104 protein-coding genes, 2 pseudogenes and 1 riboswitch (1 of these 107 running past the window's edge) are annotated in these 113492 nt (G+C 71.4%); of the genes and pseudogenes, 50 read left to right on the plus strand and 56 right to left on the minus strand.

Features of this window, described 5'->3' with window-relative positions:
* Positions 1-331: 331 nt before the first annotated feature.
* The 4 genes from AC07EQ_RS30480 to AC07EQ_RS30495 all read right to left on the minus strand — a co-directional run bounded on the left by AC07EQ_RS30480 (position 332) and on the right by AC07EQ_RS30495 (position 5156).
* Complete coding sequence (locus AC07EQ_RS30480) at positions 332-1510, minus strand: ROK family protein (RefSeq protein ID WP_478391310.1); 1179 nt, start codon at positions 1508-1510, stop codon at positions 332-334.
* A 90-nt stretch (positions 1511-1600) separates the two neighbouring features.
* Positions 1601-3031 (minus strand): sugar ABC transporter permease, encoded by a 1431-nt coding sequence (locus AC07EQ_RS30485; RefSeq protein ID WP_478391311.1) that lies wholly within the window; start codon positions 3029-3031, stop codon positions 1601-1603.
* A 7-nt stretch (positions 3032-3038) separates the two neighbouring features.
* Entirely contained in the window at positions 3039-3806 is a 768-nt protein-coding gene (locus AC07EQ_RS30490; protein WP_478391312.1) for an ATP-binding cassette domain-containing protein, read from the minus strand.
* Between the two features lie 234 nt (positions 3807-4040).
* Entirely contained in the window at positions 4041-5156 is a 1116-nt protein-coding gene (locus tag AC07EQ_RS30495; RefSeq protein ID WP_478391313.1) for a sugar ABC transporter substrate-binding protein, read from the minus strand.
* Positions 5157-5443: 287 nt separating this feature from the next.
* On the opposite strand from AC07EQ_RS30495, the gene AC07EQ_RS30500 reads away from it, so the two are divergent.
* On the plus strand, positions 5444-7279 hold the full coding sequence (locus AC07EQ_RS30500) for a glycoside hydrolase family 3 protein (RefSeq protein ID WP_478391314.1): 1836 nt from the start codon (positions 5444-5446) through the stop codon (positions 7277-7279).
* Positions 7280-7392: 113 nt separating this feature from the next.
* Here the strand turns inward: AC07EQ_RS30500 and fahA are convergent, their stop codons facing one another.
* The 4 genes from fahA to AC07EQ_RS30520 form a co-directional block, all read right to left on the minus strand.
* Positions 7393-8568: a fumarylacetoacetase gene (gene fahA, locus AC07EQ_RS30505; protein WP_478391315.1), complete on the minus strand. Its 1176-nt coding sequence runs from the start codon at positions 8566-8568 to the stop codon at positions 7393-7395.
* The gene (locus tag AC07EQ_RS30510; protein ID WP_478391316.1) at positions 8565-9431 is read right to left on the minus strand and encodes a hypothetical protein; all 867 of its coding nucleotides are present in this window, start codon (positions 9429-9431) and stop codon (positions 8565-8567) included. The genes fahA and AC07EQ_RS30510 overlap by 4 nt, the downstream gene beginning before the upstream one ends.
* Entirely contained in the window at positions 9428-10627 is a 1200-nt protein-coding gene (locus AC07EQ_RS30515; protein WP_478391317.1) for a cupin domain-containing protein, read from the minus strand. Before AC07EQ_RS30515 ends, AC07EQ_RS30510 begins: the two co-directional genes overlap by 4 nt.
* A 96-nt stretch (positions 10628-10723) precedes the next feature.
* Positions 10724-11248, minus strand: coding sequence for a MarR family winged helix-turn-helix transcriptional regulator (locus tag AC07EQ_RS30520; RefSeq protein ID WP_478391318.1), 525 nt, complete (start codon positions 11246-11248; stop codon positions 10724-10726).
* A 157-nt stretch (positions 11249-11405) separates the two neighbouring features.
* Here AC07EQ_RS30520 and AC07EQ_RS30525 point away from each other — a divergent pair, with 157 nt between their 5' ends.
* From AC07EQ_RS30525 to AC07EQ_RS30540, 4 genes are all read left to right on the plus strand, one after another.
* Complete coding sequence (locus tag AC07EQ_RS30525; protein ID WP_478391319.1) at positions 11406-12455, plus strand: LolA family protein; 1050 nt, start codon at positions 11406-11408, stop codon at positions 12453-12455.
* On the plus strand, positions 12455-13420 hold the full coding sequence (locus tag AC07EQ_RS30530) for an ABC transporter ATP-binding protein (protein WP_478391320.1): 966 nt from the start codon (positions 12455-12457) through the stop codon (positions 13418-13420). The genes AC07EQ_RS30525 and AC07EQ_RS30530 overlap by 1 nt, the downstream gene beginning before the upstream one ends.
* Positions 13417-14268, plus strand: a complete 852-nt coding sequence (locus tag AC07EQ_RS30535) for an ABC transporter permease (protein ID WP_358564889.1) — start codon at positions 13417-13419, stop codon at positions 14266-14268. The genes AC07EQ_RS30530 and AC07EQ_RS30535 overlap by 4 nt, the downstream gene beginning before the upstream one ends.
* A 399-nt stretch (positions 14269-14667) precedes the next feature.
* Positions 14668-15672, plus strand: coding sequence for an aldo/keto reductase family protein (locus AC07EQ_RS30540; protein WP_478391321.1), 1005 nt, complete (start codon positions 14668-14670; stop codon positions 15670-15672).
* 1 nt (position 15673) lies between these two features.
* On the opposite strand, the gene AC07EQ_RS30545 is transcribed toward AC07EQ_RS30540, so the two are convergent.
* The gene (locus AC07EQ_RS30545) at positions 15674-16099 is read right to left on the minus strand and encodes a hypothetical protein (protein ID WP_478391322.1); all 426 of its coding nucleotides are present in this window, start codon (positions 16097-16099) and stop codon (positions 15674-15676) included.
* Positions 16100-16313: 214 nt separating this feature from the next.
* On the opposite strand from AC07EQ_RS30545, the gene AC07EQ_RS30550 reads away from it, so the two are divergent.
* Complete coding sequence (locus tag AC07EQ_RS30550) at positions 16314-17915, plus strand: flavin-containing monooxygenase (protein ID WP_478391323.1); 1602 nt, start codon at positions 16314-16316, stop codon at positions 17913-17915.
* A 4-nt stretch (positions 17916-17919) separates the two neighbouring features.
* Here the strand turns inward: AC07EQ_RS30550 and AC07EQ_RS30555 are convergent, their stop codons facing one another.
* The gene (locus AC07EQ_RS30555) at positions 17920-18486 is read right to left on the minus strand and encodes a helix-turn-helix domain-containing protein (protein ID WP_132493742.1); all 567 of its coding nucleotides are present in this window, start codon (positions 18484-18486) and stop codon (positions 17920-17922) included.
* Positions 18487-18623: 137 nt separating this feature from the next.
* On the opposite strand from AC07EQ_RS30555, the gene AC07EQ_RS30560 reads away from it, so the two are divergent.
* Complete coding sequence (locus tag AC07EQ_RS30560) at positions 18624-19340, plus strand: flavodoxin family protein (protein WP_478391324.1); 717 nt, start codon at positions 18624-18626, stop codon at positions 19338-19340.
* A 75-nt stretch (positions 19341-19415) separates the two neighbouring features.
* The gene (locus AC07EQ_RS30565; RefSeq protein ID WP_478391325.1) at positions 19416-20150 is read left to right on the plus strand and encodes a class I SAM-dependent methyltransferase; all 735 of its coding nucleotides are present in this window, start codon (positions 19416-19418) and stop codon (positions 20148-20150) included.
* Positions 20151-20163: 13 nt separating this feature from the next.
* Here AC07EQ_RS30565 and AC07EQ_RS30570 read toward each other — a convergent pair whose 3' ends face one another.
* Entirely contained in the window at positions 20164-20535 is a 372-nt protein-coding gene (locus tag AC07EQ_RS30570) for a MerR family transcriptional regulator (RefSeq protein WP_478391326.1), read from the minus strand.
* Positions 20536-20623: 88 nt separating this feature from the next.
* Between AC07EQ_RS30570 and AC07EQ_RS30575 the strand changes: the two genes are divergently transcribed.
* A complete protein-coding gene (locus AC07EQ_RS30575; protein WP_478391327.1) occupies positions 20624-21820 on the plus strand; it encodes an MFS transporter in 1197 nt (398 codons plus the stop codon).
* Here AC07EQ_RS30575 and AC07EQ_RS30580 read toward each other — a convergent pair.
* Genes AC07EQ_RS30580 through AC07EQ_RS30590 form a run of 3 tightly spaced genes read right to left on the minus strand, consistent with a single transcriptional unit; the run spans position 21786 to position 23403 of the window.
* Positions 21786-22634 carry a helix-turn-helix domain-containing protein gene (locus AC07EQ_RS30580; protein ID WP_478391328.1) on the minus strand — a complete coding sequence of 283 codons (849 nt, stop codon included), beginning with the start codon at positions 22632-22634 and terminating at the stop codon, positions 21786-21788. The two genes, AC07EQ_RS30575 and AC07EQ_RS30580, sit on opposite strands and share 35 nt — an antisense overlap.
* Complete coding sequence (locus AC07EQ_RS30585; protein WP_478391329.1) at positions 22631-23170, minus strand: DUF6879 family protein; 540 nt, start codon at positions 23168-23170, stop codon at positions 22631-22633. The genes AC07EQ_RS30580 and AC07EQ_RS30585 overlap by 4 nt, the downstream gene beginning before the upstream one ends.
* On the minus strand, positions 23167-23403 hold the full coding sequence (locus tag AC07EQ_RS30590; RefSeq protein ID WP_093269954.1) for a hypothetical protein: 237 nt from the start codon (positions 23401-23403) through the stop codon (positions 23167-23169). The genes AC07EQ_RS30585 and AC07EQ_RS30590 overlap by 4 nt, the downstream gene beginning before the upstream one ends.
* A 460-nt stretch (positions 23404-23863) precedes the next feature.
* Between AC07EQ_RS30590 and AC07EQ_RS30595 the strand changes: the two genes are divergently transcribed.
* Both AC07EQ_RS30595 and AC07EQ_RS30600 read left to right on the plus strand, forming a co-directional pair.
* Positions 23864-24988, plus strand: a complete 1125-nt coding sequence (locus tag AC07EQ_RS30595; protein WP_478391330.1) for a carboxylate-amine ligase — start codon at positions 23864-23866, stop codon at positions 24986-24988.
* Positions 24989-25120: 132 nt separating this feature from the next.
* Complete coding sequence (locus AC07EQ_RS30600; RefSeq protein ID WP_478391331.1) at positions 25121-25873, plus strand: haloacid dehalogenase type II; 753 nt, start codon at positions 25121-25123, stop codon at positions 25871-25873.
* Here the strand turns inward: AC07EQ_RS30600 and AC07EQ_RS30605 are convergent.
* Positions 25870-26526 (minus strand): TetR/AcrR family transcriptional regulator, encoded by a 657-nt coding sequence (locus tag AC07EQ_RS30605; RefSeq protein WP_478391332.1) that lies wholly within the window; start codon positions 26524-26526, stop codon positions 25870-25872. The genes AC07EQ_RS30600 and AC07EQ_RS30605 overlap by 4 nt on opposite strands.
* Before the next feature lie 83 nt (positions 26527-26609).
* On the opposite strand from AC07EQ_RS30605, the gene AC07EQ_RS30610 reads away from it, so the two are divergent.
* Both AC07EQ_RS30610 and AC07EQ_RS30615 read left to right on the plus strand, forming a co-directional pair.
* A complete protein-coding gene (locus tag AC07EQ_RS30610) occupies positions 26610-27527 on the plus strand; it encodes an SDR family NAD(P)-dependent oxidoreductase (RefSeq protein ID WP_478391333.1) in 918 nt (305 codons plus the stop codon).
* On the plus strand, positions 27524-27940 hold the full coding sequence (locus AC07EQ_RS30615; RefSeq protein ID WP_478391334.1) for a PPOX class F420-dependent oxidoreductase: 417 nt from the start codon (positions 27524-27526) through the stop codon (positions 27938-27940). The genes AC07EQ_RS30610 and AC07EQ_RS30615 overlap by 4 nt, the downstream gene beginning before the upstream one ends.
* Positions 27941-27959: 19 nt before the next feature.
* Here the strand turns inward: AC07EQ_RS30615 and AC07EQ_RS30620 are convergent, their stop codons facing one another.
* The 10 genes from AC07EQ_RS30620 to AC07EQ_RS30665 form a co-directional block, all read right to left on the minus strand.
* The gene (locus tag AC07EQ_RS30620; RefSeq protein ID WP_478391414.1) at positions 27960-29522 is read right to left on the minus strand and encodes an ABC transporter ATP-binding protein; all 1563 of its coding nucleotides are present in this window, start codon (positions 29520-29522) and stop codon (positions 27960-27962) included.
* 5 nt (positions 29523-29527) lie between these two features.
* Entirely contained in the window at positions 29528-30322 is a 795-nt protein-coding gene (locus tag AC07EQ_RS30625) for an ABC transporter permease (RefSeq protein WP_478391335.1), read from the minus strand.
* Complete coding sequence (locus AC07EQ_RS30630; protein ID WP_478391336.1) at positions 30319-31260, minus strand: ABC transporter permease; 942 nt, start codon at positions 31258-31260, stop codon at positions 30319-30321. Before AC07EQ_RS30630 ends, AC07EQ_RS30625 begins: the two co-directional genes overlap by 4 nt.
* On the minus strand, positions 31257-32816 hold the full coding sequence (locus AC07EQ_RS30635) for an ABC transporter substrate-binding protein (RefSeq protein ID WP_478391337.1): 1560 nt from the start codon (positions 32814-32816) through the stop codon (positions 31257-31259). Before AC07EQ_RS30635 ends, AC07EQ_RS30630 begins: the two co-directional genes overlap by 4 nt.
* 87 nt (positions 32817-32903) lie before the next feature.
* Entirely contained in the window at positions 32904-33701 is a 798-nt protein-coding gene (locus AC07EQ_RS30640; RefSeq protein ID WP_478391338.1) for a class I SAM-dependent methyltransferase, read from the minus strand.
* Positions 33668-34957 (minus strand): MFS transporter, encoded by a 1290-nt coding sequence (locus AC07EQ_RS30645; protein ID WP_478391339.1) that lies wholly within the window; start codon positions 34955-34957, stop codon positions 33668-33670. Before AC07EQ_RS30645 ends, AC07EQ_RS30640 begins: the two co-directional genes overlap by 34 nt.
* Complete coding sequence (locus AC07EQ_RS30650; RefSeq protein ID WP_478391340.1) at positions 34954-35973, minus strand: dipeptide epimerase; 1020 nt, start codon at positions 35971-35973, stop codon at positions 34954-34956. The genes AC07EQ_RS30645 and AC07EQ_RS30650 overlap by 4 nt, the downstream gene beginning before the upstream one ends.
* Positions 35970-37025: a PLP-dependent cysteine synthase family protein gene (locus AC07EQ_RS30655; protein WP_478391341.1), complete on the minus strand. Its 1056-nt coding sequence runs from the start codon at positions 37023-37025 to the stop codon at positions 35970-35972. The genes AC07EQ_RS30650 and AC07EQ_RS30655 overlap by 4 nt, the downstream gene beginning before the upstream one ends.
* Positions 37025-37819, minus strand: coding sequence for a Rossmann-like domain-containing protein (locus AC07EQ_RS30660; RefSeq protein WP_478391342.1), 795 nt, complete (start codon positions 37817-37819; stop codon positions 37025-37027). The genes AC07EQ_RS30655 and AC07EQ_RS30660 overlap by 1 nt, the downstream gene beginning before the upstream one ends.
* Positions 37816-39039, minus strand: coding sequence for an ATP-grasp domain-containing protein (locus tag AC07EQ_RS30665; protein WP_478391343.1), 1224 nt, complete (start codon positions 39037-39039; stop codon positions 37816-37818). Before AC07EQ_RS30665 ends, AC07EQ_RS30660 begins: the two co-directional genes overlap by 4 nt.
* Positions 39040-39601: 562 nt before the next feature.
* Between AC07EQ_RS30665 and AC07EQ_RS30670 the strand changes: the two genes are divergently transcribed.
* Positions 39602-41128, plus strand: coding sequence for an HNH endonuclease signature motif containing protein (locus tag AC07EQ_RS30670; RefSeq protein WP_478391344.1), 1527 nt, complete (start codon positions 39602-39604; stop codon positions 41126-41128).
* Positions 41129-41425: 297 nt separating this feature from the next.
* Positions 41426-42148 (plus strand): class I SAM-dependent methyltransferase, encoded by a 723-nt coding sequence (locus AC07EQ_RS30675; protein ID WP_478391345.1) that lies wholly within the window; start codon positions 41426-41428, stop codon positions 42146-42148.
* Between the two features lie 8 nt (positions 42149-42156).
* Here AC07EQ_RS30675 and AC07EQ_RS30680 read toward each other — a convergent pair whose 3' ends face one another.
* Positions 42157-42942 (minus strand): phosphotransferase, encoded by a 786-nt coding sequence (locus tag AC07EQ_RS30680; protein ID WP_478391346.1) that lies wholly within the window; start codon positions 42940-42942, stop codon positions 42157-42159.
* A 116-nt stretch (positions 42943-43058) separates the two neighbouring features.
* Here AC07EQ_RS30680 and AC07EQ_RS30685 point away from each other — a divergent pair, with 116 nt between their 5' ends.
* Positions 43059-44600, plus strand: a complete 1542-nt coding sequence (locus AC07EQ_RS30685) for an MFS transporter (protein WP_478391347.1) — start codon at positions 43059-43061, stop codon at positions 44598-44600.
* 7 nt (positions 44601-44607) lie between these two features.
* Here AC07EQ_RS30685 and AC07EQ_RS30690 read toward each other — a convergent pair whose 3' ends face one another.
* Positions 44608-45363: a lipoate--protein ligase family protein gene (locus AC07EQ_RS30690; protein ID WP_478391348.1), complete on the minus strand. Its 756-nt coding sequence runs from the start codon at positions 45361-45363 to the stop codon at positions 44608-44610.
* Between the two features lie 35 nt (positions 45364-45398).
* Positions 45399-46511: an NAD(P)/FAD-dependent oxidoreductase gene (locus AC07EQ_RS30695; protein WP_478391349.1), complete on the minus strand. Its 1113-nt coding sequence runs from the start codon at positions 46509-46511 to the stop codon at positions 45399-45401.
* A 385-nt stretch (positions 46512-46896) separates the two neighbouring features.
* Here AC07EQ_RS30695 and pqqC point away from each other — a divergent pair, with 385 nt between their 5' ends.
* The 4 genes from pqqC to AC07EQ_RS30715 are packed head-to-tail and all read left to right on the plus strand — an operon-like array spanning position 46897 to position 51452.
* On the plus strand, positions 46897-47592 hold the full coding sequence (pqqC, locus tag AC07EQ_RS30700) for a pyrroloquinoline-quinone synthase PqqC (protein ID WP_478391350.1): 696 nt from the start codon (positions 46897-46899) through the stop codon (positions 47590-47592).
* The gene (gene pqqE, locus AC07EQ_RS30705; RefSeq protein ID WP_478391351.1) at positions 47583-48947 is read left to right on the plus strand and encodes a pyrroloquinoline quinone biosynthesis protein PqqE; all 1365 of its coding nucleotides are present in this window, start codon (positions 47583-47585) and stop codon (positions 48945-48947) included. Before pqqC ends, pqqE begins: the two co-directional genes overlap by 10 nt.
* A complete protein-coding gene (gene pqqB / locus AC07EQ_RS30710) occupies positions 48947-49816 on the plus strand; it encodes a pyrroloquinoline quinone biosynthesis protein PqqB (RefSeq protein ID WP_478391352.1) in 870 nt (289 codons plus the stop codon). The genes pqqE and pqqB overlap by 1 nt, the downstream gene beginning before the upstream one ends.
* A gap of 46 nt (positions 49817-49862) precedes the next feature.
* Positions 49863-51452, plus strand: a complete 1590-nt coding sequence (locus tag AC07EQ_RS30715; protein ID WP_478391353.1) for a DNA polymerase domain-containing protein — start codon at positions 49863-49865, stop codon at positions 51450-51452.
* Here AC07EQ_RS30715 and AC07EQ_RS30720 read toward each other — a convergent pair.
* Complete coding sequence (locus tag AC07EQ_RS30720; RefSeq protein WP_478391354.1) at positions 51449-52663, minus strand: MFS transporter; 1215 nt, start codon at positions 52661-52663, stop codon at positions 51449-51451. The two genes, AC07EQ_RS30715 and AC07EQ_RS30720, sit on opposite strands and share 4 nt — an antisense overlap.
* A 3-nt stretch (positions 52664-52666) precedes the next feature.
* On the opposite strand from AC07EQ_RS30720, the gene AC07EQ_RS30725 reads away from it, so the two are divergent.
* Positions 52667-53410: an AraC family transcriptional regulator gene (locus tag AC07EQ_RS30725; RefSeq protein ID WP_478391355.1), complete on the plus strand. Its 744-nt coding sequence runs from the start codon at positions 52667-52669 to the stop codon at positions 53408-53410.
* Position 53411: 1 nt separating this feature from the next.
* Here the strand turns inward: AC07EQ_RS30725 and AC07EQ_RS30730 are convergent, their stop codons facing one another.
* The gene (locus tag AC07EQ_RS30730; protein ID WP_478391356.1) at positions 53412-54656 is read right to left on the minus strand and encodes an FAD-dependent oxidoreductase; all 1245 of its coding nucleotides are present in this window, start codon (positions 54654-54656) and stop codon (positions 53412-53414) included.
* 19 nt (positions 54657-54675) lie between these two features.
* Positions 54676-55923, minus strand: a complete 1248-nt coding sequence (locus AC07EQ_RS30735) for an MFS transporter (RefSeq protein WP_478391357.1) — start codon at positions 55921-55923, stop codon at positions 54676-54678.
* Positions 55924-56136: 213 nt separating this feature from the next.
* Here AC07EQ_RS30735 and AC07EQ_RS30740 point away from each other — a divergent pair, with 213 nt between their 5' ends.
* The gene (locus AC07EQ_RS30740; protein ID WP_478391358.1) at positions 56137-57021 is read left to right on the plus strand and encodes a LysR family transcriptional regulator; all 885 of its coding nucleotides are present in this window, start codon (positions 56137-56139) and stop codon (positions 57019-57021) included.
* Positions 57022-57063: 42 nt separating this feature from the next.
* Positions 57064-58248 carry an esterase-like activity of phytase family protein gene (locus AC07EQ_RS30745; RefSeq protein WP_478391359.1) on the plus strand — a complete coding sequence of 395 codons (1185 nt, stop codon included), beginning with the start codon at positions 57064-57066 and terminating at the stop codon, positions 58246-58248.
* Positions 58249-58254: 6 nt separating this feature from the next.
* On the opposite strand, the gene AC07EQ_RS30750 is transcribed toward AC07EQ_RS30745, so the two are convergent.
* Positions 58255-58992, minus strand: a complete 738-nt coding sequence (locus AC07EQ_RS30750) for a dienelactone hydrolase family protein (RefSeq protein ID WP_478391360.1) — start codon at positions 58990-58992, stop codon at positions 58255-58257.
* Positions 58993-59147: 155 nt separating this feature from the next.
* On the opposite strand from AC07EQ_RS30750, the gene AC07EQ_RS30755 reads away from it, so the two are divergent.
* From AC07EQ_RS30755 to AC07EQ_RS30770, 4 genes are all read left to right on the plus strand, one after another.
* Positions 59148-59300 (plus strand): hypothetical protein, encoded by a 153-nt coding sequence (locus AC07EQ_RS30755; protein WP_478391361.1) that lies wholly within the window; start codon positions 59148-59150, stop codon positions 59298-59300.
* A gap of 234 nt (positions 59301-59534) precedes the next feature.
* Positions 59535-60380, plus strand: coding sequence for a metallophosphoesterase family protein (locus AC07EQ_RS30760; RefSeq protein WP_478391362.1), 846 nt, complete (start codon positions 59535-59537; stop codon positions 60378-60380).
* Positions 60377-61015: a 4'-phosphopantetheinyl transferase family protein gene (locus AC07EQ_RS30765; protein ID WP_478391363.1), complete on the plus strand. Its 639-nt coding sequence runs from the start codon at positions 60377-60379 to the stop codon at positions 61013-61015. The genes AC07EQ_RS30760 and AC07EQ_RS30765 overlap by 4 nt, the downstream gene beginning before the upstream one ends.
* Positions 61016-61085: 70 nt before the next feature.
* The gene (locus tag AC07EQ_RS30770) at positions 61086-62381 is read left to right on the plus strand and encodes a flavin monoamine oxidase family protein (RefSeq protein ID WP_478391364.1); all 1296 of its coding nucleotides are present in this window, start codon (positions 61086-61088) and stop codon (positions 62379-62381) included.
* Positions 62382-62389: 8 nt separating this feature from the next.
* Here the strand turns inward: AC07EQ_RS30770 and AC07EQ_RS30775 are convergent, their stop codons facing one another.
* Positions 62390-62584 carry a hypothetical protein gene (locus tag AC07EQ_RS30775; protein WP_478391365.1) on the minus strand — a complete coding sequence of 65 codons (195 nt, stop codon included), beginning with the start codon at positions 62582-62584 and terminating at the stop codon, positions 62390-62392.
* 241 nt (positions 62585-62825) lie between these two features.
* Between AC07EQ_RS30775 and AC07EQ_RS30780 the strand changes: the two genes are divergently transcribed.
* The 3 genes from AC07EQ_RS30780 to AC07EQ_RS30790 are packed head-to-tail and all read left to right on the plus strand — an operon-like array spanning position 62826 to position 66357.
* Positions 62826-63695, plus strand: a complete 870-nt coding sequence (locus AC07EQ_RS30780) for a HalD/BesD family halogenase (protein ID WP_478391366.1) — start codon at positions 62826-62828, stop codon at positions 63693-63695.
* A 35-nt stretch (positions 63696-63730) separates the two neighbouring features.
* Positions 63731-64561: a class I SAM-dependent methyltransferase gene (locus AC07EQ_RS30785; protein WP_478391367.1), complete on the plus strand. Its 831-nt coding sequence runs from the start codon at positions 63731-63733 to the stop codon at positions 64559-64561.
* Positions 64558-66357, plus strand: a complete 1800-nt coding sequence (locus tag AC07EQ_RS30790; protein WP_478391368.1) for a choline/carnitine O-acyltransferase — start codon at positions 64558-64560, stop codon at positions 66355-66357. The genes AC07EQ_RS30785 and AC07EQ_RS30790 overlap by 4 nt, the downstream gene beginning before the upstream one ends.
* Here the strand turns inward: AC07EQ_RS30790 and AC07EQ_RS30795 are convergent.
* Entirely contained in the window at positions 66354-67661 is a 1308-nt protein-coding gene (locus AC07EQ_RS30795) for an SLC13 family permease (RefSeq protein WP_478391369.1), read from the minus strand. The two genes, AC07EQ_RS30790 and AC07EQ_RS30795, sit on opposite strands and share 4 nt — an antisense overlap.
* Positions 67662-67790: 129 nt before the next feature.
* Positions 67791-68555: an IclR family transcriptional regulator gene (locus AC07EQ_RS30800; protein WP_478391370.1), complete on the minus strand. Its 765-nt coding sequence runs from the start codon at positions 68553-68555 to the stop codon at positions 67791-67793.
* A gap of 108 nt (positions 68556-68663) precedes the next feature.
* Between AC07EQ_RS30800 and AC07EQ_RS30805 the strand changes: the two genes are divergently transcribed.
* From AC07EQ_RS30805 to AC07EQ_RS30815, 3 genes are all read left to right on the plus strand, one after another.
* A complete protein-coding gene (locus AC07EQ_RS30805) occupies positions 68664-69881 on the plus strand; it encodes a CaiB/BaiF CoA transferase family protein (RefSeq protein ID WP_478391371.1) in 1218 nt (405 codons plus the stop codon).
* Complete coding sequence (locus tag AC07EQ_RS30810; protein WP_478391372.1) at positions 69878-70648, plus strand: enoyl-CoA hydratase/isomerase family protein; 771 nt, start codon at positions 69878-69880, stop codon at positions 70646-70648. The genes AC07EQ_RS30805 and AC07EQ_RS30810 overlap by 4 nt, the downstream gene beginning before the upstream one ends.
* A gap of 100 nt (positions 70649-70748) precedes the next feature.
* The gene (locus AC07EQ_RS30815; RefSeq protein WP_478391373.1) at positions 70749-72023 is read left to right on the plus strand and encodes an aspartate aminotransferase type Ic; all 1275 of its coding nucleotides are present in this window, start codon (positions 70749-70751) and stop codon (positions 72021-72023) included.
* On the opposite strand, the gene AC07EQ_RS30820 is transcribed toward AC07EQ_RS30815, so the two are convergent.
* Positions 72020-73534 carry an FAD-dependent monooxygenase gene (locus tag AC07EQ_RS30820; protein ID WP_478391374.1) on the minus strand — a complete coding sequence of 505 codons (1515 nt, stop codon included), beginning with the start codon at positions 73532-73534 and terminating at the stop codon, positions 72020-72022. The two genes, AC07EQ_RS30815 and AC07EQ_RS30820, sit on opposite strands and share 4 nt — an antisense overlap.
* A 71-nt stretch (positions 73535-73605) precedes the next feature.
* Here AC07EQ_RS30820 and AC07EQ_RS30825 point away from each other — a divergent pair, with 71 nt between their 5' ends.
* A complete protein-coding gene (locus AC07EQ_RS30825; protein ID WP_478391375.1) occupies positions 73606-74322 on the plus strand; it encodes a TetR/AcrR family transcriptional regulator in 717 nt (238 codons plus the stop codon).
* 40 nt (positions 74323-74362) lie between these two features.
* Here AC07EQ_RS30825 and AC07EQ_RS30830 read toward each other — a convergent pair whose 3' ends face one another.
* Both AC07EQ_RS30830 and AC07EQ_RS30835 read right to left on the minus strand, forming a co-directional pair.
* Positions 74363-75061, minus strand: a complete 699-nt coding sequence (locus AC07EQ_RS30830; RefSeq protein WP_478391376.1) for a class I SAM-dependent methyltransferase — start codon at positions 75059-75061, stop codon at positions 74363-74365.
* 80 nt (positions 75062-75141) lie between these two features.
* On the minus strand, positions 75142-78324 hold the full coding sequence (locus tag AC07EQ_RS30835) for a cytochrome P450 (protein ID WP_478391377.1): 3183 nt from the start codon (positions 78322-78324) through the stop codon (positions 75142-75144).
* Between the two features lie 143 nt (positions 78325-78467).
* Between AC07EQ_RS30835 and AC07EQ_RS30840 the strand changes: the two genes are divergently transcribed.
* Positions 78468-79130 carry a helix-turn-helix transcriptional regulator gene (locus tag AC07EQ_RS30840; RefSeq protein WP_478391378.1) on the plus strand — a complete coding sequence of 221 codons (663 nt, stop codon included), beginning with the start codon at positions 78468-78470 and terminating at the stop codon, positions 79128-79130.
* Between the two features lie 12 nt (positions 79131-79142).
* Here the strand turns inward: AC07EQ_RS30840 and AC07EQ_RS30845 are convergent, their stop codons facing one another.
* Positions 79143-82448 carry an NACHT domain-containing protein gene (locus tag AC07EQ_RS30845; RefSeq protein WP_478391379.1) on the minus strand — a complete coding sequence of 1102 codons (3306 nt, stop codon included), beginning with the start codon at positions 82446-82448 and terminating at the stop codon, positions 79143-79145.
* 131 nt (positions 82449-82579) lie between these two features.
* Positions 82580-83017: a MarR family winged helix-turn-helix transcriptional regulator gene (locus tag AC07EQ_RS30850; RefSeq protein ID WP_478391380.1), complete on the minus strand. Its 438-nt coding sequence runs from the start codon at positions 83015-83017 to the stop codon at positions 82580-82582.
* 84 nt (positions 83018-83101) lie between these two features.
* Here AC07EQ_RS30850 and AC07EQ_RS30855 point away from each other — a divergent pair, with 84 nt between their 5' ends.
* Together AC07EQ_RS30855 and AC07EQ_RS30860 are read left to right on the plus strand one after the other, a co-directional pair.
* Positions 83102-84883 (plus strand): ABC transporter ATP-binding protein, encoded by a 1782-nt coding sequence (locus AC07EQ_RS30855; RefSeq protein WP_478391381.1) that lies wholly within the window; start codon positions 83102-83104, stop codon positions 84881-84883.
* A 176-nt stretch (positions 84884-85059) separates the two neighbouring features.
* Positions 85060-86328, plus strand: a complete 1269-nt coding sequence (locus AC07EQ_RS30860) for a sialidase family protein (protein ID WP_478391382.1) — start codon at positions 85060-85062, stop codon at positions 86326-86328.
* Positions 86329-86404: 76 nt separating this feature from the next.
* On the opposite strand, the gene AC07EQ_RS30865 is transcribed toward AC07EQ_RS30860, so the two are convergent.
* The gene (locus AC07EQ_RS30865; RefSeq protein ID WP_478391383.1) at positions 86405-88252 is read right to left on the minus strand and encodes an exo-alpha-sialidase; all 1848 of its coding nucleotides are present in this window, start codon (positions 88250-88252) and stop codon (positions 86405-86407) included.
* Between the two features lie 259 nt (positions 88253-88511).
* On the opposite strand from AC07EQ_RS30865, the gene AC07EQ_RS30870 reads away from it, so the two are divergent.
* The 4 genes from AC07EQ_RS30870 to AC07EQ_RS30885 all read left to right on the plus strand — a co-directional run bounded on the left by AC07EQ_RS30870 (position 88512) and on the right by AC07EQ_RS30885 (position 94182).
* On the plus strand, positions 88512-90122 hold the full coding sequence (locus AC07EQ_RS30870; RefSeq protein WP_478391384.1) for an ABC transporter substrate-binding protein: 1611 nt from the start codon (positions 88512-88514) through the stop codon (positions 90120-90122).
* Between the two features lie 69 nt (positions 90123-90191).
* A complete protein-coding gene (locus AC07EQ_RS30875; protein WP_358565111.1) occupies positions 90192-91151 on the plus strand; it encodes an ABC transporter permease in 960 nt (319 codons plus the stop codon).
* On the plus strand, positions 91148-93121 hold the full coding sequence (locus AC07EQ_RS30880; protein WP_478391385.1) for a dipeptide/oligopeptide/nickel ABC transporter permease/ATP-binding protein: 1974 nt from the start codon (positions 91148-91150) through the stop codon (positions 93119-93121). The genes AC07EQ_RS30875 and AC07EQ_RS30880 overlap by 4 nt, the downstream gene beginning before the upstream one ends.
* A complete protein-coding gene (locus tag AC07EQ_RS30885) occupies positions 93118-94182 on the plus strand; it encodes an oligopeptide/dipeptide ABC transporter ATP-binding protein (RefSeq protein ID WP_478391386.1) in 1065 nt (354 codons plus the stop codon). The genes AC07EQ_RS30880 and AC07EQ_RS30885 overlap by 4 nt, the downstream gene beginning before the upstream one ends.
* 33 nt (positions 94183-94215) lie before the next feature.
* Here AC07EQ_RS30885 and AC07EQ_RS30890 read toward each other — a convergent pair whose 3' ends face one another.
* Positions 94216-95367 (minus strand): serine hydrolase domain-containing protein, encoded by a 1152-nt coding sequence (locus tag AC07EQ_RS30890; RefSeq protein WP_478391387.1) that lies wholly within the window; start codon positions 95365-95367, stop codon positions 94216-94218.
* Positions 95368-95492: 125 nt separating this feature from the next.
* Positions 95493-97769, minus strand: a complete 2277-nt coding sequence (gene metE, locus AC07EQ_RS30895; RefSeq protein ID WP_478391388.1) for a 5-methyltetrahydropteroyltriglutamate--homocysteine S-methyltransferase — start codon at positions 97767-97769, stop codon at positions 95493-95495.
* Between the two features lie 132 nt (positions 97770-97901).
* Positions 97902-98140: riboswitch (cobalamin riboswitch) on the minus strand.
* Between the two features lie 250 nt (positions 98141-98390).
* Here metE and AC07EQ_RS30900 point away from each other — a divergent pair.
* The 6 genes from AC07EQ_RS30900 (at position 98391) to AC07EQ_RS30925 (ending at position 102670) form a co-directional block, all read left to right on the plus strand.
* Positions 98391-98885 (plus strand): RNA polymerase sigma factor, encoded by a 495-nt coding sequence (locus tag AC07EQ_RS30900; RefSeq protein WP_478391389.1) that lies wholly within the window; start codon positions 98391-98393, stop codon positions 98883-98885.
* Positions 98885-99502, plus strand: a complete 618-nt coding sequence (locus AC07EQ_RS30905) for a methylated-DNA--[protein]-cysteine S-methyltransferase (RefSeq protein WP_478391415.1) — start codon at positions 98885-98887, stop codon at positions 99500-99502. Before AC07EQ_RS30900 ends, AC07EQ_RS30905 begins: the two co-directional genes overlap by 1 nt.
* Complete coding sequence (locus AC07EQ_RS30910; protein ID WP_478391390.1) at positions 99499-100227, plus strand: 2OG-Fe(II) oxygenase; 729 nt, start codon at positions 99499-99501, stop codon at positions 100225-100227. The genes AC07EQ_RS30905 and AC07EQ_RS30910 overlap by 4 nt, the downstream gene beginning before the upstream one ends.
* A complete protein-coding gene (locus AC07EQ_RS30915) occupies positions 100227-101006 on the plus strand; it encodes an Ada metal-binding domain-containing protein (protein ID WP_478391391.1) in 780 nt (259 codons plus the stop codon). The genes AC07EQ_RS30910 and AC07EQ_RS30915 overlap by 1 nt, the downstream gene beginning before the upstream one ends.
* A gap of 37 nt (positions 101007-101043) precedes the next feature.
* On the plus strand, positions 101044-101694 hold the full coding sequence (locus AC07EQ_RS30920; protein WP_478391392.1) for a DNA-3-methyladenine glycosylase I: 651 nt from the start codon (positions 101044-101046) through the stop codon (positions 101692-101694).
* Positions 101695-101791: 97 nt separating this feature from the next.
* Positions 101792-102670 (plus strand): sigma-70 family RNA polymerase sigma factor, encoded by an 879-nt coding sequence (locus AC07EQ_RS30925; protein ID WP_478391393.1) that lies wholly within the window; start codon positions 101792-101794, stop codon positions 102668-102670.
* Positions 102671-102688: 18 nt separating this feature from the next.
* On the opposite strand, the gene AC07EQ_RS30930 is transcribed toward AC07EQ_RS30925, so the two are convergent.
* Positions 102689-103384, minus strand: coding sequence for a hypothetical protein (locus AC07EQ_RS30930; RefSeq protein ID WP_478391394.1), 696 nt, complete (start codon positions 103382-103384; stop codon positions 102689-102691).
* A gap of 116 nt (positions 103385-103500) precedes the next feature.
* Positions 103501-104484: a threonine/serine dehydratase gene (locus AC07EQ_RS30935; protein WP_478391395.1), complete on the minus strand. Its 984-nt coding sequence runs from the start codon at positions 104482-104484 to the stop codon at positions 103501-103503.
* 168 nt (positions 104485-104652) lie between these two features.
* Between AC07EQ_RS30935 and AC07EQ_RS30940 the strand changes: the two genes are divergently transcribed.
* The 3 genes from AC07EQ_RS30940 to AC07EQ_RS30950 all read left to right on the plus strand — a co-directional run bounded on the left by AC07EQ_RS30940 (position 104653) and on the right by AC07EQ_RS30950 (position 107630).
* On the plus strand, positions 104653-105249 hold the full coding sequence (locus AC07EQ_RS30940; RefSeq protein WP_478391396.1) for a TetR/AcrR family transcriptional regulator: 597 nt from the start codon (positions 104653-104655) through the stop codon (positions 105247-105249).
* A 62-nt stretch (positions 105250-105311) separates the two neighbouring features.
* Positions 105312-106973: an ABC-F family ATP-binding cassette domain-containing protein gene (locus AC07EQ_RS30945; protein WP_478391397.1), complete on the plus strand. Its 1662-nt coding sequence runs from the start codon at positions 105312-105314 to the stop codon at positions 106971-106973.
* Between the two features lie 117 nt (positions 106974-107090).
* Positions 107091-107630 carry a type 1 glutamine amidotransferase domain-containing protein gene (locus tag AC07EQ_RS30950; protein WP_478391398.1) on the plus strand — a complete coding sequence of 180 codons (540 nt, stop codon included), beginning with the start codon at positions 107091-107093 and terminating at the stop codon, positions 107628-107630.
* A gap of 55 nt (positions 107631-107685) precedes the next feature.
* Here the strand turns inward: AC07EQ_RS30950 and AC07EQ_RS30955 are convergent, their stop codons facing one another.
* The 11 genes and pseudogenes from AC07EQ_RS30955 to AC07EQ_RS31005 all read right to left on the minus strand — a co-directional run.
* A complete protein-coding gene (locus AC07EQ_RS30955; protein WP_478391416.1) occupies positions 107686-108795 on the minus strand; it encodes an NDMA-dependent alcohol dehydrogenase in 1110 nt (369 codons plus the stop codon).
* A 17-nt stretch (positions 108796-108812) separates the two neighbouring features.
* On the minus strand, positions 108813-108971 hold the full coding sequence (locus tag AC07EQ_RS30960) for an aldehyde dehydrogenase family protein (protein WP_478391417.1): 159 nt from the start codon (positions 108969-108971) through the stop codon (positions 108813-108815).
* Positions 108972-108993: 22 nt separating this feature from the next.
* Positions 108994-109086 (minus strand): annotated as a pseudogene (locus tag AC07EQ_RS30965) (aldehyde dehydrogenase family protein); the annotation flags it as partial.
* Positions 109087-109163: 77 nt separating this feature from the next.
* Entirely contained in the window at positions 109164-110090 is a 927-nt protein-coding gene (locus tag AC07EQ_RS30970) for a helix-turn-helix domain-containing protein (RefSeq protein WP_478391399.1), read from the minus strand.
* A gap of 137 nt (positions 110091-110227) precedes the next feature.
* Complete coding sequence (locus tag AC07EQ_RS30975; RefSeq protein WP_478391400.1) at positions 110228-110377, minus strand: hypothetical protein; 150 nt, start codon at positions 110375-110377, stop codon at positions 110228-110230.
* Positions 110378-110383: 6 nt separating this feature from the next.
* On the minus strand, positions 110384-111142 hold the full coding sequence (locus AC07EQ_RS30980; RefSeq protein ID WP_478391401.1) for a metallophosphoesterase family protein: 759 nt from the start codon (positions 111140-111142) through the stop codon (positions 110384-110386).
* Positions 111143-111261: 119 nt separating this feature from the next.
* Positions 111262-111402: pseudogene (locus tag AC07EQ_RS30985) on the minus strand (2Fe-2S iron-sulfur cluster-binding protein); the annotation flags it as partial.
* 9 nt (positions 111403-111411) lie between these two features.
* The gene (locus AC07EQ_RS30990) at positions 111412-111747 is read right to left on the minus strand and encodes a hypothetical protein (protein WP_478391402.1); all 336 of its coding nucleotides are present in this window, start codon (positions 111745-111747) and stop codon (positions 111412-111414) included.
* Between the two features lie 254 nt (positions 111748-112001).
* A complete protein-coding gene (locus AC07EQ_RS30995; RefSeq protein WP_478391418.1) occupies positions 112002-113123 on the minus strand; it encodes a zinc-dependent alcohol dehydrogenase family protein in 1122 nt (373 codons plus the stop codon).
* Positions 113123-113422: a putative quinol monooxygenase gene (locus AC07EQ_RS31000; RefSeq protein WP_132480110.1), complete on the minus strand. Its 300-nt coding sequence runs from the start codon at positions 113420-113422 to the stop codon at positions 113123-113125. Before AC07EQ_RS31000 ends, AC07EQ_RS30995 begins: the two co-directional genes overlap by 1 nt.
* A gap of 32 nt (positions 113423-113454) precedes the next feature.
* A protein-coding gene (locus AC07EQ_RS31005) for a glycerol-3-phosphate responsive antiterminator (RefSeq protein WP_478391403.1) crosses the window boundary here: on the minus strand, positions 113455-113492 show its final stretch. It continues 586 nt past the right edge of the window; 38 of the gene's 624 nt are visible here — the last part of the coding sequence; its start codon lies beyond the right edge, outside the window — the gene reads right to left on this strand; its stop codon occupies positions 113455-113457.

A 113492-nucleotide genomic window follows, 5' to 3' on the forward strand; every position in this document is an offset into this window, starting at 1 on the left:
CGCCGCGCCAGATACCCGATACCCAGCACAAACACGAAATACAACGCCAACAACGCGAAATCCACCGCGTTGGCATCCAGCAGCTGACCCTGAGCCAGCACCTGGGTGCCGGCCCATCTCCCAGTGAACAAAGTGGTCCCTCTTTTCGCAGGAGCGTCGGCGTGGCGCGCCGAGAACGCAGGACGCGAACGTGTCCCCGGCCGGGTCGAGGTCGATCCGGTCAATATGTTGTCCGCAGCAACTTATCACCGGGAGATGTCGGCACCGCCGGGCGTAACCGCATCGCAATCTGCGCGTTTCCCAACCGGGGCAACGGTTCCCGCCGATCGGCTCAGCGGCTGGCCAGCACCTGCTCGAAGGCCAGCTCGGCGGCGCCGAGCAGCTTGCCGTCCGCGCCGAGCGAGGACGTGACCAGCTTGGTGCCGCCCATCGCGCGGCTGACCAGGCTGCGCTCGGTGACCAGCTTGCCCACGTGGTCGATGAGCGTGCGCGGCAGCGAGGCGAACAGATCCCCGAGCACCACCAGCTGCGGGCACAGCAGGTTGACCACATTGCACAGTCCGACGGCCAGCCACTCGCCGAACTCGCCGAGCCGCTGCAACACCTCGTCCGGTTGCTGCGCCAAGGCGTGCAGCTCGGCGACGACCACGCCGCGCGGCGAGTCCTCCGGCAGGCCCAGCGCCCGGCTCAGGGCCCGCTCCCCCACCTCGGTCTCCCAGCATCCCCTGCTGCCGCAATAGCATTCGTGCCCGTCCGGCCGCACCACCATGTGCCCGAGCTCGCCGACGTAGCCGCCGCTGCCGCGCAACGGCATCCCGCCGGAGATCACCCCGCCGCCTACGCCGACATCCGCCCCGACGAAGACCGCGTCGGTCGCGCCGCGCGCCGCCCCTCGGAGGTGTTCGGCGAGCGCGCTGAGCTCCGCGTCGTTGCCGACCTCCACCCGCCGGCCGTCCAGCGCCTGGGAAAGCCAGTCGCCGAGCGGCACTTCGGTCCAGTGCAGGTTCGGCGCCTCGCGCACCATCCCGTCCGCGCGGCGCACCACGCCGGGCGCCGACGCACCGACCGCCACGACGTCGACGCCGGCCTCCTCGATGAGCACCGCGCTGTTGTCGACGATCTTGGTGAAGACCTCCCGCGGACTCCGGGTGGTCGGGCGCAGGCTCCAGCTGCACCGGTTGAGGATCTCGCCGCCGAGCCCGATCAGCGCCATCGCCACCTGCTCGACCCGGATGTCCACCGCCAGCGTCACCGCCGCGTGCGGCTGCGGCAGCACCAGCAGCGACGGCCGGCCCGCGCCGCTGCGCTGGGCGGGCACCCGCTCCACCACGAGCCCGTCCTTGACCAGCTCGTCGACCAGCGCCTTGATGGTGCTGCGGTTGAGCCCCATCTCGGTGGCCAGCGCGGCCCTGGTGCAGGGCCCGCCGGTGTGCAGCCGACGCAGCAGTACCGCCCGGTTGTGCTGACGCACCTCGTCGGGTCGCGCTCCCGCGGTGGGTGTCGTGGTCAACTCGGCCGCTTCCTCCGCCTGCTTCGGGCTTCCGATCCGGGACAAGCTGTAGCACAGCGGACGCTTGCGCTGCGCACCGTGCTCCCCGGCTCAGCCTTCATGCTGCGCCGTCGAACGCCGCCGGGACAACGCGTCCACGCCGGCGGCGGCCACCAGGACCAGGCCGGTGATGATGTTCACCGGCGCGGCGGCGAAGCCCAGCAGGTTCAGGCCGTTCTGGACGGTCGCGAGCACCGCGCCCCCGAGGACCGCGTCCTGCAGCCTGCCCTTCCCGCCGAACAGCGACGTGCCGCCGATGACGGCCGCGCCGACCGCGAACAGCACCAGGTTGCCGTTGCCCGCGCTGCCGTCGACCGAGCCGACCTTCGAGGTGTAGACGATGGCGCCCAGCGCCGCGACCGAGGAGCAGATGATGAACGCGCTCATCCGGATCTTGGCGACGTTCACCCCGGCGCGGTGCGCGGCGTCCCGGTTGTTGCCGACGGCGCGCAGGTGCCGGCCGAAGCGGGTGCGGTCCAGCACGTACGCGCCCGCGATCAGCAGCACCAGGATGATCGGCACCACGTAGGGCACGCCGCGGATCGACGCCAGCTCCGGGTGCGGCGAACGGTTGAGCGTCAGCAGGTACGTCGCGACGCCGCCGCAGCCGAGGACGGCGCCGACCTTCGCCACCACCAGCACGGTCGGCTGCGCGACGAGCCCGTGCCGGAGCTTGGTCAGGTGCCGGTGGGCCACCACGGCGGCATACCCGGCGCCGGTCACCAGGAACAGCAGCCAGCTACCCGCCACGCCGAGGCTGCCGTTGGCGACGGCGAACAGCACCGGGCTCTGCCGGACCGAGATCGTGCCGCCCGGGCCGACCAGCTGGAGCACCACGCCGGACCAGGTGATGAACAGCCCCAGCGTCACGACGAACGACGGGATGCGGACCTTCGAGACCGCGAACCCGGTGACGCACCCGATCGCCGCGCCGACGCACACCGCCAGCAGCATCTCCAGCCACGGGTTCGCACCGACCCCGGCGACCACCAGCACCAGCGCCAGCGCGGAAAGCCCGGCACCGAGCCAGATCCGCAGCAGCAGCGCCAGCAGCGCCGCGGCCGCGAGGCCCAGCACGAAGGCGTAGAACACCGAGCCGCCCATCGCCCCGAGCAGGTTCCCGTCGTGCTGGAAGTGCAGTGCGAGCACCGACGCCGCCACGCCGGAGGCCGTGCCGGCGGACAGGTCGATCTCGCCGATCAGCAGCACGTAGACGATGCCCATCGCGATGATCGCCTGCCCGGCGCCCTGGTGCAGCAGGTTGGCCAGGTTGTTGAGGGTCAGGAAGTCCTCGGACAGGGCGGCGAACAGCACCAGCAGCACGGCCAGCATCACCAGTGCGGGCAGCGCGCCGAGATCACCGCGGCGGATCTTGCCGACGTAGTCGCGCAGGGCCTCGCCGGTGGCGCGAGAGGTCGTGTCGATGCCGAAGTCGGCGATGCGCAGCGCCGGTTCGGCCGCGCCGGTCGGGCTGTTCGTCATGGGTACCTCACACTGCTGTCGGGCGGGCGATGCCCAGGTCGCCGGAGCGGCCGGCGGTCATCAGCTCGACGACCTGGCCGTGGGCCAGATCCCGGGCGGGCAGCTCGGCGGCCATGCGTCCCAGGTAGAGGGTGGCGATCCGGTCGGCGACCTCGAACACGTCGGACATGTTGTGGCTGATCAGCACCACGCCGAGACCCTGGTCGGCCAGGCGGCGGATGAGGTCGAGGACCTGCCGGGTCTGCGCGACACCGAGCGCCGCGGTGGGTTCGTCGAGGATCACCACCTTGCTGTTCCACAGCACGGCCTTGGCGATGGCGACGGTCTGCCGCTGACCGCCGGAGAGCGAACCGACCCTCGCGCGCACGGAACCGACGGTGCGCACAGACAAGGAGCGGAGGGTGCGCCTCGCGGCCAGCTCCATCTCGGTGTCGTCGAGCAGCATCGCCGGGCCCCGCTCGCGGCCGAGGAACATGTTCTGCACGACGTCGAGGTCGTCGCACAGCGCGAGGTCCTGGTAGACGGCCTCGATGCCCAGCGCGGCGGCGTCGCCGGGTCGCTGGATCTGCACCGGGCGGCCCTCGAAGAGCACCTCGCCGTCGTCGATGCGGTGCATGCCCGCGATGCATTTGACCAATGTGGACTTCCCGGCGCCGTTGTCGCCGATCAGCGCGGTGACCTCGCCGGCGCGCACGGTGAAGTCCACCTCCCGCAGCGCGCGGACCGGGCCGAAGCTCTTGTTGACCCGGCGCAGCGCCAGGATCGGCTCGTGCACTCGCCCTCCTTCCAAGAGGTTTCCTTCAGATGCGGCGTCAGCCGCATGCGGTGTGGGACTCAGCTCGCACCGCCGCGGGTTCTCAGACTGCGCCCGCCCATCAGGGCTACTGGGCGAGGCCAGTCCCCGATGCCGCGTATTGGTCATACGTAAGTCGGGGCTCCCACAGTCCAGACGACGTCTGAGGTTCCGCCACCCGCACCGCCACGCAAGCCATCGAAGAAGTCACCTCCATCAGGCGATGCCGAGCCGGCGGCATGTTTCCGCCAGCTCACCGCCGCAGATCTCCTCGGCCCGGACGCCCGCCGGGCCGAGCACCGATTTGATGTTGTCGCGCGTGATCAGCTGCGGCGGCAGCAGGACCGACTTCACCTCGCGCCCACCGACCGGATCGGGCGTTCGCTGGTGGGCCAGCGCGTCGGCGGCCGCGGTGTCGCCGCGGGCGAGCGCGGCCGCCAGCTCCGCCGTCACCGACGCCTCGTCGCGGATCGGTTTGAACACCGTGGACGACTGGTAGCCCTGCAGGATCGCGCGCAGGCCGTCGACGGTCATGTCCTGCCCGGTGACCGGGACCGCGCCCGCCAGGCCGTACTTCTGCAGCACGGTGATCACCGCCGAGGCCAGCCCGTCGTTGGCCGCGAGGACGCCGTCCACCCGCCCGCCGTTGGCGGTCAGCAGCTGTTCGAAGACGCGGCCGCCGGCCTGGTTGTCCCAGCCGTCGACGAACCGGCTGCTCGCCAGCCGCAGCTCGCCCGCCGCGTAGCGGGGGCCGAGTTCCGCGGACTGGCCGTGGTGCACCAGCGTCGCGTTGTGGTCGGTCGTGGCGCCGCCGATCTCGATGACCTGGCCGCCGGGCTTGTCGCGCATCGCCGTCGCGAGCGCCCGGGCCTGCAGTTCGCCGACTTCCTCGTGGTCGAAGCTGACGTAGTAGTCGGCGCTGCCGCCGACGTTGAGCCGGTCGTAGTCGATCACCGGCACGCCGAGCCGTTCGGCCTTCTGCTCGACGGTGGCCCCGGCGTCGCCGCTGGGCGCGGCGATGATCAGCACCTGCACCCGCTGGCTGAGCATGCCGTCGGCGATCTGGGCGAACTTCTGCGCATCGCCCTGCGCGTTCTGCACGATCGGCGTGAGGCCTTCCCGGCGCAACGCCGCCTGCAGCATCGGCTGGTCGAAGTGCGCCCAGCGCGCCGAGGTCGCGGTGTCCGGGAGGATCACGCCGACCCGCGGACCGCCGGTGCCCGGCGCGGCCGCGTCGGGCACCGGCTCCGGCAGCCTGTTGTTCCCGCACGCCACCAGCAACAGCCCGATGCCGCAGGCCATCGCGATCAGCGCCGCGGGCGTTCTCCCCATCGAGAAGCCTTCCCCACTCCCGAACGGAATCGTGCAGAACCAAACGTTGCGACAAACAACTTAAGACACAACACCACGAGCGGAGAAGTTGACCTGATCGATGCAGTACCGAGACTTGATCGATGTAGCCCGCCTTCCCCGGACGGCATCCGATGGTATGTTGTCGCCTGCAACATATTCCGCCGGCCCTTCCCGGCCCAACGGCAGAGCGCCCCGCGCCCCGCGCAGGCCGCCGGCTTCGCAGTTCCACCCCGCACGGATGACCTCCGAACGCAGAGGAGAACGGCATGACCCGTTGGTTAGGCACGACCCGCTCGCGGCTCGCGCTGGCGCTCACCGCGGTGGCCTGCACCGCCGCGGTCACCCCCGCCGTGGCCGCGGCACCGCCGGCCTACCGCGACGCGACCCGTCCGGTCGCCGACCGGGTGGACGACCTGATGGCGCGAATGTCGTTGCAGGACAAGATAGGCCAGATGACGCAGGCCGAGCGGCTGGCCGCCGACCCGGGCACCGCGGCGGCCGCCGGGATCGGCTCGATCCTCAGCGGCGGCGGATCGGCGCCGACGCCGAACACCGCGGAAGCCTGGGCGGACATGTACGACGCCTACCAGCGGGCGGCCATCGCCACCCCGCTGGGCATTCCGATCATCTACGGCGTCGACGCGGTGCACGGGCACAACAACGTGCACGGCGCGACGATCTTCCCGCACAACATCGGGCTCGGCGCCACCAATGACCCGGAGCTGGTCGAGCGCATCGGCCGGGCGACCGCCGAGGAGGTCGCCGGCACCGGCATCGACTGGGACTTCGCGCCGTGCCTGTGCGTGGCGCGCAACGACCGCTGGGGACGCACCTACGAGTCGTTCGGCGAGACGCCGGAGCGGCCCGCGGCGATGGCCTCCGCCGTGACCGGCCTGCAGGGGTCCGCTCTGGACGGTCCGGCGTCCGTGCTGGCCACGGCGAAGCACTACGTCGGCGACGGCGGCACGACCGGCGGCGACGACCAGGGCGACACCGAGATCGACGAGGCCGAGCTGCGTGCGGTGCACCTGCCGCCGTTCCAGGCCGCGATCGAGCGCGGCGCCGGCTCGGTGATGATCTCCTACAGCAGCTGGAACGGCGTCAAGATGCACACCGGCGACTACCTGATCAACGACGTGCTCAAAGGCGAGCTGGGCTTCACCGGTTTCGTCGTGTCGGACTGGCAGGCCATCGACAAGATCGACGGGCAGGAGGGCTTCACCGCCGACGAGGTGCGCGATTCGGTCAACGCCGGGCTGGACATGATCATGGTGCCGCACGAGTACCAGAAGTTCATGGACCTGCTGCGCGCCGAGGTCGAGGGCGGCCGGGTGCCGATGGAGCGCATCGACGACGCCAACCGCCGCATCCTGACCAAGAAGTTCGAGCTCGGCCTGTTCGAGCGGCCGTTCACCGATCGCAGCCTCACCGGGACCGTCGGCAGCGCGGAGCACCGGGAACTCGCCCGCGAGGCGGTCCGCGAATCGCAGGTGCTGCTGAAGAACGACGGGAACGTGCTGCCGCTGGCCAAGGACGGCGGCAAGATCTTCGTCGCGGGCAAGAACGCCGACGACATCGGCAACCAGAGCGGCGGCTGGACGATCAGCTGGCAGGGCGGCAGCGGCCCGATCACGCCGGGGACCACGATCCTGCAGGGAATCCGGCAGGCCGTCTCCCCCGGCACCGAGGTGACCTACAACCGCGACGGCAACGGCATCGACGGCAGCTACCGGGCGGCGATCGCGGTGGTCGGCGAAACCCCCTACGCCGAAGGCGAAGGCGACCGCCCGGAGGGCATGGGCCTGGACGAGGCGGACCGGGCGACGCTGGCCCGGCTCCAGGAGTCCGGGGTGCCGGTGATCGTGGTGACCGTGTCGGGCCGCCCGCTGGACGTCGCGGCGGACCTGCCGGACTGGGACGCGCTCCTGGCGGCCTGGCTGCCCGGCACCGAAGGCGCCGGCGTGGCCGATGTCCTCTTCGGTGACCACGACCCGACCGGAACCCTGCCGATGACCTGGATGGCCGGCGCGGACCAGCAGCCGATCAACGACGGGGACGGCCAGAATCCCCTGTTCCCCTACGGCTACGGCCTGACCTACTGAGATGGAACGGGCGCTTTCGGCTCAACAGAGCCGAAAGCGCCCGGCTCGGGTTTGATGAAGGCCACCAGCGGAGCCTAGGACACCCCGGATACCCGTACAACGTATATTCGGGATCACCCGCTCGCGGGCAGGATCCGGCCCGCCACCTCGCCGAAGCCGATCCGGGAGCCGTTCGCGCCCGGGGCCGTCGCCGTGATGGTGACCTCGTCCCCGTCCTGGAGGAACGTGCGTTCCTCCGCGCCGACCTTGACGGGTTCCTTGCCGCCCCAGGTGAGTTCGATGAACGCGCCGCGCTGGTCCTTCTCCGGGCCCGAGATCGTGCCGGACGCGTACAGGTCGCCGGTGCGGCTGGTCGCCCCGTTGACCGTCAGGTGCGCCAGCATCTGGGCCGGGGACCAGTACATCTCCCGGTACGGCGGGCGGGAGACCTCGTGCCCGTTCCAGGACACCGCGAGGTCGATGTCCAGGCCCCACGGCTCGGTTTCCCGCAGGTACGGCAGGGGTTTCGGCTCCTGGTCCGGGACCGGGACGCGCGCGGCCTCCAGCGCGAGCAGCGGAACCACCCACGCCGAGATCGAGGTGGCGAAGCTCTTGCCGAGGAACGGGCCCAGCGGCACGTACTCCCACGCCTGGATGTCGCGGGCCGACCAGTCGTTGACCAGCACGACGCCGAACACGCGGGTGGCGAAGTCCGCGGCGGCCACGGTGCTGCCCAGGTCGGAGCCGGTGCCGACGATGAAGCCGAGCTCCGCCTCGATGTCCAGGCGGCGGCAGGGCCCGAACGTCGGGGCGTCCTCGTCCGGCGCCTTGCGCTGGCCGCTGGGGCGGACGATGTCGGTGCCCGACACCACGACCGTTCCACTACGCCCGTGGTAGCCGACCGGCAGGTGCTTCCAGTTCGGCATCAGCGGTTCGGCGTTCGGACGGAACAGCCGGCCGAGGTTGGATGCGTGGTGCTCCGAGGCGTAGAAGTCGACGTAGTCGGCGACCTCGATCGGCAGGTGCGTGGTGACGTCGGCGACCGGGTGCACGGCCGCATCCGGCACGTCCCCCGACACCAGCTCGGTGATCTGCCGCCGCACCTGCACCCAGCGCTCGTGGCCCTGCGCCATGAACGCGTTCAGGCTTGGCCGCGCGAAGACCTCGTCACCCAGTGCGACCGCGAGGTCCACAACGGACTCCCCGACGCGGACGCCGACCCGCGGCTCGGTGCCGGGGGTGGAGAACACGCCGTAGGGCAGGTTGTCGAGCCCGAACGGCGAACCGGCGGGAATGTCGATCACGGTCACGAGGCGACTCCTTCTGCGCTGAGCACCGCCGCGGGCACCAGGCCCAGGTCCACCAGCTCGGTCAAGGGCTCGATGATGCTGCACGTGCCGAAGGACAGGAACCGCTCGCGGGCGGCAGCGACCCGCGCGTCGTCCAGGTTCGCGACGCGCTCGGCGACCTTGCGCGCATCGCGTTCGGCGAGGATCTCGGCGATCTCGGACTCGTCGGCGAAGTCCACCGCCGCGTCGGTCGCCAGCAGCAGGTTCAGGTAGCCGTGCTGCTCGAAACCGGTTCCGGGATCGGTGTTGCGGATCGCGTGGTGCAACCCGGCGGTGGCCTTGAACGGCACCCCCGCGTCGACGACCGCCCGGATCGCGGCGGCCAGTTCCGCCTCGTCCGGGTACAGCTCGGCCTTCACCCCGCCGGTGCGGAACTTGGCCTGGTACCGGGTGGCGGCGCAGGCGGCGATGACCTCGGGGCGCCGCTGGTCGCGGGGCACCTCGACGAAGACGGCCACGTCCTCGGCCGCCGCGCAGGCCCGGTCGAGCTCGGCGAAGAACTCCGCCGGAGCCTGCCCGGCGGGCACAGCGACTTCCAGGGCGCGCAACCGGACCGGCAGCGATCCGGCGGCGGCGAACACGGCCCGGAGCTGCCCCGGCCCCTCCGGCGCGGTGACCGAGAGGTCGAGCCGGTCGCCGGATTCGAGCAGGCCGGCGAGCTCCGCCAGCGCCGGTGCGGCGAGCACCAGCGGCCCGACGAGCTCGGCGTACGGCGCGCCGGTGTGCCGGGTGTGCGCGGCGACGGCGTCGGGCAGCGGCGCCAGTCCGGGCGGGAACACCGCGGCGTCATCGCACAGCGATTTCGCGAAATCCGGGATGGTCACTGCTTCGGCCCCCGTCCCGCCCAGGTCCAGGCGTAGCCGGGATCTTCGGCCGCGCGGCCGCCCTCGCCGAGCTCCAGCGGGCGGAACGTGTCGACCATGACCGCGAGCTCGTCGAAGTACTCCACACCGATGCTGCGCTCGTAGGCCCCCGGCTGCGGGCCGTGCGAGTGCCCGCCCGGGTGCAGGGAGATCGAGCCCTGCCCGATCCCGGAGCCCTTGCGCGCCTCGTAGTCCCCGCCGCAGTAGAACATCACCTCGTCGGAGTCCACATTGGAGTGGTAGTACGGCACCGGGATGGACAGCGGGTGGTAGTCCACCTTGCGCGGCACGAAGTTGCACACCACGAAGTTGTCGCCCTCGAAGACCTGGTGCACCGGCGGCGGCTGGTGCACGCGGCCGGTGATCGGCTCGAAGTCGGACACGTTGAAGGTGTACGGGTACAGGCAACCGTCCCAGCCGACCACGTCGAACGGGTGCTCCGGGTAGACGAACCGGGTGCCGACGATCCCGGTGCTGCCGCGGTGCTTGACCAGCACCTCGACGTCGGTGCCGTCGGCCAGGACCGGCTCGGTGGGGCCGTGCAGGTCGCGTTCGCAGTACGGCGAGTGCTCCAGCAGCTGGCCGAACTTCGACAGGTACCGGCGCGGCGGCGTGATGTGCGAGTTGGCCTCGATGCAGTACGCGCGCACCGGCTCGTCACCCTGCGGCAGCCAGCGATGCGTGGTCGCCCGCGGCAGGATCACGTAGTCGCCCGGCCGGAACGGCAGCGCGCCGAACACCGTCTCGACGACGCCCTCGCCGGACTCGATGTACACGCACTCGTCGCCGATCCCGTTGCGGTACAGCGGAGACGTCTCTCCCGCGACGACGTAGGAGATGCGCACGTCGGCGTTGCCCAGGACCAGCCGGCGGCCGGTCACCACGTCGTGTCGCTTCCACTCCTGGCCACCGAAGAGCTCGTGCAGCTTCAGGTGCCGCGGTCGCAGCGGGTGGTTCGGCTCGGTGCCCAGGTCGGGCAGTTCCCACACCGTCGAATCGACCAGCGCGGACGGGAGGTTGCGGTGGTAGAGCAGCGACGAGTCGCTCGAGAAGCCCTCCTCCCCCATCAGCTCCTCGTAGTACAGGCCGCCGTCGGGCCTGCGGTGCTGGGTGTGCCGCTTCGGCGGCACGTCACCGACCTGCCGGTAGTACGCCATCGCCCTCGCCTCCTTGCCACGGCCAGGAACCCTTCGGCCCCGGCACATTTAATCAATGTATTTACTACTTGCCGCGCGGCGCAACAGCCGAAGGGGTCAGTTCCGGCCGCGGATGTCGAACTGGTCGCGGTTGGTGATGAGCTTGTCCAGCAGCATGATCAGGACGCGCTGCTCGGCCTCGGTGAGCACGCTCGCCCACTCGTGTTCCCGCTCGTTCTGCGCCCGGAACACCTCGACCATCTCCCGCTGCCCGTCCTCGGTCAGCGACAGCAGCACGGAGCGGCCGTCGCGCTCGCCCGGCGCCCGGTCCAGCAGCCCGTCCGCGACCAGCGTCTTCGTCAGGTTCGACACCGCGGCCCGGCTCATCCCGGTCAGCTCGGCGGCCTTCTTGGCCTCCAGCGGCCCGGCCAGCCAGGTGACGAACAGCAGCCGGAAGCCCGACCAGGACCGGCCGCGCGGCCGGTGCACCGCCGCTTCCAGGTCGTAGGTGACGATGTTGGACGCCCGGTTGAGCGTCAGCAGCACCTCGGTGGCCAGCTGGTGCCGGAACCCGTACTCGGTGGCCAGCCGGTGGTTCGCCAGCTCGACGAAGGACCAGAAATCCAGCTCGTCCGCGGCCATCGCATCCTCCGTCGCAAACTGATCAATGCATGAACTATCTCAGCTCGGCCCGCGAACCACCACCCTGCTGAGCCGGTTCTCAGCCTGCGGGCCGCTCTCAGCGTTATCTCAGCGACCTTCAGCCACGCTTGCCCCAAGACCCGACAGGAGGAGTCCCATGAAACGGAAGAACGTGGCTTATGCGGCGACCGCCGGTGCCGCGGTGGGCGTGCTCGGCCTGACCGCGCTCGCGCTGCCCGCCGGCGCCGGCGCCGCCCCGGCGTTACCCCCAGTGGCGCCGGAGCAGCTGGTGGAGTCGGTGATGCGGGCGAACCCGCCGGCGCTGACCGGCACCGTCGAGGTGGACAACGCGCTCGGCCTGCCCGCGATCCCGGGCGCGGGCCAGGCCTCCGAGCTCCTTTCCGACGGCACCAGCGAGTTCCAGGTGTGGGCCGACGGCCAGGGCCGCCACCGCGTCTCGGTGCCCTCGCACGACGGAGAGATGACCGTCGTCGACGACGGCTCGACGGTGTGGAAGTGGGATTCGGCCGAGCAGAAGGTGGTCCGCTCGACGGGACACGCGCCGGAATCCGCCGAGCACCAGGGCCCGGCCGATCCCGGCGCGGCGGCCCGCCAGATCATCGACAAGCTCCGGCAGACCAGCGACGTGAAGGTGGACGGCACGGCCAGCGTCGCCGGCCGCGACGCCTACGAGCTGGTGCTCACGCCGAAGCCGACCGAGCGCACCCTGCTGCGCGAGGTGCGGGTCGCGGTGGACGCGGAGAAGCGCATCCCGCTGGAGCTCTCGGTGCTCACCAACGGTTCGAACGACCCGGCGTTCCAGATCGGCTTCAGCGACATCGACCTCAGCGCCCCGGACCCGGCCCTGTTCCGGTTCACCCCGCCCGCGGGCGCGGAGGTGACGGACGGCAAGACCGAACACACGCCGCAGCAACGCCCGGAGCACCCGCAGGGCGACCACAAGGTCGTCGGCGACGGCTGGGACCTGGTCGTGGTGGCCCAGCTGCCGCAGCAGCAGGAGAAGCAGCAGGGCGGCCAGGACCCGCGCCAGGTCGCCGAGCAGGTCGGCAAGCCGGTCAGCGGGCCGTGGGGCAACGGCTGGATCATCGGCACGGCGGCGGGCAACGCCCTGCTCACCTCCGACGGCCGCGTCGCGGCCGGTGCGGTGCCGGAGCAGGTGCTCACCGCCGCACTCGGCGGGGCGTGATGGCGAACGCAGTCGAAGCGGTGGGGGCGGCGACGTCCGCCCCCACCGCGGGCGATCTCGCGGCGCGCACCGCCGGCCTGCGCAAGACCTACGGCCGCACCGTGGCGGTCGCGGGCGTCGACCTCGCGGTCCCGCGCGGCGGGGTGGTCGGCGTGCTCGGCCCCAACGGCTCGGGCAAGACCACCACGATCCGGATGCTGCTGGGGCTCACCGCCCCCACCTCCGGCACGGTCGAGCTGCTGGGCCACCGGTTGCCGGAGCACAGCGGCCGGGTGCTGCCACGGGTCGGCGCGCTGGTCGAAGGCCCGGGCTTCCACCCGTTCCTGTCCGGCCGGGAGAACCTGCTGCGCTGCGCGGCGATGGAACCGGCGCTGCGCGGCCCGGAGATCCGCGGAGTGGTCGAGCAGGCTCTGGAGCGCGTCGGCTTGGGCGCGGCCGCCGGACGCCGGTACCGGGGCTACTCGCTGGGCATGAAGCAGCGGCTGGGCCTGGCGGCGGCGTTGCTGGTGCCGCGCGAGCTGGTGGTGCTCGACGAGCCGACCAACGGCCTGGACCCGGCGGGCACCCGCGAGATTCGCCGGATCATCGCGGAACTGCACGCGGCGGGCACGACGGTGCTGGTGTCCTCGCACCTGCTCGCCGAGATCGAGGCGACCTGCACGCACGTCGCGGTGCTGCACCGCGGTTCGCTGGTCGCGCAGGGCGAACTCGCCGCCATGCTGGAGGCCGGGGCGCCGCACCTCGTGGTGTCCACATCGGATGCTTCCGGCGCGGTGGCGACGCTGACCGGCAAGGGCGTGCAGGCGCGGGAGGACGCCGGGGCGGTCCGCGCCGATCTGTCCGATGTGGACTCCGCGGAGGTCGTCGCGATGCTCGTCCACGCCGGTGTTCCGGTGCACGAAGCGCGGCTGGCCCGGACCGGCCTGGAGGACCTTTTCGCCCGGCTGACCGAGGAGGAGCTGTGACAGCGATCGACGCAACCGCGACGGCGGGGCGGACGTCCGCGCCGTTGGGGCGCGTCCTGCTGGCCGAGCTGCGGTGGGTGCTGCGCAGGCCGCGCAACCTGCTCGCGCTCGTCCTGCTGGCGGGCCTCCCGGTGCTCCTCGGCACCGCGATCGCCGTCACCGGCGGGCCGGGCGGCCGCGGCGGCGGTTCCCTGCTCGCGGCAGTGGCCGGAAACGGGCTGGTGCTGCCGGTCGCGGCCCTGGTGCTCGCGCAGACGCTGCTGCTCCCGCTGGTCGTGGCGATGGTCGCGGCCGACGCGCTGGCCGGCGAGTCGGCGCACGGAACGCTGCGCGGCCTGCTGCTCGCGCCCGTGGGGCGGGTGCGGCTGGTCGGCGTCAAGGCCGCCGGCGTGCTGGTGATGGCGGTGCTCGCGGTGGCCGTCATCGCCGTCAGCGGCGTCCTCACCGGGCTGGTCATCGTCGGCGGCGACGGCATGGTCACCCTGTCCGGGACCACGTTGCCGATCGGCTCGGCGCTGGGCCGGGTGGCGTTGGCCGCCGGGTGGTCCGCGGTGCAGATGGCCGCGGTCGGGGCGGTCGCGCTGGCGATCTCGTCGCTCACCGAGCACCCGCTGGTGGTCATGGCCGCCACCATGGGCGGCCTGATCGTGTTCGGGGTGCTCGGCACGATCCCGGCCCTGGACTGGCTGCAACCGCTGCTGATCACCACCGACTGGTCGGCGGTGATGGACGTGCTGCGCGACCCGATCAGCGGCGACACGCTGGTCACCGGCCTGCTCCGAGCGGGTTGCTACCTGCTCATCGGCCTGTCGGCGGCCATCGCGCGCGTGGTCACCAAGGACGCCTGACGGTGCGGGGGCGGCGACGCCTCCGCACCCCGGCATCAGCGCAGCAGCATCGCGTACAGCTCCAGCCACGCGGCCCGCAGCAGCAGGCGCGTCGTTCCGCCTCGGTCCCAGCCGATCGTCGTCCGGTCGTTTCGAACTGATCTCCGCTGCCGGTGGTGGCGCAATTCGAACCCTTCGATCCCGCCGGACCGGCCGCCCGCGGCGCCCGCTCCGAATCCCCGACGCCTGGCAAGACTCCGTTGTCCCGCCAGGCCGCACCTCGTCCGGGGCGCTGCCCCGTCCAGAACGTGCGTCGGACACATTGCTCGTTACTCGCCGGTTGCGCAAGGAAAATTTCACCGCGCGGCGCCGGGGCGGGCCGGTAGGTTCGAGTCCGTCGTCCGCCTCCGGAGGGGTGCCATGGAGTTCCGCCATCTCGGCCGCAGCGGCCTGGTCATCAGCGAGATCGCCTACGGCAACTGGATCACCCACGGGGCCCAGGTCGCCGAGGACGCCGCGACCGCGTGCATCCGCGCCGCGCTGGACGCCGGCATCACCACCTTCGACACCGCCGACGTCTACGCCGAGGGCCGCGCCGAGGCCGTCCTGGGCCGCGCGCTGCGGGGCGAGCGGCGCGAGGGGCTGGAGATCTTCACCAAGGTCTACTTCCCCACCGGGCCGGGCCGCAACGACCGGGGGCTCAGCCGCAAGCACATCATGGAGTCCATCGACGCCTCGCTGCGCCGCCTGCAGACCGACCACGTCGACCTCTACCAGGCCCACCGCTACGACCCGGAAACCCCGCTGGAGGAGACCATCGAGGCCCTCGCCGACGTGGTCCGGGCCGGCAAGGCGCACTACATCGGCGTGTCGGAGTGGACCGCCGAGCAGATCCGCGCCGGTCACGCGCTGGCCCGCGAGCTGCACGTGCCGCTGGTGTCCAACCAGCCGCAGTACTCGGCGCTGTGGCGGGTGATCGAGGACGAGGTGGTGCCGGCCTCGGCGGAGCTGGGCATCGGCCAGATCGTCTGGTCGCCCATCGCGCAGGGCGTGCTCACCGGCAAGTACCTGCCCGGGTCCGCGCCGCCGGCGGGTTCCCGCGCCACCGACTCCAATGGCGGCGCGACCTTCGTCGCCCGCTTCCTCCGGGACGACGTGCTGGAGCGCGTGCAGCAGCTCGAGCCGCTGGCCGCCGAGGCGGGCCTGTCGCCGGCGCAGCTGGCGGTGGCCTGGGTGCTGCAGAACCCGAACGTCTCGGCGGCCATCATCGGCGCCTCCCGGCCCGAGCAGATCGCCGAGAACGTCGCGGCGTCCGGCGTCCGGCTCGAAGCCGGGCTGCTGCGGCGAATGGAGGAGATCCTCGCCCCGGTCGCGGAGCGCAACCCGGCTAAGACCGCCGAGAACGCCCCGAAGGCCCGGAAGTGAGCTAGTGGCTGAGCTTCTCCCACAGCGGCGACGAACCTTGGCGCGGCGCCGGCACGAACGGCGCGTCCGCCGGCGTCGCGTGGCGACGCCTCGCCCGGGAGACCGCGCCCGCGACCAGCCCGACCGCGCAGGCGCAGACGAGCACGCCGAACCCGACCGCGGCCGCCTGGTCGAAGGTCAGGTCGCCGCGCACGCCGATGGCGAACGTGTCGTAGAAACCCCAGCACACAGCCGTTGTCGCGGCGGCGGCCGGCACGGTGGTGACCGCCGATACGACCGCGACCAGGATCGCCAACCCGATCGCCGCGGCCGCGGGACGCGCCGCATCCCCGACGGGGATGCACGCCGCGGTCACGACGAACCCGCTGGCGAACCCGAGCGGATATCCGAAACCCCCTGGCAAGACCTGCGAATGCGGATGCCTCATGCCCCCATTAGACACCTCGGGGCTCGCCACACCCCGGCGTCGCGGCCGGATTGACATCCCACGTACGCCAATCTGACGAATCCCGGACGGCGCAACCGGCCGAATTCGGCCTTGCCTTCGCCGGGTTCGGCGTTGCAAGCTCGACTGAGCGATCGATCAGTTGCCGAGCGGCCACCCGCCCAGCCGGCCCCGCGAAGAGGGAGTGTGCAGCCGGATGAACGAGCACGACCCGCGGTACGACGCGATCATCATCGGTGCCGGTTTCGCCGGCATGTACATGCTCAAGACGTTGCGCGACAAGGGATTCCGCGCGCACGTCTACGAGCGCGGCACGGACGTCGGCGGAACCTGGTACTGGAACCGGTACCCCGGCGCCCGCTGCGACATCGAAAGCCTCTACTACTGCTACTCCTTCTCCGAGGAGCTGCAGCAGGAATGGCAGTGGACCGAGCGATACCCGTCGCAGCCGGAGATCCTGCGCTACGCCCGGCACGTGGCCGACCGCTTCGACCTGCGGCGCGACATCTCCTTCGAGACCAACGTCCGGGCCGCCGCCTTCGACGAGCAGACCGGCCGGTGGACCGTGCGAACCGACGACGCCGAGATCACCGCGCGGTTCCTGATCACCGCGGTCGGCTGCCTGTCCGCCACCCAGACCCCCGACTTCCCCGGCATCGGCACGTTCCGCGGCGAGTCGTACCACACCGGCCGCTGGCCGCACGAGGAAGTGGACTTCACCGGGAAGCGGGTCGGGGTGATCGGCACCGGCTCGTCGGCGATCCAGGCGATCCCGGTCATCGCCGCGCAGGCCGCGCAGGTCACCGTGTTCCAGCGGACCGCGCAGTTCAGCATCCCGGCCCAGAACCACCCGTTGAGCCCGGACGAACAGCGCCGCGTGAAGGCCGACTACGCGCGGCTGCGCGCCGAGGCGCGGATGACGCAGACCGGGATCCTCGCCGAGCGGTTGCAGCGCAACGCCACCGAGGTGCCCGCCGCCGAGTTCAAGGCCGAACTCGACCGGCGCTGGGGCATCGGCGGAACCACGTTCACCGCGACGTATCCCGACACCCTGCGCGACCCCGCGGCCAACGAGCTCTCGGCGGACTACGTGCGGGACAGGATCCGGGAGATCGTCGACGATCCCGCGACCGCCGAGCTGCTCTGCCCGCACGACCATCCCATCGGCACCAAGCGGATCTGCGTCGACACGGACTACTACGCCACCTACAACCGCGACAACGTGTCCCTGGTCGACATCCGGCGCACGCCGATCTCGGCGATCACGCCCCGTGGCCTGCGGGTCGGCGACCGGGACTTCGAGTTCGACGTCATCGTGTTCGCCACCGGTTACGACGCGATGACCGGGCCGCTGAACCGCATCGACATCCGGGGCGCCGGCGGCCTGCGCCTGCGGGAGAAGTGGGCCGAAGGGCCGCGGACGTACCTGGGGCTGGCCAGCGCGGGCTTCCCGAACCTGTTCACCATCACCGGGCCCGGCAGCCCTTCCGTGCTCAGCAACATGATCGTGTCCATCGAGCAGCACGTGGAGTGGATCGGCGAACACCTGGAACACCTGCGCGACAACGGGTTCACGCGCAGCGAGGCCGCCACCGACGCCGAGCGGACCTGGGGCGAGCACGTGAACGCGGTCGCAGCCGAAACCCTCTACCCGCGCGCGGCGTCCTGGTACATGGGGGCGAACGTGCCGGGCAAGCCGAGGGTCTTCATGCCCTACATCGGCGGCGTCGGCACCTACCGGGAGCACTGCCGGGAGATCGCCGATGGTGGCTACCGCGGCTTCCACCTCACCGCGTGAGGGGCTAGGCCGGTCCGGAGTGGACGATCAGCACCAGGGCCGGTTCCGGACCGGTGCGGCGGTGGCGGTGCCCGGTGTGGCCGGGGTAGGCGATGCTGTCGCGCGGGCCGAGCGCGTGCAGGGTCGGCTTCTCCGGCTCCTCCAGGAGTTCCACCTCCAGCGAGCCCGAGACCACGTAGACGAATTCGCGGCGGGCGTGGCTGAAGTACTCCTCGAACTCCTCGGTGCTGACCACCATCTCGGTCACGTCGGCGCCCTGCTCGAAGTGGTCGAGCAGCCGCACCGAGTCCACCACCTGGCCGGCGCCGCGCTCCAACCGGACGCCGCCCGCCGAGGGGGCGGCCTCGGCCAGCAGCGCCTGCTGCGTGGTGCGCAGCGATTCGGCGATCAGGAACAGCGAGCGCATCGACGGCCGCGCCCGCCCGCGCTCGACCTGGCTCAAGAACGGGTGCGAGAGCCCGGTGTCCGCGGCGACCTGGACCAGGGTGCGCCCGAGCTCCTTGCGGCGGGACCGGATCGCCGCGCCGAGGCGGATGTCCGCGTCCTGCACACCGCGCCGCCTGTCCCCCACCGCTGCCCCTTCCACGGGTCGCCGCCGTCCCACCCGATGTTACCGCCGTCAACATTCCGTGCGGCGGCCGGAGTTGCCCGGCCCCGTGGTCGGTGCTGCACTGGCCGCGCGGAGACGTTGCCGGGGGGCGAGGGGCGATGACCGAGGCCGAACCAGTTTTCGACGACCTGCGGGCGCTGTTCATCAACTGCACGCTCAAGCGCTCGCCGGACCGCAGCAACACCGAAGGCCTGCTGGAGCTCAGCGCGGGCATCATGCGCCGCAACGGCGTCGAGGTCGACAACATCCGGGCGATCGACCACGACATCGCCGTCGGCGTCTGGCCGGACATGACCGAGCACGGCTGGGCCACCGACGAATGGCCGCAGCTCTACCAGCGCGTGCTGGCCGCCAACATCCTGGTGCTGGCCGGGCCGATCTGGCTCGGCGACAACAGTTCCGTGATGAAGCACGTGATCGAGCGGCTCTACGGCTGCTCGTCGCTGCTCAACGACGCCGGTCAGTACGCCTACTACGGCCGCGCCGGCGGCTGCCTGATCACCGGCAACGAGGACGGCGTCAAGCACTGCGCGATGGACGTCCTCTACAGCCTCCAGCACCTCGGTTACACCATTCCGCCGCAGGCCGACGCGGGCTGGATCGGCTCGATCGGCCCCGGTCCGTCCTATTTGGACCCCGACTCCGGCGGGCCGGACAACGACTTCACCAACCGCAACACCACGTTCATGACCTACAACCTCATGCACGTGGCGGCGATGCTCGACCGGGCCGGCGGATTCCCCGCCTACGGCAACCAGCGCACGGAGTGGGACGCGGGCTGCCGGCCCCACTTCGAGAATCCCGAACACCGCTGACCTCCGCCGTTCGGGCACTGGCCACCGGCGCCGCCGCGACCCTACGCTGGGCGTGCCGACCAGTGAGAGGTGCGCATGACCGACCAGACCACGCCCGCGGTGTTCGAGCGGGTGCTGCCGTTGTTGTCACCCGCGCCCGAAAACCCGGACCTCGACGGCGGATACCTGGACCTGCTCGGCGGGCAGGCGGCCGAACCGTCCGGCCCGATCCAGTCGTTCTGGGAGTCCGGCGCGGGTTCCGCCTGCTACGACCACGTTCAGTCGGCCACCCGCCGGGTGCTGCCGATGTGGTACCGGCTGCCCACCCAGGCGCGCCCGCCGTCCGGCGGGCTGGTGCTCGACGTCGGCTGCGGGCCGGGCAACGTCACTTCTCAGCTGGGCCGCGCCGTCGGGCCCGCCGGGCTCGCGATCGGCGTCGACGTCTCCCGCCCGATGCTCGCGCGGGCCGCCCGCACCGAAACCGCCGACAACGTCGGGTTCATCCGCGCCGACGCGCGCGAGCTGCCGTTCCCCGACGGCACGTTCGACCTGGTCACCAGCCTCGCGGCGCTGCAGCTGATCCCCGAGCCGCACGCGGTGCTCGGCGGCATGGCGCGGGTGCTCGCGCCCGGCGGCTGGCTGGCGGTCATGGTGCCGACGCCGCGCGGCGGTCTGCTGCACCAGGCGGCGAAGCTGACCGGCGGCCGGTCCGGCCTGAAGTTCTTCGACGCCGCACAGGTCGCGGAATCGCTGCGGGCCGCCGGGATGGACGTCGTGCACACCCACCGCACCGGACCCGTGCTGTGGATCAGCGCGCAGCGGGGCGCCTGACTTCCACAGTGGACTATTCGGGACGGACCCGCGTCCGGGCCTGGGCCAGGTAGTCGTCGATCGCGTCGCGGTTCGCGGTCAGCGACTCGATCCGCCGCTGGACGTTCGCCCGCTCCCGCTCCAGGTTCGCGAACATCTCCGGGGCGACGATGCGCATGTGGATGGCGCCGGGCTTGTCCAGGCAGGGCAGGATGTCGCGGATGATCCGGGTCGGGATCCCGGATTCGAGCAGGCCGCGGATCTTCAGCACCCGGTCCACCGAACCCTCGCCGTAGGCGCGATGCCCGAGCTCGTCCCGGGCCGGCCGGATGAGGTCCTGCTCCTCGTAGTACCGCAACAGCCGCACCGACACCCCGGTCCGCTCCGCCAGCTCACCGATCCGCATGCGGCCATTATCCCCGGCATCCGGTGTGCGCCACGTCACCGGCGGATCGCTTGCCCTCACACTTGTGTGAGGTCTTCAGGGTGGGGCCATGACTTCGGACGTGGAGGCCCGCGCGGCGGGTTCGAGCGCGAAACTGCCGGTCGGCGCCCTGTCGGCGTTCGCCACCGTGGTGCTCATCGGCTGCCTGACCGAGACGCTGCCCGCCGGGGTGCTGCTCCCGATCAGCGCCGATCTGCGGATCTCGGAGTCGCAGGCCGGGCAGCTGGTGTCGGTGTACGCGATCAGCACCGCGGCAACCTCGGTGCCGCTCACCGCGCTGACCCGGCGGCTGCCGCGCCGCGCGCTGCTGCTCGGCCTGGTCCTCGGGTTCGCCGTGGTCAACGGCGTCACCGCGATTTCGCCGTGGTACCCGTTGACGCTGGTGACGCGGGTGCTGGCGGGCGCGGTGTCCGGGGTGATGTGGGCGATGATCGCCGGCTACGCGATGCGGATCGTGCCGGCGGAACGCGCCGGCCGGGCGCTGGCGATCGCGATGGTGGGCACGCCGATCGGGTTCGCCATCGGGGTCCCGGCCGGGACGGTGCTCGGGGAGCTGATCGGGTGGCGGTACGCCTTCGGCGCCATGGCGGTCATCACCGCGGCGCTGGTCGGCTGGGTGCTCTGGCAGGTCCCGCCGCTGCCCGGACAACCGGCGCAGCAGCGCGCGAACACCCTGGAAGTCCTTGCCACCCGTGGTTTCCCGGCCGTGCTGGCCACCACGTTCGCACTGGTCCTCGGGCACAACGTCCTCTACACCTACATCGGCCCGGTGCTCGCCGCCGCCGGTCGGGTGGAGCTGCTCAGCGCCGTCCTGCTGGTCTTCGGCGCCGCCTCGGTGCTGGGCATCTGGATCGTCGGCGCGCTGATCGACCGCCGCCTGCGCCTGCTGATCCTCTCCTCGGCACTGCTGATCGGCATCGCGGTGGCGCTGATCGGAATGGCCGCGGCACTGCCGGTGGTGCTGTTCGCCTCGGTCGCGTTGTGGGGCTTGGCTTTCGGCGGCGCGCCCACGATGTTCCCGGCCGCGGCGGCCAGGGTCGCGGGCCGGGACGCGGACGTGGCCCAGTCGCTGACCATCACCGTCTGGAACGTCGCCATCGCGGCGGGCGCCTACCTGGGCGGAGCGGCGCTCGACCTGGCGGGCGACGCCATCCCGCTGCCGTGGATCACGGCGGCTCTCGCCCTGCTGGCCCTGCTGATCTACTCGGTGCTCACGGCTGATCGGCCGCCGCGTAGTGCGCGATGAGCCGCTGCAGCAAGCCCCGGGCCTCGGCGTCCTCCAGCGCAGCGGACAGCAGGCCGTCGAAGACGCGGTGGAACCGCGCCAGGTCGTCGGGGTCGGCGATGGTCATCTCCGTGTTGACCGTCTCCACCAGCACGAGCTCGTCGATGATGACGAAGCCGTGCAGCGGAACGACCGTCAGCTGCGCGTCCAGCGGCACGATCGCCAGCCGCGTCGTGGACATGCCCGCCAGGGCCAGCAATCGGTCGAGCTGGCCGGCCATCACCTGCGGCGGGGCGATGGGATGCCGCAGCGCGGCTTCGGAGCAGAGGATCTCCACGGACGTGCGCGGGTTGAACAGGACGCTCTGGCGGGCCATTCGCTGTTCGACCGACTCGGCGATGTCCCGCGAGCTCTGGTGCAGGTCCGCGACGACCTCGAAGACGTGCCGGGCGTACTCGGCGGTCTGCACCAGGCCGGGAACCAGCGCGATCTCGAACAGCCGGATGCGCTCGGCGCCGTCCTCCAGCTGCCGGCCGTACTCCTGCCGGGCGCGATTCCCGGTGCGCAGCTGGCGCTTCCAGCTCGCCGCCTCGATGCGGATCTCGCGCAGCTCCTGCCGCAGCTCGGCCGCCGCATCGTCGGCAGCACCGGTCAGCCGGCAGTAGGCGACCACGTCCGCGTCGGAGACGGACTGCTTCGCCGTCTCCACCCGCGAGACCTTGGACGGCGTCCACCCGGCTAGTTCGGCGAGCTGTTTCCCGGACAGCCCGGCCGCCAGGCGCAGCCGACGCAATGCGTCGCCGAACGCCAGGCGGCGTGTGTCGAAATCCGTCACCGGCTCCTCTGGGGCAGGTCGTGCAGGTAAACCATCAATGGAATCGCATGATCGCATGCGATCTCCCGCCAGGCCCGGTAGCGGTCCACCTCCCGCGGGCTGGCGATGATCTCGGTGCCAGCGAATCGCTGGTCCTCGTAGTGCATCAACGCGACCCTGGTCTCGTCGAAGAGCCAGAAGTCGCTGGTCGGCAGGCCCAGCTCGGCCGCTTCGTCCTGGGTCAGCACCCGGATGTCCTCGCCGGCGGCGATGTTGGCCGGGCCGACGTCGAGCTGCCAGCGCTGGTACTCGGTGGGCGGTTCCCCGAAGACGCGCACCCGGGAGACGAGCCGGCCCGCGCGGGTCGCCGCCGCGACCTGGTCCAGCCAGGGCCGCAGCCAGCGCAGGTCGTCCGGCTCGCCAGCCCGCCAGCGGCGCCAGGGTTCGGCCTCGTCGGGCTGGCGGTAGGTGCCCTGGCATTCCCACCGCCACGCCCGGCGCTCGAACGAGCGCAGGAGTTCGTCGAACTCGGCGCCGGGTAACACCCAGGAACTCACGGTGCCGCCTTCGGCACGAAGTCGAGCAACGCGGCCGGGACCTCCACCGCGGTCTCGTGGTCGGGGAGCCCGCGTTCGCGGAGCGCGGCGAGTGCTTCGGGGTCGGTGACCTTGTAGCCCTGGACGACGTAGGTTCCCTGGTCGGTGCTGTACAGCGTGGGGCAGGTACCGGCGTGCGACGTCGTTCCCTGGAAGGTCAACTTCACGTGCTCCTCCTCGTCGAGAAGATTCATGCATCGTCTGTGCAATACGAGCATTCGGTCAAGCGTTGGCCCGCCGCGCAACTCAAACAGCCGAACCGGGTGATCCACCGACGTGATCAACTGGGCCGTTCGGGTTGGAAATCCGGAGAATTGCTTGAATTGCTTGAAATGCACGCGGCCGGTTCCCCATACTTCGATCATCGACGGGCCACGGGGAGACCGACTGGCGGGCGAGCTCTCCCCGGACCTCCAGAAGTCCCCGGCCCGGTGCTGAACCCCGACTCGCACCGGGCCGGCCTGGAACTATCCACAATGGACCGCCGTGACCTGGCGCAGCGCCGCGCCGGCACGGCGGAAACCACCTTGATGGCTCGGCGCCGAAGGGGTGAATCCGGGCCGTCGAACGACTTCCGGGCGAGTGACAAACCCAGCCGCGGGCCCGAAACTGGCTCCGGTTCGCGAGGACCACCGAGCCGGAAGGGGGCGTTCGATGGATCGCGGCTCGCCGCACCCGACGTTCGGGATCGAAGAGGAGTTCCTGGTCCTGGATCCCGGCACCGGCCGGCCGGCGCCGCGAGCAGCCGACGTCCTTCACGAGGTCCCGGCGACCGGAAGCGATGCCACCGGCAACTTCGCGGCGGAGTTCGCCCGTTTCCAGCTGGAGGCCAACACTCCCGTGTGTCGCACCGCCGCCGAGGCGCACGACCACCTGATCTCGGCCCGGCGCGGCCTCGTCGCCGCGGCGGGCCGGCACAACCTCCGAATGGTCTCCACCGGCTACTCCCCGCTCGGCATGCCCGATCCCGTCCCGATCACCGACAGACCCCGGTACCGGCGCATCGGCGACCGGTTCGGGCTGCTGCTGGACTCGCACGCCACCACCGGTTGCCACGTCCACGTCGGCATGCCCGACCTGGCCACCAGCCTGGCCGTGTCCAACCACCTGCGCCCGCACCTGCCCGCGCTGCTCGCGCTCACCGCGAACTCCCCGTTCTGCGACGGCCGGGACACCGGGCACGCCAGCTGGCGGACGATCGTCTGGTCCCGGCTGCCATCGGCCGGGCCACCGCCGGTGCACCGGGACCCGGCGTCCTACCAGCGCGCCGTCGATCTGCTGCTGGCCAGCGGCGCCGCGCTCGACCGCGCCATGGTCTACTGGCTCGTCCGGCCGGCGCCGCATCTGTCCACATTGGAGATCCGGGTGGCGGACGCAGCCGGCACGGCGGAGGAAGCGCTGCTGCTGGCGCTCCTGGTGCGCGCGCTGGCCGCGGTGGCGCTGCAGGACGTCGCCGAGGACCGCCCCGCGCCGGAGCTACCCGACGAGCGACTCCGCCTCGCGCTGTGGCGCGCCGCGCACGACGGGCTGGAGGGCCAGGGGCTCGACGACACCGGGGAACTCGTGCCCGCGCGCTCGCTGCTGGACGAGCTGGTCAAGACGGCCTTGCCCGCGCTGGACGCCAGCGGCGACACGCAGTTGGTGACCGGCGCCCTCGACCGGCTGCTGCGCCGCGGCAGCGGGGCCCACCGCCAGCGCTTGGCGCACGCGCGCCGGCAGGACATCGCCGACGTCATCGACCTGCTCGCCGAGCAAACCGGCACTACCCCGTCCACCTGATGGAACGTCCACATTGGATTTTCAGATTAACCGCGCTGTTGAGCAGATCTCACCGAGTTGATCTACATTTCGCCCCACCGCCTTGCTAGGCTCGGCCCCCGAAGCGCCACCCCGACAAAGGGAGGTCCAGCGATGGCCGCAGCTCCGCAGCGGATCGTGGACGCCGTTCTCTTCGACACCTTCGGCACCGTGGTCGACTGGCGGTCCGGCGTGACCGACGCGGTGGAGGCGATCGCGTTCCGGTGCGGCGTCGAGGTCGACGCCGCCGAGTTCGCGCTCCGGTGGCGGGCGCGCTACCAGCCTTCGATGGAACCCATCCGCGACGGCACCAGGGAGTTCGTCAACCTCGACGAGCTGCACCGGGAGAACCTGATCGCGACGGCGGAGGAAATGGGTCTGCCCGTCGACCGGATCGAGCCGGCCGACCTGGAGTGGCTCAACCGGGCCTGGCACCGGCTCGACGGCTGGCCCGACAGCGTGCCGGGGCTGGCCGAGCTCAAGCGGCACTTCATCATCGGCCCGCTGTCCAACGGGCACCTCGCGCTGCTGACCAACATGGCCAAGCACGCCGGGCTGCCCTGGGACGTCATCATCGGCTCCGACGTGATCCGCGCCTACAAGCCGGACCCGAACGCCTACCTCGGCGCGGCCCGGCTGCTCGACCTGCCGCCGAACCGGGTCATGCTGTGCGCGGCGCACAACGCGGACCTGGCGGCGGCCCGCAGCGTCGGGTTCCGGACGGCGTTCGTGGCGCGGCCGCAGGAGTACGGGCCTTCCCAGCAGACGGACCTGCACGCCACCGACGCCTGGGACGTCATCGCCCGCGACATCCGGGACCTGGCGACGCAGCTGCGCGACCACGCGACCGGAGGCCGGCGGGCCTAGTCCGCTTCCGGCGCGAAGGCCTGCAGGAAGGTCCGGACCGCGGCCGCCGCCACGGTCCGGAGCTCGTCATCGGGCACCTGGCGAGTGCCCAGACGGGCCCGCGCTTCCATCGGGCCGGTCAGCAGCGCCGCGAACTGCTCGGCGGCCTCGGCCGGGTCGCACGCGCGCAGGCGGCCCGCCAGCGCGAGCCGGGCGAGCCGGTCGGCGAGCGCTTCGGTGACGCGGTCCGACGCGCGGCCCCGGACGATGTCGATCAGGCCGGGGAACCTGCCCAGCTCGGCGTAGAGCAACCGGCGCAGCGCCCAGGAGCGGTCGTCGCAGTGGCACTGGAGCAGGCGGAAGCCGACCTCTTCCAGCATCGGCCGCAGGTCGCCCTCGCTGCGCAGCTGGTCGACGACCTCCATGTTCCGCGCGAGGGCCCGGTCCGCGTCGGCGGCGATCGCCTGCCGGAACAGGTTCTCCTTGTCGCCGAAGTGGTTGTACACGGTGGGCTTGGCGACGCCGGCCTCCGCCGCGATCGCATCCACCCCGGCCTGCGCGTATCCCTCGCGGGCGAAAACCCGCATCGCCGCGTCCAGGATCGCCTGGCGCTTGTCGATGCGACCGCGCGAGGCGCTGCGCCCCGACGCCGCCGTTGTGCCCGCTCCGCTCACGCCTGGATCCTACCGCGAATTGAACTCGCCGATTTAAACTACTGAACCTTGTATTTGACTACTGAGGTCGATAGTTTGAACTCATGAGTTCAAATTTGATGGGGCACGGCCGCGCCGGCCACCGCCCGGAGGAGTCCGGAGTGCAGACGTTCGTCATCACGGGTGGCACGGACGGCATCGGCCGGGCGCTCGCGTTCGCCCGCCTGAGACGCGGCGACGAAGTGCTGGTCATCGGGCGAAACACCGAAAAGGGCGCGGCTTTCCTCGACGACGCGGCGCGAATCGGCGCGGGCGACCGGGCCCGCTTCGTGCTCGCCGACCTGAGCCTGATCGGCGAGACAAGGAGGGCTATCGGCGAGATCCGCGCCATGTTCTCGAAGGTCGACGCGCTGGTGCTGTGCGCCCGGTACTACCGGTCCAGCAGAGCGGTCACCGCCGAGGGTTTCGAGCACACCTTGGCGCTGTCCTACCTGAGCCGGTTCGTGCTGAGCCACGAAATGGCCGACCTGCTCGACGCCGCCGACGCCCCGGTCGTCCTGAACGTCTGCGGGCCCGGCTCCGGCGGCGCGGTCCACTGGCACGACCTGGGGCTCGCCGAGGACTACCACGGCCTGACCGCGCTCGCGCAGAGCGGCCCGCTCAACGACCTGCTGGGCGTCGGGTTCGCCCAGCACCGCCGGTCGCGGGGAATCCGGTACGTGCTGTTTCACCCCGGCGTGGTCGCCACCGGCTTCGCCGGCCAGTACGACCCGGAGACCGCGCGGCAGATCGAGGTCATGCGGGCCACCGCCAAGCCGGTCGAGGAGGCCATCGCCCCGATGCTCGCGGTGCTCGACGACCCGCCCTCCGCGGCGCTGAGCGCCTTCGTCGAGGGCGAGCCGCTCGACCTGGACGGCACCGGCTTCGACCCCGCGGCGGCCCGGCGACTGCACGCCGAGACCGAGCGCCTCATCGCCCGCCGAGTCCACAGCAGACACACCCGACAGGAGTTCTCGACATGACCGGCGTATCAGCGGAGAAGCTGGCGAAGTTGCTCGACACCACCGTCTTCGGCGTCGTGGCGACGATCCAACCGGACGGTAGCCCGCAGCAGTCGGTGGTCTGGGTGAAGCGTGACGGCGAGGACGTGCTCTTCATGAGCGCCGTCGGCAGCCGCAAGGAACGCAACCTGCGGCGCGACCCGAGGGTAACCGTGCTCGTTACCCCGGCCGAGGCTCCGTACACCTACGCCGCCATCCACGGCACCGCCACCTTCGAGCCGGAGCGCGCCGACGAGCTCCGGGACGCACTGGCGCAGAAGTACATCGGGAAGACCTACGCCCAGCACATCACGGACACCCCGGAGGCCGGGGCCGACGAGCGGCCGGTGACGGTGATCCGCGTGACGCCCCGCAAAGTGGTCGGGCGGCTCTGACCCGTCCGGACAACCGCGATCACGGCACCGAGGACTGGGAGACCATCCCCTTGTTCCTCGTTGCCGCTTCGACGAGTTCCGCACCGACCCGGCTCCTCGGGTTGTCCAGCACCTCCGCGGTCGGGCCCTGTTCGGCTACGCCGCCCTCGTGCATGATCAGCACCCGGTTCGCCATGCCCGATGCCACCGCCAGGTCGTGCGTGATCATCATGAGGGCACAGCCGGTGTCTCGGTGCAGTTGATCCAGCGCCGCCAGCAGCCCGGCCTGGGTCAGCGCGTCGAGACCCGAGGTGATCTCGTCGCAGATCAGCAGCTCCGGCCCGCTGAGCAGGGCGCGGACCAGGGCCGCGCGCTGGAGTTCGCCGCCCGACAGGGAACGCGGCAGCCGCGCCGCGCCGGACTCCGCCACGCCGAGGCGGGCGAGGCCCTCGATCGCCTCGGCGCGCGCCGCCGAACTCGTTGCGCCGCACAGCCTTTCGGCGGTCCGGGCGACCTGGTCGAGGACCGGGACGAACTCGTTGAACGACGCGCGCGCGTCCTGGAACACGTACTGGATCCGGGCGAGCTGGTCCCGGGTGCGCCTGCGCAGCCGCGGCGACAGCAGATCGCCGTCCAAGCGGATCTCGCCGAGGCGGTGCGGGTGCAGACCCGCGATGCAGCGCGCGAGCGTGGTCTTGCCGCTGCCCGAGCGCCCCACCACCGCCAGCTTGTCGCCCGCGCGGATGTCCAGCGTCACCTCGCGCAGCGTGTCCACCCTGCCGTGGCCCGCGGTCACCGCCCTCGCGGTCACCAGCGGTCGCCCTCCTCCGGTGCGGCCGGGCTCCGCAGGACGCCCGGGTTGCGCGGCGATCAGGCGGTTCGTGTAGTCGTGCCGGGGAGAACCGAAGACCTCCCGGAGCAGGCCGGATTCGACGATGCCGCCGCCGTTCATGACCAGCACCCGGTGCGCCAGCTCGCGCACCAGATCCAGGTCGTGGGTCAGCAGCAGGACCGCGATGCCCTGTGCCGCAACGGCTCTCAGCTCCCCGGCCAGCCGCGCACGGGTCACCGCGTCCTGGCCGGTGGTCGGTTCGTCGGCGACCACGACGCGCGGGCGGCCGACGAGCTCGTGCGCCAGCACGACGCGTTGCTGCTGCCCGCCGGAAAGCTGGTGCGGGTATCGCCGCAGCAGCTCATCGCCGTCCGGCAGCTGCGCCTGGCGGAGCGCTTCGAGCACCCGCGCCCGCACCAGGCGCCTGCGTTCCGCGCGGGTGCCGGCGCGGACGTGCAGTCGCGCGATCTCGTGCAGCACCGAACCGATGCGGCGAACCGGGTTCAGCGCCGCCGAAGGATGCTGCGGGATGTAGCCGACGAGGCCGGGTTCCGGCGGGTGGTCGGCATCCACCGCGACACCGGCGACTTCCACCGAGCCCGTGACGCTCGCCCCGGCGGGCCGTTCGCCGAGCAGCGCCAGGGCCGTGGTGGTCTTCCCGCTGCCGGACTCGCCGACCAGCGCGGTCACCTCGCCCGCCGCCAGGGCGAACGACACCCCGGAGACGATCTCCCGGCCGCCGGCGGCGACGGTGAGGTTGCGGACTTCCACGACGGTCAACGTGCCTCCAGAGCGGTCGGACGAGCGCGCAGCCACCGGTCGAACGCCAGGTTCACGCCCACCGACAGCAGCACGATCAGCAGTGCGGGCAGCGCCACCGCCCACGGCTGGATGAACAGGCCGGTCCGGTTGCGGTCGACCATCGCCGCCCAGTCGCTGGCACCCGGCGAGATCCCGACGCCCAGGAAGCTCGCCGACGCGACCAGGTAGATCGCCCCGGTGAAGCGGGTGCCCAGGTCCGCGGCGAGCGTCCGGCGCATCGCGCGGGCCACGTAGCCGGCGCCGATGCGCAGCCGGCTCTCGCCCTGCAGGCGCATCGCCTCCACCGCGGGCCCGCTGGCCAGCGAAAGCGCCGACGCGCGGCTGATCCGCACCACGTCCGGCAGGTTGATCAGCGCGACGATCCCGAGCAGCACCCACGGGGCGTCGGGGGCGATCGAGGCGAGCAGCAACAGCATCAGCATCGACGGGATCGCCAGCACCAGGTCCAGCGGGCGCATCAGCGCCTCGTCGAGCAGGCGGCTCTTCGTCATGCCCGCCGCCAGTCCCAGCGGGACCGCCAGCAGGTAGGTGCAGGCCGTCGCGGTCGCGGCGGTCAGCACCAGCGACCGGCCGCCCAGCAGCACCTCGTTCCACACGTCCCGGCCGACGAAGTCGGTCCCGAACCAATGACCGCCGCCGAGCGCGAAGGCCACGTCCTTGGCCGTGTCGCCGGTGGCGAACAGCGGCCCGAACAACGCCACCAGGACCGGCACGCCCACCAGCGCGGCGGGTAGCAAGTACTTGTTCACCGGCCCACCTCCGACGCCGGCGCCAGGCCGCGGGCCGCGATGTCCGCCGCCAGGTTGACCAGCACCGTGGTGCCGGCCAGCACCACCGCCAGGCCCTGGATCACCGGCAGGTCCCGTGCCGAGACCGCCTCGACCAGCGTCGTGCCCAGGCCGGGGATCACGAAGATCGCCTCGATCACGATCACGCCGCCGATCAGCCAGTCCGCGGTCCGGGCCAGCTGCTGCACCGCGGGAGCGATGGCGTTGGGCAGCGCGTGCGCGAAGCGGGCGCGGGCCGGCGAGATCCCGAGCCTGCGGACGTGGCGGACGTACTCGGCCCGCTGCGCGTCGATCATGCCCGCTCGCACCAGCCTGCTCAGCGAGCAGATCGGGCGCAGCAGAAGCACGAAGACCGGCAGGACCAGCACCGCCGGATCGCCCAGCAGCGAGCCGGAGCCGACCGCGGTGGGCGGGAACCAGCCCAGTTGCACCGCGAACACGGTCACCACCAGCACGCCCATCGCGAACTCCGGCGCCGAGTACAGGCCGAGCGTGCCGCTGGTGACGACCCGGTCCATCCGGCCGCCTTCGCGGTGCGCGGCGAGCATGCCCAGCGCCACCGACAGCGGCACGAGCAGCACGAGGGTCAGCCCGGCGAGCAGCAGCGTCGGCCCCAGCGCCGCGCCGATGATGTCGGCCACGGCCCGCGGCCCGACCAGCGACTGGCCGAAATCGCCGTGCAGCGCGCCGAGCAGCCACCCGCCGAGGCGCTGCCACGCGGGCTCGTTCAGGCCGAGCTGTTCGCGCAGCAGCGCGATGATCGCCGGGTCCGGGTTGTCCCCGGCGATCGTGACGGCCGCGTCGCCCGGCAGGGCCTCGGTCAGGAAGAACACCGCGGCCATCACCAGGACGACCTGCACCACGCCCAGCAGCACCCGCCGGAGGACGTAGCGGGTCACGCCAGCCACACCTTGTCGTAGCGGGCCCAGTCCAGCGTGTTGGCCGGGGCCCGGTCGTCGATGCCGCCCACGTTCTGCGCCGACGCGACGATCCAGTCCGACACGCCCCACCACAGGAAACCGCCCTCGCGGTGCAGCCGGTCCTGCATCTGGAAGTACAGCTGCTCGCGGCGGGCATCGTCCGCTGTGGACTGCGCCTCGTGGTAGAGCGCGTCGAAGTCCGGGCGCTGCCACTTGGTGTTGTTGGTGGTCGAGGTCGTCAGCAGACGCTGCGAGATGTGCGATTCGAGCGGCATCGCGCCGGACCGGTAGCTGGCGAGCACTCCGTTCTTCGCGATGTCGGACCAGTAGGTGTCCTTGTTGCCCAGCCGGACGTTGAGGTTCAGCCCGGCCTGCCTGGCCTGGTCGGCGATGGCCAGCGCCGCCTCCTTCAGCCCGGTCGAGGCGTCGGAGGTGTCGAAGTCGACCGCGAGGCCCTCCGCGCCGGCCTGATTGATCAGGGCGCGGGCCCGGTCGAGGTCCTGGGCGTGCTGCGGCAGCGCGTCGGCGTAGTACCGGTAGCCCTTGCCGTAGAGGTCGTTGCAGAGCTGCCCGGAGCCCTGCAGCACCGACCTGACCAGCTCGTCCCGGTTCACCAGGTGGAACATCGCCTGGCGCAGCTCGGGCCGGTCGAACGGCGGCCGGTCGGTCTTCATGACCAGCCCGTGGAAGTTGCTCAGCGGCAGCCGGTGCACCTGCACCCGGCCGGTGTTCTCGTGCGTGCGAGCGCTGGTCGGCGTCAGGTCGTGGGCGTACTCGACCTGCCCGCCCAGCAGCGCGTTGACCCGCGCCGCCTCGTCGTTGGTCACGACGATCTCCAGCTCGTCCAGGTGCGGCGCGCCGTCCCAGTAGTCGGGGTTGCGGGCCGCGACGAAGTTGCGGCCGGGCTGGAAGGAGACGAAGCGGAACGGTCCGGAGCCCACCGGCCGGTCGAAGTCCCGCGTGCCCTCCGGGACGATGTAGGCGCCCAGCGTGGCGAGCGCGTTGGGGAACTCCGCATAGGGCCGCTTGAGGCGGAACTCGACGGTGCGGTCGTCGAGCTCGCGGCTGCCGGGCAGGTCGATCACCTGCAGGCTGGCCTTGGCCCGGCGGCTGCTGCCCGGCTCCACGATCCGCGCGAAGCTGGCCAGCACGTCGGCCGGGCGCACCGGCCGCCCGTCGTGGAAGGCCGCCCGCCGCAAGGTGATCCGCCAGGTGAGCAGGTCCTGGCTGGGCTCCCAGCGCTCCGCCAGCCGGGGCCGCGGGGACATGTCCGAGCCGTAGTCGGCGAGCTTGTCGAACAGCGCCTTGGCGCGGGCGATCTCGATGTAGAGGTCGGTTTCGTGCGGGTCGAGCACCTCGGCCGCGCCGCCGCCGGAGAACGCCGCGCGTAACCGCCCGCCGGGGCGAGGCGGCCCGACCGCGGTGGCGCCGGTCCCACCGGCGCAGCCGGACAGCGCCACGGCGGCGCCCGCCGCCGTCAGGCCCAGGAAACCGCGCCGGCTCAGCCCGCGAGCGAGCCTGGATTCGTGTTGCATGCTGGGGTTTTCTCCATTCGAAGGCGTCCCGGACCAAGACCATCGACAACGATAATGATTTTCATTTAACTCGCCAAGAGACGCATCTCACTCGTTGCGGCGCAGCACCACGTGCAGCCGGTCGCCGCTGAGCCGGGTGGACAGCGCCGCATCGCGCCGCCACGGCGTCTCGGCGCGCGGACCGGGCTCGTCGAACAGCGCGACGACCGAAAACCCGTGCCGTGCCGCGAAGTACCGGATTTCCTGCGGGAACAGCAGCCGCCATGCCGAGCGCTGGATCAGCGGCTCGGCGCGCCCCGGCCAGTCCCAGTGGCGTTCCCGGCGCAGGAGCTGCTCCGCGTGGTCGATCCACAGCCGCGTGCGCGACCGGTACGCCACCCCTTCCCAGGCGACCACCTGCTCCCGCACCCCGTCGAGCAGCTCGGTGTTGCCCAGGAAGAACGCGCCGTTGCGCATCTCGGCGATCAGCAGTCCGCCCGGCCGCAGGTGCTCGTGGCAGCGCCGCAGGAAGGCGTCGACTTCGTCGTTGCCGTGGCAGTACAGGAAAGCGCTGTCCAGGCAGGTGATGACATCGAAATCCGCCGCCAGAGGCCCGAACGACCGCATATCGGCGACCACGAAGTCCGCCTCCGGGCAGTGCTCCTGCGCGTGCGCCACCATCTGCGGCGAGCAGTCCAGGCCCGTGACGCGGTAGCCGAGCGCCGTCCAGCAGCGGGCGTCGCGGCCGGTGCCGCAGCCCACGTCCAGCAGCCGCCGACCCGATCCGAAGCGGTGCACCAGGTCGTCGACGAAGCGGGCCGCGAGGTGCCCGGGATCCGGGAACCGCTGCTCGTAGATGGCCGGGTTGTCGGTCAGGAAGTTGGCGCTGACGATGTTGGGGTGCACTGCGAATCTCCCGTTCTCTGGTCCGGTCCGATGCCGCCGCGGCGATCCAGCACGAGCACCGCGAGCGCCGAGCCCCCTCCGATGAGGACGCACAGCGCCGAGGGCAGCCACGCCCACTCGTCGCCGGAGAGGTCGGTCAGCCAGCCGATCAGCGCGTTGCCCGCGGCCGCCGCGACACCGGAAATCAGGTAGAAGACGCCGAAGTAGGTGCCGGCGAGCTCCCTCCCGCCGAACGACGGGATCAGTTCGTAGACGAACGGCTGCGCGAGCATCACGCCGACCGCCAGGAACAACGCCGTGATCAGCACCGGCGCCAGCCGGGCGAACGTCTCCCCCGCGCCCGCCGGGGGCGTCGCCGGGACCGCGGCCGCGGCGATCGCGGTGGCGACGAAGCCCGCTCCCATCAGCCCCAGCCCGATCCCGATGGCCCGGCCGCGGCTCCACCGGCGCTGGGCCAGCTCGGTGATCCGCACCTGCAACGCCAGCGTCGCCGCCGTGGAGACCAGGAAGATCACCGCCACCGCGGCCGCGGACCCGGTGAACCGCTCGGCCTGCATCGGCAGCACCAGGTAGAGCTGGTTCTGCAGCACGAACATGCCGGTCAGCGCCCCGGTGAAGGCCAGGAACCGGCGATCGGTCAACACGCCCCGCCAGTCCGCCAGCACCGACGTCGCGGGCCGCTCGACGCGGCGGACCGGTAGGACCGCGACCTGCGCGACGGTCAGCAGCGCGAAGACCACCGCGGCGACCACCGCGGACAGCCGGAAGCCGACCACCATCAGCACGCTTCCCAGCAACGGCCCCAGCAAGGCCCCGGCGTTGGCGAAGATGTTGAACAACGAGAAGGCCTCGGCGCCCCGGTCGCCCGCCTCCCGCGAGAGGTAGGCGCGCACAGCCGGGTTGAACAACGCCCCGGCCAGCCCGCTGAGCACGGATGCCATCAGCAGCACCGAGAACGACGTGCCGAGGGCGAACAGGCCGAAGCCCACCGCGCGCAGCGCGCATCCGGCGACGATGACGCCCCGCGCGCCCAGCCGGTCCGCCGCCGAACCGCCCAGCAGGAACAGGCCCTGCTGGCTGAGGTTGCGCACGCCGAGGACGACCCCGACCAGGACCGCCGACATGCCCAGGTCGTGGGCGAGGTATCCCGCCAGGTACGGGACCAGCAGGTAGAAACCGGCGTTGACACCGAGCTGGTTGACCAGCAGCACCTGCACGGCCGGCGGGAAACCCCGGATCAGCCGCCACGTCTTCATAACGACACCACGGGGCGCACCCCCAATCCGCGATCGCCGGCGATCCGCAGCACCCCGTCGTCGCCGCCGATCCCGGTCCACGGGTCGTGCGCCAGCAGCAGGTGGCCGTCCAGATCGACCCAGCGGGCGAAGCCGGTGAGGTGCACGGCCGGGGCGATGCCGAGCGAACTCGACACCAAGCACCCCAGCATCACGTCCACGCCGTTGCCATGGGCGACGCCGATGATCTCCCGAGCGGCCCGGATTCCGCCGCACTTCGGCAGTTTCACGTTGACCCCGTGCACCCGCGAGCCCAGGACCCGCACATCGGCCGCGGTGGCGGCGTCCTCATCGGCGATGACCGGCACCGGCGACCGGGCGGCCACCTCGGCGAGCAGGTCCGGCGTGCCCGGCTTGATCGGCTGCTCGACCGCGTCGATCCCGAACTCCGCGACCGCCTTGAGCAGCCGGACCGCCTGCTCCGGCTCCCACGCGCCGTTGGGGTCCAGCAGCAGGCGGGCGCCCGGCGCGGCCTCGCGAATCGCCGCCAAGCGCGCGAGTTCCTGCCGCCCGTCCCCCGCCCCGAGCTTCACCTTGAGCACCGTGAAGCCCCGGCCGGTGAGCTCGCGCGCCGTCCGCACGGCACGCTCCACGGGCATGATGCCGATCGTGTAAGCCGTCGGGACGGGCTGCCAGCGCGCCGTGCCCAGCAGCTCGAAGACCGGCACGCCGCGGAGCGTCGCGACGAGGTCGTGCACGGCCGAATCCAATGCCGCCGACACGCCGGGCGACGCGCTGAACGCCGGGATCCGGCCAGGATCGCGCACCCCTGCCAGCGCTTCCCGGGCGGCCGCCAGCTCCGTCTCGATGCGCTCGACCGTCAAGCCGTAGTACGTGCTGGTGACGACCTCGCCGCGGCCGACGGCGCCGTCGTGCTCGATCTCCACCACGACCGCATCCCGCTCGGACATCACCGATCGCGAGATGCGGAACGGCTCGCGCAGCGCGAGGCCCCGCACCGCCCAGCTCAGCCTCATGCCGGAACCTCCATCGCCAGCAGCGGATCCGACACGAGCCGGCACCTCGTCCACCCCGTCGCCTCCACCGCGGGATGCGCGATCTCCACCGGCCGGGACGCCGTCGGGCCGGCCAGCAGGCCCCTCGCGCGGCAGTAGTCGTCGTCGAAGATCGTGCCGAGGTAGCGGTGCGGCCCGTCCGGGAACACGGTCACCACCTGCGCGCTCGGCTCGACCCGCGCCGCCCACGCCGACACCAGCGCCACCGCCCCGGTGCTCCAGCCGCCGGTGATGAACGCGTGCCGGGCCAGCGTGCGGCACGCCTGCACCGCCTCGCCGGGCCCCACCCAGTGCACCTCGTCGAACTGTCCATATGCGACGTTGCGCGGGTGGATGCTGCTGCCCAGCCCGCGCATCACGCGGGGCCGGGCCGGCTGCCCGAAGATCGTCGAGCCGACGGTGTCCACGCCGATCAACCGCACGTGCGGCCACCGGCGCCGGATCGCGCGGATCGTGCCCGCGCTGTGCCCGCCGGTGCCGACGCTGCACACCAGCACGTCCACCTGGTCGATCTGGCGGGCGATCTCCTCCCCCAGCGCCTCGTATCCGGCCGGGTTGTCCGGGTTGTTGTACTGATCGGGCCAGAACGCATCCGGCCGCTCGCGGCGGACCTGCTGCACCCGGTCCAGCCGGGCCTGCTGCCAACCACCGGCGGGATGCGGCCGGTCGACCACTTCGAGGCACGCGCCGTACGCCCGGAGCAGCGCCCGCATGGCCGGTTCGAGCTCGCTGTCCACGACCAGCACCACCGGATGTCCCAGCGCCTGCCCGGCGAAGGCCAGGCCGACGCCGAGCGTCCCGCTGGTCGACTCGACCACCGCCGCGCCCGGCCGCAGCTCGCCGCGGCGCCGGGCCCCGGTGAGCATCGAGACCGCCGCGCGGGCCTTCATCCCGCCCGCGCTCAGGCATTCCAGCTTCGCCCAGAACCCCGGCTGCGGATGCGGCAGCGGCGCACTCACCCGCGCCAGCGGGGTGTCCCGGAGCAGACCGAGCAGATCGGGATTGCCCCACATCAGCGCACCTCCGTGCGGTAGCGGTAGAGGGTGCTCGGACCGCCGTCGAGCCAGAAGAACGGATACGGCTCCGCCGAGACCGCGGTGACCCCGCCGCCCAGGAAGCACGGCAGGATGCCGCTCGCGGACTGGGCGAACATGACCAGCGGCTTGCCCGTGGCCCTGGCGTGGTCGAGCAGCGCCTGGAACGTGCCGTTGCCGACGACCATGCCGGACGCCAGCACGGCTTCGCAGCCGTCCAGCGCCGCGGCGGCATCGGTCGCGATCGGCTCGCCCCACTCGGTCTCGCCGCCCTTGAAATCGCACGCGACATAGCCGGTCCCGCGCTCGCGGAGGTGGTGCAGCAGCGAGTTCACGACGCCGACGACCAGCACCCGCCCGCTCCTGGGCAGCAGCTCCACCACGGATTCGGCGCGGTGCAAGGACTTCTGCAGCGAGTTGCCCCGCCCGATGACGACTTCCTCGGCGTGGTCGTGGTGCGGGCGCAGCCACTGCAGGTAGGCGTCCAGCGCCGCGATGCGCACCGCGGGCATCGGGCTCCGCAGCAGGTCGCGGACGGGCGTCCCGACGCAGCCGAGGACGACCTCTTCGGGCACCTCCCCCGGTTCCACCGCGCAGGAGCCCACCGCGTCCTCGACCCGCAAGCTCAGCACGTGGTTCCGGTACGACCGCGCCCGGTCCGCGTGCCGCACGCCCTGCTTCGTCAGGAAACCGACGCTGACCCGCGCTTCGTCCGCGCCGAAACGTCCGCTCAGGACCTGCTCGGTCAGGTCCGCCACCGAATGCGGCGTCACTTCCCCGCCTCCGCGTAGCGCACGTCCAGCCCGGCGACCGACGACTCGGCGCGGGCGCGCGCCGCCCCGCTGTCGGCGCTGGTGACCATCACGTGCCCGAGGTAGTTGTTGTTGCTGGTGGCGGCGCCGGCCCGGTGCCCGGGGTCCTTGACGACCCAGTCGACCACCGCCGGATCGGCCGCCAATTCGGCCACCCCGCCGATCTCGGCGATCGTCCCCTCCCGGGGCGGGAGCAGGAACGAGATGGCCGCGCTCGCCGCTCCGGTGTCGACGCGGTGCAGGTCCGGCTTCTCCCCCAACGCGATCTGGGCGTAGACGGCGGCCAGGTCGATGCCGGTCACCCGCCGGATGAGCTCGGTGATCTGGTTGCCCGCCGGACGTGGGTTCACCTCCACCACTCGCGGGCCGTGCGGCGTGAGCTTGACCTCGGTGTGCCCGACGACGTTGTCCAGTCCGAGCGCTTCGACGGCGGCGACCGCGGTTTCCGCCACTGCCTCCGCCGTCGCGGCGTCCAGCGCCGCCGGGAACATGTGCCCGGACTCGACGAACCAGGGCTGCCCGGCGACGCTCTTGTCCGTCACCCCGACGACCGTGGTCTCGCCCCGGAACGTCACCGTCTCCACGCTCACCTCTGCGCCCGTGAGCAGCTCTTCCAGCAGCACAACGGGATTGCGCCGCTGACCGCGCGCGTTCACCGGGAACTCCAGCAGCTCGTTGTACGCCTCGCGCAGCTGCTCCGGCCCGTCGACCCTGCGCACGAACATGCCCGCGCACAGGTCGACCGGCTTGATGACCAGGGGGTATCCCAGTGCTTCCGCGGCTTCCTCCAAGCCGGAGGCCGTCTCCGCGAGGGCGAACGCCGGGCCCGGGACGCCGGCTGCACGCAGGGTCTTGCGGGTGAGGTCCTTCGAGCAGGCCCGCTCGACGGCGTCCGGTGGTGCTCCCGGAAGTCCCAGCCGTTCGGCGGCTTTCGCGGCCGCTGGCAGGTAGTAGTCGCAGGAGGTCAGCACGCCGTCGAAGCCGAGGACCGGCTGCAGGCGCTCCAAGCGGTCCAGCAGGTCCGGCACGTCGTTGGTCTCGACGGTGAGCAGATTGTCCGCGCCCAGCAGCGGATGCGGCCCGGGGGCCGATCTGGCTCGGAGGTAGTGCTGGAGGTCGCGGGTCACGAAGCTGAACCGGTTGCCGCCCTCCCTGATGCTCCTCGGCAGCAACGTGCTCATCGCACCGACCCAGCTTTCCACCAACAGCAGGTGGCCCACTCCGTCTCCCTTCGGACGCCTTGTCGACCGGACACCTTGTCGACGATCGGCGATGATAATCGTTTTCAGTAGGATGGGCAATTCGCCCGGGGGTGTGATGTTTTTGGGGTGGGGTGAGGGCGCCTTGAGGTGAGGGCGCCTTGAGGTGAGGGCGCCTTGAGGTGAGGGCGCCTTGAGGTGAGGGCGCCTTGGAGTGAGGTTGGGACCTTTAGAGGTTCGGCATCTTTTGGGGCCATCCCCGCGATGGGTGGAGGATGGGGGCTGCGTGCCGGAAGTCAAGCCCGGCCTCGCGGCCGCCCCTTCGGGGTTTCAGGCTTGACATCCGACCCGCAGCCCCGGTTCGGCTATGTATCGCGGGGATGGCCCGGAGTGGGGCCGGCTCGTTGGCGGCTTGCGTTGCGGGGTGGCCGTTTTCGGGTCGGCCGGGGCCGGTGGGGTTCGGTTTCAGATTGATCCGTCACAGGGGTCCGGCTGCTGGGGATGGCTTAATTTTGAGGAAATTGACCCCTCAGAAGCCGGGCGCATGGCACGCGCGGCCGATGGCGGTGCGGGTTTGGTGGTGGAGGGGGTCGCCTTCAGCGTGTCGTGGCCGTTTCTCTTGGCGCGACTCGATTTTCGCCGTCTTTGGTGGGGTGTTTCACCTGATCAAGCGACCATTAAAACAATGCGAACACGAGTTCGAGTGCGGGACAATTGTGGCATGACACCGCTACTGAACACCCAGGACACGACTGTGCAGGCCATGCCTCAACAGTCGGCGGTGTCGTGTACTGATGCCAAACTTGCGGCCCGTATCCGAGAACTCGAAACCGAGATGCGGGTACTGCTGTGGGAACAACTGCAATACATCGCCGAAGCCGACCACCGCGCCATCCACACCGAGACCACCGCCCGATCACTGCAAGTCTGGCTGCAGGGGCTGCTCAACATCGACCCACGCGACGCGAAAACCCGCGTCACAGTCGCCCGCAACGTCGAAGACCGGCAAACCTTCCACGGCGAAACAATGCCACCCGACCTGCCCACCACGGCTCAAGCACTGGCTGAGGGTGCGATCGGGCTGGACCACGCGCGCGTCATCGTCAACGGAATCCGACGCCTACCCGACTACGCCCGCTGCCACCAAATCGCCGAAGTCGAATCAACGCTCGCCGGGTATGCGCGGACGATGCCGCCGAGAGAGTTGGAGAAACTCGCCGAACGCATCCGCTACCTCCTCGACCAGGACGGTGCCTACCGCGATGAGGAAGCCCAGCACGAAGCACGCGAATTGCACTACGCGACCACCCGGGACGGCATGACCATCATCAAAGCGAAACTGGACCGGGAAACCGGGGCGAAGTTCGCCGCGTTGATCGAGCCCCTCGCCGCACCCCACCCCGAGGTCGATGGAGAGAAAGATCCCCGGACTGCGGGGCAGCGGAACGCCGACGGCTTCGCCGCACTGCTGGACTTGGCGCTGGACCACGACGGAATGCCCCGCACCGGTGGACAACGACCGCAGATGACGATTGCCATCGACTTCGACGACTTGAAGCGGAATCTCGAGTTCGGCGGCGAGGACTGTATGCCCGGCACCCTCAACACCGAACGCGCCATCACCGCCCACAACGCACGCCGCATCGCCTGCGACGCCGAAATCCTGCCCATCGTCCTCGACGGCGACAGCCTCCCACTGGACGTCGGCAGGACGAAACGCACCGCACCCACCCACATCCGCACCGCACTACTCCGCAGAGACGGCGTATGCGCCTTCCCGGGATGCGACCGGCCGCCGGGGACTCCGGAAGCGCACCACATTCAGCATTGGGTCGACGGCGGCGCCACCGACCTCACCAACATGGTCATGCTCTGCGCACACCACCACCGCACCCTCCACAACCAACGCTGGGACATCACCATGCACGACGGGCGACCCCAGTTCATCCCACCGCCCACAGTGGACCCCAGGCGAACACCCAAACCAGGCGGCAGAGCACTGCCCTCGCAGCACCGCGAGTACCTCCGGGACCTCATCCCCACACCACGGGACCCGGCGGGCGAACCATGACGCCCAAATGCGATTCAAGTGGGCGGTCGCACGCCGCCGTCGCCCGCTTGAATCGCAGATTTTGTCGGAGCACCGCATCCCTTGCTGACCAACCACGCCGCTACCGCCCGCCTCGTCCGATGCCTTCGGAAACAGCGTCACCCGTGGCACAATTGATCGGTTTGCCGGGAGTCGTCTCAGCTTCGGTGCTCACGATGCGAAAACTCCCGGACCGCGTCGCAACCGTCGACGGGAGGTCGCACCGGCGCGCGTGAGGAATGACCTGGTCCGCGAACGGCAGCTGCCGGAAGGATGCTCATGGAGTGGACGAATGATGCGGCGATCCGCAAATGGGCCGCGATGCCCGAAGCGGTATTGGACCGGATGGAGCCGGAGGGCGACTTCTGCCGCCGCTACTTGCTGAACGCGTCCTTGCTGCGGTTGCTGGGGCCGCTCGATGGCGTTCGGGTGCTCGACGCCGGGTGTGGTCACGGGTATCTCAGCCGGATGCTCGCCGATCGCGGCGCCGAGGTGGTCGGTGTCGAACCTGCCCAGGCGCTCTACGACTACGCCGTCAAGAAGGAGGCGGCGCAGCCGCGCGGCATCCGGTACGTGCAGGCCGACCTGTGCGATCTGCCGGATCTCGGCGGGCCTTTCGATGCAGTGGTTTCCAACATGGTGCTGGCCGCCATTCCCGACTGGTCGACCGCGATGCGGGCCTGCGTCGAATCGCTCGCGCCCGGCGGCGTTTTCGTCTTCTCCATCAACCACCCGTGCTTCGAGCAGTTGGCGCCGACCTGGCGGCAGCACGGCGAGTACCGCGTCCGGGAGTACTTGCGCGAGTACCCGATCGAGCCGACCCACGCACCCGACTTCCACCGCACGCTGTCGACCTACCTCAACGAGCTGACGAGACTCGGCTGCCGACTGCGCGAACTGGACGAGCCGGGGCTCGACCCGTCCGTCGCGTCACCCTCCGACGGCACCGAGGCGTACGTCGAGCTGCCGAACTTCCTCCTGGTCGCGGCGGAACGCCGCTGACGGCCCGGTCAGTCGAGAAGTCTGCGAACGACGCCGTCCAATCCTGACCGGACGGCGTCCGGCAGGGCGTCGTCCAGACCGTGGACGACTTCGTGCCAGGGGCCGAGCCGGTGCCACAGCAGAGCTCGGTCGTGGAGCCGCCCGGTCACCCCGTACTCCTCCGCAAGCGCGGCGGCGAACTCCGGCGGTGTTCCGTGCAGGGCCCACGCCAGGTCGATCGCGCCATCGCCGACGTGCGCGTCCGAGAAGTCGATGACACCGGACAGACCGGCTTCCACGGACAACACGTGTTCTGGGCCGAGGTCGCCGTGGACCACGGTGTCGGCGGGCAACGCTCCGAAGGCGTCCAGCAGCGCCCGTGCCGCGTCACGGCGTTCGACGGGGACCAGCGGCAGTACGTCGCCCCGGAACCTCTCCACGATTTCGGCGAGCTCGCGACCTGCCGGTTCTGGCCCCTGCAAACCATTCCGGACCGCCTCTGCCGGGTCTACGGCGTGCAGCGCTCGCAGAAAGGCCCCCAGCTGGCGGCCGTGCTCGGCGGTGAGCTCGGAAAGGGGTCCACCGACCACCAATTCATGCCGGACCACCAGCGGTTCCGTCGCCACGACATGCGGCTCGGGCACGTCGAGCGGCAGCTGCGGCGCGAGCCATGGCATCAACTCGGTTTCCATGCGCAGCCGATCGGCGACTTCCGGTCGCCGGGGTCTGCGCTCGATCCAACGTCCTTCGACCAACGTCGCCGCGCTGTCCCAGCCACCGTCGATGTTCACCGGTTCCGCCGCACCACTTTCCACCGTTTCAGTAGAGCACGGGCATCCACCGATTAAATCCGGTTGCGGCCGTCGTCAATACTCACGACGACAGCGGGACGGCATCGCGAGAGCGGTCGCCGGAGGAAAGGGTTTCGAGCGTGGATACGACACCGAAGGCAGGACGCCGTGAGTGGATCGGGCTTGCGGTGCTCGCCTTTCCGACCCTCCTGCTGTCGTTGGACATGAGCGTGCTGCACCTCGCGGTGCCGCACCTCGCCGCCGACCTGCAGCCCACCAGCACCGAGCTGCTGTGGATCATCGACAGCTACGGCTTCATGATCGCCGGCCTGCTGGTCACCATGGGTACCCTCGGCGACCGGATCGGGCGCCGGAAGCTGCTGATGATCGGCGGCGCCGGGTTCGGCATCGCGTCGATCGCCGCGGCCTTCGCGCCCAGCCCCGCGATGCTGATCGCGGCGCGGGTGCTGCTGGGCGTCGCCGGGGCCACCCTGATGCCCTCGACGTTGGCGCTGATCAGCAACATGTTCCAGGACACCCGGCAGCGCAGCACCGCCATCGCCGTCTGGATGAGCTGCTTCATGGGCGGCATGGTGATCGGGCCGGTCGTCGGCGGCGTGCTGTTGGAGAACTTCTGGTGGGGCTCGGTTTTCCTGATGGGCGTGCCGGTCATGATCCTGCTGCTGGTGACCGCCCCCGCGCTGCTGCCGGAATACCGCGATGAGAACGCGGGCAAGCTGGACCTCGTCAGCGTCGGATTGTCGCTGGGCACGATCCTGCCGATCGTCTACGCGCTCAAGGAACTCGCCAAGTACGGCCCGCAGGTGCCGAACATGATGGCGCTGGTCGCCGGGCTCGCTCTCGGCGTGGTCTTCGTGCGGCGGCAGCGGCGGATCGCCGATCCCATGCTGGACCTGCGGCTGTTCCGGGTGCGCACCTTCAGCGCCGCGCTGGGCATCGTGCTCGTCGGCGCGATCACCATGGGCGGCATCTTCATGCTGGTCAGCCAGTACCTCCAGCTGGTCGCCGGGTTGTCGGCGCTCGAGGCCGGTGTCCTGATGGTGCCGCAGGCCGGCGCCGTGGTGGTCGGATCGCTGATCGCGCCGCAGCTGGCCAAGCGGTTCCGGCCGGAGTTCGTGCTCGGGTTCGGCATGCTCGTCGCAGCCGCCGGGCTTCTGCTGTTCGTGCTGGTCGACGCCGGGAACGGAACTGCGCTGGTGACCATCGGCATCGCGTGCGCGAGCTTCGGCATGGGCCCGCAAGGCGTGCTCTGCACCGAGATGGTGGTGGGCTCGGTGCCGCCGCAGAAGGCGGGCGCGGCGTCGGCGATGTCGGAGACCAGCGGCGAGTTCGGCATCGCGATGGGCATCGCGGTGTTCGGCAGCCTCGCCACCGCCGTCTACCGCGGCGTGGTCGTGCTCCCGCCGGACCTGCCGCCCGGCATCGCGGCCGAAGCCTCGGACGGGATGGCCGGCGCGGTGACCGCGGCGGGACGGCTGGCCGATCCCAAAAGCGTCCTCGGACCGGCCCGGGATGCCTTCACCAGCGGTTTCCAGGTGGTTTCGATCGTCAGCGCAGCCGTGGTCGCGCTGTTCGCGATCATCGGCATGGCGCTACTGCGCAAGCGGTCCGGCGCACAGGCGGAACCGAAGGCCAGCGCGCCGGAAGCCGCTGCGGTGTGAGGCGAGCTCAGCGGTCCGCGACGCGGTGGTCGGCCACCAAATCGCGGGCCCTGCCGAGCAGATCGTCCGTCAAGTGCGCCAGGACGAGGCCGTACCGCTCGTCGTAGGCCGCGACGACATCGGCTTCGAACTCGTCCAGGGACGCGCCGGGCGACTCGGCGACCACCGAACCCACCGAGTCGTCGTCGAAGGGCAGCTCCAGGTGCCGGTAGACGTCGGTCAGCAGCGGCCGCAGCAGCTCGTCGTCGCCGAAGATCGCCACCGCGCTGAACAACCAAGCACCGCGCACCATCCGCTGCGCGGTGCCGACCAGCTTCACCCGGCCTCGCGCGTTCACGCTGTGCGCGCCCGGGCAGTACTCCCCCGGCACCGCACCGACCTGCGCGCCGACGCCGTGCTTGCGCAGCACGTCTGCCCACAGCTCGGCGTAACCCACGAACCGCTCGTCCATGCCCGCCAGGTAGCCGGGGTCGGGGCCGACGTGGTCGACCACCAGCGAGCGCTCGGTGTAGGCCACCGCGCGGCCGCCGGGGGCGCGCAGGACCGGCGTGAACCCGGCATCCCGGACGGCACGGACTGCGGCGGGGAAACCCGGCAGCAGGGTGTCCCGCCTGCCGAAGGCGACGACGCGGGTGTCCGGCCGGTACACCCGCACGGCCGGCCCCGCCTCGCCGCCGCTGACGCGGCGCAACATCGCATGCGCGACCGCTACCTCCAGTGCCTGGTCCGAACCGACTTCGAGCGCGCCGCGAAAGAGCTCCACGCGCCGATTCTACTGGCCGGAAATCACCGGTCCGGCTACAGCGAGGCCGGGATGACCGGATGCCGCTCGAAGAGGATCGTGCCGCGCACGATGGCTTCCTTGTACAGCGCGGCCTTCCGGCCGGTCAGCACCGCTTCGCGCGGGCTGTCGTCGGCGTGCACGAACTGCACCAGCGCGTCTCGCCTGCCGAGGCTGATGCACTGGTTGAGGTAGCGGAACCGGATCGGCCTCGGCGCCCGCCCGGCCAGCCGGTCGGCGATCGCCCTGGCGGCGTGCTGCGCCGAAGGCAGCCCGGTCGCGCACGCCATCCGCAGCTTCTGCCCGCTCCGCATGCGCACCGCCGCCGCGTCGCCGATCCCGGTCACCTCCGGGTGCGAAACCGACCGCAGCATCTCGTCCACGACCAGCCTGCCCTGCTCGTCGACGGCGAGACCGGCCTCGCGGGCGAGTTCCGGCACCGTGAAACCGGTCGCCCACACCACGGTGTCGGCGCCGATGTGCCCGCCGCCGGCCAGCACCAACCCGTCCGCGCGCACTTCGGACACCCTCGCGTGTTCGAGCACCTCGACGCCGAGCCGGTCGAAGGTGCGCCGCAGGTAGTCGCGTCCGCGCCGGGAGAGCCCGGCGCCGAGATCGCCCCCTTTGACGAACCGGACCTTCAGGCCGGGATGCGCCTCGGCCAGCTCGGCGGCGGCTTCGATGCCGGTCAGCCCGCCGCCGACCACCGCGACGACGGCGCTGTCGTCGATGCGTTCCCGCAGCCGGACGGCCTCGTCTGCGGTGGCCACGGTGTAGGCGTGCTCCGCGACGCCGGGCACCGAATCCATGTCCGCCGCACTGCCCAATGCGTAGATCAGCACGTCGTACCGCACGGCATGGGCCGAGTTCGCCAGCCGCACGGCCTTCTCCTCCGCGTCGATCGCGGTCACCCGGTCGACGACCAGGTGCACGCCGGTGCCCGCGATCAGGTCCGCCAGCGGCAGGTCCCGCAGGCGCTGCCCGGCGGCGAGCTGGTGCAACCGGACCCGCTCGACGAACCGGTCCTCGGCGTTGATCAACGTCACCGCGGCATCGGTCCACCGAGCCACGAGCTTCGCGGCGGCCAACCCGGTGTAACCAGCCCCGACAACCACAACCCGAATAGCCATGATCCCGTCCTCCCAAGATCTGCGCTGCGACGCGCGAAGAAGGAACGGAACACCGGACCGAAGTGTGACATCCTGTGACTCAGATCACTCGCACTGACAATAGCCGGATTGTGTCATTCCCCGGATTCGCCGATGCGCGGCGCAATTCCGGCGTTCGGGGTAATGGTTGCGGCGGTCGTGTTGTCCGGGTGCCGAAATCTTGATCTCGGTCGCGCGCCACTTGTACGGTTCGGGTTCGCTTGTTCTCCTTGCGAATTGGAGGTCTCGTGATGGCCGCTCCTTCCGAACCCGTCCCCGCTCCCGCGCCGCCGAACTGGACTCCGCCGCTGGTCGAGCAGTACGAGACCCGTCCCGAGGTCACCGCTTACGCGCACGACGGCAATCGGTGACGCAGCCGCTGGCCGAATCCGAATTCCGGGAATCGCTGCAGCGGCTGGCGAATCGCTACTGGGCGCACCACCCCTTTCACCTGCGGCTGCACGATGGCCGCTGCAGCGCCGCGGAAGTCCGGCTCTGGGTGGCCAACAGGTGGTACTACCAGCGGCATTTGCCGCAGAAGAATGCCGCCATCGTGGCGAACTGCCCGCTGTCCGAGGTGCGGCGGATCTGGGTCGAGCGGATCGCCTTCCAGGACGGGGCCGGCGACGCCGACGGCGGCCTGCACGACTGGCTGGTGCTCGGCGAGGCCGTCGGCCTGCAGCGGGACGAGGTGGTCGACGAGCGACACGTGCTGCCCGGTGTTAGGTTCGCCGTCGACGCGTACCTGGACTTCTGCCGCCGGAAACCGTGGAGCGAGGGCGTGGCCGCGGCGCTGACGGAGATGTTCTCGCCCGGGCACATGGCCGACCGGATGGCGGCCTGGAAGCGCCACTACGACTGGATCGAACCCAGCGGCCTGGCCTACTTCGAGCGCCGCATCCCGGCCGCCCGCGCAGACAGCTCCGTCACGCTCGGGGTCGTGCTGAAGCACTGCGTGACGCGCGAGCAGCAGGACGCCGCGGTGCGAGCCCTGGCGTTCAAATGCGATGTGCTCTGGGCGATGTTGGACGCCATCGACTACAAAGGACAGTCATGGGCGTGACCGTCGACAGCCGCCCCGGGTTGCGGCGCGGGGTCCGGTTCGTCCGCGACCGGGTCCGCGGCAAGCACGCCTTGCTGTACCCGGAAGGCGTGCTGCTGCTCAACGACACGGCGGCCGACATCGTGCGCCGGTGCGACGCCAGGCGCACGGTCACCGACATCGTCGGCGAGCTCGCCGACGCGTACCAGGGCGCCACCGCCGAATCCGTGCTCGAACTGCTCTCGGACCTGGACCGGCGCCGCGTGCTGGGCGCGGAGCCGGTCGGCATCGCGGAGTCCGGGCAGCAGCCGGGAGCGGCGCGGGCCGGTTTGCCCCTGGGGCTGCTGGCCGAGCTGACCTACCGGTGCCCGCTGCAGTGCACGTACTGCTCGAACCCCCTGAACCTGGCCGACTACCGGGACGAGCTGGACACCGAGACCTGGTTGCGCGTCATCGAGCAGGCCCGGTCCATCGGCGTCCTGCAACTGCACCTCTCCGGCGGCGAGCCGGCGTTGCGCCGCGACCTGGTCGACTTCGTCGCGGCCGCCCGCGAGCACGGCATGTACACGAACCTGGTCACCAGCGGGTTTTCCCTGCCGCTGCGGCGGTTGCAGGAGCTCGCCGCCGCGGGCCTCGATCACGTCCAGCTGTCGGTGCAGGACTCGGCCGCGAGGTCCGCAGATGCCATCGCCGGGCGCCGGGCGCACGACCGCAAGCTGGACGTCGCGCGCGGCATCGTGGCGGCCGGGCTGCCGATGACCGTCAACGCCGTGCTGCACCGCGGCAACATCGGGCGGCTGCTCGACATCGTCGAACTCGCGGTGGGCTTCGGCGCCGGACGCGTGGAGCTGGCCAACACCCAGTTCTACGGCTGGGCCTTGCGCAACCGCGCCGCGCTGATGCCCAGCCGTGAACAGGTGCAGCGGGCCGACGCGGACGCGGCGGTGGCCCGCGAGCGCTACGGCGACCGGCTGGAGATCGTGTACGTGGCCGCGGACTACTTCAGCCCTCGCCCCAAGCCGTGCAACTACGGCTGGGGCAACCGCCAGCTCGCGGTGGCGCCCAACGGCGACGTGCTCCCCTGCCCCTCCGCCGCCCAGCTGCCCGAGCTGGACACACCGTCGGTGCGCGATTCGGCGCTGGATTCGATCTGGTTCGATTCGGCGGCGTTCAACCGCTTCCGCGGCACCGGGTGGATGCCGGATCCCTGCCGCAGCTGCGCGCTGAAGGACGTCGACTTCGGCGGCTGCCGCTGCCAGGCCTACCAGCTGGTGGGCGACGCGGCCGCGACCGATCCGGCCTGCTCGCTGTCCGAGCACCACGACCTGGTCCGCGCCGAGTTCGAGCCCCGGCCCGCCGTCCCGAGGCGGATGTGATGCGGGTCCGCATCCTCGGCACCGCCGCGGGCGGCGGCCTTCCACAGTGGAACTGCGGGTGCCGGAGCTGCCGCCGGGCAGCGGAACTGGGCGTGGCGCGCAGCCAGGACTGCCTGGCGATCAGCGGCGACGGAACCTCCTGGTACCTGGTGAACGCCTCGCCCGACCTGCGCACCCAGCTGCTGGCCAGCCCCGAACTCCGGCCCGCGCCGGGCACCCGGCGCACGCCCCTCGAAGGCGTCCTGCTCACCAGCGCCGAGCTGGACCACATCCTCGGCCTGCTCACCCTGCGCGAAGCCGCCCGGCTGCCGATCTACGCCACCGCGACCGTCCACCAGGCTCTGCGGCAGGCCTTTCCGATCACGGACGTCATCGGCAACTACACCGAGGTGCGGCAGGAGACCATCACCGACCGCCGGCTGCTGGCCGGCGATCTCGCGGTCGAGGCCGTCGGCGTCAGCGACAAACGCCCCCGCTACGCCCGCGAGCTGCCGGGAACCGGCTGGGCCGTCGCCTACCGGTTCACCGGCTCCGGCCGCAGCCTGGTGTACGCGCCATGCCTGCCCACCTGGAACGACGCGTTCGAGCGGATCATCGACGGCGCCGACGTCGTGCTGCTCGACGGCACCTTCCACACCGAGGACGAGCTGACGCACGCGTCCGGCAGCGATCGCCCCGCGCGCAGCATGGGGCACCTGCCGATCCGGGCCGCCCTGCCGGAGATCGCCCGCCACCCGGCGACGCGCTTCTTGTTCACCCACCTCAACAACACCAACCCGCTGGCCCACCCCGACGCGCCAGAGCTCGCCGACGTGCACGGGGCCGGCGCGGAGATCGCCGCCGATGGCCAGGTCCTGGTGCTGGACTGACCGTCCCCGATTTTTGCTCGCGCCCGATATCGGGTATGTGGGAGACGTGACCGACGAGCGGCTGGCGAAGTACCGGGAGATGCGCGACTTCACCCGCACCGCCGAACCGAGCGGCGACGGCGAGGTGCGCGCGACCGGTGACCGGTTCGTCGTGCAGCGGCACCGGGCCCGCCGCCGGCACTACGACCTGCGGCTGGAGCTGGACGGCGTGCTCGTGAGCTGGGCCGTGCCCAAGGGGCCGACGCTGGACCCGGCGGCGCGGCGGATGGCGGTGCAGGTCGAGGACCACCCGCTGGAGTACGCCGATTTCGAGGGCACCATTCCGGCCGGCGAGTACGGCGGTGGCGACGTCATCGTCTGGGATCGGGGCACCTGGGATTCCGTGGACGAGGATCCCGCCGCCGCGATCGAGGCCGGGACGCTGCACTTCGACCTGCACGGCGAGAAGCTCGCGGGCCGGTTCGTGCTGGTGCGGCGCGGTGAGAAGCAGTGGCTGCTGCTGCACAAGAAGGACGAGCACGCCGAACCCGGCTGGGACCCGGAGGACCACCCGCGGTCGGTGAAGAGCGGGCGCACCAACGAGGAGGTCGCCGTCGCACCGGAGGCGATGTGGCGCAGCGACCTCCCGCCATCGGAGGCCGAAATTCCCTTGGGCACCAACAAATCCCGCGCGGCGGCGGAGCGGTGGGAACCGCCCACCGCGGGCGAGCTGGCGGCGCTCGCCGAGCTCGGCGCCAAGGGCCGCTGGCGGCTGGCCGGGCGGGATCTCGCGCTGACCAACCTCGACAAGGTGCTGTTCCCGGGCCGCGACGACGAGGCTCCCGTGACCAAGCGCGACCTGATCCGCTACCACGCGCTGATCGGCCCGGTGATGCTGCCGTACCTCGCCGACCGTCCGCTGAACTCGCACCGCTTCCCCAACGGCGTGGACCAGCCCGGCTTCTGGCACAAGGAAGTCCCGAGTCACGCGCCCGGCTGGCTCCGCCGCTGGCGCTACGAGGACGCCGAGCCGGGCGACACGCAGCGGTACCTCGTGCCGGACAGCGTTCCCGCGCTCGCCTGGCTGGCCAATTACGCGGCGCTGGAGCTGCACGCGTGGACCTCGCGCGCCGCCGACGTCCACCACCCGACCTGGGCGCTGTTCGACATCGACCCGGGCAGCCGGACGACCTTCGACGAGGTGCTCGTCCTCGCCCGCCTGCACCGGACCGCGATGGAGCACCTCGGCGTCGAGGCCCGCCCGAAGGTGACCGGGCAGCGCGGCATCCAGATCTGGGTGCCGGTCGAGCCGCGCTACACCTACGCGGAGACCCGGGCCTGGGTGGAGAAGGTGTCCAAGGCCGTCGGCGGCATCGTCCCCGAGCTGGTCAGCTGGGCGTGGACGAAGCAGGACCGCCGCGGCCTGGCGCGGCTGGACTACACCCAGAACGTCATCAACAAGACGCTCGTCGCCCCCTACAGCGCCCGCCCGCGGCCGGGCGCGCCGGTGTCCGTGCCGCTGGAGTGGGACGAGCTCGACGACCCGGACCTGGCCCCGGACCGGTGGACGATCCGCACCGTTCTGGACCGGATCGCGGCGGTCGGCGACCCGTTCTCCGCGCTCCTCGGCGTCGAACAGCGGCTGCCGCCGGTCTAGCGGGCGGCCGCGACCTCCAGGGCGGCCGGCTCGTGCAGGGTTCGCCCGAGCAGCCACGCGATGACCGGGAACACCAGCAGCGTCGTCAGCGCCGTTTGCAGCGACGTCGCCTCGGCGATCGCGCCGAGCACCGGCGTGGCGATGCCTCCGACGCTCACCGCCAGGCCGAGCGTCACGCCGCTGGCGGTGCCGACCCGGTTCGGCAGGTAGTCCTGGCCCAGCGTGACGTGCAGCGAGAACGGGATGTACAACAAGATCGCGGCGAGCGCCACGAAGACGTACACGGAGACACCGGGCGCGTAGACCACACCGGCGACCGCGGGAACGGACGCCGCGTACGACAGCCGCAGGGCGCGGATGCGGCCCCACACCGTGGCCAGCTTGCCACCGAGCACGGTGCCCGCCGCTCCGCCGGCGAACAGCACGAACAACGCCGCCGCGCCGGCGGTCTCGCCGCCGCCCACGCGTTGCTGCACCCACAGCGCGACGAACGCGCTCAGTCCGATGTAGACGATAGACCGGGCGATGACGATTCCCGTCAGGCGGATGAAGACCGGCCAGTCGTCGCGGCCGCGATCGGCCTTGGCGCCGCCGGTCGCCGCGGACCCGGCGATCAGCGAGCGGAGCACGGCGGTGGTCACCAGCCCGCCCAGCAGGGCCGGGATGATCAGCCACGGCGAGGCCGGCAGGCCGCCCGCGGCGAGGATCGGGGTCACCACGATCGGCGCGAGCGCGAAACCGATGTTGCCACCGAGGGAGAACCAGCTCATCGCCAGGTGGTTGCCGCCGGAGGCGGCGCGCGCGAGCCGGGCCGCCTCCGGGTGGTAGGCCGCCACGCCCAGCCCGGACAGCGCGACCGCCAGCCACGTGAGGACGTAGGAGTCGCCGACCCCGCACAGCGCCACGCCCAGCCCCGCGGTCACCATGCTCACCGGGATCAGCCACGGCATCCGCACCCGGTCGGTGAGCGCCCCGAACACCGGCTGGACGACGGACGACAGCAACGTCGCCGCCAGCACGATGCCGGACACCGCGACGTAGCCGTACTGCCGCTCCAGCACCAGGAACGGGACGACGGCAGGCACCGCCCCCTGGTAGATGTCCACGCCTGCGTGCCCGACGGCCAGCAGACCAACAGATCGAGTTCTTCCTTGCGTCACGGTGCGATCGTCCGGCAGGCGGCGGTTGTCCCGCTTCCGATAAACTGCCATGTTGTGTCGAGAATCCGCCATACCCCGCGGGCGCCCACGGCCCTGCGGTTCCTGCCGCCCGGCTCCGAGGTGGATGCGCACCGGCACGACGACCACCAGATCGTCTACGCCGGGCGCGGCGTCCTGTCGGTGACGACGGACGCGGGCAGCTGGATCGCCCCTGGCACCCGCGCGGTGTGGGTGCCGGCGGGGACGGTGCACGAACACCGCGCCTACGGCGAAACCGACCTCCACACCGTCGGCCTGCCCACCACCGACAACCCGCTGGGGCTGACCTCGCCCGCGGTGCTGGCCGTCGGTCCGCTGCTGCGCGAGCTGATCCTGGCCTACACCAGGGAGAACGACTACGACGCCGCCGAGCGGGACCGCATGCGCTCGGTGCTGCTCGATCAGCTGCGCCGGGCTCCGCAGCAGCCGGTGCGCCTGCCGACCGCGCGCGACCCGAGACTCGCCGCGGTGTGCGCGATCCTCGCCGGGAATCCGGCCGATCAGCGCACGCTCGCCGCGCTGGGCGCGCAGGTCGGGGCCAGCGAGCGCACGCTCAGCCGCCTGTTCCGGGCCGAGATGCGGATGACCTTCCCGCAGTGGCGGACGCAGTTGCGGCTCCACCAGGGGCTGCGGCTGCTGGCCGAAGGCGAAGCCGTCACCACGGTGGCGCACCGGACGGGCTGGGCGTCCACGAGCGCCTTCATCGAGGTGTTCCGCCGCACCTTCGGCCACACGCCGGGCGATCGGCGCAACCGCTGAGTCATTCGGGCAGCCGGGCGCCCTGGCGGTTGAGTTCGGCCCGCACCGCCTCGGTGCCGGCGTCGCCGCCGGCGGCGGTGAAGGCGGCCGCGACACCGGCCGCGTGCCCGGTGGCGAACGCCGTGCCCATGGCGCGCAGCGACGCGCCCGCACCGCGGTCGCCGTCGACGGTGCGCCCGGCGGCGAAGAGGTTCGGCGTGTCCCTGCTGTGCAGGACGTCCAGCGGAATCCCGTAGAAACCCGGGTCGCCGATGAACTTCCACTCCGACGGGATGCCCGGGCCCGGGTGGTACTCGATCGGCCAGGCGCCGATCGCGACCGCGTCGTCGACCGGGCCGGGCTGGAGCACCTCCTTCTCCGTGAACCGGTACCGGCCGACGAGGTGCCGGGACTCGCGGGTGCCCATCTCCGGGCCGGTGCTGACGATGTACGCCCCGCCGCAGCCGGGCAACGAGCGGACCACCCGCAGGTACGCCTGCGCCTGCCGCCGGGCGCCGATCTCGGCGCGGGTGGTGTCCGCCGCGCTGCGCGCGTCGTAGCCCTCGTCGGCCAGGTAGGTGATGAGGTCGCCGGAGATCGGCATCCGCGCGATGAGCCCGCTTTCCGCGGTCAGATCGGGCGCGCCGGCCTTCTTCGCCGCGCGCACCGCCGCGCCGATGGCCTCCCTGGTGACCTCGGCGCCCGCGGGGATGCCGCCGAAGCGCACCCCGAGCGTGCCGTTCTGCACCCAGCCGTCGTTTCCGTAGCGGACCTCCGCCCCGGCGTGGTGGGCCAGGTCGGCCTCGCCGGTGGCGTCCACGAAGGCCTTCGCGGTGAACTCGTGGATCCCCGAGTGGTCGGCGACGCGCACCGCGGTGACCTGGTCGCCTTCGCGGTCGGCGCCCAGCACGTGGGTGTGCAGCAGGACGTCGACCCCGGCCTGCGCGCACAGCTCGTCGGAGACGCGCTTGACGCTCTCGGGGTCGAAAACCGCCGCCACCGCGGTGAACCTGGTCGGCTCGCTGATCGCGCCCATCTCGCGCAGCGCGGTGATCATCTCGTCGGCGACGCCGAAGACCGCCTGCTGCTTGTCGTCGCGCGTGTAGAGGCCGCAGTAGGTCACCACGTTGCGGAGGGTCGCCGCGCCGCCGAGGCACGGCCCGCGCTCGATCAGCAGGGTCCGGGCACCGGCGCGGCTGGCCCCGATCGCGGCCGCCACCCCGCCGGATCCGCCGCCGGCCACGATCACGTCGTAGTGCTGGGTCACGTTCGCTCCACTTTCCTCGTCAAGCAACAGCTTTGGCGGTGTCGCCGGTCTTGTCGTCGGCCGGCGGGGCGGCGCCGTGCTCCCGCACTCCGAGCATCAGCACCATGCCGAGCAGCGGCCCGGCGGCGAGCGTGACGAAGGCCAGAAAGAACGAGCCGGTCGCCTGGAAGACGACGCCGAGCACCACCGGCACGATCGTGCTGCCGAGCTGCCAGAACGCGTTGGTTGCGCCGGCCGCCGAACCGGCCAGCCGCACCCCGGAGAGGTTCGGGATGAGCGCGACCATCAGCGGGCTGTAGACGTAGGCGGCGATGCCGAGGAACGGCGCGATCCACATGAACGCGGTCAGGTTGGTCGCCGTGCCGAACAGCAGGAGGGTGACCACGAAGGCGCCGAGGACGATGATGGTCAGGACCTTGCGCTTGCCGCCGAACACGTCGCTGATCACACCGATGAGCGGCTTGGCCACCACCGCCGCGATGCCGAAGATCGCGACGACCGCGCCGGCCTGCACCGGGGAGACGTGACTGCCCTTGATCATCAGGGCGTTGGACCAGGTGATGAAGCCGTAGGTGCCCCAGAGCCCGCCGAACCCGGCCAGCCCGAGCAGGAAGAGATCCCGGTTGCGCAGCAGCGAACCCAGCTTCGGCACCTCCCGCGCCGAGGATTCGGCGCTCTCGGATCCGTTGCGCAGCAAGAAGAAGCACAGCACCGCGACGACCATCGAGGCCGCGCCGAACACGTGGTACGAGGTCTGCCAGCCGGAGGACTCGATGAGGCTCGGCACGATCGCGTTCGCGATCACCGTGCCCAGCGAGGTGGCGGTCATGAAGATGCCCATCGCCAGCCCGCGGTCCTTGGCCGGGAACCACTGCGAGATCAGCTTCACGCCGGCCGAGTAGTCGCACCCGGCGAACACGCCGATGCAGGCCTGGAACGCGATGCCCATCGCCACCGAGGTGGTCTCGCCGAACAGGATCATGAACCCGCCGGCCACGAACAGGGTGGAGGCGATGACCATCCGCCCGCCGAGCCAGTCGGTGAGGACGCCGCCGCCCGCGTTGGAGATGACGTAGCCGACGTAGTAACCGGTGGCGAAGACGCCGAGCCCGGCCAGCGAGACCCCCAGGTGCTCGCCGACCGCGACAGACGCAGGTCCCCACGTGGAACGGTCCACCGCGGTCATGGTGAACGCCGCCCAGGACAACAGGAGCACGACCCACCGGTACGGGTGGCGCACTCCGCTGGCGGTCGGGATGGGACTCATCGTTGAGCGCTCGCTTTCTGCGATCCGGTTGCGACGTCCTGCTCATGAGGCAGAGGTTCGACGCGCCGAGGCTGGTGCGCCGCCCTGCCACCGACGAGGATTCCAGATAGGACGTGCGACTTCGGGAAGTACACCTTCTTGACAGCGTGACGTCCAATACCACCTAATCAGATAGGCCATGCTTCGCAGGCATGACTACTGCGTGGAGGTGAAATGGAACTGCGCCATCTGCGGTACTTCGTCGCCGTCGCGAGCGAGCGCTCGATGTCCCGCGCCGCGGAACGTCTGCACCTGACGCAACCATCGCTGAGCAGGCAACTTCGCCAGCTCGAACGGGATGTGGGCGTCACGTTGTTCGAGCGCACGCCGACCGGCACGACCCTGACCCCGGCGGGCATAGCCCTGCACCAGCACGCGCTGCTCCTGCTGCGCCTGGCCGACGCGAGCCGCGACGCGGCACATTCGGCGAGCGAGCACACCCGCGAGGTTGTCGACATCGGCATCCCGCCGGGGCTGGCCGCCGACTGGGTCCTGGAGACGCTGGCGGCGCTGCGCGCCGAGATCCCGCACGCCTCGGTGACGCTGACCGAGGCGAGCAGCACCGACCAGCTGCGCATGGTCCGGGAGGGGCGGCTCGACCTGGGCCTGGTGCACGAGCGGCCGCTGGCGCTGCGCGGCACCCGGCTCTTCGATCAGGCCTTCGGGATCGCGGTGCGGGCCGGGCACCGGCTGGCGGGGCGCAGCACCTGCCGCGTCCGGGATCTCGACAACCTGCGGCTCCTGGCGCACGGCCGCGAGCAGGTTCCGGTCGCGCACGACCGGCTGATCGTCGCGGCGCACGACGCGGGCGCCGTTCCGCTGTGGCGGTTCGCGCAGTTCTCCGAGCACGCGCTGGCCTGCGCCGAGGCGACCGAGGCCGAGGCGGTGCTGCTCACCGAGCACTCCGCCCTGCGGCTGCTGCCCGGCTGGCCGTGGGTGCCGCTGGTCGACCCGCCGCTGGAGCTGACCACCTGGGTGGTGTGGCAGGCGAGCACCCGGCCGGTCGTCGAGCAGGTGGCGGAGTTGATCTCGCGCCGCGCGGTTCGCCCGGTGGAGTGATCGAGCTGGCGCTGCCGATGGGCGCCCGGTTGGCTGCTGATCATGCGAACCCGAACCCCAGCGGCGGTGCTCGCCGCTGCCGCCGCGCTGTGCCTCGTCCCCGCCGCATTCCCCGCCGCAGCAGCGGAATCCGACTCGGCCCGGTTGCTGGGCACCTACGTGGTGCCGCACGACCTGCGGGTGGACGGCACGCCGGTCGGCGGCCTGTCCTCCGTGGACTACGACCGCCGCAGCGGGGACTTCGTCTTCGTCAGCGATGACTGGTCGGACTACGCCCCCGCCCGCTACTACCGCGCCACCGTCTCGGTGACCGAGGACGGCGTCGGCGACGTGACGTTCACCGGCGCCCGGATCTTCCGCCGCCCGGGCGGCACGACCTACCCGACGATCGACACCTGGCGCGAGGAGCAGCACCGGACGCCGCGCGCCCTGCGGAACGTCATGGGCACCGTGGACCCGGAGGAACTGCGGGTCGACCCGCTCTCCGGCGACGTCGTCTGGACCAACGAGGGGCAGCGCAACGTCCCGGCCGACGGCTCGGCCCGCGGCACGGTGCTGCTCGACCCGGCACTGCGGATCTCGCACCGCGACGGCTGGTACGTGCGGGACCTGCCGACCGCGCCGAACGAGAAGATGACGATGGGCGGCACGGGCCCGCGCGTCAACGAGACCTTCGAGGGCCTGGCCTACACCGCCGACGGCATGCGGATCGTCTCCGCGCTGGAAGGCCCGCTGGAGCAGGACGGGCCGCCGGCCAACGCCGACCACGGCGCCTTCAGCCGGATCACGGTGCACGACCGGGCGGGCCGCCCGATCGCCCAGCACGCCTACCCGGTGGAGCCGCTGTTCGCGCAGCCGCAGCCGCCGAACGACTGGAACACCAACGGGATCTCGTCGCTGCTCGCCGACGAGCAGCCGGGCCGCTTCCTCGCGCTGGAGCGCGGCTACGCCGCCGGCGTCGGCACCAAGGGCCGCATCTTCGAGTTCAGCACCGACGGCGCCGACGACGTGATCGACCGGCACTCGCTGGCCGACGGCGGATTCCGTCCCGTGCAGAAGAAGCTGCTGGTCGACCTCGACGAGATCGGGCTGCCCTACACCGACAACGTGGAGGGCATCAGCTGGGGTCCGCGCCTGCCCACCGGCGAGCGGGTGCTGCTGGTGGTCAGCGACAACAACTTCTCGACCCGGCAGCAGACCCAGCTGATCGCCATCGCCGTCCCCTGACCTGGTTCACGACTTCAGGTGCTCGGCGAAGAAGTCCTCGATCCGCCGCCAGGCGTCGGCGGCGGATTCGGGGTTCGGGCCGGCGCCGGAGATCCGCAGGAGCGGACGCATGATCCTCGGTGCGTTCTCCGCGTCGTTGAGGAACGAGTGGCCCGCCTCCGGGTATTCCTTGACGTCGTGCGGGATTCCGGCCCGTTCGAGGGCGGCGTCGAGCTTCGCCGCGGCGCCCTTCAGCATCCCGTCGCGGCCGCCGTAGCTGCCGACGACCGGGCAGGCCTCGGCGAGCGCGCGGTCGATGTCCTTGGGCAGCTGGCCGTAGTTCGCCGAGGCCGCGTCGTAGATGCCGCGGCCCGCGGCGACCAGTGCGAAGGAGCCGCCCATGCAGAAGCCGATGAGGCCGACCTTGCCGGTGCAGTCCGGCCGGTCGGCCAGCTCGGTGCGGGCCGCCTCCAGGTCGGCGTAGGCGCGGCCGCGGCCGGACAGCGCCGCGCGCATGGTCGGGACCAGGCAGCGCAGGGTTCCGCCGTCGGTGAACAGGTCCGGCAGCAGCGCCAGGTAGCCGGCCTCGGCCATCCGCTCGGTCTGCCGCAGCATGACGTCGTCGACGCCGAACGCCTCGTGGACGACCACCACGCCGGGCCACGGGCCGGGCCCGGCCGGCTTCGCGAGGTGACCGGTCAGCTTCGGGGAACCGCCGAGGGCGGTGCTGCGCGGGGTCAGGTCGATTGCCGTGGGTGCGGGCACGGAATCCTCCGGGAATCTGCGGTGCGCTGGCTGATCGACACGACGATACGGCGGATCCGGCCTGCGGGTGACGCGCGTCGCACTCCGATCTCCGGCGTCCGGGCACATCCGGTTGGCATGCTGATGTTGTCCCGAGATCCCGACCGGAGGGAAGCATGAGCACCGAACCCGACCGTCCCAGCAACGAGGCCGAGACGGGGAGGCCCAGCCACGCCGCGCCGGAAGGCGCCGGGGTGCACCCGCTGATCGACCTGTCCCGCGATCCGCACCCGGGCGTGCCCGACCACGCCAAGCCGGACGAGGACTGACCAACACCACGAGGGGGGCATGCGATCGCGGCTGGTCCCGCGGTCGCCGCCCTGGTCTCACCGCCGCCGGGCGGCCCGCGACCAGGCGTCGAGCAGCCGGCGCGCCGAGCCGCCGATCGGCCCGACCGCATCGGCCAGCACCGCCGGCGCGATCTTGGGATCGGAACCGATCACGGACGTCCATCGTGGACAGTTGCGGCCGGCGACCGGCCGCGGACCGGTAGGATCCGGATCATGCACAGCACTGGTCGGCTGCTCGCCGTGAGCGATTTGCACGTGGCGTTCCAGGACAACCGGGCCATCGTGGCGGAACTCCGGCCGGAATCCCCGGACGACTGGCTGATCGTGGCCGGTGACGTCGGCGAGTTCGCCGCCGACATCGAGTGGGCGCTGCGGCTGCTCGGCGAGCGATTCGCCACCGTGATCTGGGTGCCGGGCAACCACGACCTGTGGACCCACCCGAAGGACCCGCTGCAGCTGCGCGGTGAGCAGCGGTACCGGCACCTCGTCGAGCTGTGCCGCGGCCTGGGTGTGCTGACCCCGGAAGACCCGTACCCGGTGTGGACCGGCGACGGCGGTCCGGCGCGGATCGTGCCGATGTTCCTGCTCTACGACTACTCGTTCCGGCCGCCCGGGGCGACGAACAAGGCCGAGGGGCTCGAACAGGCCCACGCCAAGGGCGTCGTGTGCAGCGACGAGTACCTGCTGCACCCGGACCCGCACCCGAGCCTGGACGCCTGGTGCCGGGCGAGGGTCGCGGAGACCGAGCGTCGGCTGGCCGAGCTGGACGACGGGCTGCCCACCGTCCTGGTCAACCACTACCCGCTGGTGCGGGAGCCGACGGACGTGCTGCACTACCCCGAGTTCGCGCAGTGGTGCGGCACCGAGCTCACCGCGGACTGGCACCGCCGCCACCGCGCCTCGTGCGTCGTCTACGGGCACCTGCACATCCCGCGGATCACCCGGCACGACGACGTGCCGTTCCACGAGGTCTCCATCGGCTACCCCCGGGAATGGCGCCGCCACGGCCACCCGCACGGCCTGCTCCGGCAGGTGCTCCCGGCGGGGGCCCCGTCTTGATCGGCGAGATCCTCCCGGGCGAGGCCCGGTTCGCCGAGGCCTTCGACGATCGCGTCGAGGTCGAGCTGTTCCCCGAGGAAGAGGCCGTCATCAGCCGCGCGGTCGCCAAGCGCCGCACCGAGTTCGCCACGGTCCGGCACTGCGCGCGCGAGGCGCTCGCCGCGCTGGGGCATCCGCCGAGCCCGATCCTCCCGGGCGAGCGCGGCGCGCCGGGCTGGCCCGGCGGTGTGGTCGGCAGCATGACCCACTGCGCCGGATACCGGGCGGCCGTGGTCGCGCGTGCCGCGGACCTCGTCTCGGTCGGCGTCGACGCGGAGCCCGACGCGCCGTTGCCGGACGGCGTTCTCGAAGCCATCGCCCGCCCGGAGGAGCTGGACCACCTGCGGGGCTTGCCGCCGGGGCCGAACTGGGACAGATTGCTGTTCAGCGCCAAGGAATCCGTCTACAAGACGTGGTTCCCGCTGACCCGGGCCTGGCTGGACTTCGCGGAGGCGTCCATCGAGCTGCACCCGGACGACGGCTCCTTCCACGCCCGGCTGCTCGCCGAAAGCCCGGGCCCGCCGCTGCGGGAGTTCCACGGGCGCTGGCTGGCCGCCGGCGGCCTGGTCGTCACCGCGATCGCCCACGCCGGGTGAGCGGCGGAAACCGGTAATCAACTCGTTCGGTGGATCGAGGCGCCACGTCGCCGGAACCAGAATGCGCAGCATGGAGTCCTACGACGTGGTCATCGTCGGTGCCGGGTTCGCCGGGCTGACCGCCGCTCGCGAGCTGTCGCGGCGCGGCCGCTCGGTGGCGGTGTTCGAAGCACGCGACCGCATCGGCGGTCGCACCTGGACCGATGAGCGGCTCGGCCGGCGCCTGGAGATGGGCGGCACCTGGGTGCACTGGCTGCAGCCGCACACGTGGAGCGAGATCACCCGCTACGGCCAGGCCGTCGAGCAGAGCCCGAGCTCGGAGGAGGTGTACTGGATCGCCGACGGGGCGGTGCACCGGGGCAGTCCCGCGGAGTTCGACGCGCTGATCGAGCGCGGCATGGACCGGCTCGCCGCGGACAGCCGCACCTGGTTCCCGCTCCCCTACGAGCCGCTGCTGCGCGAGGACCTGGACCGCATCGACCACCGGTCGGTCGCCGACTACTTCGGCGGGCTCGACCTCCCGCCCGCCGAGCGCGAGGTGAACACCGGCGTCTGGGCGGAGCACTTCAACGGCCCCGCAGCGGTTTCCGGGCTCAGCCAGGCCATGCGGTGGTGCGCGGCGGCGTCGGGCGACTGGCGGCTGCTGCACGAGGCGACCTCGGGGTACCGGCTCGTCGAGGGCACCGCCTCGCTGGCGGCGGCGATGGCGGCCGACAGCGATGCCGACGTCCGGCTCGGCTCGGTCGTCACGGCCATCGCCCAGGACGACGGCGGCGCGACGATCACCACGGCCGACGGCACCCGCCTCGCGGCCCGGCAGGTGATCTGCACGCTGCCGCTGAACGTGCTGGCCACCATCGACTTCCGGCCAGCGCTCCCGGCGGCCAAGCTGGCGGCGAGCGCCGAGCGCACCGCGTCGCAGGGGCTGAAGACCTGGATCCGGGTGCGCGGCGACGTCCCGCCGTTCACCGGCTACGCGCCGGACGACCACGACCTCACCTTCGTCCGCCCGGAGTACGCGGTCGACGGCGACACCGTCCTCGTCGCCTTCGGCACCCGCGCCCACGACCTCGACCCCACCGACAAGGCGGGCGTCGCCCGCGCGCTCGCCGCGTGGCGGCCGGACCTGGAGGTCGTCGACGTCGCCGGGCACAACTGGATGACCGACGAGTTCTCCCGGGAAACCTGGCCCATGCAGCGCCCGGGCCAGCTCACGAAGTACCTGGCCGCCCTGCAACGGCCGCACGGCGCGGTCCACTTCGCGGGCTCCGACCTCGCCACCGGCTGGGCGGGCTTCATCGACGGCGCGGTGGAATCCGGCCTCCGGGCCGCCCGGGAGGTCGCCACCGCGCTGCGGGGTTCCTGAGCCACCGGTCAGCTCCGCGGCTGCGGGATGTGCGCGCGCTGGCGGCCCTGCGGGCCGTTCTCGACGAAGTCGGCGGCGAAGCGCATGCCCTCCTGGTACGCCTCGACCCGCGCGCGGCCGATCTCGGCCTCGATCTGCTCGGGATGCAGTTCGTCGGCCAGTGAACGCACCTCGGCGAGCCGCCGGCTGGTCTCGTCGTCCATACCAGTACGCCCTTCCTCGTCGGGTCCTCCTGATCCTCTCGGCTTCCGGCGAGTTCTGCACGATCGAGTGGCGGCCGGCGCCCGGATCGGCCGCGCACTATGGCCACCGTCACTGTCCCGGCGGCGAACTCGGCAGTAACCGCGATGATCATCCGTCGTTGATCACGGTAGTGCAGGCGCGATCAACGTCGATCGCGGACGAATCCGGCGTTGGCGAGCTTTGCACGTGGAGAGGAACTTCATGAGCGCAGCGGAAGTCGAGCTTGTGGAGCAGGTGGTGGACACGGCGCGCTACCCGCTGTCGGACCCGGCGAGCGCCGCCTGGCGGGAAGCCGTCCACCGGGCCCGGCACGACCTGCGGGAAGACGGCTGCAGCGTGCTGCCCGATTTCATCCGCCCGTCGCGGCAGGAGGAGCTGCGGCGGGAAGGCGCGAAGATCGCGCCGCTGGCGCACTACGACGTCGAGGTCGTCAACGCCTACAACATCGACACGAACACCGAGCTGCCCGCGGACCATCCGGCCCGAACCACGATGACGCGCGGCAACGCGTTCGTGGCCCGCGACCAGATCCCGCCGCACTCGATCATCCACCGGCTCTACACCAGCTCGCTGTTCAAGCGCTTCATCGCCGAGTGCGTCGAGCTGCCAGCCGTCCACGAGCTGGCCGATCCGCTGGCCGGGCTCTGCGTCAACGTGGTGCGGCCCGGCATGGACCACCCGTGGCACTTCGACACCAACGAGTTCGCGGTCAGCATGCTCACCCAGGAGCCGGAGGCCGGCGGGATCTTCGAGTACTGCGCGAACATCCGGTCCGGCCACTCGGAGAACTTCGCCGACGTCCGGGCGGTGCTGGCCGGTGACGGCGAGCGGCTGATCCGGCGGCTGGCGCTGCGCCCCGGCGATCTCCAGCTGTTCAAGGGCCGCTTCTCGCTGCACCGCGTCACCACCGTGCAGGGCCGCGAGCAGCGCCATTCCGCCATCTTCGCCTACAGCGAGCGGCCCGGCGTGATCGGCAGCGTCGCCCGGACCAAGCAGATCTTCGGCCGGGCCCTGCCGGAACACCTGGCCGCCGAGGGCCGCGCGGTGCGGGGCGATCGGCTGCTGGACTGACGAGTCGACCGGTCGAACCAGGAGGAGCACCGTCCGTGCAGTTCGATGCCACCGGCAAGGTTTCGCTCGAGCAGATCTACACCCGACCCGATCCGCGCGCCTACTTCACCACCCTGCGCGAACTCGACTACTGCATCCCGCAGCTGGCCAAGCCCTACTTCCTGAAGCTGATCCAGGAATACCGCGAGGCGACCGGCATCGAGGTGCCGACCGTCCTGGACCTCGGCTGCTCCTACGGCGTCAACGCCGCCCTGCTGCGGTGCGACGCGACCATCGACGAGCTCTACGAGCACTACGGCGACGCCGATGCCCGCGACGCCGACCGGGACCGGCTGCTGGCCCGCGACCGGGCCTGGGTCCGCTCGCGCGGTCAGCTCGCCCGCACCCGGTTCGTCGGCCTGGACAGCTCGGAACCGGCGCTTTCGTACGCGCTCGCGGCCGGGTTCATCGACCACGCGGTGCACGCCGACCTGGAGAACCACGACCCCACCGCCGCACAACGCGAGCTGCTGGCCGAGGTGGACCTGGTCATCTCGACGGGGTGCATCGGATACGTCGGCGAACGCACCCTCGGCCGGATCGCCGAGGCGGGAAGGCGGCCGTGGATGGCGCATTTCGTCCTGCGCATGTTCCCCTTCGACCCGATCGCGCGCCGACTGGCAGACTCGGGTTACGAAACCGTGCCGATGCCCGGCGTTTTCAAGCAGCGCCGGTTCATCTCCGAGCAGGAGCAGTCGTTGGTCCTGGAAACGCTCTCGACCGCCGGGGTCGAGCCGCGGGGCATGGAGGCCGACGGCTGGTTCTACGCCGAGCTCCACCTCTCCCAGCCGCGAGAACACCGAGCGATCCAGCGAAGTCGAGGATGACATTGAACAGCAGTGAGACGTGGTCGACCAGCACCTTCGGCAACGAGGACCGGCTGCCCCGGGTGCCGCTGCCGACCCTGGCGGAAAGCTGCGAGCGGTTCGTCGAGTGGTGCGCGCCGCTGCTCGGCGCGGACGAGCTGGCCGTCACCGAGGCGGCGGTGCGGGCGTTCCAGAGCCCCGGCAGCCCGGCCCATGCCCTGCAGGCGGCGCTCGAACGCTACGACGCCGAGGAGGGCGTGCACAGCTGGCTCGACACCTTCTGGCCGTACCGGTACCTGGGGCGCCGCGACCGGATCGCGCTGAACGCCAACTTCTTCTTCCTGTTCCGGGAATCGGCGCAGGAGCAGGTCGGGCGGGCGGCCGGCCTCATCGCCGCGGCGGTCGACTACAAGCAGCTGCTCGACGCGGAGGCGATCCCGCCGGTCGTCCAACGTGGACAGCCGCATTCGATGGCGCAGCAGAAGTTCCTGTTCTCCACCACCCGGATCCCCGGCGCGGTGCAGGACTCGGTGCGCGCGCCGTACTCCGCGGAATGGCCCGGGCCCTCCGATGCCCGCCACATCGCGGTGTTCTACCGCGGCAACCTGTTCCGCATGCAGGTGCTGAGCCCGGAGGGCCGGCCGCACACGCCGGAGGATCTCGCGGCGGGCCTGCAGGCGATCATGAAGGCCGGCGCGACGCGAGCCGCGACGGACACCTCCGTCGGGCACCTCACCACCAAGGCGCGAGCGGAGTGGGCCGCCAGCCGACAAGCGCTGCTGGCCGCCGATCCGGGCAATGCCGCTGCGCTGGATGAGATCGAGACCGCGCTGTTCTGCCTGTGCCTCGAGGACTTCACGCCCGAGAACACGCTGGACGCCTGCGACCACCTGCTGCACGGCGACAGCGGCAGCCGGTGGTTCGACAAGGCCGTGTCGCTGATCGTCTTCGCCGACGGCACCGCCGGCATCAACGTGGAGCACTGCGGCCTGGACGGCACCACGATCCTCAACTTCGTCGACACGTTGCTCCAGCACGAACCGGAAGCGGGGCGGGCGGCGCAGGGCCTTCCCGCCGTGGATCCGATCGAGTTCGTGCTCGACGCCGACCTGCGCGCCGACGTCCGCGCCGCGGCCGGCGCGTTCGCGGAGTACGCGGACAACACCGCGACCACCACGCTGTCGTTCGAGGACTTCGGGGCGAACCAGGCCAAGCAGCTGGGCATGTCGCCCGACGCGTTCGTGCAGATGGCGTACCAGCTGGCCCACAAGCGTTCCAAGGGCCTGACCGGCGCCACCTACGAGTCCATCGCCACCCGCCAGTTCCAGAACGGGCGCACCGAGGCCATGCGCGTCGTCACGCCCGAGGTCCTGCGGTTCGTCGCGGCGATGGACGATCCCGGCGCGGACGCGGAGACGCGCCGGGCGGCGTTCCGCGCCGCCGCGGAGAAGCACGTGGCGCGGGCGAAGGAGTGCCAGGCGGGGCAGGCGCCCGAGCAGCACCTGTGGGAGCTGCAGCTCATCCAGCGGCGGCGGGGCGCGGAACTGGGCGCGACCGAGCCGCTGGACCTGTACGAGACGCCGGGCTGGCTGAAGATGCGCGACGACTACCTGAGCACGAGCTCGGCGCCGTCGACGAACATCCAGTACTTCGGTTTCGGTTCGACCAGCAGCCAGTGCATCGGCGTCGCGTACGTGCTGCTCCCGGATCGCTTCAACCTCTACCTGAGCACGCCGGAGCCGGTGGCCGACGAGATGCACTCCTTCGCCGAGCACCTGACCCGGGCGGTCCGCGAGCTCCAGGAACTCCTCGCCTAGGAGAGCATTCCGGGCAGGACCAGGAAGGCGCAGGTGACGACCGGACCGACCAGGACCATCGAGAATCCCCAGCGGAAGAAGAACTTCCGCATCGCCGCGCGGATCCGCTCCGGGCCCGAGGCCACCACGGTGGCGCCGATGGTGGACATCGGATTGATGTCCACCAGGGACGACGACAGCGCCAGCGCGCAGATCACCCCGGCCGCCGGCACTCCGCCGGCGGCCACCAGCGGCAGCGCGAGCGGGATGATGATCGCCAGCAGCGCGGTCGTGGAGCCGAACGCCGAGATCAGCCCGCCGCACAGGCAGAGGATGAACGCCGCCAGCAGCGGGCTGGGGATCGCCGCGCCGACCTCGGCGACGAGCTGGACGGCACCCATGCCGTCCAGCACGCCGACGTAGGTGGCGATGCCGCCGACGAGCAGGATCGTGGACCAGTCGATCTCCTTGACCGCCTGCGCCGTCTCCTTGGTGAAGCACAGCGACAGGACGACGCCCAGCCCCAGCGCGACCACGCCGACGTTCACCTCGAGGCCGACGGCCGTCAGGACGACCACGAGCACGACCAGCAGCGCCAGCATCACGATCGTCAGGCGCTGGAACACCGAGAGCCGCATCGCGGTGCCGGTCCTGGTCAGCAGCGCCGTTTCCCCCGCGCCACCACCGGAATCCGGCGCGGCGTCGGGCTCTTCATCGGGCGCCGCCTCGGCCACGAGCGCGCGCCGGAACAGGACGGATCCGGCGGCGAAGAGCACCACGTTGATCCCGATCGCCGCGCCGAACAGCAGCAGCGGATTCACCTCGATCCCACTGCGCCCGGCGATGCTCGTCGTGATGAGGCCGAACAGGCTGATCGGCGCGAACGACCCGGCCGAGCCGCCGGTGGCCATCGCCAGGCCCATCACCACCGGACTCAGCCCGTTGCGGCCGGCGAACGACAGCCCGATCGGGATGAGCACGACCGCCGCCAGCGGCGACCCGAAGCTGGCCACCGCCAGGGAGAGCGCGAAGAACAGCGCGGGCAGCAGCGCGACCCGGTTGCCGGTCGCGCGGACCAGCCTGTCGATCATCCAGTCGAGGGCGCCGTTGCTGCGCGCGATGCCGAACAGATAGGTGACGCCGAGCAGCAGGAGCATGATGTCGACGGGGAAGCCGCTGAGCACGTCGTCCAGCGACGCGCCGCCCAGGGTCGTGCCGACGCCGAGCGCCGCGGCCAGGGCGAGGACTCCCATGTGGACCGGTCGCACGGTCGCGACCAGGAACGCCACCGCCAACACGAGCAAAGCCAGCACCTGCGACGCCATTTCGCTCCCCGTCGAGCCCGGACCGCATCGTGGTCCACCTGACTGCATTGTGGTCCACGGCACCGTAGGGTCGTGCTCCCGGACACGTCAAGGTGCGATGCCGGAATTCGTTGGCGCGGCGTCGATCCGCTACGGCAGCGGGGCGACCGACGACGAGAGCCCTTGGGAGATGCGGAAAGCCGTGTCGCGGACCTGCCGGCCGACGGTCGCGTAGCGGTTGCGCGTGAGCCGCACCTTGGGCGCGGACACCGACAGCGAGCCGACCGCACCCGCGCCGGGCGGGCAGATGGCAGCGCCGATGGCCACGATGCCGGGCTGGTGCTCCTCCTCGTTCACGGCGTAGCCCTGCCTGCGGATGGTCGCCAGCTGGGCCAGCAGCGCATCGGGGTCGACGATCGTGCGATCGGTGACCCTGGACAGGTACTTCGCCAGGTAGTCGGCGACGTCGTCGTCCGGCATCGCGGCCAGCACGGCCTTGCCGTTGGACGTGGCGTGCAACGGCGAGCGGAGGCCCAGCGAGTAGAACGTGCGCAGCTGGTGGGCGCTGTCGAGGCGCTCGATGAGCACCACCTCGTTGCCGTCCGGCACCATCAGGTGCACCGTTTCGCCGGTGGCCGCCTGGAGTTCGCTGAGCAGCGGCAACGCCACCGACCGCAGATCCCGGTCGTTGGCGGCCTGGCTGCCCACCGAGAACGCCCGGCCGGTGATCGTCCAGCGGCGCAGCTCGTGCCCGGCGGGTTTGATCCACCCCGCCTCGTGCAACGTGGTCAGGCAGCGCTGGACGGTGGTCTTCGGCAACCCCAGCCGCTGGGTCAGGTCGCTGAGCCCGGCGGGCTGGTTCTCGGCCACCGCTTCCAGGACGCGGAGGGCGTTCTTGACGCTCTGCATGGACATGATCCACCTCTTGACGCGATGTGCGGCGCATCGTAGCGTCCAGATCCGTTCGGTCCACTGTGCGGATCGACGGACCACATCGTGGACCAGAGAACCGGAGGTCGCCCCATGACGCACGCGCCGCTGACCGGGATCCGGGTGATCGACCTGACGCGCGTGCTCGCCGGTCCGATGTGCACCGCCCTGCTGGCCGACCTCGGCGCCGAGGTGATCAAGGTGGAGCCGGTGCCGCACGGCGACGGCTCCCGCGCGTTCGGCCCGTTCGACGGGGACCGGAGCCAGTACTTCGCCGCGGTCAACCGGAACAAGCGCTCCCTCGCGCTGGACCTGCGCAGCCCGGCGGGCCAGGACGTCCTGGCCCGGCTGGTCGCCGATGCGGACGTGCTGGTGGAGAACTTCCGGCCGGGCGTGCTCGCGAAGCTCGGCCTGGATCCCGCGCGGCTGCGGGCGGAGCACCCGCGACTGGTGATCGCCAGCATCAGCGGCTACGGGCCGACCGGACCGGAACGGGAAACACCCGGGCTCGACCAGATCGCGCAGGGCATGTCGGGCCTGATGTCGGTCACCGGCGCCGGCGCGGAGACCCCGATGCGCGTCGGGGTGCCGATCATCGACACGATCACCGGGATCGTGGCGGCCCTCTCGGTCGCGGCGGCGGTCGCCGGGCGGGAACGCACCGGGGACGGCGCCCACGTGCAGACCTCGCTGCTGGAATCGGCGCTGGCGGCGCTGACCTTCCACGCGCAGGGCTACCTCAGCACCGGCGAGATCCCGCAACCGCAGGGCAACGATCACCCGGTGATCAGCCCGTACGGGATGTTCGACACGGCCGACTCCCCCATCAACATCGCCGCCGGTTCGCCACGACAGTGGGAGGCGCTCTGCGCCGCGCTCGGCGACCCGGCCCTGGCCGAGCGCCCGGAGTACGCCGATGGCGCGAGCCGCGTCGAGCACCGCGCCGCGCTGCGGGCCGATCTCGAACGACTGCTCCGCGCCGAGGGTTCGGCGCACTGGGTGGCGGCGCTGCGCGAAGCCGGTATCCCCTGCGGACCCGTGCACCGGATGGATCAGGTCTTCGCCGACCCGCAGGTGCAGGCGCTCGGTATGGTGCAGCAGGTCATGTCGACGGCCGGAGCCTCGATGCCGTTGCTGCGCGCGCCGATCTGGATCGACGACCAGCCCGCCGCGGTGCACTCCCCGCCACCGGAGTTCGGCGAGCACTCCGCGGCGATCCTGGCCCCGCTGTTCAACGAAGACGAGATCGAGGATCTGGACCGCCGCGGCATCACTCACCTGCCGACGACCACGGGAGCGACCAAGCGATGAACGACCTCACACCGGGCCGGCTGGACCTGCACATCGCCGAGCACATCGCATGGATCACCATCGACAACCCGAGCAGGCGCAACGCCATGAGCGCGAGCATGTGGCGGCAGGTCCCCGACCTGCTGACCAAGGTCGCCGACGATCCCGCCGTCCGGGTCGTCGTGCTCACCGGCGCGGGCGACGCGTTCTGCGCCGGCGCGAACATCAATGAACTGGACGAGATCGAGGGCGGCCGAGACGAGAGCGTGACGGTGACAGCCGAGCGGGCGCTGCTCACCTGCCCGCTACCGACGATCGCGCTGATCAACGGGCTCTGCATCGGCGGCGGCTGCCAGCTCGCGGCCGCCTGCGACATCCGCATCACCGACACCGGCGCCACCTTCGGCATCACCCCGGCCAAGCTCGGCATCGTCTACCCCGCCTCCAGCATCGCCCGGCTCACCGAGCTCGTCGGGCCGGTGAACGCGAAACTGCTGCTGTTCTCCGCGGACTTCTTCGACGCCGCACGCGCGCTCCAGATGCGACTGGTCGACGAGATCACCGACGACGCCCGCGGCCGCGCGATCGCCCTCGCGACGACCATCGCCGGGCGCTCCCAGCTGACGGTCCGGGCATCCAAGCAACTCATCGACATGGCCAGCCGAGGCGAGTCGCTCGACGAACGCCGCCAGTACTGGCAGGACCTGTCCACTGAAAGCGGCGAGAGCGCCGAAGGGATCAGCGCCTTCCTCCAGCGCCGCCCGCCGGAGTTCCCGTACCGCGGCTGACCACAGTGGACACCGGCCGTTCCCGGACGGCGCGGGCGGGATCGACGATGCGGCGACCTGTAGGCTTCCCGCAGGTCGCCGCACGCGAAGGGAACGCACGATGCCCGTTGGTACGAACGCCGAGACAACCTCCACACTGGTCGAAACCGCCCGCCGCGATTACCGCGAACTGGTGGACGCCGGCCTGTCGTTCGACCTGACCCGCGGCAAGCCCTCGCCCGAGCAGCTCGACCTGGCGGCCGGCCTGCAGGAGCTGCCCGGCGCCGGCCGGCCCACCGCCGCGGACGGCACCGACTGCCGGAATTACGGTGGCCTGCAGGGCCTGCCGGAGATGCGGGCGCTGTTCGCGGACTTCCTCCAGGTGCCGGTGGAGCAGCTGCTGGCCGCGGGCAACTCCAGCCTGGAGCTGATGCACGACTGCCTGGTGCACGCGCTGCTGAGCGTCCTGCCGGGCGCCGAGTCGCGCTGGGCCGGCCAGGAGCGCATCGCCTTCCTGTGCCCGGTTCCCGGCTACGACCGGCATTTCTCCCTCTGCGCGCGCTTCGGCATCGAGATGATCCCGGTCGCGATGACCGCCGACGGGCCCGACATGTCCGAAGTGGAGCGGCTGGTCGCCGAGGACCCGGCGATCAAGGGCATCTGGTGCGTGCCGAAGTACAGCAACCCGGACGGCACCTGCTACTCGGACGAGACGGTGCGGCGGCTGGCCGGGATGCGCACGGCCGCCCCGGACTTCCGGATCTTCTGGGACAACGCCTACGCGGTGCACCACCTCACCGACGAGCGGGTGGAGATCGCCGACCTGCTGGCGGCGTGCGCCGAGGCCGGAAACCCGGACCGGGCCTTCGTCTTCGGCTCGACCTCCAAGATCACCTGGGCCGGGGCCGGTGTCGCGTTCTTCGGTTCCTCGCCGGCCAACCGCGACTGGCTGCTGGCCAACAACTCGAAGCGCTCGATCGGCCCGGACAAGGTCAACCAGCTCCGGCACGTGCTGTTCCTCGAGGACGCCGACGGGGTGCGCGCCCACATGGACCGCCACCGCGCGCTGCTGCAGCCCAAGTTCGAGGCGGTGCTGCGCATCTTCGACGAGGAGCTCGGCGGCACGGACCTGGCCGAGTGGACGTCCCCGAAGGGCGGGTACTTCATCTCGCTGCGGGTGCCCGACGGCTGCGCCAAGGAGGTCGTGCGCCTGGCGGGCGACGCCGGGATCGCGCTGACCCCGGCCGGTGCCACCCACCCGCACGGCGTCGATCCGGACGACGCGGTCATCCGGATCGCCCCCAGCTACCCCGGGCGACAGGAGCTGGAGCAGGCGATCCGCGGCCTCACCACCTGCGTCCGCCTCGCCGGGTACGAGAAGCGCCTGGCCGGCTAACGACCGGTGACCGCGGCGAACGCCTTCCGCAGCGTCGCGGGATCCGCGCTTCCTGGTGCGCGCCAGGCGATGAAACCGTCTGGCCGCACCAGCAAGGCGCCGTCGTGGTCGACGTTCGCCGAGGACGCCCAGTCCGCGTCGAGCTGCACGGCCGTCAGCCCGATCTCGCGCGCCGCCTCCACCCAGTGGCCGCCGCCGGGGCCGGTCAGCACCGCGAAGCGGGATCCGACCAGGTCCAAGGTGGACACGCTCGTCCCGGCCACCCAACGGTGCGGCAGCCGCGAGCCGGGCGCGCCGTCGAGGCTCGCGTCGACGTCCTCTGTGGACGGCACGTCGACCACCGGGTCGATCACCGCCGAGGAGTCGTACCGGTGGGCCATGAGCACCACCGGGGCGTTCCACATCCCGGCCGCGGCGCGCTCCGCGGCCGCCGCCGGATCCCAGTGCAGGCGCGGGTGCTCCCAGCGCAGCAGCGCCTGCCGGGTCACCAGCTCGGCGACCGCGTGGCGTTCCTCGTGGTAGCTGTCCAGCAACCGGTCACCCGCCTGCCCGGCGAGCACCATGCCGAGTTTCCAGGCGAGGTTGTGGGCGTCCGCCACGCCGGTGTTCAGCCCCATGGCCCCGAGCGGCGAGATGGCCCGCGCGGCGTCGCCGACGAGGAAGGCGCGGCCGGAGCGGAATTCGTCCGCCATGCGCACGGTCGCCCGCCACGGCAGCGCGTTGACGATCTCCACGGGCACGTCCGCGCCGAGCGCAGTGCGGACCGCCGCGGCGCACTGCTGCCCGGAAAGGCCTCCGACCGCATCCAGGCCGACGTGCAGCACCCAGCGCTTCTCGCCGACGGCCAACATCATGCCCGGGGCGTCCGGATGGCTGACCTGCACCATGACCGGCATCGAACCGAAGTGGCCCACCAGGTCGGCGTTGAACAGGATGTTCACGGTGGTGTCGCCGATTTCGCCCGGCCCCGTAGTGGCGATCCCCAGCGCGTCGCGCACCGCGCTGTTCACGCCGTCCGCGCCCACCAGGTAGTCGGCGTGGATCACGCGCCCATCGGACAACGTCACCGCCACTCCATCGGCGTCCTGCTCGACCTCGGTCACGGCCACGCCGAACTCGACGGTCGCCCCGCGTTCGCGGGCCGCCGGCAGGAGCACCGTGTCGAGCCGATCTTGCGGGTAGTGCCCATGCGGCATCTCCGGCGAGATGCCGGAGGAGATCGGCGGCTTCACGAATCGCGGCGCCCGGCTGCGGTCGATCTCGGCGACCGTGCGCGCGTCCGCCTTCCACATCTCCGCAGACCGGACGGCGACGTCGTCGATCGCATCGCGCAACCCGACTTCGCGGAAGAACTCCAACGTGCGCTGGCTGATCCCGAGCGCACGGGGGTGGTTGGACGGCGCAGCGCGGCGCTCGACGACCAGTGATGGCATGCCGTGATGGCCGAGGAACACGGCAGCGGCCAGGCCGACGGTGCCGCCGCCGGCGATGAGGACCGGTATCCGGGACATGAGAGCCTCCTCGAACTCGGGAACAGTGTTCCCATTTTGGGCACACTGTACCCGACGCGTACACTGTGCCCATGTCTGCTCGATCACAGCCCTCGGCCCTGGTCTGGATGCGCGACCGGGAGCGCGGCAGCCGTCCGGCGCTCAGCGAGGAGCAGATCGTCCGCACCGCGATCCGGATCGCCGACGCCGAAGGCATCGATGCGCTGTCCATGCGGCGGATCGCGGCCGAGATGGGTTCCGGCACCACCTCGCTGTACCGCCACATCACCAACAAGGACGAGCTGATCGAGCTGATGATCGACGCGGTGCACGGCGAAATGCCGCTGCCGGAAGGGCGCGGCGAGGACTGGCTCGCCGAGCTGGCCGCGTGCGCCAGGACCTTCCGCGCCGGGCTGCTGGAGCACCCTTGGCTGGCGCAACAGGCCGCCCGGTGCCCTGCGCTCGGCCCGAACGTGATCAAACGGGGCGATCACACGCTCGGCGTGGTGAGCCGGGCGACCGCCGACGCGACGCGAGCGGGCATGGTCGTCGACGCCGTCAACACCTTCGTGCTCGGCTCGGTGGCCGCGGAACTGGCCGAGCTGGAGGCGCGGCGCACGACGGGCATGACCGTCGACGAATGGCGGAACGCGGTCGGCGCCTACGTGCGGCAGGTGGTCGAGTCCGGCGAGTTCCCCCACTTCAACCGCGGAATCCTGGAGTCCGGCGACCCAGATCCCGACGACCGCTTCGAGTTCGGCCTCAACTGCCTGCTCGCCGGCATCGCCGCCGCGCTCGGCCGCCCGTGAACAGCGGAACTCCCGCCCCGGCGGGGCAGGAGTTCCCGGGTCAGCCGAGGTCGGCGACCTCCCACAGGCCCAGCGCCTTGTCGGCGTACCGCCCGTCGCCTTCGACGCAGCCCTCGACGATGAGTTCCAGCGGGGCCGGGAAGCCGAACGGCGCCAGCTGCAAGTTCAGCGGGCGCCAGTCCCCGGTCTCCACGTCGACGTTCACCGCCAGCTCCGGGAACGTCGTGGTCAGCAGGTACCGCGCCCCGCTGCGCCGGATGTTGCGCAACGCGGCCCGGATCTGGTCGAAGGTGAGGTGCACCAGGCAGTCCCGGCACAGCACGAGATCCGCCGCGGGCAGCGGATCCGCGGTGAGGTCGAGGATCTCGAACCGGCGTTGCGCGCCGCCGTAGCGATCCCGGTTGTGCGCAACGAGTTCCGGCACGATGTCGGCGCCGACGTAGGTTTCGACGCCCAGGTCGGTGGTGCTGAGCCAACCGAAGTCCCCGCAGGGGACGTCCGCGACGGTGCGCACGCCACGCCTGCGCAGCAGAGCGGGGATTTCGGTCCGGATGTGCTCGGTCGCGGTGCTCTCCGAACCGTGCCCGGAAACCGATTCCTCGCTCCCCCACAGGTTGTGCTCGTAGATGTAGCGGAACACCGCATCGGTCTCCTGCCGGCGGAGGTTCTCGCGGTGCTTCCGGTAGTTGACGTTCGACAGCAGCTCCGGACGCCCCCAGCCCATCCCGGACTCGCTCATCCTCGTCGTCCCTTCCACAGCTCCACGGCCGCCGCCACCGACGGCCCAGCACCCGACCTTGGCACAGATCGCGGAGCGCGTCAGCCGCCGTACACGTCCTCCACGTATCGCCCGTCGGCGATGAGTCCCCGCAACCAGGCGTCGGCGGTTTCCGCGTCGCTACCGGGAATTCGCTCGCGGTACACCGTGCGGAACGCCTCGCGCACCCCCGGCGCCATCCGGTTGCCGTCGCCGCAGACGTAGACCTTCGCCCCGTCCTGCAACAGGTTCCAGACCTCGTCGACTTCCGCCGCGATGCGATGCTGCACGAACCGGTGCCCGCCGACCGGCGCTTCGCTGAAGACCGGACGGACGGCGACCGCGCCGGCCGACTCGGCGGCGGCGAGTTCCGCCGCGTGGAGGTAGTCGGCATCCGCCGCGTCGCAACCGAAGTAGCACACCGCGGGGGCGAGCCGGGCGCCGCTTTCGACGAGGCCGCGCCGGTCCGCGATCGCGCCCCGGAACGGCGCCAGGCCGGTGCCCGCGGCGATCATGACCACCGGGACGTCCGTGCCGATGCGGAACGCTTCGCGGCACGGCTGGACGCGCGCCAGGATGGTGTCGCCCGGCCGCACCGCGTTCAGGTATCCCGAGCCGGTGCCCCGGAACTCCCCTCGCCCGGAGCGCGCCGGACCCTGCAGCAGGGAGACCATCAGGTCGGCGTGGCGCGGATCGGCCGCCGGTGAGGAGGAGATCGAGTAGTGCCGCGGCCGCATCGGCGGCAGCAGGTCCAGGATCACCGGCCAGGTCAGGACTTCGCGCAGCGCCGGATGGTCCTCGATCACGTCCAGGAGCGTGCGCTGGTCAGCGGCGTCGTCGGCGAGCGCCCGGAGAGCGGCCTGCTCCGGCGGGCACGGGTTGAGGTCGGCGAGGACGCCGAGCTGTTCGGCGGTCGGGCGGTCCTGCAGCTCCACGTGCCGGGCCAGGAGATCGCGCACGGCGATCGGCCGGTCGATCGGGAGGGCGTCACGGCCCGGGCGGCCCGGGGTGATGTTGAGGACCGCGTCCGGATCGACGCCCAGCAGCTCGGCGGCCCGGGCGACCAGCGCCGGGTCGTTGGCCGGGAGAACCGTCAGGTGGTCTGCGGTCCGGTAGTCGCACCCCTCGGGCAGCGCCACCCGGACGAGGCGCTTGACCCGCGGGTACGCCGGCTCGGTGAGGGTGGCGACCTCGGTCACCACCATCTCGGCCACGTCGTGCCGGGCGGCGAGCGCATCGAGCGGACCGCCGGTGATTTCCGCGACCGCGTAACCGGTTTCGCGCTGCGGCGCCGCCCCGGCCGCGGCGGGATCACCGTGCCGTTCCAGCAGCGCGCTTCGCAGCGATGCGGTGAACTTCCGCACCGCGCCGGTCAGATCACCCGCGGCGTCCGCCGCCGCGCGCTCGACGATGCGGGTGCCGCCGAGCTCGGCGAGCCGGGCGTCGAGGCGCGTCGGAACGTGCTGGTAGGTGGCCGCCCAGTTGCGGTCGCCGACGCCCAGCACCGCGAAGGCCACGCCCTCGGCCGCGCCGGGTTCGGCCTCGTCCAGCCAGCGCGCGAACGACACCGCGTCGTCGGTCGGGTGGCCGTTGTAGGAGGCGGCGACGATGACGACCGCCCGGTCGGCGGGCAGACCGCCCGCGTAGGCGTCCAGCGGCGCGACTTCGACCTCGCAGCCGAGGTCGGCGCCGGCGTCGGCGAGCCGGCCGGCGAAGTCGCGGCAGGTGCCGTAGTTCGAGCCGTGCAGGAGGAGCAGCTCGGTGCCCGGCAGCACGCGGCCGGGCAGCCCGGCGTCGGCCACCGGTTCGTCGGCCGCTCCGGAAGTGCCGGCAGGCAGCGCCGCGCGATTCGCCGCGCGGTCCGCGGCGGTGCGCGGCAGGAGGGTCAGCGTCAGCCCTTCCGGTTTGAGCGTCAGCGTTTCCTTCACGTCGAGCCGGTAGCCGGCTTGATCGACCAGCCGGTACCGGTGCACCAGCATCCCGAGCAGCATGGTGGCCTCGTGCAGGGCGAACTGCCGCCCGATGCACGCGCGCTCACCGGTGCCGAACGGCTTGAACGCGTGCGGCGACCGGGCCGCCTCGGCCTCGGGGGTGAACCGCGTCGGGTCGAAGAGCTCGGGGTTGTCGCCCCACACCGGGTCGCGGTGCAGCACCGGCGTCAGCACCGCCACGGATTCCCCGGCGCGCAGCGGAATCCGCCCGCCCAGCAAGGTGTCCTCGCGCGCCACTCGCCCGAAGGCCGGCGCCGACGGCCACAACCGCAGCGCCTCGTTGAGCACCTGGCGGGTGGCGGTCAGGCGGCCGACGTCCTCGAACGTCGGGTCCGGTTCGGTGTCGCCCCACAGCTCGTCCACCTCGCGCTGCACCACGTGCAGCGCCGTCGGGTGCTTGGCGAGGAAGTGCAGCGCGAACGACAGGGTGCCGGACGTCGTCTCGTGCCCGGCGATGAGGAAGGTGATGATCTGGTTGCGGATGTTGGCGAGGTCCAGCGTGGTGCCGTCGGCGGGGTGCGCCGCGCCGAGCATGAGCCCCAGGAGGTCGTCGGCCGACGTTTCGCCCGCGGCCGTGCGGGCGCCGATGACGTCGTCGACCACGGACGCCAGGTACGCCGCGTCGGCCCGGAACGCCGCGTCGCGCCCGGCGTGATCGGCGCCGGGCGGCATGGTCAGCCGCGACATGCTCCAGTCGAGGCAGCGCACCATGGAGCCGACGAACGGGTGCGGCTCGTCGCGGTCGAACGAGCCGAAGTCGAAACCGAAACCGGCCAGCCCGATGGTGTCCAGCGTCATCCGCGTCATGTCGTCGGGCACGTCCACCGGCACGCCGGCGGCGGCCCGGCGGTCCCAGGACCCGAGGAGGCGGCGGGCCACCCGCAGCATGACCGGGTGGTAGGTGCGCATCGAGCCGAGGGCGAAGGCGGGCATCAGGATGTCGTGCGCCTTGCCCCAGTTGGGTTCCTCGTTGTAGGCGGTGAACAGGCCGTCCCCGGCGAACTCGCGGACGTTCTGCAGCGCGGGTCCGACCGCCTTGGCGAACCGCTGCTCGTCCGCCAGCTCGGTGACCAGGCCCAGGTCGCCGACCAGGAGGGTCTCGCGGTCGTGGAAGCGGCGCCGGAACACCGGGCCGTGCCGCCGGGCGAGCGCCATCGCCTGCTGGGTCGGCCGGTTCGTGAGGCCGGTGTCCGAAACGTCGATGACGGGAACGCCGTCGTCGACTCGCGGGTGGATCAGGGTGGCGTCGGTCATTCGGGGCGCGTCCTCTGCTCGGGAGTGGTTGCTGCCTCCACGTTCGCGGCAGCCGCGGGCGTCTCGGGGCACCGGCACTACACGAATGCGTAGTAGTCTCTGCGGCATCGGACTTGCATCCTGATCTTCGAGATGGCAGTGGCATGGGACAGGAGTGGCGGGGCGGACCGCCGGGGCGCGCGTACCGGGATGATGCGGTGGCGTGGCGCAACCGGGCGGTGATCCTGCTGGACCACCTGCCGATGCCGGTCGCGGTGTGCGACACCGGAGGCGCGATCCTGCTGGCCAATCCCCTGATGGCCGCGGAGTGGGGCACGCTGCCCAGCCAGTTGCGCGGCCGCAACGCGCTCGACTTCTTCCGCCCGCGCTCCAGCGATCAGCTGCACCCGGTCGTCGAGGCGCTGCGGCGCCGCCGCCGGTCCCGCTACCCGGTCGAGGTGCGCTGGTCCGCGCCGGGCGGGGCGGAGCGGCACGGCGATATGACCGTCGACGTGGTCAGCGAGGCCCCGGATGCCGAGACCGCGTTGCTGTTGCTGCTGAACGTCCTCGGCGACGTCACCGAGCCCGCCGAACAACCCGCCACCGCCCTGGTCAGCCCGGTGGAGGCGCGGATCCTCGCGCTCGCGGCCGGCGGCGTGACCACCGCGCAGATCGCCAAGTCGGTCGGCCTGACCGCGGACGGGGTCAACTACCACTTGCAGCGCATGTCCCGCCGCTGGCGCGTGCCGAACCGGACCGCGCTGGTGGCCCGCGCCTACGTGCTGGGCGTGCTGAAACCCGGGTCCTGGCCGCCAGAACCCGCCTGACACTGTCCGCCACTAGCGCTTTCCGATGGACGGGTGCACTTGGCTGTGCTCTCCAAGACGGTCCGCGTTGTAGACGTTGCCGCTGTGGTAGACGACCAGGTTGCTCTTGCCGCGCAACGCGGTCAGGTCGAGGCGACGGCCGGATCTGGACACGTCCAGCATCTGTAGCGCGGGCACGTCAGCGAGCGGACTCAGGTCATCAAGCCACTCGCAGTCGACGACCGAGAGTCTGACGAGTGAGCCGAGACCCGCCAACGGCGAAAGATCGTGAACGTTCAGCCCGAACAGATTGAGCTCCGTCAACCCGCGCAGCGACGCGACTTCGTCGAGCGACCGGATGTCGGGACACCACCGCAGTGACAACGACTCCAGCGAAGTCGACTCGAGATGGCGTCCCAGGCTCCGGAGTTGAGGGCAGTCGATGAGCTCCAAGCGACGCAAAGCCGGAAACCGGTCCGCGCCTGCCAGGCTTTCCAGGGTTCTGCTCGCATCGAGGGACAGCTCGCGCAACGATGCACTGGAACCCAACTCCGACAACTCGCGGATGTGCTGACATCTTCTGATGGCCAGCCGGCCGACGCTTGGGCGCGTTCGCAGCAACCGCGCGGCATCTGAAGCTGAGACGCCTTCGATGCCGACGCCCACCAACCTCTCGCAGCCGATGATCGTCTCGATGTCAGGCGTACCCCCGCAGCCTTTCAGGGACACCGACAGCAGTTCGGGCAGCTCCCGCAACGCCGAGAAGTCGGCCAGCAGCGGACAGTCGGACAACTCCAGCAGTGACAGGTTCGGGTGGCCGCGGAGGAAGCCCAAGTCGCGGAGCCGGTCGTTGCCCGACATCCGCAACGACCGCAGGCGGGGTGTGTTCTTCAACAGCTGCAGATCGCTGGGCCGAGTCGCGCCGTCCAGCCGGCAGTCCACGTCGGTGATCTGCGGAACGTGCGGTAGACCCACGAGGACGCTCACATCGTTGATCAGCATCGACCGACCGGACAGCGGTGCGTCCGCCAGCACCTCGCGGGCGAAGTGGACCGGATCGAAGTAGCTCCACGCGTTCACGACTTCCTGGAACACGAGATCGCGCCGGTCCTCGGCAAGCGCCGCCAGGATCGGGAGCGCCTCCGCCCCACCGACCAGGCCCGCGGTGAGCGCGGTCGCGGCGGCCTCGTGAGGCTTCATCGCGTCCGAGATCCGGAGCAGCGGAAGAACGTCCTTTCCCATGGCAGCGAGGCTTCGCGCTTCCGTCGCGGACTTGGGCGGAACGAGTTGCCGCAGGCAGTCGGTTATGCGCCGGTGCAGCGACGGTTCGAGCTGCGTCGCCGTTTCCAGACAGGAGACCGCGAGGAGTTGCAGCCGCGCGCGACGATCGCGATCGGCCCCCACGGCTTCCTCGCTCGCGTCGAGCAGGCCGTCCAACAACTTCTCGCGCTCCCCTGGCCGCGCGTGGCCGACCGCCATCACGATCACTTCGCCATAGGTGTCGTTGTCCGCCTGCCTGATCAACATCTCGATCGAGTCGGTGTCCACGATCCTCTTCGCCGCCAGGTACTCCTGAAACGTCTTGTGCAGGAAGTCGACCTGTCCAGCGCTGTGTTCCCGGAGCAGGCCACTGCGCAACAGCAGGTGCTGGAAAACCTGCTCGGCGTCCAGTTCCCGGCTGCGCGTGGAACGCAGGCATTCCCCCAGCCGGCGCACCAGCCGCACGGAGTCGGCGACGGTGAGCTCGTTGATCGTGAACCAGTGAGCCAGGTCCTCCAACAGCAGCATCTTCTCGGACAGGCTCAGCGACACCGCCGACTCTGCGTCCGGTACCCGGCGTTCGATATCGCGGCGGCTCAGCAACATCTCCAACGCCGTCCTGTACAGCTCCATGCGTTCGCGCGGCAGTTGGGTGCGCCGATCGTGGTTGAGTGCGCAGACCAGCGCGCACAGCAACGGGTTGGTCGTGAGGTTCCGCAGCGCCTGGCTCGCGTCGATGGCCGCGATCAGCGTCGATTCGTACGCCTCCACCTCGGCGTGCTCGTCGGCCGGATGGTCGGCTGCCACCGCTTCGTGCCAGTGCCTGATGAACGCCCTGGTTCGGGAGCGGCTCATCGGTTGCAGCTCAGCGACGAGGTAGCTCCCGTCGTCCAGCCAGCCCTCGCTGACGGCGGGTGGCCTCGATGTCACCACGTACCGGCAGTTCGGGAAGGCTCCGGCCAAGTCGGACAGCCATTCGCGTACTGCGTCGCGATCCCGTGCCGAAACCTCGTCCAGGCCGTCCACCAGCACCAGTCCGCGTCCGGACTTCAGCACGTCGTACGCCCAGCCGCTGGGCATCCGGTCCTTCAGCTGCCAGGCCACGGTGTTGAGAAGCTCCCCGGGTGACGGCAGTTGCCGGCCAACGAACTTGCGCAGCTGGACGAAGAACGGAACCAGGCCGTTCCACGGCGCCAGCGAAGATTCCAACGTCCCCTGCGCGCATTTGACCGCCAGCCACTGCAGCAGCGTCGTCTTGCCCGACCCGGCTTCACCCCTGATGAGGGTGCGGGAGCTCCCGGAGAGCGCGTCGTCGACGCTGAGTTCCTCTGCCGTGTCGGAATCGACCGACACGGACAGACCGATGTAGGCCACGCTCAGCCTGTGCCGCCGGCTCGGGCCGGACAGCGTCACGCCGAAGAGCTGGGTCCGGTCCAGTTTCCGGGCCAGCTCCCGCTGGTACTCCAGCTCGAACTCGGTAGCGCTGCCCATCGCGGACACCACACCGCGCTGCGGCATCCGGTCCAGCACCTCCCGCAGCAGCTCGATGATCTCCGTGTCGCGTTCGAGCAGTTCTCGCAGGACTCGGCTCTGAAAGCTGGGCAGGGTGGAGATGACCTCGGTGAGGTAGGCGCACGCCTCGTGCAGCACCAGCTCGAAGAACTTGACACCGGGTTCCCCGAGCTGGATCTCGCGGAGCACCTGCGCGGCCGAATGCTTGATCAGGGCCTCGACGGCAGCCGACGACGCGTCGGCGCGGAGCACGCGTTCGTCGGAGAGATCCGCGGCTTCGAAGGCCCGAGCAACACCGTCCAGCGCGGCGAGCCGTTCATGGTCGGCGAGGTCGCGCAACTCGGTGCCGCTCAGCGGTTCGAGGCGCTCGGCGATGATCTCGGCCAGCTGGTCGATCTGGCGGCGAAGCCGCCGTTGCGGCAGCAGTCCGAGTCCCCGCGCCCCCGCGAGTTCCACCAGGGTGAGCCGTCGCTCCGCGGCAGCCTGCCTGCTGCGCAACAGACCTTTCCCGGCGGCGGTCGCGATCACGCCACCGATCTTGAGCAGAGCCGCTTCGAGTGCGCTCAACCGTCAACCCCCGTTGAAATCCCCGCTACGAGCAGATCCAGCAGCATATCCACGGGCGGTACGCGATCGGGCCGCCGAACAGTGCATCGCACAGATGCGGAAGACGCGCACAACGAACCGCCTGGGGCGACCTATCGGACCGTCGACGCCTGGTCGACCTTTTCCAGCAGTTCCAGCAGGGTTTGCCGCTGTCCGGCGGTGAGCGGGGCGAACAGTTCGCCGGCCGCGCGGGCGCGGAGCTCGGCCAGCCGCTTGCACGTCTTGCGGCCTTCCGGGGTCAGCTCCAGCAGGGTGGAGCGGCGGTTGCCGGGATCGACCTCGCGCCGCAGCAGGCCCGCCTCTTCGAGGGCGTCGACGATCGGCGTCACCGCTCGCGGCACCACGTGCAGCCGCTCGGCCAGCTCCGCCATGCGAGGCGGCGTCTCGCACCTGCCCAGCACGGACAGCGCACGCGCTTGCGCGGGCGTCAGCCCGAGATCTCCGGCGCCGCGCCGCTGCAGGACGTGCGCGGACTTGGCGAGCCGCAGGAACAGCGCGCCGAGACGTTCTTCCTCACCACCGGCATCCACCCGCCCAGCTTAACAGAGTGACAGTAATAGTGAACTATGGTAAATATGAAGATGACTCTGAATTTGATCGCACTGGAGCCGCCTATGTCATCGCCTGAGGAATCCACTCCCCCGCCCGCCCGCCTCCGCCGCATCGGCCGCCTGTTCCGCCCCCACCGAGGCACGCTGCTGGTCGTCGCGCTGCTGGTAGTCGTGTCGTCCCTGGTCTCCGTCGCGTCGCCGTTCCTGCTGCGCGAGGTCCTCGACGTCGCCATCCCGCAGCAACGGCTCGGCCTGCTGACCGCACTCGTGCTCGGCATGATCGGCGTGGCCGTCGCGACCAGCGTGTTCAACGTCGCCCAGACATATCTGTCCACCAAGGTCGGGCAGAGCGTGATGCACGGACTGCGCTCGGCGGTCTACGCCCGGCTGCAGCGCATGTCGCTGGCGTTCTTCACCCGCACCCGGACCGGCGAGATCCAGTCCCGCATCGCCAACGACATCGGCGGCATGCAGGCCACCGTCACGTCCACCGCCACCTCGCTGATCTCCAACCTCACCACCGTGGTGGCCACCGTGGTCGCGATGCTCGCGCTGGACTGGCGGCTGACGATCGCGTCGGTGGCCCTGCTGCCGGTGTTCGTGTGGGTCAGCCGCCGGATCGGCCGGGAACGCAAGAAGATCACCGCGAAGCGGCAGCGCCAGCTGGCATCGATGTCCGCCGGCGTGCAGGAATCCCTTTCCGTCAGCGGGATCCTGCTGGGACGCACGATGGGCCGGGCGAGGTCGCTCACCGACTCCTTCGCCGCCGAGTCCGCCGCGTTGGCCCGGCTCGAGGTCAGTTCCAGCATGGCGGGCCGGTGGCGGATGTCGAGCATCCAGATCGTGATGACCGCGCTGCCCGCGCTGATCTACTGGGCGGCCGGCGTCACCAGCACCTTCGGCGTCCCGCTGATCACCCTGGGCACCCTGGTCGCCTTCGTCACCCTGCAGCAGGCCCTGTTCCGGCCGACGCTGTCGCTGCTGTCCACCGGCGTGGACGTGCAGAGCTCGCTGGCGCTGTTCGGCCGCATCTTCGAATACCTCGACCTGCCGATCGACATCGACGAACCGGAGCGACCGGCGCGGCCGGCGCGGATCGAGGGCGAGGTGCGGTTCGCGGACGTGTCGTTCGCCTACTCGCCCGAGGCCGCCGACGGAACCCTCACCGGGATCGACGTGACCGTGCCCGCCGGCACGAGCCTCGCCGTGGTCGGCGAGACCGGATCCGGGAAAACGACGCTCAGCTACCTGGTGCCGCGCCTCTACGACGTCACCGGCGGACAGGTGCGCATCGACGGCGTCGACGTGCGCGAGCTCGGCTTCGACACGCTCGCCGATGCGGTCGGCGTGGTCTCCCAGGAGCCCTACCTGCTGCACGCCTCGGTGGCCGAGAACCTGCGCTTCGCCAAGCCCGACGCCACCGACGAGGAACTGGTCGCCGCGGCGAAGGCGGCGCAGATCCACGACCACGTGGCGGCACTGCCGGACGGCTACGACACAGTGGTCGGCGAGCGCGGGTACCGGTTCTCCGGCGGGGAGAAGCAGCGGCTCGCGATCGCCCGCACGATCCTGCGAGACCCGCCGATCCTGATCCTCGACGAGGCCACCAGCGCATTGGACACCCAGACCGAACGCGCGGTGCAGCAGGCTCTCGAAGCGCTGTCCTCGGGCCGGACCACGCTCACGATCGCGCATCGGTTGTCGACCGTGCGCGACGCGGACCAGATCGTGGTGCTCGACGGCGGACGGATCGCGGAGCGCGGCACGCATGACGAACTGCTGGCCGCCGACGGCCGATACGCAGCCCTGGTCCGGCGCGACGACCAGCTCCCCGCCGCCGCGTGAGCACCGGATTCGAGCCGCCCGCAGGCGCGCGTTCACCGTCCATTCCCGCCTGATTCACCGAATGTTCGAAATTCACCTCTTCTCCGATTCGACGGTTTGTTTCCGGCTTCGCTGGCAGGATGTGGTGATCTTGTTCGGGGGCGACCTGCCGTACCGGTACGGCGGAGAGGAATTTCGTGAGCATTCGCCACACCTGGAGGATCGGCACCAAGGCGGCGTCGGCGGTGCTGGCCACCGCGGTCCTGGGCAGCGCGTGTGCGACCGCGCCCGAACCCGCCGCGCCCGCGGCAGCGCCGTCCGGCCCGGTCTTCGCCCAAAGCGCCGGCGGCGGGCGGGCGTTGGCCGGGACCGAGGTCTACGAGAAGGGCGAAGGCGGCTACCACTGCTTCCGCATCCCCGCCGTCGTGCGCACCAAGGACCGCAGCACGCTGCTCGCCTTCGCCGAAGGCCGCCGCAAGGACTGCGCCGACACCGGCGACATCGACGTGGTCCTCAAGCGCTCCACCGACGACGGCAAGACCTGGGGCGACATCGAACTCGTCGCGGACGGCGGCGGCGACACCCGGGGCAACCCGGTGCCCATCGTGGACGGTGAGTCCGGCCGGATTTCGCTGCTGACAACGCACAACCCGGGCTCGGAGTGCAAATCCGGCGCCAAGTGCACCCGCACGCCGTTCCTGCAGCACAGCGCGGACCCGAAGGGCACGAAGTGGACCGCGCCCGAACCCCAGCCGCAGCTGACGAAGTCCGAGTGGAACACCTGGTACGCGACCGGCCCCGGGCACGGCCTCCAGCTGACGCAGGGCGAGCACCGCAACCGCATGCTCGTCGGTATCACATTCGGCGGCAGCAGCGGGCGCAAGGGCGCCGGGCTGATCTACAGCGACGACGGCGGGACGAGCTGGCAGCTCGGCGTCGTGGACGACCGAACGGGCAAGAAGATCAACCCGCAGGAGCTCAACCTGCTGGAGACCACCGACGGCGCGGTGTACGCCGCCGCGCGGAACCAGGACAACAACGGCACCGAGACCTCGACCGGCAACCGCGCGGACGCCATCAGCGCTGACGCGGGCGCGACGTTCGAGCAGGAATTCGCGGTCGTGCCGGAGCTGAAGGGGCCGGTGGTGCAGGGCTCGGTGGTGCGGCTGCGCGCCAAGACGGCCGGCGACCCGAACGACCTGATCCTGTTCTCCGGGCCGTACAACGATGATCCGAAGATGGCGCACCGGCGGCACACGCTGCGCATCCGCACGTCGGCCGACGAGGGCGCGACGTGGCAGGAGGTCGGCACGGTCGTCGACGCGACCTGGGCGGCCTACTCGGACCTGGTCAACCTCGGCGGCGGCCGGGCGGGAGTCCTCTACGAGGCCGGCCCGCAGGAGTCGAACGACGCCCACGCCTCGATCCGCTACGCCCGGTTCGAGGAAGGCGACCTCGATCGCTGACGGCCTTCGGCGGGTCGGGAGCGCGGAACGGGATCGCTGTCCCGTTCCGCGCTCACGGCATTCGGTTTGCGGATCGTCAGGAGATGGCCTCCATCGGGAGCCGGAGCCCGAGGCGGCCGCCGATCTGCGCGTTCCGCGTCCGGATGGACTCCAGCTCCGCCTGCGTCAGCGCGCGCCGGTAGACGCGCACCTCGTCGATGGCGCCGTGGAAGCGGTTGGCGCCGTCCACGCGCTGTCCGATGTGGATTCCGTCGACCCCGAACTCCTTGCCCTCGGTGACGGAACCCGGTGGCACCTCGGCCGATCCGGCTTCCCGGCCGTCGATGCGCAGCACGAACCGGCCGTCCACCCGCTGGAGCGCCGCATGGTGCCACTGGTCGTCGTTGTACGCGCCGGCGGACTGCACGGTGATGTTGAAGCGGTCCACCATGATCAGCGCCTGGATCCGGTTCGAGCCGGGTTCCGCGCGCAGCCACAGCTGCGGCGTGGTGCCGCTACCGGTCCGGTACGCCCACAGCAGGGCGTGCGAGCCGGTGGTGTCCGCGTAGCGGAACCACGTCGTCAGGGTGAAGTCGCCGCCGCCGAGGTCGATCGACTTGCCGAACGGCACCTCGACGCGGTCGTCCACGCCGTCCAGGGCCAACGCGTTCCCGAACCGCCCGGGCACCAGCGCCGCGTCGCCGCGGACGAAGGCGGGGTTGCCGCGGCCGGAGTCATCGGGCGTCGTCGGACCGGGTTCGGGCGGTCCCGGAATGCCCGGCGGCGTGCCGTTCGGCGTCGCCAGGTACGCCTCGTTGAAGCGCGTCCACCGGATCGACTCGTACGGCGTGGCGACGCCGGCCTCGTAGTACAGCCCGATCTCGTCGCCGTCGAGCTTCACCATGTCCGAGTACGCCGACGGCCCCCACCAGAAGACCTTGCCCTGCTCCCAGGGCTGCCAGCTCCGTCCCTCGTCGTAGGAGGAACGCACCGACATCGCCTCGCGCGCCACCGGATGCGCCGGCGCGGACAGCAGGATCCGGTCCTCGGCGTCGCCCTGGTCCCGCGCGTGCAGTCGCAGCGTCGACGCCTGCACGTCGGGCATGGCCAGGTCGATGGGCCGGAACGGCGCGTCGAACGTCGCTCCCCCGTCGCCGCTGATCGCGACCGACCGATGGCCCGGATCGGTGCCGCGATCCCTGGCCAGCGCGTAGACCCGCCCGTCGGCGAGCTCGACGACGGTCACCTCCTGGGCGATGACCGTCCCGTCGTCGACGGCCGCGGACGCACCGATGTGCCAGGTCTGGCCGCTGTCGTCGCTGTAGAGCAGGTGCGTGCCGTAGACGTGCGGGCGCACGCCGTCGTTGATCTCGTGGCTCGCGCCGACCACCAGCCGCCCCGCGTGCGGTCCGCGGGTGAGCTGGATGCCGTGCATCGGACCGGTGGCGTACCAGAAGTTCCACTCCGGGCGCTTGCCCTCGGTCATCTCGCGCGGCGCCGACCACGTGGCCCCGTCGTCGTCGCTGACCTGGACGAACGGATCGCGATCGCAGCCGTTCGGGCAAGGATCGGGCCCGTTGTGGTTGCTGACCAGCACGATGCGGCCGGTGCGCTGGTCGACGATCGGCACCGGGTTGCCGTGCGTCGACCCGTTGCCGTCGGAGACCACCTGCAGCGGGCCCCAGGTGCGGCCGCCGTCGGTGGAGCGCCGCAGCACGATGTCGATGTCGCCGTCGTCACCGCAGTCCGCGACCCGGCCCTCCGCGAAGGCGAGGACGTCGCCGTTCCCGGCCCGGACGACGGCCGGGATGCGGAAGCACGCGTAGCCGAAGTCCTGCTTCGCGAACAGGACCTGCTCGTCGACGAACGGTGCTGCCGGGTCCGGTTCGGCCGCCGCGCCGGCCGGCGATCCCGACAGCATCGCGGCCGACAGCAGGACGCTCAACGCCGCGGCTCTCCACCGCCGCCGCGGCGGCCCTCCAGGTGCTATGCGCATGTCATGCCCTTCCAGCAGAGCGAACGAGGGAAGACATACTACGTCCTACGTGGAACCTCTGGAAGGCTCGGCGGACGGCTTCGCGAAACCGGCCGGAAACCTCTCGATCAACTGTTCTTGACCGCCGAACGCAGGCGACCGTAGCCTGCACTCCCAGACTTGACGTAGGACGTCCCATGTCCCGTCGCTCAACCCGCCAGGAGGCAACGTGAGCCCCCACGTTTCCCGCACCTTCGTCAGTCGCCGCGACTTTCTGCGCTACAGCGGGATCCTGAGCGCGGCGGCGGCCGTCTCCGCCACCGTCGGCGCCTGCGGCGGCCCCGCGTCGACGACCTCGACCGGCGGCGACGACAAGGGCCTGATCACCGCCGTGATCGGCTACGGCAACGACCAGACCTGGGACCCGACCATGACCGCGTCGGCGTTCGCGATGGCCGGCAACAACCACGTCTACGAAGGACTGATCGACACCGACCCGGTCACCCGCGACCCCTACCCCGCGCTGGCGGTGGCCGCGCCCGCCGACCCCAACGCCACCACCTGGCGCTTCGCGCTGCGCCCGGGCGCGAAGTGGCACGACGGGCAGCCGGTCACCGCGGACGACGTGGTGTTCACCTTCGAGCGCGTCCTCGACCCGAGCACCCTGGCGTACTCGTTCTTCGCCGCGTGGCTGCAGGAAGCCCGCAAGGTCGACGACGCCACAGTGGAACTCGTGCTGAAGTTCCCGTTCCCGGACGGGATCCAGCGCCTCACGATCGCGAAGATCATGCCGAAGCACGTCTACGGCGCCCCGGGCGGCTGGGACGCGGCCAAGGGCGGCAAGGCCATCGGCTCCGGCCCGTACAAGCTGGTCGAGCACAACCCCAAGGCCAACACCAGGTTCGAGGCGTTCGCGGACTACAACGGCCCGCGCAAGCCCGCGGTGCAGAAGATGAACTGGCTGTCCATCGTGGACGCCTCTGCCCGGGTCGCGAAGATCTCCGGCGGCGGCGCCGAGGCGCAGGTCGCCGAGAACATCCCCTACGCCAACATCGACCAGCTGCGCCAGAGCGGGCTGCGGGTCAACGGCGGCAAGGGCATGAACCACCTGTTCCTGATGTTCAACACCGGTCAGAAGCCGTTCGACGACAAGCGGGTCCGGCAAGCCCTGTTCCACGCCATCGACACCCGCAAGATGATCGACGTCGCGCTCAAGGGCCACGGCACCCCGGCCACCAGCTTCCTCAACGAGCAGAACCCGGCCTACGCCAAGGCGAAGACCGTCTACGACTACGACCCCGACCGGGCGCGGGCGCTGCTCGCCGAGGCCGGGGTCAGCGGGCTGACCATCACGCTGATGGCGGTGAACGTCAGCTGGCTCGCCGACTGCCTGCCCACCATCGCCAACTCCTGGGAGGCGATCGGCGTCAAGACCGAGCTGCAGCCGCAGGACACCAGCGCGCTGTTCACCAAGATGGACCAGTCGCAGTCCTACCAGGTCGTCGCGGCGGCGTCGAACCCGAACCAGTTCGGCCTCGACCCGGACCTGATCCTGCGCTACAACTACACCGCCGGCGGCACCTGGATGAAGTACACCAAGTGGGACTCCAGCCCCGAGGCCAAGGCGCTGTTCGCGGCGATGGACCAGGCGATCCGCGAGCCCGACCCGACCCGGCGGCGGCAACTCGTCCACGACTACCTCGACGTCGTGGCCGACCAGGCGGTCCTCTACCCGGTGGTGCACAACGAGCTCGTGACGGCCTGGAACCCGGCGAAGCTCGACGGCGTCGAGCCGCAGCCCTACCCCGGCATGAACCTGTTGCAAGCCAAGCGAATCTGAAACAGTCGAACGCACAGGTGGGCTAAGCGGCTTCGCCGCTTCAGAGACGAGAACTGAGCGGAGTTCCACGTGGTCGTGATCGCGAGGATGCTGTTGCGGCGCATCCTCATCCTGATCCCGCTGCTGCTGGGCGTGATCCTGTTCGTCTTCATCATCATGCGCTTCTCCAACAACAAGCCGGAGTACGCGTACTTCCAGGGCGCCAACCCGACGCCCGAGCAGATCCACCGGTTCCAGCTGGAGAACGGCCTGCTCGACCCGCTGCCCGTGCGCTACCTGCGGTTCGTCGCCGACCTGGCGCAGGGCGACATGGGCACCAGCGTGCTGACCAAGGCACCGGTGCTGGAGCAGGTGGCCACCGCGCTGCCGCTGACGATGCAGCTGACCTTCCTGGGGCTGTTCATCGCGGTCGTGCTGGCGCTGGTGTTCGGCGTCGTCGCCGCGCTGTTCCGGGACCGCTGGCCCGACCAGCTGATCCGGATCGTCTCGCTGGTCGGCGTCGCGGCCCCGGCGTTCTGGATCGCGCTGCTGTCGATCCAGTGGCTCGCCGTCGACCGCGGCTGGTTCCCGACCGGCGGCTACGTCAACCCGGGCGATTCGTTCACCGGCTGGCTGGTGTCCATGACGCTGCCGGCGATCTCGCTGTCGCTGCCGGTGGCCGCGCAGCTGACCCGGATCATCCGCACGGCCGTCGTGGAGGAGCTGGACAAGGACTACGTCCGCACCGCGATCGGCAACGGCCTGCCGCCGATCGTCGTGGTCGGCCGCAACGTCCTGCGCAACGCGCTGATCAACCCGCTGACCGTGCTCGGCCTGCGGGTCGGCTACCTGCTCGGCGGCGCGGTGGTCATCGAGACCATCTACTCGCTGCCCGGCATGGGCCAGCTGATGATCAACGCGGTGCTCAACGGCGATCCCGCCGTCGTGCAAGGCGCGGTGCTCACCATCGCGGTCGGCTTCGTCGTGGTGAACCTCGTCGTGGACGTGCTGTACCTGCTGGTCAACCCCCGTCTCAGGAGCGCCGCGTGATCCGCACCGGACTTGCCAGACGACTCGCCCGGCCGGGCATCCGGTTCCGGCGGCTCAACACGATCTCCTGGATCGCCGTCGGCCTGCTCGTCGTCATCTGCCTGGCCGCGATCTTCGCGCCGGTGCTGGCCCCGCATTCGCCGTATGCGCAGGAAGCGGCCGCGGGCGGCCCCAGCGCAACGCATTGGATGGGGCTGGACAGCGCGAACCGCGACATCTTCACGCGCGTGCTCTACGGGGCGCGCTGGTCACTGCTGATCGGGCTGGGCGCCACCGGTTGCGCGCTGCTCGCGGGCGCGGTGGTCGGCGCGGTCGCCGCCACCTCCCGCGCCGCCATCGGCGAAACGATCATGCGGGTGCTCGACGTGATCATGGCGTTCCCGGGCATCGCGCTGGCCGCCGTGCTGGTGGCGGTCTTCGGCGGCAGCATCCCAGTGCTGGTGCTGGCGATCGCCTTCGTCAACGTCCCGCCGATCGCCCGCGTGGTGCGCGCCAACGTCCTCGCCCAGTACGGCGAGGACTACGTGGCGGCGGAGCGCGTCATCGGCGCCCGCACCCCGCACATCCTCGTCCGGCACGTCGCGATCAACTGCGCGGCGCCCGTCCTGGTCTTCTGCACGGTGATGGTCGCCGACGCGATCGTCTTCGAGGCGTCGCTGTCGTTCATCGGCGCGGGCGTGCGCCCGCCCGACCCGTCGTGGGGCAGCGTCATCGCCGACGGCCGCAACATGGTCCTGACCGGCGGCTGGTGGGCGACGGTCTTCCCCGGCCTGGTGATCCTGCTGACGGTGCTCGCGCTCAACGTGCTCGCCGAAGGGGTTTCGGACGCCTGGGCGGCGCCGGCCACCCGGCAGGCCACCTCGGAACCCAGGCGGCGCACGCGGGCGGCCACCGGCGAGCGCACCGAGCTGCCCGGCCTCGCCGAGGCGGCGCAGCGGATCGCGGAGCGGGCGCGCCCGCTGCCCGACGGCGAGCCGATCCTGCAGGTCCGCAACCTCGCCATCGGCTTCGACGGCCGCCACGACGGCGTGGACATCGTCGACGGCATCTCCTTCGACGTCCGTCCCGGCGAAGTCCTCGGCCTGGTCGGGGAATCCGGCTGCGGCAAGACGATCACGGCGCTGACGGTGATGGGCCTGCAACCCCGGGAAGCCCGCATCGGCGGCGAAATCCTCTTCCGCCGCGAGGACGGGGTCACCGACCTGCTGACCCTCCCCCGCCAGTCCCGGCGCCACCTGCTCGGCCACGAGATGGCGATGGTCTACCAGGACGCGCTGTCGTCGCTGAACCCCGCCATGACCATCCGGGCCCAGCTCAAGCAGCTGGTCCGGCGCGGCGGCCGGCACACGCCCGCGGAGCTGCTGGAGATGGTCGGGCTCGATCCCGAGCGCACCCTCACCGCCTACCCGCACGAGCTCTCCGGCGGCCAGCGGCAGCGCGTGCTGATCGCGATGGCGCTCTCCCGCGACCCGAAGCTGATCGTGGCCGACGAGCCGACCACCGCGCTGGACGTCACCGTGCAGGCGCAGGTGATCCAGCTGCTGCTGCGGCTGCGCGCGGAACTCGGCTTCGCCCTGATCCTGGTCTCCCACGACCTGGCCCTGGTCTCCGACGTCACCGACCGCATCGTGGTGATGTACGGCGGGCAGATCGTGGAATCCGGGGTGACCTCGGCGCTCGTCGAGGCGCCCGCGCACCACTACGCCCGCGGGCTGTTCGGCGCGGTGCTGTCGCTGGAGTCCGGCGCCGAGCAGCTGACCCAGATCCCCGGCGTGGTGCCGTCCCCGTCCGAATTCGCGGCCGGCTGCCGGTTCGCCGACCGCTGCCCGATGGCCACCGCGATCTGCGAGGAGCGGGCACCGGTGCTCGGCGGGCAGGGCAGGTTCCACGCGGTGGCCTGCCACCACCCGGCGATCGACCTCACCGCCGACCGGGACCACGCTACGGCGGCAGCACAGGAGCGGCCATGACCTCCCCAGAACGCGAAACCCTCGTCGAGCTCGCCGACGTCCACGTCGTCCACAAGGCGCGCTCCGGCGGGCTGTTCCGCCGCGACCGGGTGCACGCCGTCACCGGCGTCGACCTGGCGGTGGTGGCCGGCGAAACCGTCGGCATCGTCGGCGAATCCGGCTGCGGCAAGTCCACCCTGGCCAAGGTGGTGGTGGGCCTGCAGCGGCCGACCAGCGGCACGATCTCCTTCCGCGGCAAGGACATCTGGTCGCTGCCGGCCGCCGGGCGCCGGGCCGCGATCGGCGCGGAGGTCGGCATGGTCTTCCAGGACCCGGCCACGGCGCTCAACCGGCGACTGCCGGTCCGCCAGGTCCTGCGCGACCCGCTGGACGTGCACGGGCACGGCAGCCGCCAGGAACGCGAGGCGCGGGTGCGCGAGCTGCTGGACCTCGTCGGCCTGCCGGCGAGCGTGGCGAACCTGCTGCCGGGCCAGATCTCCGGCGGCCAGCGGCAGCGCGTCGCCATCGCCCGGGCCCTCGCGCTGCGCCCCCGGCTGCTCGTGGCCGACGAACCCACCAGCGCCCTCGACGTCTCGGTGCGCTCGCAGATTCTCAACCTGCTGCTCGAACTGAAGGAACAGCTGGGCTTGGCGCTGGTGTTCGTCTCGCACGACATCCAGACCGTGCGGCGGATGAGCGACCGGGTGGTGACGATGTACCTCGGGCGGACCGTCGAGCAGATCCCGGCCGGCGCGGTCGCCGCCGCCCGCCACCCCTACACCCGGGCGCTGTTCTCGGCGACGCCCGGCCTGCTGTCGCCGATCGAGCCGATCCCGCTCACCGGCCCGGTGCCGTCGGCGACGAGGCCGCCGAGCGGCTGCCCGTTCCGCACCAGGTGCTGGCGCGCCGACGAGACCTGCGCGGCGGAGATGCCGGACCCGCAGCGCGACGCGACCGGCCACGCGTTCCGCTGCCACCACCCCGTTCCGGCGGGCACCACCGACCTCGAACTCGCCACCGAAGCCCGGTCCGGATCCGGCACGGAAGATCGGGATCCTGCCCCCGGGCGGGATGCGGCGTGATCGAATGCGGTCGACGTGGAAGCGCCGACCGGTTCACGCCGTCGCCGCCGCGTGCACGGCCTTGAGCAGGCGGTCGTTCTCCGGGGCCGCGCCGCCCGGGAAGGCGAAGCGGCGCCGGTTGTAGCCGTAGGCGAGGCCGCTTCGCGGGTCGGCGATGGCCTGCGAACCCGCCGCTCCGCCGTGCCCGAACGCGCCCTGTCCGAGGAACGGGTAGACGTCGACCGACGCGGAGAAGCCGAGCCCGAAAGCCTTGTGCTGGCGGGAAACGAGGTCGTAGCCGATCGAGTGGATCTGCGCGAAGGCCGCGGCCGTGTCCGGCTTCAGCAGCGGCGCCTTCCCGCCGATGCCGGTGGTCGCGGCCGCGTACATCCCGGCGAGCCCGCGCGCGGAAGCGACGCCGCCGGCCGACGCCTGCCCCTTCGCCCGCACCACCCGGTGGTTCGGGAAGTCCCACAGTTCCACCGCGTCCGGGTGGTTGCGGTTCATCGCGATGCCGTTCAGGCTCTCCGGGCCGGTCTCGCCCGCCGCCAGCTCGGCCTGCTGCTCCTCGGTGGGCGCCATCGGCAGGGTGGTCAGGAAGCGCGGCTCCTGCTCTGCCGGCAGCCCCAGGTAGAAGTCCAGGGCGTGCGGGGCGCGGATGCGCGCCTCGAAGTGCTGCTGCAGTGTCTCGCCGGTGGCGCGGCGGACCACCTCTCCGACGAGCGCCCCGATGACCAGCGCGTGGTACCCGAACGCGGTGCCCGGGCGCCAGTACGGCCGCTGCGCGGCGAGCCGCTCCGCGATGACCCGGTCGTCGGCGACCTCCTCCAGCGACAGCCCCGCGTCCGCGCCCACGAGCCCCACGCGGTGCGACAGCAGGTCGCGCAGGACGACGTCCTGCTTGCCCTCGGCGCCGAACTCCGGCCAGTAGTGGCTCACCCGCTGGTCCAGGTCGAGCACGCCGTCCTGCACCAGCAGCGCCGCGACCAGGTACGCCGCGCCCTTCGTGGAGGAGAACACGCCGGTCAGCGAATCCCCGGTGATCTCGGGGCCGACCCACAGGTCGACGACCCGCTCACCCGCGAGGTGGGCCACCAGCTGGGCCGCGTAGTCACCGCCCTCGGCCGCCGCCACGGCGGCGAACTCCTCGCGCACTGATTCGAATCCGGCGACAACGGTGCCCTGCGGCGTGCTCTCCTGCGACATCGGAGCTCCATTCGCTCGACCTGGTCCTGATCGGATCAAGTCGCCGCACCGCGGGGAAAATTCCCGGCAGATCGGACCGTTCCGCGGGCGGCACCACCGGTGCGGCGCCGCCCGCGGGCCCGGCGTCAGCGCAGTTCGGCCGCCGCCGCGACGAGGTTCTGCAACGCCGCCTCGACCTCGGCGTAGCCGCGGGTCTTCAGCCCGCAGTCCGGGTTGACCCACAACCGTTCCGCGGGCACGGCCGCCAGCGCGGCCCGCAGCAGGTCGACGACCTCGGCGGTGTCCGGCACGCGCGGCGAGTGGATGTCGTACACGCCGGGCCCGACGCCGTGGCCGAAGCCGACCGCGTTGAGGTCGTCGAGCACCTCCATGCGCGAGCGGGCGGCCTCGATGCTGGTGACGTCCGCGCCCAGCGCCACGATCGCGTTGATCACGTCGCCGAACTCCGAGTAGCACAGGTGGGTGTGGATCTGCGTCGAATCGGCGACTCCGCAGGTGGCGAGCCGGAAGGACGTCACCGCCCAGTCCAGGTACTCCCCGTGCTCCGCACGGCGCAGCGGGAGCAGCTCGCGCAGCGCGGGCTCGTCGACCTGGATGACCCGGATGCCGGCCGCCTCCAGGTCGGCGACCTCGTCCCGGATGGCCAGCGCGACCTGCTTCGCGGTGTCGGCCTGCGGCTGGTCGTCGCGGACGAACGACCACGCCAGGATCGTCACCGGGCCGGTGAGCATGCCCTTGACCGGCTTCTCGGTCAGCCGCTGCGCATAGCTCGCCCACTCGACGGTGATCGGCGCCGGGCGGGAGACGTCGCCGTAGAGGATCGGCGGGCGCACGCACCGCGAACCGTAGGACTGCACCCAAGCGTTGTCGGTGCTGGCGAAGCCGTCCAGGTGCTCGGCGAAGTACTGCACCATGTCATTGCGCTCCGGCTCGCCGTGCACCAGGACATCGAGCCCGAGCCCTTCCTGCAGGCGGATCACGCGCTCGATCTCGTCCTGCATCCGCCGCCGGTACGTCGCCTGGTCGATGCGGCCCGCGCGCACCGCGGCGCGCGCCTTGCGGACGTCCGTGGTCTGCGGGAACGATCCGATCGTCGTGGTCGGCAACGGCGGCAGGTTCAACGCCTTCTGCTGCGCCGCGCGCCGCGTGTCGTACTCGCCGCGCTGCGTGTATTCCGGCCGCAGCGCCTGCAACCGAGCGCGCACGCGATTGTTCCGGACCCGGTCCGCGCCGGCGCGGTCGGCGATCGCGGCGCGCGCCTCGGCCAGCTCGTCGGCCACCGCGTCGCGGCCCTCGCGCAACGCGCGGCCCAGCACGACCACCTCGCGGACCTTCTGCGCGGCGAACGCCAGCCAGGACTTCACCTGCGGGTCGATGCCGGTCTCCGCATCGACGTCGTAGGGCACGTGCAGCAGGGAGCACGACGTGCTGACCGCGACCTCGTTCGCCGAGCCGAGCAGCGTGGCGGCGGTCGCGAGCGCCTTGTCGAGATCGGTGCGCCAGACGTTGCGCCCGTCGACGAGCCCGGCCACCAGGGTCTTGCCGCTCAGCCCGCGAACCGACGACAGGACGTCCACTGTGGACTTACCGGCGACGAGGTCGGCGCCGATCGCTTCGACCGGGCTGGACGCCAGCACCTCCAGTGCCTCGCCGAGATCGCCGAAGTATCCCGCGACCAGCAGTCGCGGCCGCTCCGCCAGATCGCCGAGACGCTGGTAGGCGGCGCGCAGGGCGGCGAGTTCGGCCGGCGAGCGGTCGGCGGCGAAGGCGGGCTCGTCCAGCTGCACCCACTCGACGCCCGCGCGGTGCAGCTCGCCGAGCAGCTCCGCGTAGGCGTCCAGCAGCGCGTCCAGCCGGTCCAGTGGCCGGAACGACTCCGGTGCGTCGTCCGCGGACTTGGCCAGCAGCAGGAACGTGAGCGGACCGACCAGCACCGGGCGGGTGGTCACGCCCAGCTCGGCGGCCTCCCGGTACTGCTCCACGGGAGCCCTGTCGGCCAGCGAGAACTGCGTGTCCGGGCCGATCTCGGGCACCAGGTAGTGGTAGTTCGTGTCGAACCACTTCGTCATCTCCAGCGGCGGCTCGGACGCCACGCCGCGCGCCATCGCGAAGTAGGTGTCCAGCGGGCCCAGCCCGAGCTTCGCGAAACGCGGCGGGATCGCGCCGAAGGTGACCGCGGTGTCCAGCACCTGGTCGTAGTACGAGAACGTGTTGCCCGGCACCGAATCCAGGCCCGCGTCCCACAGCGAGCGCCAGGTCTGGACGCGGAGTTCGCGCGCCACCGCGCGCAGCTCCGCCTCGCCGATGCGGGACGACCAGTAGCGCTCCAGCGCGCGCTTGAGTTCCCGGTCGGGGCCGATCCGGGGGTATCCGAGTACGGTAGATCCGATCTTGCTGGTCAACGCCCTCTCCTCGCGAGCTCGACGGCAGATGCCCCGAGGTCCGGGAAGGCGCAGGCGGACCGGCGCGCACCACACGGCGCGAGCCGGTCGTCCGCCGGGTCCTCCCGCGAGACCTCGGACCGCGCGCACCGTCCGGTGCGCGCACCGGTGGCAGGTCTTCGGACTCGCGGGCGCGTCCCGGCCGGAGCCGGGCTTCCTAGTGGCCGTCGCTTCCCAGGCACGCGTGCCCAGTGCTGTGCCCGGTCTGGGACCGGGGACGGCGTTCGTTCCCACTCACCGCTGCGGGGCAGTCCCGGATTCCCACCGGGTTCCCTCTTGCCTCGTCCACCCCGCTTCAAGGGAGCGGACGAACCACCAGCACAACGGAGGCTACCGATCGGGGGGCCGTTGGCAAGGGCCGGTGCCGCGCCCGACCCGCGCCGGGCGCCCCCTCGCGGCCGTCGATCCCCGGGCTGAACATGATCTTCCGGCCCATCGCCGCACCTCCGGTGAGACGCTCGTCACGCGGCACCGCCGCCGGCGGCCCGTTCCCGAAACGCGGGATCGCCACGTCCGGGTGACGATCGCGGAAACGGGCCGATCCGCATCTCACGTTTCCGCGACGCGGGGCGTCTACGGGGAGTGAAAGTGAGACCGTTCGAGCAGATCGTTGACGAGTACGGCCCCATGGTGCTGCGAGTGTGCCGGGCCGTGCTCGGGCCGGCCGACGCCGAGGACGCGTGGTCCGAGACGTTCCTGGCCGCACTGCGCGCCTACCCGGAGCTGGCCGAGGACACCAACGTGGAGGCGTGGCTGGTCACGATCGCCCACCGCAAGGCGGTCGACGTCACCAGGGCGACGGCCCGCCGGCCGGTGGTGGTCGAGCGCCTGCCCGAGCGGCCCAGCACGACCGGCCGCCCGGAGGACTGGGACGGCGACCTGTGGGCCGCGCTGAGCGCGCTGCCGACCAAGCAGCGCATGGCGGTGGCCTACCACTACCTGGCCGGCCTGCCCTACGCCGAGATCGCCGCGATCCTCGGCGGCAGCACCGACGCCGCCCGGCGGGCCGCCGCGGACGGCATCAAGGCCCTGCGCACGACCTATAAGCCCACCACGAGAGTGGGGAGGGAAGCGTGATGATGACGATCCACGAATCCGACGACGGACACCTGTTCGACGCGCTCCCGGCGATCGACTTCAACACCAGCGAGCGGCTGCACATCGACCTGGTGAACGCGGCCCAGCGGGAAGGGCTGCTCGACGTCGCGTACCGCACCGTCGGCACCCCGGTCGGCGAGCTGCTGCTGGCGGCCACCGAACGCGGCCTGGTGCGGGTCGCCTTCGACCGCCAGGGGCACAGCTCGGTCCTGGAGTCGCTGGCCGAGCTGATCAGCCCCCGCATCCTGCGGGCGCCGGCCCGGCTCGACGAAGCGGCCCGCCAGATCGACGAGTACTTCGCCGGGCGGCGGCGGACCTTCGACCTGCCACTGGACTGGCGGCTCTCGCGCGGGTTCCGGCTCAACGTGCTGGAGCACCTGCCCGACATCACCTACGGCCACACCGCGAGCTACGCCGAGGTCGCCGCCGCGGCGGGCAGCCCGCGGGCGGTTCGCGCGGTGGGCACCGCGTGCGCGACCAACCCGCTGCCGGTGGTGGTGCCGTGCCACCGGGTCGTGCGCTCGGACGGCACCTCGGGCGGGTACGTCGGCGGTGCGGAAGCCAAGGAAACCCTGCTGAACCTGGAGGCGGCATGACCACGTCGAAGACGGACCGGTACGCGAAGCGGGTCGCGGCGGCGGACTGGGCGGGGGTCGCCGCCGAGGTCAACGACTACGGTTGCGCGCTGCTGCCGCAGTTGCTGACCGTCGCCGAGTGCGAGCGGATCGCGGCCCTGTGGGACGAGCCCGAGCACTTCCGGGCCACGATCAACCTGCGCCGCCATCGCTTCGGGGACAACGGCGACTACCACTACTTCGCCGCGCCTTTCCCGGAACCGGTGGAGAAGCTGCGGCAGGCCCTCTACCCGCAGCTGCTGCCGGTCGCCCGGGACTGGGCCGAGAAGCTCGGCCGGGAAGCGGAATGGCCGGACACCCTCGACGAGTGGCTGGACATCTGCCATCGGGCCGGGCAGGCCCGTCCCACGCCGATCCTGCTGCGCTACGAGCCGGGCGGCTGGAACGCGCTGCACCGGGACCTGTACGGCGACAAGGTGTTCCCGCTGCAGGTGGTGATCAACCTCAACGATCCGGGGACCGATCACACCGGAGGCGAGTTCCTGCTGGTGGAGCAGCGCCCGCGCGCCCAATCCCGGGGCACCGCGACGCTGATCCCGCAGGGGCACGGCCTGGTGTTCACCACGCGCGACCGACCGGTCCGCTCGGCACGCGGCTGGTCCGCTTCCCCGGTGCGGCACGGGGTTTCGCCGGTGCGTTCCGGGCGACGCCACACGCTGGGGCTCGTCTTCCACGACGCGGCCTAATGGCGTACACGCTGATCGGGGCCGACGGGCGCCCGTACGAAAGCGCCGTGCCGGGTCGCTTCGGCGGCTACCGGCGCGGCCGGATCTACGGGCGACTGGACTGCCCTTCGGCGTTGCGCGCCATCGCAGACGGCGGCTACGTGGCGCACCGGGTGTTCTTCGCCGACGAAGCCACGGCGCGCGCGGCCGGCTATCGGCCCTGCGCGGTGTGCCTGCCGAAGCGGTACCAGGAGTGGAAGGACGGTGAGGAACCGTTGACGATGCGTCGGAACCGGTCGCCGCTGGCGAGCGAGTCCAAGGGGGCGGCCGGGATTCCATTGCCGCACGACGAAGTCGAGCTGGCGACGGTGATGGGCCTGCTCGCCGGGCTGCGGCCACGGGTGACCTCGATCGTCATCGGCTGCTCGCGCGACGCCCCGTCCCGGGCGACCGCCGATGCCGTCGAGCGGGCGTGGAGCGAGCGGGGCGGGCACGTGCTCGACGTCGTCGACTGGCCGGAGCGGGCCGCGTCGTGGCTGCGGCAGGCGCGGCGCTTCACCGAGCCTGGCCCGGACGCGTGGGTGGTGACCGGGCAGGTCACCGGCTGGGTGCAGATGGGCCGTCGGCTTCTGCACTCCACCGGCTGGGACCCGGCCCGTACGATCGGCACCGCATCACTCGCCAGCGACGACCTGATCGCCATGGGCGGCGTGGGAACCTTCGACGGGCTGCGCGGCGCGGCCCGCGACGGCGGCACCTGGGAAGTGGTCCGCACCATCCTCGTGCATCGCCCCGCATGACGACCGAGAACGCCGAGAAACCGAGGAGAACGAGACAGTGAGTCCCGCAGCGGCAGACACCACGACGACCGACACCGGGGTCGTGATCGGCGAGGACGGGTTGGCGCGGCCGGCGTGGGCTGCCCGCGATCCCCTGCTGCGCGAGTACTACGACACCGAGTGGGGCATGCCCGTGCACGGCGAGCAGGCCCTGTTCGAGCGGATCAGCCTGGAGGGCTTCCAGGCGGGGCTCTCCTGGGCGACGATCCTGCGCAAGCGCCCGGCCTTCCGCGAGGCGTTCGACGACTTCGCCCCGGACGCCGTCGCGGCCTACACCGAAGAGGACGAGGCACGACTGCTCGGCAACGCTGGGATCGTGCGCAACAAAGCCAAGATCCGCGCGGCCATCACCAACGCCCGCGCGACCATCGAACTCCGCGCCGAGGACGGGCTGGAAGCATTCGTCTGGTCGTTCAAGCCAGAGACCACGCCGCGTCCGCGTACGATGGCCGAGGTCCCCACGACGTCGCCGGAATCCGTTGCGTTGTCGAAGGCGTTGCGCCGCAAGGGTTTCGCGTTCGTCGGCCCGACGACGATGTTCGCGCTGATGGAAGCGATCGGCATCGTCGACACGCATCTCGTCGACAGCCACCGCCGCGGTACCTCCGGCATCTGGCCGCACCCGGACGGTGATGCCGCGGCGAGCTGACAGGTCCTCCAGGAGTGCGCCGACGGCCGAGGCGTGTCACATCGGCCGCGTCCGGCGGGTCACTCCTTCGACACGACGTGACGGAGGAATGCGGCCGATGGACGAGAAGGACTTTCTGGCGGATCGCTTCGAGGCCCACCGCGGGCACCTGCGGGCGGTGGCCTACCGGATGCTGGGCTCGCTGAGCGAGGCCGACGATGCGGTCCAGGAGGCCTGGCTGCGGCTCAGCCGCTCCGACTCCGCGGAGATCGAGAACCTCGGCGGCTGGCTGACGACGGTCGTCGGCCGGGTGTGCCTGAACATGCTCCGCGCGCGAACGGCGCGCCGCGAGGAGCCGCTGGAGGTGCACGTGCCCGATCCGATCATCAGCGGCCCGGACGTCATCACCCCGGAGCACGAGGCGCTGCTGGCCGACTCCGTCGGTCTCGCGCTGCTGGTGGTCCTCGAGACGCTCACGCCCGCCGAACGGCTCGCCTTCGTGCTGCACGACCTGTTCGCGGTGCCGTTCGACGAGATCGCGCCCATCGTCGGGCGCACCTCCACGGCGACCCGCAAGCTCGCCAGCCGGGCCCGCGGCCGGGTGCAGGGCGCGGCCCCGGCACCCGACGCGGATCTGGCCCAGCAGCGCGAAGTCGTCGACGCCTTCCTCGCGGCCGCGCGCGCCGGGGACTTCGATGCGCTGCTCGCGGTCCTCGACCCGGATGTCGTGGTGCGCACCGACGGGGGCTCGCTGCGCCCGAGCGTCATGCGGCGCGGTGCGAAGGAGGTGGCGGGAGGCGCGGTCGTCTTCGCACAGCTCGCCGAGGCGACCCGGCCCGCGCTCGTCAACGGCGTGCCCGGGGCGGTGGCGATCTCCGACGGCCGGCCGATCTCGCTCGCGGCGTTCACGGTCGCCCGCGGCAAGGTCGTGGAGCTCAACATCCTCGCCGACCCGGATCGCCTCCGCCGCCTCGACCTCGCGTTCCTCGACGACTGACCGGAACGGGCCCCGGGGTCAGTGCGCGAACGCCGTGCCGGCGGCCGGGGCCCGGTCGACCTCCGGCCGGTACACCATCAGCACCGACGCCGCGCCGATCCACAGCGCGAACACGATCCCGGTCACCAGGCCGGCGACCGAGACGAAAACGCTGGGCATGTAGAAGGAGGTGACGCCGGCGATCAGCCCGATCAGGCCCACGCCGAAGCCGAACCAGCCCAGCCACGGCGCCAGTAGCTCGCCGCGCACCACGGCCGCCCCGGCGGCGGCCGCGAACAGGGCGACCAACAGGCCGAGCCCGCCGAGCGACAGCCGGTGCAGTTCGGCGAGCACGAACACCATCGCCTGACTCGCGGTCTCCACGTTGCGGCTCAGCGAAACCAGCGCCGTGACCGGCAGCATGCTCAGCATCGTCATCGTCGCGAGGCTGACTCCGGCGCCGAACACCACCGGCGAGAACGCCTCCGCACCACCTTCAGCGCGTTGCAACAGGTGGCGCAGGTGTCCCACGAACCACAGGAAGACCACCGCCGCCACCGTCGAAAGCAAGGCGGCCAGCAGCACGGTCGGGCGGTTCTCGGTCACGTAGAAGAAGGTGCGCACCGGCTCGTCGCTGGGCGGCGACAAGGGGTTGAGCAGCAGGCTGACCAGTAACAACACGGCGGCGACCAGGCCGCTTGCCGCGCCCGCCCGCTCCCATGAGCGCTCGTTCATCACAGCCCCCTCTGCAGTAGCGGCACCGGAAGCACCGGTCGACACGCCCCGGGTACCCAGAGTCGGGCCGGATCGAGCACCCGCGATCCGCTCCATTGTGGACGCGGCGGCCGGGGTCAGCCGAGGCCGAAGCGGCGCGCCCAGGCGGCGACGTCGGCGGTCGTGGCGTTCCCGCCGCACAGCACCAGGCCGAGCCTGGCGCCGGGGCCGACCCGGTCGAGGACCTGGCGCGCGGCCGGGAGGAGGCATCCCGCGGCGGGCTCGGCCCAGACCTTCGCGTGGTCGGCCAGGTCCAGGACTCCGCGCACCGCCTCGGCGTCGGGCACCACGAGGACTTCGGTGACCAATGTGGACACGTGATCGTAGGTCAGCTGGGAGACCGAAGGGGCGCTGAGCGTGGACACGATCGAAGACAGTTCGACGGGCACCGGTCCGCCCGCCGCCAGCGCCTCGGACATGGCCTGCGCTCCCCCGGTCTCCACTCCCCAGATCCGCACATCGGGGCGTCGCGCGCGCAGCGCCGCGGCGACCCCGGCGATCAGCCCGCCGCCACCGATGCTGACCAGCACGTCGGTGAGTTCGTCGGCGTCGTCGGAGAACTCCAGGCCGACCGTGCCCTGACCTGCGATGACGACGGGGTCGTCGAACGGGTGGACCAGGGTGAGCCCGCTCGCCCGCAGCTCGGCGGTCAGCGCGAACGCGCCGGCCATGTCGTCGGTGACGCGGACGACTGCCCCGGCCGCCTCCGCGATCTCGACGGCACGAGCGGGCGCCGAGCTCGGCATGACGACGGTCGCCTTGACGTCCAGCGCGCCGGCCATGACGGCGAGGGCGATCCCGTGGTTCCCGCCGCTGACCGCGACGACACCGGCGGCCCGCTCCGCCTCGCTCAGCGACAGCAGCTTCGCCGTTGCCCCGCGCACCTTGAAGGATCCGGTGCGCTGCAACAACTCCAGCTTCGCGGAGACCGGTGCCCCGAGCAGCTCGGTGAGCCCCGGGCTGGGCACCGTCGGCGTTCGCACGACGTGCCCGGCGATGCTGTCGGCCGCGGCCTCGACGTCTTCGATGCTGATCAAGCCGCTCGGCTCCGTAGCAGTCACATCTGCACGTTAACCGACGTCCCGCAGGCACCGGATCGGGCGGTGCGGGAAAATCGCTCGTTCCCCGGACCGTTGGTGATCTACGGTCGCGCGCATGGAATCCGACCCCAGGCGCGTGGCGGAACCGGCGCCCGAAGATGACTATCACACATGTGATAGTTTCATTTCGTGACAGCCCGTGATGCCGCGACCGCGGCCGCCAAGAACCGCATCGTCGACGCCGTTTTCCGGCTCGTCGCGCACGGCGGGGTCGGCGCTGCCTCGCTGCGGAAGGTCGCCGACGAGTCGGGCATCAACATCGGTTCCGTGCGGCACCACTTCGGCAGCCACGAGGGGCTGATGGTCGCCGCGGCCGAAGAGGTGGGCGCCCGCATGGCGCGGAGGCTCGAACGGGCGATGCCGGCGACGGGTTCCCCGCTCGACGTGCCGGGCCGCCGCGCGCTGGTCGAGGCCGTGTGCCACGCCGTGCTGCCCGTCGCGGACGACGACCGGGCCGAGCTGATCGTGCTGGCCGAGCTGATCACCGCCGCGCGGCTGCGGCCGGAGTTCCGGCCGCTGGCGACCCGGATGGGCACCGATCTTCGGGCCGTCTTCCGGGAAGCGCTGCAGGCGGCGGGCGTCCGCGAGGCCGAGCTGGAGGCGGAGCGCCTGACCGCGGTCGTCGGGGGCTTGACCTTCGAGCTGGTCTACCCGCACGGGTCGACCGATGCCTCGCTCGTCGCCGACGTGCTGCGCCGCCACATCGCAGACCTGATCCCGGCGTAGCCCACGCCGAATCCGGCGGCGCGGCAACGAAAACTTCTGAGCACTGTGAGGAGCCGACAACCGTGGGGCATGTCGAGTTGCAGAAAGCGCACTACGTCCTGCCGGACGGCCGGGTGCTGCTCGATGACGTGTCGTTCCGGGTGGGAGACGGGGTCAAGGCCGCGCTGGTGGGCCCGAACGGCGCCGGGAAGACGACGCTGCTCCGGTTGATCGCGGGCGATCTCGCGCCGCACGAGGGCAGCGTGACCCGTTCCGGCGGCCTCGGCGTGATGCGCCAGTTCATCGGCCACGCCCGCGACGACTCGACGGTGCGGGACCTGCTGATCTCCCTGACCCCGCCCCGGCTGCGCGCCGCGGCGAAAGCGCTCGACCGGGCCGAGGAGCGGCTGATCGAGCACGACGACGATGCCGCGCAGATCGCTTACGCCGAGGCGATTTCCGAGTACACCGATGCCGGCGGGTACGACGCCGAGGTGCACTGGGACCGGTGCTGCACGGCCGCGATCGGCCAGCCGTTCGACCGGATCCGGTACCGGGAGCTGCGCAAGCTCTCGGGCGGCCAGCAGAAGCGGCTCGCCCTCGAATCGCTGCTGCGCGGGCCGGACGAGGTGCTGCTGCTCGACGAGCCGGACAACTACCTCGACGTGCCCGGCAAGCAGTGGCTGGAGGAGCAGATCCGGGAGACACCGAAGTCCGTCCTGTTCGTCACGCACGACCGCGAGCTGCTGCACCGCACCGCCAACCGCATCGTGACGGTGGAGCTCGGCGCGGCGGGCAACCGCATCTGGGTGCACGGCGGCGGGTTCGCCGGCTACGACGAGGCCCGCGAGGAGCGGATGTCCCGGCTGGACGAGCTCCGCCGCAGGTGGGACGAGGACCGGGCCAAGCTCGTGCGGCTGGTGAACGACCTGAAGCAGAAGGCGAGCTACAACGACGGCATGGCGACGCGCTACCAGGCGGCGCAGACCCGGCTGCGCAAGTTCGAGGAGGCCGGGCCGCCGGAGGCGGTTCCGCGCGAGCAGCGGGTGCAGGTTCGCCTGCCCGGCGGGCGCACCGGCAAACGCGCGGTCATCTGCGAGGACCTCGCCCTGGACGGGCTCACCAAGCCGTTCGACGCGGAGTTCCGCTACGGCGAGCGGATCGCGGTGCTGGGCGCCAACGGGAGCGGCAAGTCGCACTTCCTGCGGCTGCTCGCCCGGGGCGGCAGCGACGACCACGTGTCCGACCTGGACCAGGAGGCGCTGACCCCGGTCCGGCACACCGGCCTCGCGCGCCTAGGTGCGCGGGTGGTGCCGGGGATGTTCGCGCAGACGCACGAGCATCCCGAGTTCGCCGGGCGGACACTGCTGGAGTTGCTCATGGGCGGCGGCAAGCGCCGGTCGGGCATGACACGCGAGGAAGCCAGCCGCGCGCTGGCGCGCTACGACATCGTGCAGGGCGCGCAGCGGCCGTTCGACACGCTCTCCGGTGGGCAGCAGGCGAGGTTCCAGATCCTGCTGCTGGAGCTGGAAGGCGCCAACCTGCTGCTGCTCGACGAGCCCACGGACAACCTGGACCTGGTCTCGGCGGACGCGCTGCAGTCCGGTTTGGACGACTTCGAGGGCACCGTCGTCGCGGTCACCCACGACCGCTGGTTCGCCAGGTCCTTCGACCGGTTCCTGGTGTTCCGGTCCGACGGGCAGGTCCGCGAGTCACCGCACCCGGTCTGGAACGAGTCCCGCTAGGGGCGGCCGTCCGGTGGCGAGTTCCGAATGCCGCCGAGTTGCATCGGGAACGCGGTGGCGCACCCTGGAACCGTCCGGACGCAGCGCGGCAGACCAGATCGGGGAAGGTGATCGGACATGGGGAACGAACTGCGCGGCCGCCGGGTGGCGATCCTCGCCGCGGACGGTGTCGAGCAGGTCGAGCTCGAACAGCCGCGCCAGGCCGTGGAGCAGGCCGGGGCCGAGGCGGAGCTGGTCTCGGTGCACTCCGGTCAGATCCAGGCGATGAATCACGACATCAACCCGGGCGACCGGTTCACCGTGGACCGCGAGATCTCCGATGCGTCGGCCGACGACTACGACGCGTTGATCCTGCCCGGCGGCACGATCAACCCGGACAACCTCCGGCGCGACGCGCGTGCGGTGGAGTTCGTCCGGAGCTTCGTGGACTCGGGCAAGCCGGTCGGGGCGATCTGCCACGGGCCCTGGACGCTCGTGGAGGCGGACGTGGTGCGGGACCGCAAGCTGACCTCGTTCCACAGCATCCGCACCGACATCCGCAACGCCGGCGGCGAGGTCGTCGACGAGGAAGTGGTGGTCGATCGCGGGCTCGTCACCAGTCGCAGCCCCCGCGATCTGCCCGCTTTCAACGCCAAGATCGTCGAGACCTTCGCCTAGGGCTAGCCCGGAAACTCCGGGGTGCGGTGGCACCCCGGAGCTACCGGCTCGCGGATCAGTCGTACACGATGACGCCGCGGATGTTCTTGCCGTCACGCAGGTCCTGGTAGCCCTGGTTGACCTCCTCCAGGCTGTAGCGCGTCGTCACCAGCTCGTCGAGCTTGAGCTTGCCCGCGTCATAGAGGCGCAGCAGCCGCACGATGTCGTACTGCGGGTTGGACGAGCCGAACAGCGTGCCCTTGATGGTCTTCTCGTTGAGCGTCAGGTCCGCGCCGGAGACGTGCACGGTGAGCTTCGCCGGGTCGGCGAGCCCGGTGATCACCACGGTGCCGCCCTTGCCGATCGCCGCGGTCGCCTTGGACACCACGGTCTCGTCGACGGTCCCGACCAGGATCAGCGCGGCGTCCGCGCCCTGGCCCCAGGTCAGCTCCGTGACCTTCGCCTGGGCCTCGTCGGCGTCGGCGAAAGCGTGCGTGGCGCCGAACTTCAGCGCCGTTTCCCGCTTGAACTCGAGCGGATCGACGACGACCACGTACTTGGCGCCCGCCTGCAGCGCGCCCTGCACGGCGTTGATGCCGAGGCCGCCGATGCCGTAGATGATCACGGTGTCGCCGGCCCGGACGTTGCCGGCGTTGACCGCCGTGCCCCACCCGCTGGGCACCCCGCAGCCGACGACGACCGCGGTCTCCAGCGGCAGCCAGTCGTCGACCTTGACCACCGAGTGCTGCGAGATCGTCGCCCGCTCGGAGAAGGTGCCCAGCATGCACATGGCACCGATGTCTTCGCCCCCGCCGTGGAACCGGAACGTCCCGTCGGGCATGGAGCCGGCCAGGATGGTGGCGCCCATGTCGCACAGGTTCTGCCTGCCGGTCGAGCAGTAGCGGCAGGTCCCGCAGTTGGGGATGAAGCTGCACACCACGTGGTCGCCGGGCTTGACCTTGGTGACGCCTGGCCCGACCTCCTCGATGATCCCGGCGCCCTCGTGTCCGCCGACGATCGGGAAGCGCGGCGGCAGGTCGCCGTCGGTGAGGTGCAGGTCCGAGTGGCACAGCCCGGCCGCGGCGTACTTGATGAGGACTTCTCCCGGGCCCGGGCCGTCCAGGTCGAGTTCGACGATCTCGAACGGCTTGCCCACTTCGCGCAGAACTGCTGCCTTGGTCTTCACGTGCGAATACCTCCGAATCACAGGGCGACGTTGACTGCCTTGGTCTGGGTGTAGAGATCGATCGCGTCCGCGCCCAGCTCCCGTCCCCAGCCCGACTGCTTGTAACCGCCGAAGGGAAGCGCGGTGTCGAAACCGTTGTACTGGGTCCACCTCGTCGTGCGCGGCGATCGCCGCACCGGCGTCGCCGTAACCGGTGATGATGTTGACCATGCCGGGCGGGAAGCCGGCTTCCTGGAAGACCTCGCCGAGCAGCAACGCGGTCAGCGGCGTCTGCTCATCCACCGCAGTCACTCGGCCTCCTCACGTCGTTGTGACGGGGACCATGTTCGCGGCCGCGCGCGGCGGTAACTGTTCAAGAACTGAACACCTCAACGGGACACCCCGAGCGCGCGCATCCTGCTGTACAGCGTGGTGCGGCTGATGCCCAGGCGCTGCGCGGCCTGCACCTTGTTGCCGCCGGTGTCTCGCAAGGCCTCGGTGATGGCGTCGCGTTCGGCCCGTTCCCTCCTGCTCAGCCTGGCGGTGCGGCCGGCGTCGCGGTAGCCGGCCGGGAGGTCCGCGACGGTGATGTCACCGGCCGTGCGCCGCTCGGTGATGCCGCGGAGCACCCCGGCCAGTTCCCGGAGGTTCCCGGGCCACTGCTGGGCGATCAGCGCCTCGAATGCGCTCGGCGCGATGCGCAGGTCGGCCCGGAGCTCGGCGAGCATGGTGCGCGCGATCGCCACGAACTCGTCGGTCCGGTTGCGCAGCGGCGGCAGTTCCACGCGGGACGGGCAGGTCGCCGCGAGGCTCAGCACCCGCGGCGGCAGCTCGGATCGCGGCGCCGAGATGAGCACGAGGCGCGCGCCCGGATCGTCCGCGAGCATTCGCGCCAGACCCGCGCACAGCGCGTCGGACAGCAGCTCGATCCCTTCGACGACGAGGACTTCCGCGCCCGGGTTCGGCGAGCGGAGCCGCTTGGCCCACTCCTGTTCGCCGACGACGACCACGTCCGCGGCGTCGAGCACCTGCACGGTCCGCGGGCCGGCGATGGCGCGTGCCGCGGAGGTGCGCCCGGAGCCGGGTTCGCCGGCGACGAGCACCGGCTCCGCTCCCCTGCGCAGCTCGGCCAGCTGCTGGTCCAGCCCGGTTCGCCGGTTCTCGGCGACCCGGCCGCGCGGCACCGGGACCCGCGTGCGGGCGCGGGGCGTCAGCTCGACCAGGAAGCCGTCGGCCGTGCCGGTGACCTTCTCGGCCCGCAGATGCACGGCCGCGCCCGAACCCAGCACCAGGTCGCGGGAGGCGGATCCTGTCACGCCGGAGACGAGGTCGCGGAGCCGGCGCTGCGTTAACGAAGGTTAACCTCGGATTATCTGTGACCCCCGACACCGAAGCAAGCAGCCGTGCGTGTGCAATGCCTCCGAACGCACGCACCGCCAGTAGTACGAGGTGGTCAACGGGCCGCCGGGCGGCGGAAGAGCGCGGCCAGCAGGAAGGGGACACCGTAGTGCTGGGCACCCGGCGGCTGCTCCACCATGGGCCGCAGCTCGATCTCGCTGTAGTCCGAGAAGATCCAGCGCAGCGAGTCCGGGTCGAAGGGCATCCCGCGTCAGAGGCTGCGGAGTTTTTCCAGTGCGTACGCGTCGGTCGCGCGGGCGCGGATGTGGAAGTCCGCCCACTCCCCGGCTTCCGGGAACGTCGATCCCCCGGTCACGGCCGCGCACGCTTCGTCGAGGTCGAACATGGTGCGGCGCAACGAAATCACCCCATCGGCCAGCAGCGCCCAGTGCGCACCTGGGCGGCCGTACGGCATGCCGACGCTTCCGGCGTTCACGATCTGGCGCCCGTGGGCGAGACGCACGAACTGCATGTGGGTGTGCCCGCACACGACCGTCGAGACGGCGTCCGGCACGGTTGCGAGCACCTCGGCCCAGCGGTCCATCGGCGAGTCGACGAGGACCATTTCGTCGTCATCGCGCGGAGTCGCGTGGCAGAACAGGACGTCGCCGAATCCGTTGACGCGCAGCGTCACGGGATGCGGCAGGGCGTCGAGGAGCGCGACCTGGTCGGAGCGCAACTGCGCCGCGGCCCACTCCGCGATCGATCCGCGAACGTCGAGGCCGTCGCCGCGGGCGAGCGCCACCAAGGCGCGGTCGGCGTTGCCCCGCCCCCAGATCGCGCGTTCGCCGAGCTCGGCGAGGCGGTCCAGCACCTCGACGGGCTGCGGTCCCGCGGCGATGTCGCCGGTGAGCACCACCCGTTCGGCCGCGGCAACGTCGGGTTCGGTCAGGACGGCTTCCAGGGCGGGCAGGACACCGTGGATGTCGGACAGCACTGCAACGGAGGCGACCATGCGATCAGCGTCCATGGTCGACTCCGCCCCCGGCAACCGATCCAGCTGACAGCGAAACCGCGCCGCCGGTGGACGGCGGCCTCGGCCGACCGCCCACCGGTGGCGCGGCTACTCGGTCGCGTCGGCGCCTGCCAGGCCTGGCAGACCCCGAGCCCGCAGCCGTACTTCGGTCCGCGCACGCCGAGGACGTCGCGCAGCACCCACAGCAAACGCACCTCGCCGGGGACGTCCACGGTGACCTGTTCGCCGTTGAGCTTGAAAGTGTGCTTTGGCATGAGGGCTCCTCAGAACGCCTTGTCCAGGCCGTCGGTGGGCGACTGCGGGATGGACGGTTCGCGCGGCAGCGGCTCGAAGCGCAGCGGGTCGTGGTGGTTGATGGGGAAGGCGAACGTGAATTCGGCGTCGACCGCGGTCGTCAGCGGCAGCGCCGGCTTGACCGGCGGTGTCGCGGCCTTGAGCTTGCGCAGCAACGTCTCGTCCGATTCACCGTCCACAGTGCCCGGTAACCAGGTCACGTCGAGGGCGCGGACGGCGTCGATGCACTGGCCGAAGGTCTCGCCGCGCACCGCGACGCCGGTGGAGATGATCGCGACGTCGGTGATGCCCGGCATGGTCAGCACCTGGTCGACGTTGCGGATCGAGCGCGCCGTGCCGTTGATCGTCGGCGCCCGGTGAGCCCGGGGCCGGGTTCGTCCGGTGGCCGCGTGGTGGCGCGGGGCGCGCGGTGCGAAGTCATCGTCGCCCTCTCGGCACCGGGTGTGGCGACGATCACCTTAGGTTCGGCGTGCCCGCGCAACTGTTCAGAAATTGAACACCGGCCGCACCGCGCGAGCCGCCCGGGACCGGCGGTTCTCGCTGGTCCCGGGCGGCGCCGTCAGAGGACGACGACTTGGCGGATGGCGGTGCCGTCGGCCAGGCGGTCGAACCCCTCGTTGATCTCGTCGAGGGTGAGGCGGTGGGACAGCAGCGCGTCGACGGGGAGCGCGCCCGACCGGTACAGCTCGATGAAGCGCGGCACGTCCCGCCTCGGCACGCACGATCCGAGGTAGCTGCCCCGCAGCGTCTTCTCCTCCGCGACCAGGCTCAGCGCGGGCAGGGAGAGCTGCGCCTCGGGGTCCGGGAGGCCGACGGTGACCGTGGTGCCGCCGCTGCGGGTCGCGTCGTAGGCCTGCCGCAGGACGGGCGCGACGCCGGTCGTGTCGATCACCTTCTCGGCGCCACCGCCGGTGATCTCGAGGATCCGCTCGACGGCCCCCGGGCCGCCGGCCACGGTGTGGGTCGCGCCGAGCCGGGCGGCCAGCTCCCGCTTGTGCTCGACGACGTCGACGGCGACCAATGTGGACGCTCCGGACGCCTTCGCCATCAGCAGCGCCGCGAGGCCGACGCCGCCGAGGCCGAACACCGCGACGCTCTCCCCCGCGTGGATCTGCGCCGAGTGCAGGGCCGCGCCCGCACCGGTCAGGACTGCGCAGCCGAACAGGGCGGCGATCTCGAAGGGGAGGTCGGCGTCGACCTTCACCGCCGAGCGGGCCGACACGACGATGTGCTCGGCGAACGCCGACACGCCGAGGTGGTGGTACGGCCGCGAGCCGTCGTCGGCCCGCCACCGCATGCCGCCGCCGAGCAGGGCGCCCTGCCCGTTCGCCGCGGCGCCCGGGCCGCACAGGGCCGGGCGGCCGGCCACGCAGCGCTCGCAGTCGCCGCAGGACGGCACGAAGGCGAGAACCACGTGGTCGCCGGGCTCGAAACCGCTGCCCGCGCCGGCCTCGACGACCTCGCCGGCCGCCTCGTGCCCGAGCGCCATCGGCAGCGGCCTGCGCCGCGAGCCGTTGATCACCGACAAGTCGGAGTGGCACAGCCCGGCGGCCCGGACCCGCACCAGCAGTTCCCCGGGCCCCGGCGGGTCGAGCTCCAGCGTCGTGACGTCGATGGGCCGCGACGCCGCGTAGGGCGCTTCGCGACCGGATTCCCGCAGGACTGCCGCGCGGACCCGCATCACGCGCCCGCCCCGGCGACCGGCACGCAGCGGGTGACCACGCGCTCGGCCAGCAGCGGCACGACCTGGCCGAGCACGATCCGCTTGAAGTGCTCGGATTCGCAGTGCGCGGCGAAGTCCGCCTCGGTGTCGTACTCCTCGACGATGGCGACGACGTCGTCGTCGGTGCCGGCGTGCAGGCCGTAGCGGCGGCAGCCCGGCTCGGCCAGCGACGCCGCGGCCATCGGCGCCAGCAGGTCCAGCACCTCGTCCCGCTTGCCGGGGTTGGTGACGTACCGTGCGATCACGACGAAACTCATGGCTCTCCGTTGTTGAAAGTGTTGTGCGCGGGTCATTTCCCGTCCCGCAGCCGATCGCGGGTCAGCGACC

The organism is Saccharopolyspora sp. NPDC045839 (genome assembly GCF_056431645.1).

Coding starts and splice junctions, on each gene's coding strand:
- AC07EQ_RS30635 (WP_478391337.1), bottom strand. CDS start 32,816: ATGCAACACGAATCCAGGCTCGCTCGCGGGCTGAGCCGGCGCGGTTTC.
- pqqB (WP_478391352.1), top strand. CDS start 48,947: ATGCGGGTCCGCATCCTCGGCACCGCCGCGGGCGGCGGCCTTCCACAG.
- AC07EQ_RS30600 (WP_478391331.1), top strand. CDS start 25,121: ATGGCCGCAGCTCCGCAGCGGATCGTGGACGCCGTTCTCTTCGACACC.
- AC07EQ_RS30740 (WP_478391358.1), top strand. CDS start 56,137: ATGGAACTGCGCCATCTGCGGTACTTCGTCGCCGTCGCGAGCGAGCGC.
- AC07EQ_RS31000 (WP_132480110.1), bottom strand. CDS start 113,422: ATGAGTTTCGTCGTGATCGCACGGTACGTCACCAACCCCGGCAAGCGG.
- AC07EQ_RS30695 (WP_478391349.1), bottom strand. CDS start 46,511: ATGGCTATTCGGGTTGTGGTTGTCGGGGCTGGTTACACCGGGTTGGCC.
- AC07EQ_RS30780 (WP_478391366.1), top strand. CDS start 62,826: ATGAGCGCAGCGGAAGTCGAGCTTGTGGAGCAGGTGGTGGACACGGCG.
- AC07EQ_RS30525 (WP_478391319.1), top strand. CDS start 11,406: ATGAAACGGAAGAACGTGGCTTATGCGGCGACCGCCGGTGCCGCGGTG.
- AC07EQ_RS30500 (WP_478391314.1), top strand. CDS start 5,444: ATGACCCGTTGGTTAGGCACGACCCGCTCGCGGCTCGCGCTGGCGCTC.
- AC07EQ_RS30565 (WP_478391325.1), top strand. CDS start 19,416: ATGACCGACCAGACCACGCCCGCGGTGTTCGAGCGGGTGCTGCCGTTG.
- AC07EQ_RS30815 (WP_478391373.1), top strand. CDS start 70,749: ATGCCCGTTGGTACGAACGCCGAGACAACCTCCACACTGGTCGAAACC.
- AC07EQ_RS30645 (WP_478391339.1), bottom strand. CDS start 34,957: ATGAAGACGTGGCGGCTGATCCGGGGTTTCCCGCCGGCCGTGCAGGTG.
- AC07EQ_RS30495 (WP_478391313.1), bottom strand. CDS start 5,156: ATGGGGAGAACGCCCGCGGCGCTGATCGCGATGGCCTGCGGCATCGGG.
- AC07EQ_RS30755 (WP_478391361.1), top strand. CDS start 59,148: ATGAGCACCGAACCCGACCGTCCCAGCAACGAGGCCGAGACGGGGAGG.
- AC07EQ_RS30735 (WP_478391357.1), bottom strand. CDS start 55,923: ATGAGTCCCATCCCGACCGCCAGCGGAGTGCGCCACCCGTACCGGTGG.
- AC07EQ_RS30890 (WP_478391387.1), bottom strand. CDS start 95,367: ATGTCGCAGGAGAGCACGCCGCAGGGCACCGTTGTCGCCGGATTCGAA.
- AC07EQ_RS30545 (WP_478391322.1), bottom strand. CDS start 16,099: ATGAGGCATCCGCATTCGCAGGTCTTGCCAGGGGGTTTCGGATATCCG.
- AC07EQ_RS30885 (WP_478391386.1), top strand. CDS start 93,118: ATGACCTCCCCAGAACGCGAAACCCTCGTCGAGCTCGCCGACGTCCAC.
- AC07EQ_RS30665 (WP_478391343.1), bottom strand. CDS start 39,039: ATGAGCACGTTGCTGCCGAGGAGCATCAGGGAGGGCGGCAACCGGTTC.
- AC07EQ_RS30925 (WP_478391393.1), top strand. CDS start 101,792: ATGGACGAGAAGGACTTTCTGGCGGATCGCTTCGAGGCCCACCGCGGG.
- AC07EQ_RS30905 (WP_478391415.1), top strand. CDS start 98,885: ATGATGACGATCCACGAATCCGACGACGGACACCTGTTCGACGCGCTC.
- AC07EQ_RS30820 (WP_478391374.1), bottom strand. CDS start 73,534: ATGTCCCGGATACCGGTCCTCATCGCCGGCGGCGGCACCGTCGGCCTG.
- AC07EQ_RS30855 (WP_478391381.1), top strand. CDS start 83,102: ATGTCATCGCCTGAGGAATCCACTCCCCCGCCCGCCCGCCTCCGCCGC.
- AC07EQ_RS30980 (WP_478391401.1), bottom strand. CDS start 111,142: ATGGACGCTGATCGCATGGTCGCCTCCGTTGCAGTGCTGTCCGACATC.
- AC07EQ_RS30515 (WP_478391317.1), bottom strand. CDS start 10,627: ATGGCGTACTACCGGCAGGTCGGTGACGTGCCGCCGAAGCGGCACACC.
- AC07EQ_RS30835 (WP_478391377.1), bottom strand. CDS start 78,324: ATGACCGACGCCACCCTGATCCACCCGCGAGTCGACGACGGCGTTCCC.
- AC07EQ_RS30975 (WP_478391400.1), bottom strand. CDS start 110,377: ATGCCCTTCGACCCGGACTCGCTGCGCTGGATCTTCTCGGACTACAGC.
- AC07EQ_RS30950 (WP_478391398.1), top strand. CDS start 107,091: ATGGGGAACGAACTGCGCGGCCGCCGGGTGGCGATCCTCGCCGCGGAC.
- AC07EQ_RS30590 (WP_093269954.1), bottom strand. CDS start 23,403: ATGAATCTTCTCGACGAGGAGGAGCACGTGAAGTTGACCTTCCAGGGA.
- AC07EQ_RS30760 (WP_478391362.1), top strand. CDS start 59,535: ATGCACAGCACTGGTCGGCTGCTCGCCGTGAGCGATTTGCACGTGGCG.
- AC07EQ_RS30840 (WP_478391378.1), top strand. CDS start 78,468: ATGGGACAGGAGTGGCGGGGCGGACCGCCGGGGCGCGCGTACCGGGAT.
- AC07EQ_RS30650 (WP_478391340.1), bottom strand. CDS start 35,973: ATGAGGCTGAGCTGGGCGGTGCGGGGCCTCGCGCTGCGCGAGCCGTTC.
- AC07EQ_RS30775 (WP_478391365.1), bottom strand. CDS start 62,584: ATGGACGACGAGACCAGCCGGCGGCTCGCCGAGGTGCGTTCACTGGCC.
- AC07EQ_RS30530 (WP_478391320.1), top strand. CDS start 12,455: ATGGCGAACGCAGTCGAAGCGGTGGGGGCGGCGACGTCCGCCCCCACC.
- AC07EQ_RS30610 (WP_478391333.1), top strand. CDS start 26,610: ATGAGTTCAAATTTGATGGGGCACGGCCGCGCCGGCCACCGCCCGGAG.
- AC07EQ_RS30800 (WP_478391370.1), bottom strand. CDS start 68,555: ATGTCCATGCAGAGCGTCAAGAACGCCCTCCGCGTCCTGGAAGCGGTG.
- AC07EQ_RS30790 (WP_478391368.1), top strand. CDS start 64,558: ATGACATTGAACAGCAGTGAGACGTGGTCGACCAGCACCTTCGGCAAC.
- pqqE (WP_478391351.1), top strand. CDS start 47,583: ATGGGCGTGACCGTCGACAGCCGCCCCGGGTTGCGGCGCGGGGTCCGG.
- AC07EQ_RS30575 (WP_478391327.1), top strand. CDS start 20,624: ATGACTTCGGACGTGGAGGCCCGCGCGGCGGGTTCGAGCGCGAAACTG.
- AC07EQ_RS30915 (WP_478391391.1), top strand. CDS start 100,227: ATGGCGTACACGCTGATCGGGGCCGACGGGCGCCCGTACGAAAGCGCC.
- AC07EQ_RS30995 (WP_478391418.1), bottom strand. CDS start 113,123: ATGCGGGTCCGCGCGGCAGTCCTGCGGGAATCCGGTCGCGAAGCGCCC.
- AC07EQ_RS30520 (WP_478391318.1), bottom strand. CDS start 11,248: ATGGCCGCGGACGAGCTGGATTTCTGGTCCTTCGTCGAGCTGGCGAAC.
- AC07EQ_RS30595 (WP_478391330.1), top strand. CDS start 23,864: ATGGATCGCGGCTCGCCGCACCCGACGTTCGGGATCGAAGAGGAGTTC.
- AC07EQ_RS30930 (WP_478391394.1), bottom strand. CDS start 103,384: ATGAACGAGCGCTCATGGGAGCGGGCGGGCGCGGCAAGCGGCCTGGTC.
- AC07EQ_RS30615 (WP_478391334.1), top strand. CDS start 27,524: ATGACCGGCGTATCAGCGGAGAAGCTGGCGAAGTTGCTCGACACCACC.
- AC07EQ_RS30485 (WP_478391311.1), bottom strand. CDS start 3,031: ATGACGAACAGCCCGACCGGCGCGGCCGAACCGGCGCTGCGCATCGCC.
- AC07EQ_RS30720 (WP_478391354.1), bottom strand. CDS start 52,663: ATGGCAGTTTATCGGAAGCGGGACAACCGCCGCCTGCCGGACGATCGC.
- AC07EQ_RS30570 (WP_478391326.1), bottom strand. CDS start 20,535: ATGCGGATCGGTGAGCTGGCGGAGCGGACCGGGGTGTCGGTGCGGCTG.
- AC07EQ_RS30540 (WP_478391321.1), top strand. CDS start 14,668: ATGGAGTTCCGCCATCTCGGCCGCAGCGGCCTGGTCATCAGCGAGATC.
- AC07EQ_RS30770 (WP_478391364.1), top strand. CDS start 61,086: ATGGAGTCCTACGACGTGGTCATCGTCGGTGCCGGGTTCGCCGGGCTG.
- AC07EQ_RS30795 (WP_478391369.1), bottom strand. CDS start 67,661: ATGGCGTCGCAGGTGCTGGCTTTGCTCGTGTTGGCGGTGGCGTTCCTG.
- AC07EQ_RS30805 (WP_478391371.1), top strand. CDS start 68,664: ATGACGCACGCGCCGCTGACCGGGATCCGGGTGATCGACCTGACGCGC.
- AC07EQ_RS30655 (WP_478391341.1), bottom strand. CDS start 37,025: ATGTGGGGCAATCCCGATCTGCTCGGTCTGCTCCGGGACACCCCGCTG.
- AC07EQ_RS30560 (WP_478391324.1), top strand. CDS start 18,624: ATGACCGAGGCCGAACCAGTTTTCGACGACCTGCGGGCGCTGTTCATC.
- AC07EQ_RS30825 (WP_478391375.1), top strand. CDS start 73,606: ATGTCTGCTCGATCACAGCCCTCGGCCCTGGTCTGGATGCGCGACCGG.
- AC07EQ_RS30550 (WP_478391323.1), top strand. CDS start 16,314: ATGAACGAGCACGACCCGCGGTACGACGCGATCATCATCGGTGCCGGT.
- AC07EQ_RS30830 (WP_478391376.1), bottom strand. CDS start 75,061: ATGAGCGAGTCCGGGATGGGCTGGGGGCGTCCGGAGCTGCTGTCGAAC.
- AC07EQ_RS30670 (WP_478391344.1), top strand. CDS start 39,602: ATGGCACGCGCGGCCGATGGCGGTGCGGGTTTGGTGGTGGAGGGGGTC.
- AC07EQ_RS30810 (WP_478391372.1), top strand. CDS start 69,878: ATGAACGACCTCACACCGGGCCGGCTGGACCTGCACATCGCCGAGCAC.
- AC07EQ_RS30910 (WP_478391390.1), top strand. CDS start 99,499: ATGACCACGTCGAAGACGGACCGGTACGCGAAGCGGGTCGCGGCGGCG.
- AC07EQ_RS30745 (WP_478391359.1), top strand. CDS start 57,064: ATGCGAACCCGAACCCCAGCGGCGGTGCTCGCCGCTGCCGCCGCGCTG.
- AC07EQ_RS30675 (WP_478391345.1), top strand. CDS start 41,426: ATGGAGTGGACGAATGATGCGGCGATCCGCAAATGGGCCGCGATGCCC.